Here is a 115,343-nt window from a genome sequence, read left to right as displayed (position 1 = left end):
ACAACGTTGATTGATGGGACGTTGGTGATCGGGTTCGAGGTTGATCGCCTGACCGAACTCCTTCGCCTCTCGTGATCACCTCCTTGAACGAGGCGGCATGAGATATGTTTGATTGAAGACGTCTTTGACGTCCATAGCATCAAATTTTTGCTTTTCCTAATCGCGCTATAGCGCGATTGTCGGTATGCGAGTATCGCCTCGATCTGGGTCGGAGGCAAGAGAATATGGTTCAGTTAAGGGATGTTCGGCTTGGCGGAGATGTCATTTCCCGTAGACGAGATTGCGGACCGAAAGAGCGCGGCAGAGGTTTAGATACCCAGCTTAGCGCGGTGCCGCCTTGGCCGCTTCGTCAGCCGAGCATCCTAGACCAGCTCATGGCGCTGGCTCCGGAAAAGCTGACCGCTATGACGCATCGGCGAGTCTACAAGCCCGGCGAGTCGCTGTTCCGGCAAGGCGATCTGCAGGAGCGGGTTTTCATCATCCGAAGGGGCACCGCGCGCGCTTTCTACTCCGCGGCATCAGGCCGCGAGATAACGCTTGCCTATTGGCAAGGTGGCGACTTGCTCGGCGCGCTCGGCGTATTCGGTCGCGGCGCCTACGGCTGGTCCTGCGAAGCGGTTACCTCGACCGAAGCATTCGTTATTCGCGATACCGATATGCGGACCCTCGTTGCCACGGTTCCCGAATTGGCTATAGGCGTCGTCGAGGCGCTCAGTTTCAAGGTGCAGTGGCTCTCGCGACTGATACAGATGTTCGGCACGCAATCGGTTGGCGAACGGGTCGCGCATCTGCTCGACATACTCTGCGAGCTATACGGCATACCCCAGGAAGGCGGCTTCGTGATTGACGCACCGCTGACGCATGAGGATCTTGCCGCCATGGTCGGCGCGTCACGGCAATGGGTCACGAATGCACTGGCTGGTTTACAGAGTCGTGGGATAGTGAAGCTGGGGATAGTGAAGCTGGGCAAGCGTCGGCTGGTCGTGTTGCGCCGCAACTTGCTCAGTTCCGAGTAGCCATAGACTGGTGTGCCTCGCGGCAAGTAGCACTGCGACATTGTCGCAGAAATTGGTTTCGGACGAGAAGCTCAAGATCGTGATCGGCTTCCAGCCGCTGACCCCGACCTGGGTAGTAACGATCGTCATTGGAGCGAAACTGTGGAAACCCTACCTTCCCAACGTCGAAGTCGAGCGTTTCGACTCGATGAGCGGAATGGCGCTTGTCAACAATATGCTAGCCGACAAAATCGACGCCGTGGCCATGCAGCGCGCCCATGTGTCAACTGAATGATTTTGACCTCGTCGCGTCGCTAGTCTAGTCGAAGCGATCTACCTCGCGGATGTCGTCAGCGTGATGACTACCCGCCCAAGGCGGATCACGCAGGTTTTCGAAACCGACATTCCGCGACCGCGCTCGCACAAGGTGCTCGCCTCCCAGCATTTTCTCAAGCTCAAGGAGCAGGTCACCGAAGCAGTGCATGAGGAAGCCGTCAAGGCCTTTCAGGCGGGTGAGCGAGAGTTCGCGCGATGACCGCCGCAATCCCGAGCCGCGTGCAGTTCCGCAATGTCACGAAACGGTTCAGCACGAAAGACGTGCTTTTGGCATGCAATCTCGATATCGCGCCGGGGCGGTTCACCGCCCTCTTGGGCCCGTCGAGTTGCGGCAAGACGACGATCATCGACCTCGTGGCCGGATATGAATCTCCGAGCGAAGGTGAGATACTGGTCGACGGACAGCCGGTTCAAGGACCTGGTTGGGACCGCCTCGTCGTGTTCCCTGAAACAGCGGTCTTCCCATGGAAGTCGACCATGGCCAACGTCTTGTTCGGACCGATGAACCGCAAGGCACGCGGCCCCGATGTGCGGCGGCAGGCGGGTGCCCTGCTCGCGAAACTCGGGCTCGACGGCCTCGAGGGGAAGTACCCGAACCAACTATCTGGAGGCATGCGGCGGCGGGCGGAGCTTGCCCGGGCGCTGATAAACAGTCCCAAGGTAATGTTGCTTGACCAGCCTTTTCGCGGCCTCGACGCGATGACACGCGAACTGATGCAGGAGTATCTGCTGCGTGTCTTCGAGGATGAACCGGTAACCACGATCTTTGTGACGACCGAGATCGAGGAGGCGATCTTGCTGGCCGACCAGACTATCCTCCTTACGAACACGCCGGCCGCGGTCAAGCAAGTGATCGATGTCGCGCTGCCGCGCCCGCGCAACTTGAAGATGCTGAGCTCGGCGAGTTTCGGCGAGATTCAGGGCGCGGTGCTGGAAAGCTTTCTCGAGGAGGCACGCTAGGCGTTCACCGAGGGGATGCACGGCGCGGTCGAGCTGGTCGAGGCCTATGGCCAGGCGGCACGCGGGCAAGCCCATGGTGACGACAAGGTCCAGGCGGACATCCCACGACGCGAAAATTCCGCCGGCTGTGTCAACAAATTGATAGCGACGCCGCAACCGTCGAGAGGATGATGTCTACACGCTTGCCGCCCTTCTGAGGGGCCGATGCAGTTCCGCCAATACTAGGGGAGGACGGTCGGGTCGTTTTGATATGGCGCAGGGGTAGTCGCGCGGTCGCGGAATCGTCTGGGCCGTGAGCGACGTAGCCACACTGGAGATTGCTTATGGCAATGACATTACTGTTCGACACTTGGGGCACTCTTGTCGACAATTATTCAATCGCAGACGTGATCGAGCCGTACGTCGGCGAGGCGCACACCGCGCAAAAGATTGCCCAGGATTGGCGGACGCACCAGAAATGGGCAATGTTCTACACGACGCTGGCCGACTCGTTCGTGCCGCACCCGGGCCTCAATGAGGCTTGCCTCCGCTGGGCGCTCGACAAGCATCACGTCGAGCTGTCCGAAGCGGCGATCAAGGATATTAATGCCAATTATCACAAGCTGCGGGCCTACCCGGATGTGGTCGGCGCCCTGAAATCGCTCAAGGAACAAGGGCACACCTTGAAGATCGTTGCCAACCCGACGAAAAAGATGATTGAGGAGCACAGCAAGTTTGCGGGGACCTTCCCCTATCTGGACGAGATCATTAGCAGCGGGGATGAGGCTCAGGCGTTCAAGCCTTCGCCTAAGGTCTATGAGCTTGGCATGCGCCGGGCTGGCTGTCCAAAGGAACAGATCCTTTGGGTTACCGGACACTTCTGGGAAATCGTCGGCGCGGTTCGCCAGGAACTGAAATGCGCGTGGACCAATCGCGCGCGCCAACCGATGCTGAAGATTGGGATGACGCCGACTTATGAGGTTCAGAATCTGCAGGAGCTGGCGGATCGGCTGAAACGGGAAGGGCGCGCTGAGCCTCGGGGCCCGGGGGAGGCAGCACGCGCGTCCGCCAGCTGATCCCGATCCCCAGCCATTTGCCCTCGTTTGTGCAATGGGAGTTGTTCGCACCATCGCGGGCGGGGCAGGTACACCTCGCTTCTCATCCTCGGATCCGGTCCGGCGGGCTGCACGGCAGCGCTTTACACGGCTCGCACCAACATACGCGCGGTCCTGGTAAGCGCTTGCGCCTGTAAGACGTCCAACAGGGGGCGCTCTCCGGGGTGCCGGTGAGCGGCATCTTCATTGCCGTCGGGGCATCGACCTAATACCGCGCTGTTCTAATACCACGCTGTTCGAAGGCCAGCTTGAGATGGAGAACGGTTACATCATTTTCGACAATCCCGTTAGATGCCAGCGCGCGGAAAAAGCTAGCAGTGAGGACGTTCTCGTGACCGTACAAAATTCGGAAGCGCTGTGGCCCTCCAAGGGGATGGTTGTCGACTACGCCCCGGGTGTCGCTTTGTCGACGATCGTGGCGATCATCGGCTATCTCGCCGCACCGTACGTCGCGCGCGTCGTGCCGATCCCGAGCATGGTGATTGCGCTGGTGGTCGGCATCGCACTCAATCCGCTCGCCGCGCGTCCGCTGGTGAAGCCCGGCATGGCTTTCTGTGTGCGCACAGTGCTGCGCTGGGCGGTAGCGCTGTTGGGTCTGCGCGTCGGGCTTGCCGATATCGCCGCACTCGGGCCCAAAGTGGCCGCCTTGATCATCATCTCGATGGTAGTGACCGTGGTGTCCGGGTTTTTGATCGCCCGCTGGTACGGGCGTGAGCCAGGCTTCGGTGCGCTGGTCGGGGTTGGAACCGCGGTGTGCGGCGCTTCCGCAACCCTGGCGGCGTCCACGGTGGTGCCGAATTATCCCAGCAAGCAGCCGGACATCGCTTTCGTCGTGGTGGCGGTCAATGCGTTCGCTACTCTGGCGATGCTGCTTTATCCGCCGGTCTGCGTCCTACTCGGCTTCGATCCGCAAACTACCGGCGTGATGCTCGGCGGGACCATTCATGACGTGGCCCAGGTGGTTGGCGCCGGCTACGCGGTCTCGACGGCGGTCGGCAACACGGCGGTGGTTGTCAAACTGTTCCGCGTGTTCCTGCTGCTGCCGGTGGTGGTGGGCGTGAGCTGGTACTTCACCCGCATAGGGCAGAAGCACGGCCAGGCACGCGTTCCGGTGCCGGTGTTCGCCATCGTGTTCCTGGCCCTGAGCGCCTTGAACAGCGCCGTGCCGCTGATGCCGTCGCTGCTGCCGACCTACGCTCCGATGAAGAGCGCATTGGTCGAAGCTTCGACATGGGGTCTGTTGGTGGCGATCGGCGCACTCGGTCTGGGCACCTCGATCAAGACCATCATCGCTCTCGGCTGGCGCCACATCACCACCGTGCTGGGCTCGACCGCGGTCATCTTCGCGATCGTCACCGGCGGACTGGTGTTGATACGACACGGCTGAGCTTTAAATCGATCGGCAATAAAGCTCGATCGGCTATAAAAAAATATCTGGAGAGAGAAAATCATGCTCACAAGACGCCATTTGATTGGCACGGCAGGCGCCGCGCTTGCTGTATCTGGATTGAGTCTGCCGAAGTTGGCCGAGGCTTCCGGTGTAGACTTATCGCCGGGCGTGCCCGGCGATCTCAAAGACGTTGCCGCCATGGAGGCGCTGCCGGGCAAGAAGCCGCTGATCAGGCTCTCCTATCGCCCGCCGAATTACGAATCTCCGCTGGAATATTTCCGCACGCCGATCACGCCGAACGATCAGTTCTTTATCCGCTATCACCTTTCCGACATTCCGGACGTCGATGCCAAGACCTACAAGATCGCGGTCGGTGGCGATGCCGCCAACGGACAGACCGAGATTACGCTCGACGACCTGAAGAAAATGCCGGCGGTCGAAGTGGTCGCCGTCAATCAATGCTCGGGCAATCGCCGCGGCCTGTCGAATCCACACGTCCCTGGCGTCGAGTGGGGGTACGGCGCCATGGGCTGCGCGCGCTGGAAAGGCGCCCGACTCAAGGACGTGCTCGACAAGGTCGGCCTGAAGAAGGAGGCGATCGAGATTGCCTTCAACGGCGCCGACGGTCCCGCGTACGATAAAACACCGGACTTCATCAAGAGCATCCCGGTGTGGAAGGCGATCGAAGAGTCGACGATCATCGCCTACGAAATGAACGGTCAACCGTTGCCGCAGTTCAACGGCTTTCCGGCGCGCATCGTCGTGCCCGGTTGGACCGGAACCTACTGGATCAAGCACATCATCGCCATCAACGCGCTCACCAAGCCGCAAGGCGGGTTCTGGATGAACCCGGCCTACCGCATTCCGCTCGGGAAATTCCCGTTGGTAGCGCGCTTCACCTCACAGGAATATGCACCGAATACGCCGATCACGGAGATCGTCGTCAGTTCGCTGATCACCAGCCATCACGACGGCGACAAGGTGAAACCGGGGAAGGTCACGGTCAGCGGACTGGCCTGGGATGGCGGCTACGGCGTCCGCGTAGTGGAGGTCTCCACCGACGGCGGCAAGACGTGGTCGAATGCAACGTTGGGCCAGGATCTCGGCAACTACGCCTTCCGTCCGTGGAGCTTCGAACTGTCGGCTAAGCGCGGCAAGAACACCGTAATGGTCAACGCCACAAACAAGATCGGCCAAAGCCAGACCGCCGAATTGATCTTCAACCCGGCTGGATACCATAACAACGTCATGCAAAACCTCACTCTGACGGCCTGAGGGGAAGACCATGCGAACCTGCGTCTTTGCATTCATTGCCGTACTGATTACGCTTCCCGCGGTCGCCGAAGAGCCGACAATCACGCTAAAGAGGGCGGACGGCGTCGAAAAGGTCGAGGCCAACTGCCAAGCTTGCCACAGCCTCGCCTATGTCCCGATGAACGCGCCGTTCCTCAACGCGGCGGGCTGGAATGCCGAGGTTACCAAGATGCGCAAGGCGTTCGGCGCGCCGATCGACGATGCCGACGCCAAGGTAATCGCCGACTACCTGACAAACAACTACGGCGGCTAACCCTGAGGCTCCGAAGCCCCGAGACGAAAGGTAAAATAGATAAACACCATACGTGGGACGGACGCCAATGCGATAGAGCGGCGGTTGGCCTTTTTGCCACCGCAGCGCCGTCATATTGATGCCGGGACGAGTACAGCGTTCCGCAACACGGCAGCTCTCACTCGCGCATTTCGATCGAGTTGCCCCCCTCGTCGAAACGATCCCGCAAGCTCCAAAGCGGCATCCCTGACGCGCTGGCGCTGTTCACCGCCAGCATGGCACTCATCGACGCTGCCGATGGCGCCCTGATGGTTGGCGCCTACAGTTGGTCATTCGTCAATCCGATCCGCATGCTGTGGAATCATTTCGTGATTACCGCGGTGTCGGTGGTGGTTGCGCTGTTCATCGGCCGCATCGAAGCCGTCGCAGTGATTAGAGAAAATTCGGGTTGAACCGCGGGGTGTGGGGCTGCTGCAGCAGTTCGGATGGCTGCGATGTTCGCCCGATACGCATCCCACGTTCCTCCTCGAAACACAGCCGATCGTGCGACGATGGTGTCAGCGCCCGTAGCTACTACCTGGGCCGCGCTATCGATGTTGATACCCCCATCGACCTCGAGCCGGATCCGGCTCTCGCGATCATTAGATGGACGTCGAAGACCTTGCTCGTGCGCGGGTGAATTGCCTTGATGACGTCGGGACCAAAGCTGATATTCGGAACGAAATGCCCGTCCATCACATCGCAATGGATCCAGTCAGCACCAGCGGCGTCGATGGCATTGATCTCCTCGCCGAGGCGGGCAAAACCCGCTGACAGAATTGACGGTGCAATAATGATTGGTTCAGGCATCGACTTTAGGCTTTTCCTCTCGATGTTCAAACGCTCAACTGAGCCCGGCTGGGATTTCGAAAATACCCGTCGGGCCAGCACGGCCGGCGCTTCGATCGAGTTGATGTCACCGGCGGTAAAGATGCAATCGAGATCGGCGACGAGGCGGTTGGCCTGGCACAATCGCATGCGGTCGAGCGCATTGCGGAGCGAGCGCGCATTGAAAAACGATGGCTGCGTCTTGCGCAACGCGATGTAGCGAACGAATGCTGCCCGTGCTTCGGAAATGAATGTGTAGTCCATGTCGTGCAACATCAGTTCGGCGATCAAGAGCAGTTCGTCATACCGCGGTCTGCAGCCGCAGTTGCAGCCGCGTCCGTGCATTCATCGATTTCAGCAGTTCCTGGTTCTGCTGCTCTAGTTTAGTTCGACATCTACCCGGGTGCGCCGCAGATTTGCGGCGCGGGCCAACTTCAGCGAGAGACTTGGCCGCCTGTTCTCGAAGGTGACGCAAGTGCGCAACGTCGGTTTCATCCGCCGTGCCAGGAACGAGGTCCAGGTCGGCAGCGCGGCGACCTTGCGCTCGCCGATGGTCTGCAATCTTTGCTCGACGATCTCCTCATGGCGCCGCCGGCACCGAAGCGGAATACCCTCGCGGCTGCGCCGCCTCGACCTCCGCGGTCAGCGTTGTCAACTCATCCAGCAGTTTGTGATTGCGGGCGAGATCGCCGGCGCGGCGCATTTCTTCGGTGAACTCAACCAGTCGCCGCTTGGAGGCAGCGATCGACGGCGCGAGGCGTTGCCCTTCTGGCAGCCCCCAGCGTGCGATAGGTTTCGACTTCGATGACCCGCTGCACCAGCGCGCCGGTCTGCTCCGCATCCATGCCGCGGTCGATCACCAGAATTCGCACGAAGCCGAACGGCCCCGGCTGGAAATCCGTTGCGCAGGCCGCGAGACCGTTGGAGTTTTCCGCTACCGCAAGGCTTGCGCAGTCGAACAGCCGTTCCGGGGCAGTGCGCGGGGCGTCTTCCGCCAGCAATTGCAGGTCGATCGCAACCAGAGCCGGCAGACAAACGCGACAATCGTCTCGCTGAGTCCGCTTCGTTTAGCAGCGTCGGCATTGACCGGAGATAAACTACGCCCAGCAGCCGCCAATCACGATCAAGGCGCCTCGGGAGGGCGCCCCTAATGTCATATTCCCCGCGCGAGCCGATCTGGATCCTTAAGTATGATGTGGCGTTGCCGCTGGCAAACTATTCCTTCGCGCCTAAGTCTTGCGAAGGCCCTGTTCACCCATTGGCGCGAGGCCCCCACCATTGCAGCGAGGTCCTCTTGGCTAAATGGATACCGGATAACGATACCCTCGCTCGTTGTCTCTCCATGGACCTCGCCAAGCTTGATGAGAAGATGCGCAAGACGCTCGCTCACTAATTCTGTACCGAGCGTCTGCAGCAGAAGTGACACCCATTTGAGCTTGAAGATGAGGGCCTCTATCACCGCCATGGCGACAGCGGGAATCTTAGCTGCAAGCTCCATCAACCGTGGTCCTGGCAGCGCCAGCACCGAGCTCTTCTCTACCGCCTCGGCCGACCAGATATGGTTGGGCTCTCTTCCGAACAAATCAGGTCCGCCAATCCAATCCCCCTTCGACCAGAAAGCCAGAGTAATTTCGTTCCCGATCGCGGAAGTGTAGTAGGTACGGACGAGCCCGGAGAGGATCAAATACGTGGCCGTGTGCGGTATTCCTTGCGTAAAGATGCGCTCACCTGGCGCATAGACGCGCTCTGCGCACGCAGCGCGTAAAATGTCAAAGTCATGCTGGCTGAATTGAGGCAAGATATCGAGTAGCGACCGGTTCGATCGGCATGCTGCGCTAGGGTTGGTTGCTGCTCGATAGCAATTCGGCGGGTTTCTCCCGGCACCTCGTAAAGCGCGTGTCAAGGTACGCTCCCTAGGGTTGGGGAGATACAGCAGCGGCAAGCCTATCATCCAGAGGCGGGTGGAGCAGTGTCGCTTTCTCTTCGCTATTGATTTCCTCGAGACTGCGGCCGCGCGTCTCGACACCCAATACGAGCGTCAACGCGATGCCCAGGCCCGCGAACAGCCCGTGCACCATGAAGGCCCCGTTGATGGTGAATGTAGCAGCTGCCCAGACCCACAGGAAGCTCGACAGCACAGCGCCGAGGCGGCTGCAAAGTGTCGCAAAACCGTGGCCTGAGGCGCGGAGCCGCGTTGGGAACAGCTCGGGAATGTACGACGCCCAGAGTACGCCTGGCCCGAACGCCTGAAAGAACTGGAAGGCAGCGAGGAGAAGAATGCTGATCAGAAATGTCGAAGGGTACACGGCCGCAACAACGAACAGGATGAGCGCCATACCCGTGAACGAAATGAGCAGGCAGCGCTTGCGACCAAGCCGCTCGACGACGAATACATTGGTATAGGCACCGATGCAGGCCCAAAGGAAATAGAAAGCCGTCCCAAGCGCGAGCTGCTCCGGGCTCGTATAGCCTCCAAGATTCTTGAGTATTGTGGGGCCATAGATCGTCACTGCGTAAAAGGCAAGCGTGTAGCAGGTGAAGAAGCCAGCCGTGAATACAGTTGAACGCAGTACTTGCCGTGAAAAGAGCTCCGTGAGCCTCGCCGCAGGCTGTGAGACCTCGGCGCGGACGCTTGCAGCGAGAGCTAGCACATCGGACGCGGTGACTGCTGGGTTGATCTTACGGATTACCGCCAACGCTTCATCGACCCGTGAGCGCGCGAGGTACCAGCGGGGCGACTCCGGCAGGCCCGCCCTGAGCCAAAGCGCGACCACCGCAGGCACGCTCCCCGAAGCGAGGATCCATCGCCAACTCTCGATTGGTGTCATGACGCTAAAGAAAACGGCCCCGACTAGCATGGCGGCGAGCGCCCCTACCCACCAGAACGACCCGACCCACGATCCGAGGCGGCCGCGATATCTCAAAGGCGCGAATTCGGTCATATAGGACGCACTCAGAGGAAAATCACCGCCAAGCCCGACCCCAAGGCAAAACCGCACAAGAATGAGCATCCAAACGCTCGTCGCGAAGCCTGATAGGATGGCGAAGACGATGAAGAAGGCAATGTCGAGCAGGAACAGGAGTTTCCGTCCATAGCGGTCAGCAAGGCTTCCGAAGAGGATTCCGCCGAGTGCGCCCCCCGCGTAAGCTGCCGCGACGAGAGCCGCGATCTCGGCTGGAGTTGGCTTGAATTCCGGGATGATGCCGATCAGCGCAATAGCGATCACCGCATAGTCGAAGCCGTCGAGAAAGGCACCGAGGCCGGCGAATGCCCCGACTTTCCAATGCAATGCTTGCACGCGCGACTGGTCGAGCTCGCGATAGACAATATCATGGACCGTCATCGCCATCATTCCTCCCCTGTGGTTCATGTTCTAATTCACGTCGCGACGTACGAATGGCGACGTACGAAGGTTTTTTTGCCTTTTCTCAGGCTCCCGTTGCGCGTCGATACTTCGTAATAGACGTCGCCCTCGCCGCGCGAGTCTGTCAACTTGTTGACACCTCGGTCACATGTGTCGTCGCGGCCTGAGGTGGCTTGGCGACATCGACGAGCGGAGACAATGCAGCGCCTATTTACTCGACGCTTACGCCCGCCGTCTCTCTCCCCTACAGCATCATCGGGACGAGAAACTGCGCGCCGAGCGCGGCGACGAACAGCAGCACGCCGGACACCCGTGTGACGCCAAGGATTTAGGACGCGTAGTAGGTCGCCACGACGCCGCCGAGAAGGCGGCTCACGGCCTCACCGATGCCGGCCCCTTCTCCGCGCAGCTCGGTCGGGTACTGCTCGGCGATATAGAGCTTCAGAATCGGGAAGATACCGATCCCGAAAAATACGGACAGGAACCCGGCTCGAGCTTCTACCAGGAGAGGAACGCCTTGCTCGATCGCCACGATGGTGACCGTCTCTGACTTTGACAGCGTATAGCGGCCGTTGGCCATGAGCCGGGCGATGGTTTTCGCGGACGGCACGCGCTGTAGGCTCTGAGCACAGGGCGCTTCGGCACGCCGACGGCGTGTCGCCCATTCTGTAACGACTCGCACCGAGCCCCTAAATCCCTGCGCCTTGATGCAACGCCACAGGTCGGCGCCGTTACAATGACCAACAGCTGGGCGTCGAGCCATGTCAGGTGGAGTTCGAGCGAGCTGAGCCGCGGAATCATAAACCTTGATGCCAGTCAGACCACCGGAGCTTATTGGTTGCCCGAACGCATTGTGCAGTTTCACGCAGCGCACCCAAATATTGATATCAAACTATCAATTGACAATTCGGATCAGGTGGCGGCGGCGGCGGCGGTTAGCTCTGGCAGTGCGGAGATTGGTTTTGTCGAGGGCACGATTCACGAACCTAATCTCGTCTCGGGGCAGGTGGGGCTTCTCCGAACTCATCATCGTGGCCGGGCAAAACATCCGTGGAGTCGCCTCCGTCAAATCAGCAAGAGTCAGATCACTCAAGCGAACTGCATCCTGAGAGAGAGGGGTTCCGGCACGCGCTCGGCTTTTTGAGCAGAAGCTCATCCGTCTCGGCAATCCGCTTGAACGGCTTGATGTCACCCTTGAGCTTCCGTCGAACGAAGCGGCATCGCGATCACGGTCAGAGCAACGCGGTGCGCGCACTTCTTGCGATGATCCAAAATTATAAGCAAAGGCACTAGACACATCGTTCGGCTGCCCCGCTCGAACGAGGCAACTCCCGGTACGCCGAAGCGAACGTGCTGTGGAAACCTCGGAACCCCTGCACCAGGTCGATAGCGCCGCGGCTCAGAAGGCACACAAGGAGTTTGTCAACCACGGAGGACGCCGTCGAAGCTCTGATTTAACGACGCGGCGTCAAAATCTGCGGCGCGCCGAACTTCTTCAATGGCATGATCCAAGCGCCCTGCGATCTGGTTCTTCGATATAAATGTTGGATATGTCTATATAGACGATGCCTAGGGTTAAGATCTGCGCGAGGGAGCCGTGGCGATGCGCTGCCAGTCTTTATGGGACAGCGTAGTTTTCAAGTTTGTAGGGATTGTCGGCACAAACCCTTGGGGCAGTGGGGTTTCTTGATGGCATTGCTGCGGCGCGCGCCCAGGCTGCAATCCGGCGGCCGCCTTGATCGGCGATCGCGCCCATCATAGCCAAAGGCACATATACGATAGTTTTTGGATATTTGACGGACCGGATGCCATAGCGCTCCATGCACCTGCAAACGAAAAACGGCTGAGCGGCGTAGATCGCTGCCGGGTTCTTCAACGCATTCGAAACGGCTTGGTGAGAAGGGGGATTGGTTATGGCTGAGGCGCCGGCAAGGAAAAAGGTCACCATCAATACATTGATGGCGAAGATGAAGAAGGGCGAGCCGATCACGCAGCTTGCCGCCTATGATTATCGCACCGCGGTCATTGCCGACCGCCTCGGCATGGATATCCTCTGCGTATCCGATACCGGCGGCATGATCCTGTTCGGCCACAAGAGCACGGTCTCGGTGAGCTTCGACGAGGTCATGATGATGTCGAAGGCGATCGACCGCGGCTCCAAATATGGCCTGCGCATGGTCGACATGCCGTACTGGAGCTTCCACGTTTCGCCGGAACAGGCGGTGGCCAACGCCGGTCGTTTCGTGCACGAAGCCAATGCCGAGGTGATGAAATGCGAAGGCAACAAGTATCACGCCAGGAATATTGAGGCGATCGTGCGCGCCGGCATTCCGGTGCAGGGCCATGTTGGCATCACCCCGATGCGCATGCCGCAGCTTGGCGGCTTTGTCGCGCAAGGCAAGACCGCCAAGCGGGCCAAGGAAATGGTCGAAGATGCCAAGGCGATGGTCGATGCCGGCTGCTTCTCGATCCTGTGCGAAGTGACGACGTCGGAAGTTGCCGAATACCTGGCCCAGACGCTGCCGGTTCCGGTCATCAGCCTCGGCGCCGGCAATGCCGCGCATGGCGTGCACATTATCTCTTCGGATCTGTTCCATCTCTGGGAAGAGCACGTGCCGCGGCATTCGCGCATCTACACCGACCTGATACCGATTATGGAAGACGTGATCTCCCGATACATGAAGGACGTCGTGAATCGCGCCTATCCGGCCGAGAAGGAAACGGTGTTTATGAGCCCGGAAGAGTGTCTTTCATTCGCCCAAGACATGAAGTGGGAACGCAAGATCGACGAATTGCGGTCCGCCGCCAAAAAGACCGCCTGATCGCCGGCTGCCCGAGCAAAGCGCCGCCAGCGATTTTCGAAACGCATGATGGACAGCGTCGAAGTCGGCGCACGGACTGGATTTATAATGCCCGCATCACAACATCAGTCGCCAAAATCCGACATCGAAATCTCACAGTCCGCCACCAAGCGGCGGATAATGGATGTTGCCGGTGAAAAGCTTGGCATAGCGGAGGAAAACCTCGAACCATACGGCCACTACAAGGCCAAGGTGTCGATGGACTACGTCAAGTCGCTCAAGGACAAGCCGAACGGCAAGCTGATCCTGGTTACGGCCATCACGCCGACGCCGGCCGGTGAGGGCAAGACCACCACCACGGTCGGCCTTACCGACGCGCTCAACCACATCGGCAAGAAGGCGATGCTCTGCCTGCGCGAACCCTCGCTCGGTCCATCCTTCGGCATGAAGGGCGGCGCTGCTGGCGGTGGATATGCCCAGGTGATTCCGATGGAGGACATCAACCTCCACTTCACCGGTGACTTTCACGCTATTACCTCTTCCCATAATTTGTTGTCGGCGCTGATCGACAATCACATCCACTGGGGCAATGCGCTGGGCATCGATAGCCGCCGCGTCGTTTGGCGGCGCGTCATGGACATGAACGATCGCGCGTTGCGCGAGATCGTCTGCTCGCTCGGCAGCCCCGCTAACGGTTATCCGCGCGAGGCCGGCTTCGACATCACCGTGGCTTCCGAGGTCATGGCGATCTTTTGTCTTGCCAAGGACCTCGATGACCTAAAGGAGCGGCTTAGCAACGTTATTGTCGCCTATACCCACGAACGCAAACCGATTCGCTCCAGGGACATCAAGGCGCACGGCGCCATGACCGCTCTGTTGAAAGAAGCGATCGCGCCCAATCTGGTGCAGACGCTGGAAGGCACGCCCGCCTTCATCCACGGCGGTCCGTTCGCCAACATTGCCCATGGCTGCAACTCGGTGGTTGCCACCACTACCGCGCTGAAGCTTGCCGACTATGTGGTCACGGAAGCCGGCTTCGGCGCCGATCTCGGTGCCGAGAAGTTCATCGACATCAAGTGCCGGAAGGCCGGTCTGGAACCGTCCTGCGTCGTCATCGTCGCCACGATCCGTGCACTCAAGATGCATGGCGGCGTCAAGAAGGAAGATCTCAAGAAGGAAGACCTCAAGGCGCTGGAAGCCGGCATGGCCAATTTGCGCCGCCATGTTGAGAACGTAAGGAAGTTCGGTCTTCCGGCGGTGATCTCGATCAACCGTTTCTCGGCCGACACCGATGCCGAGATCGCACTGGTCAAGGAACAATGCAGTTCGCTCCGCGTCGAGGCGCTGATGGCCGATCATTGGGCCATGGGCGGTGAGGGCGCCGCCGACGTGGCCAGGGCCGTGGTCAATGCGATCGACTCCGGCCGCGGCAAGCTTAAGTTTCTCTATCCGGATGAGATGCCGCTTTTTGAGAAGATCGAAACCATTGCGCGCGAGATCTACCGCGCCAAGAATGTCACCGCCGATAAGTCGGTCAAGGACCGGCTCAAGACCTGGGAAGAGATGGGCTTCGGCAAGCTGCCGGTCTGCATCGCCAAGACCCAGTACAGCTTCTCGACCAATCCGGACGCCAAGGGCGCACCAGTCGATCATACTATCAATGTGCGCGAAGTGCGGCTTTCGGCCGGCGCCGAATTCGTGGTGGCGGTGTGCGGCGAGATCATGACGATGCCGGGCCTGCCCAAGCTGCCAGCGGCTGACTCGATTGACGTCGGCGCTGACGGCCAGATTGTTGGTCTGTTTTAGCCTTCACAAGATGCCAGAAAACTCGAGGGGGTGTCTGAAATTCGCCTGTGCTTCAAATCAGCTCTAGCTAAGAGTTGGCGATGAACATGCAAACTCCGCCGCCGCCTCTCGACAGCAAAGGCGCAGGCCACCGCGTGCCCCGAAGGGCCGGCAGGTCGATCCGCAGGCGTCCGCCGATGTGCGGGCGCCGACAAACCGCGCCGGCGCGATCTTCTGATTCAGCATCTGCATCTGATCCGGGACCATTACGGCCATCTCTCCGCCGTACGTCTCACGGCACTGACATTCGAAATGAAGATGAGGCTCACCGAAAGTTCTGAAGTCGCGACCTTCTACCAGCATTCGACGTGATGAACGACGGGCCACCACCACTGCTCACTACCGTGAGCGTCTGCGACTCGTTATCCTGTGCCATGGCCGCCGGTGCGGAAAAATTGCTGGCCGCATTGCTAGGCAAACTCGGCAAGGATGTGTGTGTCGTACGAACGCATGGGCGGCTGTGATCGGGCGCCGATCGTCGCGGTCGGCCATATGCAGATGTTCCAAGCTGCGGCCGACATGGTCGCCACCGCGGTTAAGACCAAGCCCCATCGCCATGCCTGGCATCCCGCCGTCGACTTCGCTGCCTATCAGAAAGCCGGCGACTTTGTGCTGAAGGATTGTCTTGCGAACAAGCGCACGCACGACGAGTTGATTATCTATCTTGAACGTGACCCGCACCGTTTCCTTGAAGGCGTACTGATAGCGAGCTGGGTGGTCGAGGCGTCGGACACTACATCTATATCCGCGATGAATATCCCGATGGGCGGCTGATGCTGGCCCAGGAAATCGAGAGTTGCGGGCCTGTCGCTGCACAACAGACTGCACCTGCGCCGCGGCGCCGGCGCTTATATCTGTGGCGAAGAGTCGGCGATGATCGAGTCGAGCGAAGGCAAGTGCGGTCTGCCGCGCCACCGCCCGCATTGCGTTGCGTAGGTCAGTTTGTTCGTAAGCATCCGGCGAAGACCGCGCGCGGGTCATTTTCGGCTCAGGCTGCTTGATCAACGTTGCGGATGGCGGAGCGCCAATTCCATGGCAGCAGTTCGTCGAGCCTTTGGACAGGATGCTCGGCGATGCGCGCGAGAACGTCGGCGAGCCAGGCTTGCGGATCGACGTCGTTCATCTTGGCGGTGACGATGAGGCTGTACATCACCGCGGCCCGCTCGCCGCCGCGATCCGAGCCGCAGAACAACCACGACTTCCGACCCAAAGCGATGCCGCGCACGCCACGCTCGGCCGCATTGTTTGACAGGCAGATGCGGCCGTCATCGAGGAAGCGGGTAAATGCGCTCCAGCGCTTGAGCATGTAGTCCATGGCCTTGGCGACATCGTTGCCGCGCGAGAGCTTGGCGCGTTGCGCGCGCATCCAGGCTTGCAGATCGGCCACGAGCGGCGCGCTGAGTTCCTGCCGGACGGCCTTGCGCCTTTCGGCGCTCTGACCGTTAATGGCCCGCTCGATCTCGAACAGGGCGTCGATCCGGCGGACTGTTTCCAGCGCCAGCGGCGAGATCACTGCCGGCTTCTTGCCCTGAGCCTTGCGACGCGCGTTCTCGGCCAGATCGGCCATCACGAAGAATGGCCGCCGGGCGTGGACCCAACAGGCCGCTTCCAGGATAGGCCCAGGCGTGCGGCCAAGCTCATAGAGCTTGCCATAGCCGCCGTAGGCGTCAGCCTGGAAGATTCCACTGTAGTTGGCCAAGTGAGCCTGGGGATGCTCGCCGGCGCGATCGCGCGAGTAATAGAACACCGCCCCCGGCGGGGCCTGCCCGCCAAAAGGCTTGTCGTCGCGCACATAGACCCAGATCCGGCCGGTATCGGTCTTGCCTTTGGCCAGGACCGGGACCGTGGTGTCGTCCCCGTGCAATCGCTCGGCGCTCAGCACATAGGCCTCGAGGCGCCTGAACAACGGTGCCAGCGCCGCCGTACAGCCGCCGACCTGGTCGGCCAGGGTCGACAGACTGATCGGCACGCCCTCCTTGGCATAGCGCTCTGCTTGCCGGTTCAGCGGCTGATGTTGACCAAACTTCTCGAACAGCACCATCGCCAGCAGGCTTGGCCCCGCCCAGCCGCGGGCAAGCACATGGAACGGCGCCGGGGCCTGGCTGATCTTCTCGCAATCACGGCAAGTAAACTTCTCGCGGACGTGCTGGATCACCTTCCAGGACTTCGGGATGACCTCCAGCGTCTCGGTGATGTCCTCGCCGAGCCTGGACAGCTGCGCGCCGCCACAGCAGGCACACGCCACAGGTCCCGGTACGATCACCCGCTCGCGAGGCAGATGCTCCGGGAACGGCTGACGTGACGGCCGCTTGCGGGTGAACGACGCCACCTTCGTGGTTTTGGCCGCGGCCATTTCGGCTGCGAGTTCGTCCTCCGTCGCCGAACTCTCCAGCTCCTCCAGCGTCAGTTCGAGCTGATCCAATAGCCGCGCGGTACGCTCCGAGCGCGGGCCATAGCGGTCGCGGTTGAGTTTCTCGATCTGCAGCTTCAGATGGGCGATCAATGCCTGGTCGTCGGATTGCCGAGCGCGGGCGGCCGCCGCCTCCGCGCGAGCAACGATCAATGCCGCTTTCAGCGTTTCGATGTCGTCTGGCAGCGATTCAAGGCCGTCACCCATGGCCCTGATGGAATCACAAAAGGGGCGATTTGAGGCGTCTTTTCTTCCGCACCTCAGAACATTTTTTAAGCCTATCCTGCGCTCTGTGGCCGCCACGTGTGCTGCGGGTTGCGCCAGTCGATCGCCTCCAGCAGATAACTCATCTGCGCCGCGGTCAGCCCCACCACACCGCCCACCGTCACCGGCCAGACAAAACGGCCACGGTCCAACCGCTTGGCGTAGAGCGACAATCCAATTCCATCGTGCCACAAGGCCTTGATCAGCGAACCGCCGCGTCCGCGGAACACGAAGACATCTCCGGCGAACGGATCACGACCAAGGTTTTCCTGCACCAATAATGACAAACCCTGCATGCCCTTGCGCATGTCAGTGTAGCCGGTCGCAATCCAGATGCGTGCGCTCGAAGAGATCGGGATCATCGACGCTCCAAAACCTGCAGCACCCGCGCCAGGGCGGCCGCATCGACGCCGGCATCGACAATCACCCGACGATCCCTGCCAACGACGATCACCATCTGCCCGCTCGTCGGCGTGGCAGCAACCGCCGGATCGACCTCAGCGGCAAGGACGACCCGCGCAAAGCCGGATTGCTCGCTTTGAGGGCTGATCGGCTCGGGACCGAACGAGCGCCGCCATGTCATCAGCAACGAACGCGATATGCCATGGCGTCTCGCCGTCGACGATATCGCGCGCGGCGCTTGAAAGCTCTCGGTGACGATCCGCAGCTTCTCGTCATCCGACCAGCGCCGCCGGCGACCAGTCTCGACCACCTCAAGCCGTTCAAGCTGAGTACTGCGCTTATGGCTGTCCATAAGGACTGTTACGCACCAATTGGACTAATCCAACAAGGCGGCCCTCGCCGGAGGGAGACGTTTGTTCAGCCGCCGAGAGGCTGTTCTGGACCGGCGGAGTAGAACTTGTAAGGTGGCCAGAGGCGCCCGGCGCCTTGCTCGCGGTGGCAGATAGAAGTCGCCGGGAGCGGAGGCGGCGTAGGGCACCACCACCATGAGCCCCGCCGGAAACAATCGGCTACCGAACGAACCGAATAGCCGAGCACAGGCCCGCCATCGCGTCACCGATCGAAACCTGCAAGCTGAACGACGTCGATCCGCCCGTCTACCTGACTGACGCCCTTACCAGGATCGTCAACGGCCACTCAAACAACGAGATCGACCAGCTGCTTCCGTGGGCCTGCAAACGTCAAGACCTCAAGGCCGTGGCCTGAAAACGATGCTTACCATATTCCGTCATCCCGGCGGTGTGCTGTTAAAGGCCAGCACGTGGCCGGCAAGATACAGCGATCCCGCGATCAGGATCCGCGGCGGCACTTCGTACGCAAGCCGCGTCAGCGTGTGCAGCGCGGCTTCGATTCCAGGTGAAATTTCCACGCGCATGCCGAGCGTACGCGCGGCTTCGGCTAGCCGGTCCGGCGGCATCGCATTATCCTGGCCGGGTATCGCGACGGCGATGATGTGGCGCGTCAGCCCGGCGAAATTGGCGAGAAACCCGCTCGCATCCTTGTTGCCCATCATGCCGGCGATCACGACCAGCGGGCGCGACACTCGCTCCTCGAGATCGCCCAGCGCCGCGGCAGCGACGCGTCCGCCTTCGGCATTGTGCCCGCCGTCAAGCCAGATTTCGCAGCCTTGCGGTCCCATCTCGAGCAGCGCGCCGGACGAAAGGCGCTGCATCCGCGCCGGCCATTCGGCATTGACGACGCCAGCCTCGAACGCGGCATGGCCGATCTTGAACGTTTCGATCGCGCGCAGGGTCGCGATTGCAAGACCGGCATTGTTGAACTGATGTCGGCCGAACAGCTTTGGCGCGGCGAGATCCATCAGGCCCCGATCGTCCTGATAGACCAGCCGTCCGCGCTCGACGCCGACGTGCCATTGTTGTCCGGCGGCATAGAGCGGCGCGCGCTGGTGCCTCGCCTGCTGCTTGATCACCGCCATCGCTTCCGGCGGCTGCTCGGCCGTGATCACCGGCGCGTTGTGCTTGATAATGGCGGCCTTCTCGCCCGCAATCGACGTCAGGGAATCGCCGAGAAATTCAGTGTGGTCCGTGCTGATGGGCGCGATGACGGTCGCGAGCGGCGCGTCGACCACGTTGGTCGAATCCAGCCGGCCCCCGAGGCCGACCTCCAGGAGCAGCACGTCGGCCTCATGCTGCGCGAACAGCCAAAACGCCGCCGCGGTTTTCGCCTCGAAAAATGTGAGCGGCGCGCCAGCATTGGTCCGCTCGCAATGTTCGAGCGCGCGCTTCAGCTCGTCATCGCCGACGAGCACACCGCCGCCGGCACAGCCTAGCCGAAAGCATTCGTTGATCCGTACCAGATAGGGCGAGATATAGGCGTGGACGCGTAGCCCGGCGGCTTCCAGGATCGCCCGCAAGTAGGCGACCGTCGAGCCCTTGCCGTTCGTGCCGGCGACGTGGATCACCGGCGGCAGCCGGAGTTCGGGATGATCGAGCCGCTCGAGCAGCCGATGCATCCGGTCGAGGCTGAGATCGATGCGGTTCGGATGCAGCGCGGACAGCCGCGCGATCACTTCTGCAAGCGAATCTATAGGTCTGGCGGCAGGTGCGTTCGCGCGTGCGCGGCACCGCCTGTCTGTTGTGCCGCCGCCCAGCGAATGGCCAAGGTCGAGTGGCATCGGCCTAGTTTGCGGCAACCAGAGAGCTTATGCCACTCGTTGGAATTGGAATCGTTACTTGCTGCTGCCATCGTTCGCAGGATCCGATTGTGTTGTACAGCAGCATCGATACCGTCATGGGGCCAACCCCGCCGGGCACGGGCGTGATGTAGGATGCCTTCGCCGCGACGCCAGCGTAGTCGACGTCGCCAACCAAGGTCCCATCCTTGAGACGATTGATGCCCACATCGATAACCACCGCGCCGGTGCGCACCATCTCGGGAAGAATGAGCCTCGGCCGTCCGGCGGCTACGATTAGAATATCAGCCAGGATTGTGAACTGCGCCAAATCTCTCGTCTTGGCGTGGCAGATGCTAACGGTCGCCTCATGCTGCATCAGCATCAGCGCCATTGGCTTGCCGACGATATTGCTCGCTCCCACCACGACGACATTTTTGCCCTCGATCGGGATCCGCTCGTGTTCAAGTAGCTTCACAACCCCATAGGGTGTGCAGGGCGGAAATACCGTTCCGCCGGCCACGAGTCCGCCAACATTATAGAGATGAAACCCGTCGACATCCTTCTCGACGGAAATCGTATGCAGTATTTTGGCGATATCGAATGAAGGCGGCAGCGGCAGTTGAACAAGAATGCCGTGAATGGAAGGATCTTGATTGAGATCCTCAATTTTTTCGACGACAACTTGCTGGCTCACGTCGGGCGGAAAACGAAGCTCCAGCGAACGAATTCCAACGTCATTACAGGCACGAATCTTATTTCGTACATAGACCTCTGAAGCGGGATCCGATCCAACAAGTATTACAGCAAGGCCCGGCGGCGTAGCGCCTCGAGCAACAAGGCGTTTTACACGCTCGCGGCACTCGTTGCGAATCTTCGCAGCAACTGCATTACCGTCGATAGTGATTGCGGTCACGGAGAATTCCTTCGGTTAATTCGATTCGTATTTCCGGAGTGCTGGTGTTCTTGATGTGGTTAGCAGCTTGTCATCCTTGATTGACGCGTTTTGAGTACGCTTCGATTAGGTCCGTGGCTGCTTTACTGCCGCGGACAAAAGACTTTCATGGCTTCCTGATGCAGAAGTTCCAGATCCTGTATCTTGATCGCGTTGGCTTTGTCGCTTTCTGTGATGTTTTCGACGTGGCGAGGAAGAGACAGATCTACGTCGATCGAGGCTCGGACCTCGGTCGAGACTGACCCAGACGAATCCACCGAACCTCACCTCGCAACGCAGCCGGCGCAGGCCAACGCCTTCCTTGGTCAGGCGATCCTGGAAACCTTCCGTTGCGCGGCTGACATAGACGCAGCTTCCGGTCATGTTGAGCTGCCACGCATGGAACATGTGTCATGCGTTTGGCATTGCCCGAAGGCTGGCCTTCGAGGAAGCTGCTGGCCGGGCGCCGCTCGATGAGCATGCCGCAATGCGGGCGGACGTCGAGGAAGGCGCGCACTTCATTGTCCGGCCCGCGGCATGCGATGATCGGCTCGCGTGCGATCGACGTCGCACGAAAATTGTGAACATTCGGTAGTTCTGACTCGTGATAAAGTCGAATCCAAGCCTTGATGAATATCTTTTCGAGCTCTTCGTCGAAGATCTTCGGGTCGGAATAGATCCGGCTGTCAACCCATTCGTTGCTCTTCAATTCGGGTTCAGAGACCCATTGAGCATGATTTTTCGCTGCCACGGCGTTCGCCCCTAAACGTTCGCCACTGATAAACGTTCAGCGGATCCTATGTGGGTATCTTACGTGCCACGGCGTCATAAACGCTAGATGGGTGCCAATCGAAACTAATTATCTAACAATAGACTGAGCTTTAGGTATGACTTGGATAAAAGATGCATTTCAGCTCAATTGCGCGCATTCCGGGCGTGCGGAAATACTAAACTGCCTGATCCGCCAGAGATGAAGTTCAAAAATAGTCTTGCTCTATCGAGTCATTTGGATGAACGATTTTCTACCAAATAGGCGATGCTGGCATGCTGTGGGTACAGGGATGCGACTGGACGAAGGGAAATTCCACGACAAGGTGAGCAAAGCTGATGACGATTTCTTCAAGTAACGGCAACTGTCAATCTCGAAGTCACGATCGCCTTGTCCGATGAAGTCGCGATGACTGCCTTTCATGCCGATTACCCAGTCCTCCGGCTCGCGAGCGGCTTGGTTCACGAGGTCGCCGGCAAGGTGATGGCCAGGCGGCGCCAGGGACGCGATCGCCTTTGTGGCAGGGCCGCCGATCATGGTTGACGGTGCGATTCGCGGGCTGATTGTTTGCGGCTTGCCCAGTCAGGACATTCGATATGACAAGTTTGGCTAAGACGGTTGTAAGGTCGGCGATGGGTCCCGCGGGCTGGCAGTCGGTGCGGCCGCTCGATCTCGATGCTCTTGCGAGAGCAAGGGCGGAGACGATCAATCTCGTGCAGTGGTTGGCCCGGATCGCAAATAGTTACGTGCCAGCCAGCCCCCTGGAAGAGCGCCTGTACCTTGAGTACCGGCCCGCTTCCGCGACCTTCGTCACGAAGCCTTTCGACAACAACCTGATTCTCGCATTGCACATGCCAACTCTTGAAATGCAATTTCACGAGCACAAAAAGGCGGTGCCGCATATCTTTGATCCCGAAGAACGCTCGCCGGCGGAGGCCGAGGCGTGGTTGCTGGTCGAACTTCTTCATCGCGGAATCGATCCCGCAAAGTTCTCGAAGAAGTTGCCGTACAACAGTCCCGGTCTGATGACCGGCGATGCCACCGACCATTCGCCACAATCGTGTCAGCAGGCGTTGGCGCAGCTGACCGCCTGGTTTCGGAAAGCTGCGGCGATACTTGATGCGACGGCCTGGACCTCAGGCGCCGAACATACCTGCATTGTCTGCTGGCCGCAGACCCTCGATCTTTCATGCGCGTCGAATATCGGATCGACGCGTCCGGACGCCGGATTCTCGCCGGGTGATGCGGAAAACCCGGAGCCGTATTTTTACCGAGGTCGACCAGCGAGCAACGGATCGGGGGTCGGCAAAGGCCGCTCAATTTTGACAGCGTCGGAGCTGCTTGCCGCGAGTGATCCGGCCGCAACGGCATTTGCCTTTCTGACGATCGCGGGGGCGTGACGCTCATAGGGCTTGGTTTTTGCGTGGAAGTCGCGCCCTAGATTGTTGTTGCGCGACTCCTGGTCGGTCCGTCGTAGACGGTGGCGTGATCGCCTTCGAGGCGTTTGCGCAACTCACCAGACTTGTTCATCTTGCGTACGATAGAAACGAAAGCACCGGCCATTGGCAGCATGATCTCTCCTTCGGTCCAGAACAAACCGACCTCTTGACTGACGATCGGATCGACCAGAGGGAGCGCGCGCGTTCCGCGATGAAGCCCTGGCGCGTGGGCGAAATGCGACGGGATAATCGTGCAAAGTTCGGTGAATTGGACCTGGAACATCAAGTGCAAAATCGATTCAGATTCGATCTGCGCCTCCGGCACACAGCCGACGCCAGCGAACACCTGGTCGACAAACCGGCGCTCATGCATCGACGAACGCAGCATCGCAAGCGGGTACTGCGCAGCTTCCTTCCATGTGATCGTTTTGCGATTTTGGAATTCTGCAGTGTCGGGGACGAGCAGGCTCAATTGCTCGCTGTAGACCGGCAGCGTGTTCTTGCGTCCAAGATCCGCCTTGTCGAGATAGGTCATCGCGACGTCAAGCGCGAAATTGTTAAGTCCAAGCTTCATCGCTTCGTTACCGATGAATTGGACGTCGACGCGCAGACCGGGATATTTCTCCCGGAGGCCCTGCAGCATGAACGGCAGCACCGGCGACATCGAGGGCATCACGCCCATGCGCAGATGCCCGGTCAGGTTTTTTTTCATAATATCGATTTCTTTGCGCATCGCGTCACAGTGGGCCAACACCGCACGCGACCATGTCGCAACGCGGTCGCCTTCCGCCGTCAGTCCTTGGAAGCGCTGGCCGCGACCGCGCAGGAAGATCGGTACACCGAGCTCGAACTCAAGTTGCCGTATCCCGCTGGAAAGGCTCGGTTGCGTGACATTGCAACGCTGGGCGGCGCGGCCGAAATGGCGTTCTTCCGCAACGGCGACTAGATAGCGAAACTGTCTAAGGAACATGTATAGGGGCTCGATGCGATGTTGAGTGCGAAGTCAGAATAGCGGAAATTTTGAAATAGACGAGACTTATCGAGATCGACGTACGATAGGCTCTGTGTTTGGTGCAGCGCACAATAAAGTCATTGTGCAAAGCGGTTGGGATGCGATGCTTTGGTGGCAATATGGGAACTGATCTGGATCGTGCTTCTTGGGCTGACGTCAGGTTTGATGATTGGGTGCATCGGAATTGGCGGTGTTATTCTTGTGTCGGCGCTGGCGTTTGTTGCCGACGTTCCAATTCAGATCAGCATTCCGGCGGCGATGATGGCGTATGTCTTGTCGGGCCTCGTCGCGACGCCAGTGTTTGCGCACAACAGATCCATCCGCTGGGGCATGGCGACATGGCTGTGCGTGGGCGCGCCGCCGACCGCGTTCGTCGGGGCATGGGCCGTGAGCGTCGTCAAACCGCTGTTGCTAGAAGCGTGCCTTGGCCTTCTCACGTTTTGTCGGGGCTCAATTCGCTAAGGGCGCAAGCGGTGGCCGACAGGCACGAGCGCGCTCTATCCAACACGCGGCTGCTTATCGTCGGAGCGGGGACCGGGTTTTTATCATCAATCAGCGGCACTGGGAGCCCGCTGGTGGTCGCGCCGATCATCATTTCCATGAGCGTGCCGGTGCTGGTCGCCGTCGGACTGAGTCAAGTCATTCAGCTTCCGGTCGCGATCGTCGCAACGTTCGGTAATGTCCTCTACGGACAGTTTAACCTGGAGTTGGGAGGCGTTCTGGCAGTGTATTTGATTGTCGGATCTTGCCTTGAGCTTGCGCATTTAGTGCCGCGCGCGACCTTACGCTGGATCATATCGGTCGTGCTTGTAGTTGTTGGGGCCTTCATTCTTGGAAATGTCATCTGACGGTTGAGGAAGGGACATTTGCGATGGCACTTGAGGGATTTAAGCTGACATACGATTTTGGCGACCCCGCGACCGAGGCAACGACATGCCGGACGGACTGCGCGCTGTTCGATTTCTCGTTCCTGGAATGTGCGCGGATTACAGGGAATCGTGCAGGCGACGTCATAGAGACATTTACCGGAAGATCGATGGCCTCGCTGAGGGAAAAGGAGATTCGTTATGCCTTGCGCGTCGGCTCTGGTGGTCAGGTCGATGCCGATTGGACCGTTTGGAGGACGGGGCCCAATTCGTTCGATGTGATGAGCGGGCGACGAGAGGACATTTTGGATTTGCTCTCCTGCTCGGGTCCGGGCGTTGCTGTCGTCGACATGACGGCAGATAGGGCGACGTTCGCGGTGCAGGGTCCCCGCGCACTGGACGTATTGGGCAAGCTCGGCGATGTTGGTCGTATCGAGTCGCTCAAATACTTTACTTTCGATTGGGCCTATCTTGAGGGCATTCCCTGCACGATCGGCCGGCTGGGCTATACCGGTGAACCCGGGTTCGAGATCATCGTAGACCGTGGGCATGCGCGCGAGCTATGGGACGCGCTGTCCTCCCATGTGGCACCCGCGGGGTTCATCGCGGCCGATATGCTCCGCATCGAGGCTGGGTTTGTTCTATTCAGCAATGAGTTCCGATTACCCGTTTCGCCCTCTGAAATCGGTCTGGGTAAATTTAGCCGGCCCACCGACCCGCTCAAGCCCGCAATAATGATGGTCTCGTTCGTGGCCGATGCGGATCGCCAGTCGTGGCCTTGGCAGCCGTCGCGCGACCTGCAACGGCCGTCCGCGCTCGGGGCGATCGCGGTGACGTCGGCCTGCGAAAGCATTGCGGCCGGTGGAATTCTCGGCCTTGGATATGTCTTTGTTGACACGTTGCCCAACACCGTCCTGCACGATGCAACGGGGACCTTCCGCAATATTCGTCTGACGCCGACACCGTTTTACGACACCTCAAAACGACGCCCTCGCGCGGCCTGGGCTGCAATCCGGCGGCCGCCTTGATCGGCGATCGCGCCCATCATAGCCAAAGGCACATATACGATAGTTTTTGGATATTTGACGGACCGGATGCCATAGCGCTCCATGCACCTGCAGACGAAAAACGGCTGAGCGGCGTAGATCGCTGCCGGGTTCTTCAACGCATTCGAAACGGCTTGGTGAGAAAGGGGGATTGGTTATGGCTGAGGCGCCGGCAAGGAAAAAGGTCACCATCAATACATTGATGGCGAAGATGAAGAAGGGCGAGCCGATCACGCAGCTTGCCGCCTATGATTATCGCACCGCGGTCATTGCCGACCGCCTCGGCATGGATATCCTCTGCGTATCCGATACCGGCGGCATGATCCTGTTCGGCCACAAGAGCACGGTCTCGGTGAGCTTCGACGAGGTCATGATGATGTCGAAGGCGATCGACCGCGGCTCCAAATATGGCCTGCGCATGGTCGACATGCCGTACTGGAGCTTCCACGTTTCGCCGGAACAGGCGGTGGCCAACGCCGGTCGTTTCGTGCACGAAGCCAATGCCGAGGTGATGAAATGCGAAGGCAACAAGTATCACGCCAGGAATATTGAGGCGATCGTGCGCGCCGGCATTCCGGTGCAGGGCCATGTTGGCATCACCCCGATGCGCATGCCGCAGCTTGGCGGCTTTGTCGCGCAAGGCAAGACCGCCAAGCGGGCCAAGGAAATGGTCGAAGATGCCAAGGCGATGGTCGATGCCGGCTGCTTCTCGATCCTGTGCGAAGTGACGACGTCGGAAGTTGCCGAATACCTGGCCCAGACGCTGCCGGTTCCGGTCATCAGCCTCGGCGCCGGCAATGCCGCGCATGGCGTGCACATTATCTCTTCGGATCTGTTCCATCTCTGGGAAGAGCACGTGCCGCGGCATTCGCGCATCTACACCGACCTGATACCGATTATGGAAGACGTGATCTCCCGATACATGAAGGACGTCGTGAATCGCGCCTATCCGGCCGAGAAGGAAACGGTGTTTATGAGCCCGGAAGAGTGTCTTTCATTCGCCCAAGACATGAAGTGGGAACGCAAGATCGACGAATTGCGGTCCGCCGCCAAAAAGACCGCCTGATCGCCGGCTTTGCCATGATGCACCGGCGCATGGAGGTGCATCATGGCGGTTGTCGCACTGAACCCCTCCTTGCAAGAGCGAGCCGACTCGAGGTGCGTTCGATCGCTCGATTGGATAGTCTGCAATGATTGACGAAGATGATGATACCAGCGGCTCTTCTGCTTGCATCACTCATGAAGTTGATCCTGCCCATTCAGGACTTTCGCTAGCCGACGGCGTTCCGAAGCATTCGGATGTATTGCGTTGGCGAAAGGCGGAGAGAGCGAGGCTAATCAAGGAACGCCTTGAGATGAGCACCAGCACGCGCAAGAGCTACTCCGATCTCATCGCAGAGCTGCTCGATGTGGCGATTGGCGATCTATCCGGGCGCGTCGTGAGCGGGTATTGGCCGTTCCGCGGCGAACCCGATTTGCGTGGATGGCTCGAACGCCTTGAATCACGCGGCGGCCGATGTGCACTGCCGGTGGTCATCGAGACGAAAGCGCCGCTTGTGTTTCGCATATGGGGACGCGGCGAGAAGTTGGAGCGTGGGGTGTGGGACATTCCGGTACCCGCCGCCGGGAAAGAAGTTTCCCCGGATGTCATGATCGCACCGATCGTTGGCTATGACCGGGACGCGTACAGGCTCGGCTATGGCGGTGGCTATTTCGACAGGACACTCGCCGCCACCCCGAAGCGACCGCTGATCATCGGAGTCGGATACAGCCAAGCCGCGATGCCCACGATCTACCCTGAGCTACATGATATTCCGATGGACAAGATTGTGACCGAACGGGGCATCTTCATCCGTGCGGCCAAGTCCGGTGAATCCGCGCGGAATTCGCACGACACGAACGGCGGATCCTATTTGTGAGAAAGCCGAACTCATCGCCGAACTCCGTCACTCGTTTCAGGGAAATCAATGAGACCTTTAGAGCCCTCGATGGCTGCTGCCACGAAAACTCCCGCTGCCGAGACCAACCGCGTCCTCGTGGATGATGGCCTCGCCGGCAGGGCGAGCGGAATTGAGGGCCCAGACATGTTGCCGGAATCGTGCGCGCAGCGAAACTCGACTATAAACGTTGCCTCATCACTGATGCGTGGGTTTTCCTTGGAGGCCACGCTGCCCAATCAAACGGAGCTCGAGGCGCTCCGCGACATGCTTCCCTCCACTACGGAGATATTTGTTGCCGCTCCGCCGGGTCGGCCGCACTCGCGGGTGGCAGAAACTGCAAAACGAGTTCGCAAGGCTGGATTTGAACCGGTTCCGCATATTGCGGCTCGGAATTATGAATCCGCAGAATCCCTCGGCGACTTCGTCGAACGGATATGCGGCGAAGCTGGCGTGCGACGGGTTCTGGTGATTGCCGGCGACGTCGATCGCCCGGCGGGACCTTATTTGGGGGCCAACGCGGTCATCGAGACTGACCTCTTGCAGTGCCACGGAATTCGGGAGGTGGGGGTCTCTGGATACCCGGACGGGCATCCGAAGCTGAGCGATCAAATTGTGGCCCGCGCTCTGAGAACGAAGCTGAAATCGGCAGAGGAGCGCAATCTGAAGATCCAGATTGTATCTCAATTGTGCTTTGACGCCGACAAAATCGCCGCCTGGATGAAATGGTTACGGATGTCTGGCATCAACGTGCCGGTTAGCATCGGTCTTGCAGGGCCGACAAGCCTGAGAGGACTAGCCCGTTTTGCCCTGATGTGCGGCGTACGCAATTCGTTCAAGGCATTTGTCTCGGGAAAGACGGGCCAACTCGTCGGCGAAGCCTCGCCGGACGACATCATCCATAACCTTAGCGAAGCACTCGATCTATCGATGTTGGGACAAATTTCTATACACCTCTACTCGTACGGCGGCTTGGTCCGAACGGCGAATTGGGCAAAGGATTTTCAAGCACGTTTCGTCGATGGCTAACTGAAGGCGTACGGATGGCGCTGGACGCGATGACGGGTGGACTACAGACTAGAAGATTGAGCTGAACGTCCCTTCGATCAATGTGCTTTGCGTCGGGAACACAACAGTTGATGCTCTGGACAAGAAGCATCTCGTTCAGTACGCGATGCCAAAACGGTCGATGTGGCTGGTCAACGAAGACAGAGCGAAGGCGCTCTACGCTGCCATAAGCCCATCGATAGAAGTATCAAGTAGCTCAACGCCGGCGCTCGATCTCATCGTCGGTGAGGGGGCTCGCGCTTATCATCTGAAGATCACCAACTACAGCACAGCGGTCCCGCTCACTCAGCACGAGCTTCGTTCCCAATGGTTTCGGTGAGGTGATCCGGCTCTCAAGTCCCGATACAGGTGCGACCGTCTACACCTACGACGCGTTGGGCAAACCTACGAAAATCACCGATGAGCGCGGGGTTGTCACCAATCTCACCTACGACAACGTCGGCCGTCTGCTGACCAGCGACACCATCGCCTACACTTGGGAGGATACGATCGGTGGTAACAAGGGTGTTGGCCGGGTCACCCAGATCCAAGATGCATCCGGAAGCGTCGAGTGGATCTACAATGCCCTTCGAAGTACGGAATATCCAAAATATTCAAGAGAGATCCTATCAATTAGTCGATAGGGCCGAGAGAGTCTTTCAGAATCGATTGATTTTTGATTAGAAAACGGCCCTTCACTGTCGCTAAAGCGCCCTTCTTCTGAAAGTGTCCGAGGGCGTTGTTGACCCACTGACGACTGACGCCAATCATTTTCGCTAGATCGGTTTGCGTGAATGCGTAGCGGATAAGCAAGCCGTCAGCGGTTTCAACACCGTAACAAGTTCCCAGCCCCAACAGCAGAATGCCGAGCCGTCCTTCCGCACACTGCGTACCCATGATCTGGAGGAGTAACGAAAACCAATGAATTTTAAAACTAAGCGCATCGAGCATCGCGATTGCCAGCGACGGAACGCGCGATGCTAGGTCGCGCAGAGTATTTCCAGGGATTGCCAGGAGTTCGGTTGGTTCAGCGGCGTAGCCTGACCAAAGATACGTAGTGCCATCGCTTATGAAATAAGGGCCGCCCACCAGTTCGCCCTTTAACCAATAGGCAAGGGTATATTCTTTACCGTTATGCGAAATAAATGATGTGCGCACGACTCCGCGTAAAATGAAATAAGTATACTTATGAGAGGCTCCTTGCGAAAATATGAGTTCGCCGTGACGAAATTTCTTAATCGTGCCATGCCGAATGACTTCTTCGCGCTCAGCTGGACTGATGCTGCCTAAAACATCTTCTCGCTGACCTAGCCGATCAAAAATGTCACGGAATGCCGCTGGCTCGGCACTCTTCGAGAGTTTCAATTGCTTTCGGTCTGTGTCCATTGGAGCATTCAGCGCAAGCCAATTGAATAAGGGAAGATATTTGAATAAGGAGACATTTTCGTCCAATCATTTCGCTTGCTTGTTCGTTTGACCGCGTCGACTTCTATGTTTTACTTCTGGTGTTCGTCGCGGACGGGTTTCCTCAAAAGCAGTCTAACACGTCTATAAAATCGTTCAAAGCGCGACCGTCCTTGAGGTCGCGGGTAGGGTCCGTTCGGAGGCGGTATATTATTCGACCTGTCAATTCAGAGACAGTCGGCGAAGCTGAAGGCGGATTATAGTCGTGGGAAGAGTTGAGCGCAGGTCCGAGTTTATGGATTTGGGCTGCCATCTACGGAGATTCCGAATGCTTCGTTTCGATGAACTGAATCCGGATTCACAGGAGTTTTTCTCAAAGTTCAAATGCCCGGAGGACGGCCCGCCACCATGGACACCGCTCAAGAATCGCCGCTTAAACTGTAGGATTTTGATTGCGACGTCTATCGCTGTAGTGGGCTTATTTGTAATGATCGCTCTCGCATCAATTGCGAATGTGCCCTTTGCCACCATTCCGTTTGCGACTTCGGTTGCACTTGTTGCCGGAGCGCCCGATAGCCGGCCCGCATCCAATCGTGCGATATTCTTTGGGCATCTCTTGAGTGCTTCAGTCGGGTTGAGCATTGTCGCAATAGCTGGCGGCGGAGCACTGGTCGGATCGATCGCGGTAGGACTATCGGTCGCAGCGATGCTGGCTGCAAACGCGTTTCATCCCCCGGCCGCCATTTCGCCGCTCATTATTAGTCAAGGTCATTCCGAACTGTCGTTTCTCGTTCCCGTCCTCGTGGGAGCAGTGCTGGTCATCGTTCTTTCCAGGGCCAGTGAAGCACTTCAATGCCGAGTCAGCGGCGACGTTGAGGTTTCGCAATCGGAACGATCAAGCCACTGACATGGAGCCACTAGGCAGGAAGACCTGATTCGTTCGCCGGCCTCACAACATTCCAGTCGCAGGTCTAGGATGACCGTTAGACGTCGCCGCGACGCGTCGCAGGCTCCGACGGCGCTGCCGTTCGGGTGAGGCGGCAGTCCGCAATCGAAGGACCGAATGCCCACACCAAACTGTTGTGTCCGAGCAATAGAGTCGATCCTGTCAAATATTAGACAGCAGGCGAGTTGGGCTTGCGCCTAAATTGAACGCAGAAGCCCCGGAGAAGAACGCGTGTCACATTCGAAGCTGACCATTATTGGCTCGGGGCCTGCCGGATATACCGCAGCACTGTACGCAGCGCGCGCCAACTTGCGGCCAAGATTGATTACGGGTCTTGCGAAGGGTGGGCAGCTGATGACGACGACGGACGTCGATAATTGGCCCGCCGACGCGCATAGCGTACAAGGGCCGGAACTAATGAAGCGTTTTTTCGATCATGCAGAGCGATTCGGAACGGACATGGTTACCGACGAAATTGCGTCGGTCGAGTTTCGGACGCGGCCGCTCGTGCTGCGTAGCATGAAGCATATTTATACCTGCGATGCTCTGATCATAGCGACGGGCGCGTCTGCCATGTATTTGGGAATTCCATCGGAACAAAAATATATGGGCCGTGGAGTTTCTGGTTGTGCCACCTGCGACGGATTTTTCTACAAGGACCAGGATGTATGCGTGATCGGCGGTGGCAATACAGCGGTTGAGGAGGCTCTCTACCTTTCCCGTATCGCGAAGCACGTCACTATCATTCATCGGCGCGACCAATTTCGCGCCGAGGCGATACTCGTCGATCGGCTGCTAGCCGAGCAAAGCGCCGGGCGCATTACAATTCTTCGGGATACGGAGCTTGACGAAGTAATCGGCGACGGTAGAGAAGTGATCGGGATCAGAGCACGACATGTGAAGACGGGCAAGAAGACCGAGATCAATGTGCGCGGGGTCTTCGTTGCAATCGGCCACCGTCCGAACACTAGTATCTTCGTGGGGCATCTGCAGATGTCGTCGAGTGGATACATCGTTACGCGCAGCGGCCTAAACGGCGGCGCGACTAGCACAAGCGTACCGGGAGTATTCGCGGCGGGAGATGTTCAGGATCACGTTTACCGGCAGGCGATTACAAGCGCTGCCACCGGATGCATGGCCGCGCTTGATGCGGAGAAGTTCCTTGCGATGAAAGATTCAACCGCCGAAATGTCGATCGCATCGTTGCTCAACGCCGACTAACGTTGTTGGATTTCCATTCGCCCATGAAGGAGAACCGGAAAAAATTACAAGACATTGATATGATGACTGCCGCTTGACTTCCTTGGTGCTATCGTCGGCTCCCTCTTGGCCAAAAATGACGCTGAGAGTGAAGCACTGTTCGACGAGGTACATGTCCGCGCGCATACGGGAGTGAGTGCGGAAACGTAGAGGGATGCTAAGACAACGGAGCGGGCTTTGCAGGCTGATCGTGAACTGTGACAGGTTCGCTAAGGTGGCATCGCAGGTTAGAAGGCGAGCCGGCCGGCAAGCAGCTGAATCACTTGTACAGTCCTCCCAAACTAAAGGCCGCCACTCATGTGGCGTCCTTCCTTTTATTTGTGGCATTTAAGCAAAGATCTGTTTGGCTGTAATTGTATAACTAAACGTATCCGGATCGAGGCAATCCAATCTTCCCGCCCCCGTCTCGGCCTCTGGATACATCAGAAATGCGACCTGGCCGTCCTTCGCTCCGTTCAGTTCCACGTCATGAGCGAAGTTATAGGCCATCCAATTGGCTTCCCACGAGCCGAAGAGGGCTTTGCGCGCAGCGACGACTTTATCGTTGTCGATAGCGAGGCCGCCCGGCGCTTCTTCGAGAACCACCTTGCGGACATCCGCGGGATCCATCGGCACCCAGCCGAAGCCAGCAAGATGTACTTCGGCGCGACAATGCTGGGCCCTGGAGATCGTTGCTGTATTTGCACCTAAGCTCTTGTAGCCGAATGCGGAAGGAGCAACTCGAATTCCATATACGTCTCTCGCGGGAATGCCTTGTGCGCGCATCAAGCCGACAAACAGGGCGTTCAGATCGGCGCACTTGCCACCTAAATTGCCGCTCATGAGCATAGCGGCAACGTCACCTGCTCCGCAGCCGCGGACTCTGGCGTCGCGGAACGTATTATCGATGATCCAGTCATATATCGCACGGGCCTTCTCCACGTCGCTAGTCGCCTTAGCGTCTGCGACAACTTTGTTGGAAAGTTCACGTGCGATACCGTCGGTTGGGATAAACTTCGTCGGACTGGTATAGAGGCTCTGTTCTGATGCTGACAGCGGCGCAGCTTTGCCCGACCTGGAAAGATCGATTGCACGGTCGCGTGTCGAGAATCGGCTAGTGATTTCGACGGCCGCACTCTGCTCGGAAGTTGGCCATTCGACATGCACCATGCTCGCTCCATACTTTGGATGAGTCTCGAGAGTCGCCTTCCCGTTCGACTTCCATGTGTTGTCAAACGTCCTGAACCAGTCGACTTCGTTCACCGAGGGCAGGGGAACCCAAGCCTGGGCAGGGCTGCCCTGACTGGCGATTTTAAGTTGACTGACCACTTCGAAGGTTCGCCACGGGCCTGGCTTTGGCGCGAATACCGCTTGCGACCTTGCTGCTCGCGACAAGCTCGCCGCGATCGCAATCGTCGCTCCACCCACAAGAATATCGCGTCTGTGCATCATCATCGAGTCTACTCCTTGGAATTGCCCCGTGCTCTGTTGAACTTTATGAAGCGGTCGTTGCCGTGAATGACGTTAAGCGGCCTTCGCAGTTTGGACAAGAGCGCGATTGTTGGTCTCCTTTTCGTAGTGAGCGGCCAGCGCGACCCGCAGGGCAGGAAGTTGCTTGTAGGCTTTGAGCCTACGAAAGCCTTTCTTTGCTTCGTTCATGGCCGCAGCGGTCCAGCGCAAAGCCATCGAGGACGAACTCCAGCGCTTCACATTGCGGGTGACGCGACGCACGGTCCCCATCATATTTTCGATGATGTTGGTGCAGGCCAGCGAGCGCCGCAATTCCGCCGGAAGACCGAGCCTGCTCACTGTGAGGATTTCATCCAATCCCTCGAGGAGGCTTTTTGAGACGCCAGGCGCGTCGCGCTCGAGGCGCTGGGCGAGATTGCGGATCAGCTTCTCCGCCTTCGCCGCATCGTTGAGTTCCCAAGCTTGGCGCAACGCACGCCGGACCGATGCATGCAGAGCGGGAGATAGACGCTCCATGATGTTCCGGGCCTTGTGGATCTGGCAGCGCTGGATTGGCGTGTGGCTCCCGAAGCTATGCCGGATCGCCTTGGCGAGCGCCTTCGAGCCGTCGATGATAAACAAGCGCGGCACCGCTGGATCGAGGCCCCGCTCGATCAGGTCGTCGATCAATGCCTGCACCACAGCACTGTGCTCAGTTGCCCCCTCCATCAGTCCAAGCGGGTGCTTGAAGCCCTCGCTATCGATCCCGAGCGCAGCCACCAGCACGAGATGCTCACTGATGTGGATGCCGTCGATCTGCACCACCATGATGTCGAGGCCGGACAGATCCGCACCCATCCATTCCTTCATGCGCGCAGCCGACAACGCCACGAAGTGCCGCGAAGCTGCCGACTTCGATACTCCGGCCCCCGCTGGCGCGGGAACATCGCCCTCGGGAAGCCGCACCGCTCGGCGGAATTTCCGCGTCGATACGTTGATCAGCATCAGGTTCATCGCCCACTTGCCAAGCCAGTCCTCCGCGACCGCACGCTCCCAACTCGGCAGTGCCAGTTCATGGCCCTCGACGTCGCGCACGCGGGGCCGCTCAACCGCCACCTTACCGGCGTGGAAGCCGATCTTGCCCTGGGTTCGGCCCCAGCGATAACCGCGCCGGCCATCGCTGCGGGCATGGCGAGCCCCGCAAGCCTGCTCGGCGTCCTGTTCCATCATGGTTCCGAGCGCCTCGATCCCGGCCGTCAGACAGAATCGATCAAAGCTGACCGAAACCGCGTCCCAAGCTTTGTCCACAGCCCCCATTCCTGTCGGAGGCAAAGCGGTTAATGGTGTGATAGCTTTCATCATGGCGTTGCTTTCCTTTCGTGGAATCAGCACCCCGAGCCTACCGGCTCAAGGCGAGCAACGCCGCTCCTCCTATTTCAACATTCCCCGGGGCAATTCCCTACTCCTTTCGTGTTTCAGCTAAATTTTCGTTGGTCGTGTGCGGCGCAGATCCTGCGAAGCCTGTCAGTTCTAAAGACCACGCAGCAATCAGGTAAGATATTTCGAGATCATCCCAATCGAGAGTTCCTTGCACGCAATATTGTGATTTCAATGATTTATCGAGCACGGAAGGTTCAGGCAGCGCATCGCCGCGCCACGCTCTGGCGACGGTCCTGTCGCGAACGCGTAAAATCGAGAAGTCGACCGGAAGCTTTTCGAGAAATCGATGGGCTGCAATGTCGTTATCGCCGACTTCAATCGCAACCATAGCCATCTTTAAGCACCCGTTTCCCGCGAGAAGTCGTCGCAGCAACGCGACCTCCTCTCGGCACGATCGCACGACTTGGCAAAAAAGGTACGAGGACGTCTCGGCCGCGACAGTTGTCCAGACGTTTAATCCCACCGCCGATGCGATCGAGCATGAAAACCACGCGTTCGTTGTCAAGCGGATTTCGTCGCATATACTCAATTGAAGAGAATGTCTCGACCTTCGAAAGCTCAACAACGGAGTCTTCTAGCGCGATCGCCGCGAGGGCAAAAAACATTCCGGCGAGTACAATCAAGCAGAACGCAAGCGGCAGGTTCAGTTGTCGATGGGTTGAGGGCCAGCGAAACAACGTAATGGCCAGCCCCAGTTGCTGCCCAACTTCGTTATTCAATTGCCGTAAGCCCCGAACCTCGGGAGCCTGACTCATATCCACGAAGTTATTCTCTTACGCAACCCGTTAATGGTCAACAGAAGATTTCGAACCGTTTGCGCGTTCGCTGTCGATTAGTTGACAGCTCATGATGATCGTCGATGTCAAAATGCGACTAGGCATATATCGAGACTTCGACGCGCGATTAAGTCCGCACGTGGCCCGTGAGGTTCGTGATGAGCAGAACAAAAATAGCGCGAAATATTTTCGCCTCCATTGGCGGCCCCGCCGAACCTTACCAAACGTGCTTTCCTCCCTCTTCGGGCGCACTAACTCTTCAAGGTGTTTCGTCAGCGACCATTTTTGCTGCGGCGGGGCCGGCGTTCACCGTCTCCATGGCGGATTGAGATATGTCGACGAATAGGGAATCGCAGCGCCGAGGCAGGCTCCCCTCAATTGACAGGATAATGCATGAGGGCGAGGCGGCGCTTGCCGTGGAGCGGTTCGGGCGACGGGCCGTCGTGTCGGCCGTGCAGCAGGCGGTGGCCGAGATCCGCGAAAATCCGCAAGCTGATAATCCTGGCCTTAACGCCGGCGACTTCGCCGCGATCGCCACCTGCCGGTTAGAAGCGCTTTCGCTTCCCAAGTTAAAGCCTGTCTTTAACCTCACCGGCGTCGTACTTCATACGAATCTTGGTCGAGCAGTGCTCGCCGAAACGGCGGTTGCGGCTGCTATCGCAGCAATGCGCAAGTTTGTCACGCTCGAATTCGACGTATCGACCGGTGGCCGCGGCGAGCGCGACGATCATCTTCGAAACCTGATCTGCGAGCTCACGGGGGCCGAAGACGCGACAATCGTTAACAATAACGCGGCTGCCGTTATGCTTGTCCTCAACACGCTCGCTAGGGACAAGGAATCAATCATTTCCCGAGGTGAGCTGATAGAGATCGGGGGCGCCTTCCGGCTGCCTGAAATCACGGACAGGGCCGGCACTAAGCTCAGGGAGGTTGGCACAACGAACCGTACTCATGAAAAGGATTACATTTCGGCGATTGGTCCGGGCACCGGGGTAGTGCTCAAGGTTCATACGTCGAATTACGTTGTCCGCGGCTTTGTTGCCGAGGTGAGCGCTCGCGCACTTTCGGCTATCTCGAATGGTAGGAATATTCCATTCGTGCACGACCTGGGCTCCGGGACGCTGGTGGACTTGTCTCGCTGGGGTTTGGCGCATGAACGAACCATTACCGAGACGCTGCAGGATGGCGCCGATCTCGTGACATTTTCGGGAGACAAACTTCTTGGCGGTCCGCAAGCGGGATTTATCGTCGGCAAAAAGGAGCTGATCAAGAAGATCAATCAGAATCCAATGAAGCGCGCTATGCGGGTCGATAAGATCCGGTTGGCGGCTCTCGAGGAGACGCTCAAACTCTATCGCGATCCAGATCGGTTACTTCAGGTACTTCCGACCCTTCGTTCGTTAGTACGGCCGTTTGCGGAAATCGAACGCGTCGCGAGGCGCCTTGCGCCAGTACTTTCCACGAAGATCGGTAATGCGTTCCTCATAGATGTCACCAAGTGCGAGAGCCAGGCCGGCTCGGGCGCGTTGCCTCTCGAAACGATTCAAAGCGCCGGCATCTCGATCCGATGTGCATCAGAGCACAGTGGAAGATTGCTCATGCGCATGGCGAACGCCCTACGCCGCCTCCCGATACCGATTGCCGGAAGGTTCGAACACGGCTCCATCCTCCTGGATCTTCGCTGTCTTGAAGAGGAAGCAGAATTTCTCGCTAACTTGCAGTACCTCGATGTCCCAAAGGTTTGAGACAGAATGCCTGGAGCTTGCCAAGCATGGCAGAGCAGAGCGTATATCTGGTTCAGGCCTTAGGCGCACAAACGCAGAAAAGCTTTTGATGGCCTCAATGCGTTTGAACAGTACCATCTTTGGCGCTTTCTTGCGAGCGACCGAAAAATGATCATCGGGACCGCAGGTCACATTGATCACGGTAAAACCGCACTCGTTCGAGCGCTCACGGGCTTTGACACCGATCGGCTCAAGGAAGAGAAGGTTCGCGGAATATCAATTGATCTAGGATTCGCTTATCTGCCCACGCCAGATGGTTCTATACTAGGTTTCGTCGATGTTCCGGGGCATGAGCGGTTTATTCACAACATGCTTGCCGGTGCCACAGGTATCGACTTTGTATTGTTGGTCGTTGCTGCCAATGAGGGTGTGAAGCCGCAAACCGTCGAGCACTTGTTGATTGCCGATCTCTTGGAGATCTCGCGCGGCGTCGTGGTACTTACCAAGTCGGATCTCGCCGACGAGATCCAGTTCGAAAAGGTCAAAGCCCAGCTTCGGGAGCTACTCGACGGGACGACTCTTTCGTCGGCACCAATCATACAGGTCTCGACCGTAACCGGGGAAGGAATAGAGGCGCTGCGGGCTTACATCGTCGAAGCGGCCCGGGAGCAGCCGCCAAGCGATGGAAAGGGAGGTTTTCGTCTGGCGGTTGATCGCTGCTTTACGTTATCCGGTTTGGGGACGGTTGTAACCGGAACGGTTGTGTCCGGCGTCGTTTCAGTAGGCGATCATGTCCTTGTCAGCCCTTCGGGTTTGAAGGCCAGCGTGCGCTCGATACATTCACAGAACCGGACTGCGAGCGTTGGAAACGTAGGAGATCGCTGCGCTCTCAATTTGACAGGCAGCGAGATCCGCAAGGAATCAATCAGCCGCGGTGACTTCGTTATCGCCCCGAGCTTGCATGCGCCGGCGGATCGCATCGATGTCGTTCTGCGGGTACTCGCTACCGAAGGGCAGCTGCTCACTCAATGGATGCCCACAAGGCTGTATCATGCAGCAGTGGAAGTAGGGGCACGTATTGTCCTACTCTCTGATGGACTGATGGCGCCGGGAGAGGAGAGGTTTGTGCAGTTGGTACTGGATCGTCCTATTGCAGCAGCTTCGAGAGATCGTTTTGTCCTGCGTGACACGTCGGGGCAGCGCACCATCGCTGGCGGTCGTTTCCTTGATTTGCGTGCTCCATCGCGTAAACGTCGTACCCCTGCTAGGATCGCTCAGCTTCAAGCATATTCAAAGCGGGAGCCAAAAGCGTCATTGGAAGCGCTTTTGAACACAGCTCCCTTTTACGTGGACCTTTCGGCGTTCGGTCGTGATTTCGCGCTCTCCGCATTCGAGATCAAGGCTATTGCGGAAGAAATAGGCACCATATCGCTATCGGCGCAAGATCATGTATGGACTGTCTTACCGGCGGTGTGGGACTATCTAAATAGGAATCTCCTGGCGATTCTCGAAAAGTTTCATAGTGAGAATCCGGACGTGCCAGGGATCAGCCTCGAGCGATTGCGGATGCAGCTAGAGCCCCGTCTGCCTGCGTCCGCACTAAATTCGGTTTTACAAATTCTCGCGAAACGCGGCCAGCTCGCGCTGGATGGCGCGTGGATCAGGCTACCGTCGCACACACTGGCACTTTCTTCGCCAGACGAAGAAATCTGGCGGAGGACTCTGCCGCTACTTGCGGGAAAGGACCGCCTTCGGCCTCCTAAAGTACGCGAGATTTGCCACAGCTTAAATCTGCCAGAACCTTACATACGGCGCCTGCTCAAACTTGTCAGCAAAATGGGAAAGATCAGGGAGATATCTCGCGATCATTTTTTCCCGCAAGAGACCATATCGGAGATAGCTGAAATCATCTGCGATATCGCGTTAAAAAACGATGGAAAAATATCTGTTGCGCAATTGCGAGATCGTCTAAACAACGGCCGCAAGATTGCAATTGAGATTATGGAGTTTTTCGATCGCAACGGTGTGACACTGCGGCGAGGAGATTTCCGTATTGTCAACAGCTCGCGGCTCGGGCTGTTCCGAAGGCCTTGGTCGGAGTCGACCGGCTCGAACTCAGGAGGAGAAGCGTCCCCGGTGGGGCGTCCGGACTTCAAATCCGGGAGAGGCTGTTAGACGGTCTCTGGTGGGTTCGACACCCACTCTCTTCCGCCACTATCAACTGAAGTGCGGTGACTTTGCGCCGACCAGTCCATGTGCCTCAATTAAATAACATTGACCTCGGGGCGGCCGTCATCCACCTTCCCGATCATGCGAGTGGAGGAATTCCCCGCAGAAATAATTTTCGCTACCAGCGACTCGGCGCTATTCGGTGAGCAGGCTATAAGCAGACCGCCTGAAGTTTGCGGATCGGTTAGAAGATCCCGCTGCCATTCAGGCAGCGTTGTTGGCAAATTGATCGAGCATCCATAACTGGACCAGTTTCGCTTTGAGGCGCCTGTGATAAAGCCACTCATTGCGAGTTGCTCGGCCGCTTGCAGGAAAGGAACTCGGGAAGAGTCGATTATCAGAGACAAGTTGGAGCCGTTTGCCATTTCGAGCGCGTGACCCAGCAATCCGAAGCCGGTTACGTCAGTCATCGAATGAACAGCGGGATCTTCGCTCAAGGTCATTCCGATCGAATTAAGCAGCGTCGTCGAGGCAATCATCTCTGCGTAGCCGGCGTCATCAAGTTGTCCCTTTTTAAAGGCAGCTGAATACACGCCAATTCCGATTGATTTCGTGAGAATCAATGCGTCCCCAGAACGAGCGTTGCGATTGCGCCGCACCTGGTCCGGACGGCACGTACCTATGACGGAAAGTCCGTAAATTGGTTCCGGTGAGTCAATGGAATGGCCACCTGCAACAGGAATACCAGCACGTGCACAAACGGAAGCGCCGCCATCGAGAATCGCACGGACATTTTCGATAGCTAATTTGCCGAGTGGGATGCCAAGAATCGCCAGCGCCATTATGGGCTTCGCACCCATAGCGTAAATATCGGAAATCGCATTGGTGGCGGCGATACGTCCGAAGTCTGCCGGATCATCCACTATCGGCATAAAAAAATCGGTCGTCGCCACGATGCAGGTATGATCGTCGATCTGCCAAACGGCTGCGTCGTCGCCCGTTTCGGTGCCGACGATGAGTTGCTGGAAGGACGCCGTTGAGAGTTGACCTGCGAGGAGGTTCCGCAAGACGGAAGGCGCCAATTTGCAGCCGCAACCTCCGCCGTGCGCAAGGCTCGTTAGACTGACTGTCGGCATTTGGAATCTCTCTGTGAGCGAAGGGCCTCGGATACCCGCAGGTCGGCAGTACGATGAGCTGCTGCTGTTGCAGGAGACGTGTCAACATACCGCTGAACCGGCGATATGGTTGTCAAGAGTTAGACAGCGCGTCCTGGAAAGGCGCGAGATAACATAGGAAAAGTCCTTGTACGCGGCGAGACATCTTCGTTTGCGACGCTTGCTGACAGTGTGATCTCTGTACCGCGCTATCTGACCTGGCAGACATTTGCCCCTATCAACGAATCGTTGTGGTGAAGATATGCAAAATGTCGTTTTGAGCGAGCCTTTCGCCAACTCATTGACGAGTGCCGTTTCGACGACAACAATGTCTTTGCCGAGCCTTGGCAGGCCCGCGCTTTCGCCCTCGCGCTAGCGCTGTCGGAGCGGGGCTTATTCTCGTTGCGCGAGTTCGAGGTCGCTCTCATCGAACGAATAAATGCGTATGAAAAAAGTCAATGCATTGCAGGCACGGGCGACTATTACACCCGCTGGATCGAGGTCCTGGAAGACTTGCTTGCGCAAAAAAACTTACTGCCGAGCGAACGGCTTTCGCTTCTCGAACACGAAGTGGTCGAGGATGCGGAGTCACGCAAACTTCATCAACTGATTACCTCGCGCAACGAAAATGGCCGGCTGAGGGTGGCTCCTCTGCTCGTCGACCCGGGTCTCGGGTGAAGTCATTTAAGGGAGATCAAGGACACCGCTCGCAGGTCGACGAAGCGGCGGCATCCCGCACCGGCTCGGTCACTAACCCAGTCAGCGGTTTCTCTTGGATCGTCCTTGCCGGCGTGCGTCACGTGATCGTGCCGCTTTGAATCGACCAGTTCGGCCTCAGGTCCGCGCGCGGAGGCGATGCCTGCCCGGCGCAGCAGGTCGTCGGGCGTGCCTAATGTCTAAGCAGCAGAGCAGGGAAGATCGAGATGTCGCAGTGGCTCATCTCTTCATCTTTCCTCTAATCGACTAACGCCATTACCGAGCCTGCCCAAAAAATGTGCGTGCAAGCTCGCAAATCAATCAGCATTTAGACTGGCTTTCGATATGCATTTTTGCACAGTGCGTTGCACTTCTCGGTGTTTTCTTTTGGTTGGTACGGGTAAACAATCCGGTCGTTGCGGCGCTGACTTGCTCTGACGACGGCGCTGAGGCGGATGAGAGGATCATCATGCGGTATGTCGCCGATATGTTTGGAAATCCGAAGCTTCGACGCGCGGTCGAGTTCGCTACAGGCCCGCTGCTGTTGGTCGCATTGTGGTGGATCGCCTTCAAGGGGCAACTCGTCAACAAGGATCTTTTGCCGTCACCGATTGACACGCTGCGCGACACCGCGGCGAGCATCGCCGCCGGCAAGATGACGTCCGACTTCATGCACACGATGGTCCGGGTGGCTTATTCGGTCTTGATTGCCGTTGTCGCCGGCGTACCTGTCGGCATCGTGCTCGGAGCGAAGGCCGCGATCTATCGGTCCGTTGAATTCCTTGTCGACTTCTTCCGTTCGACGCCGGCGACCGCCTTGTTTCCGCTGTTTCTTCTACTGTTCGGTCTCGGTGATTTCGCCAAGATCGCCGTTGCTGCGTTCGCTGCCTGGCTCGTCATCGTCTTCAACGTAGCCTACGGCGTGATGAACGCCCGGCAAACGCGTATTCTCGCCGCACACTCGATGGGCGCGTCGTCCCTGCGGATTTTCAAGGACGTGATCTTCTACGAAACGCTGCCGCAGACTTTCATCGGCCTGAGATCCGCGGTATCGCTGGCCCTGGTCGTGATCATCGTCGCCGAGATGTTCATCGGCGCGACCGACGGCATCGGACACCGGATCATCGACGCGCAGATCTCCTACTCGCTGACCGAGATGTACGGCTCGATCCTGATCGCCGGCGCGATGGGCTACGGCCTCAATCTGGTGCTTCTCCTGATCGAACGTTCGTTGGTTCATTGGTCAGGCAAATAAAGCATCGCACGAACACACAAGAGGATACCATGCGAACGACAAAAGCTCTCGCTGCAGCAGCCTCCGCGATCCTGATCTATGGCGCGTCCGCCGCCGAGGCGGCCTGCGACAAGACGGAGAAGGTGACGGCTGTCTGGCTCCCGATCATGCAGACAACGGCGTACTTCGTGGCGCTCGAGGAAAAGCTGTTCGAGAAGGCGTGCATCGAGATCGTCTCGACAAAGATGGAGGCGCCGAACCAGATCATCGATGCTCTGATTGCCGAGCGTGCGGACTTTGGGCCGCCCGGAGCAGCGGCCGGTATCGCGATGGTCGCGGAATCGAAGTTTCCCGGCAAGCTGAAGGTATTCGGCCTTCAGGGCGGCGGGATCGCCGTCGATCGTATCAATGACGGACTTCTTGTGAAACCGGACAGTCCGATCAAGAGCTTCGCCGATCTCAAGGGTAAGACCCTCGGGCATGTACCCGGCATCCAGTGGCGCACAATCTCGCGAACCATGGTCCGTGCGGCCGGTCTTGATCCGGATACGGACGTAAAGCTCATCGACTTGGCCGTAGCGATGCAGGTACCGGCCGTGGTCGGGGGTACGGTTGACGCGACGCTCTCTCTCGAGCCCGTCGGATCGATCGCCGTGGCCTCCGGCAAGGCGATACGCGCCGTGACCAATCCGGTGGCGAAGGTGATTGCGGATCCCTTCTATTCGGGCGCAGCCATCATGACGACGAAGTTTCTCAAGGAGCGCCCGGATGTCGCTCGCAAGGTCGTGGCGGCGATCGACGAGGCGACGGACCTCGTGAACGCGGGCTTTGCGAAATACAAGCCCCTTCTCACCAAATACACGCCGACCAAGGAAGACCAGCTTGAATTTCTGGCTCAACCATATCTGCGCGGTTTCAAGGACCTGAACGAAACCGATCTGAAGTCGTACCAGGCGCTGGTAGATATCTTTATCAAGGAGGGAGTTATGAGCGGGCCGATGAACGTTCACGACAAGATCCTCGTCAAATCCGACCTTGGAAATTGAGCTCGGCGGAAGGATGGCAAGGGTGACACCGATCCGTAACGTTGCGAGGGCGGCCGACCTCAACCCGGTCCGGCCGGCGCCTCAACCCAGGCAGAGACAGGCGCATGTGACCGTCCGCGGCCTGAGCAAGAAGTTCCAGGGCACGACCGTCTACAACGATTTTTCGATCGATCTTCCGATGGGGAAATTCATCTCCATCTTCGGCCCGAACGGTTGCGGCAAGAGCACCTTCATCAACATGATCTCCGGCCTCATGCCGATGGACCGTGGCGAGGTGCTCTACGACGGGCTACCCATCCGCGACGTCACGAACTCCTACGTCTTCCAGAATTATCGGGAGGCGCTATTTCCCTGGTTCCGTGCGATCGACAACATCCATTATCCGCTCAGGGTTATGGGGATCGAACGGAAGGAGCGACACCGCCGCGTCGAAAAGCTTCTTTTGGATTTCGACGTCCAGTTCGACCTCAACGCATATCCTTATACGCTGTCGGGCGGACAGCAGCAAACCGTAGCGATCCTTCGTGCACTGGTGACCGAGCCCGAAGTGCTGTTCCTCGACGAGCCGTTCTCGGCGCTCGACTATGAAATGACACTTTTCATGCGGGAGCGCCTGCAGAAGATCTTCATGAAAAGGAAGACGACGATGTTGCTCGTCTCCCACGACCTCGATGAGGCGATTCAGCTTGCCGACCAGGTGATATTGCTCACGCGGCGCCCGACGCGCGTAGCCGAGATCGTCGACGTGAACCTGCCGTGGCCGCGGGATCTCGATGTGATGACGGGCGAGGGGTTCATCTCGCTGAAACGGCATTGCCTTGAACGCTTCTGGCGCGAGGTCAAACGGGACTGAAGTTCAAAACCACGATTGTAGAACGATGGAGATTGACATGACGAAGCGCCGCTTTCGGGCCGCCGCGGTCCAGACGCTCGCCCGTTTGGGAGACTACGACCACAACATCGCCCTCGCCACCGGCTTCGTCGAAGACGCGGTGAAGCAAGGCGCTGAATTGGTCGTGTTCCCGGAGTGCATGGACACGGGTTATCTGTTCGACTCTCCGGAACATTGCCGGGAGCTTGCCGAAACGATGACGGACGGTCCGTTCGTGAAGGCGCTGGCGGCACTCGCCAGGCAGCACTCGATCTACATCGCCAGCGGCGTCACCGAATGGGATCCCGCGAAGGAAAAGCTCTTCAACACGGGAATCATGTTTGGTCGGAAGGGTGAGATCGTCTGCCATTACCACAAGCAGTTCTTGGCAACGCACGACCAGAACTGGTTTGCATTCGGCGAACGCGGCTGCCCGGTCGTCGATACCGATCTCGGACGTATTGGGCTTCTGATCTGCTTCGACGGACGTATCCCGGAAATCTTTCGCTCGATGGCGATGCAGGGAGCCGAGGTGATCGTCGACATGGCGAACTTCTTTTCGATGGATCAGGCCGACATGTGGGGTCCCGCGCGCAGCTACGAAAACGGAGTGTGGCTGGTTGCGGCCACGAAGGCCGGCTATGAGCGATCGATCTACTACCCGGGCGGCAGCATGATCGTGGACCCGAAGGGCCGCGTGATGTCGAAGGTTCCCTACGACACCCACGGTTTGGCGGTGTCCGACATCGATCTTGATGCGGCGTCCGACAAGTCGATCTATGCGGCGAACGACAAGATTGCCGACCGTCGTCCTGAGACCTACGGCATCATGGCCCTGCCATACGAAAAGACCCCCGTGTGCGGGATCGCGGAAAAGCCCCTCGTTCCGGCCAAGTCTGTCGCCAAGGTGGCCGCGATCCAGATGCACGTGACGAAGGATTGCCCGGCAGGCGAAGTGCTCGATATGGTCGATCACACCGCCAAGCTTGGCGTAAAGATAATGACGCTGCCCGAGTACGCGTTCTGTCCGTCCGCCATCCCGACCGCTGCCGAGGCCGCTGTGCTCGTGGACCAGACGCCCGGATTACTGGCGAAGGTGGCCGCGATCGCATCCAAGTATCAATGTCTGATCGCAATACCGAGCGTCGAACGCGCTGCGGCTGGCCTCTATGTCACGACCTTCCTTGTCGGACCGGATGGCAAAGACGCGGGGAAGTACCGCAAAACGCATTTGACCGCCGAAGAGCGAAAATGGGCAAAGGCGGGGGACGACTATCCGGTTTTTGATACCCCGTTCGGCCGGGTAGGGGTGATGTCCGGCTACGATGCGGTCTTCCCCGAAACGTCGCGCTGTCTCGCCATCGCGGCCGCCGACATCATCCTGTGGCCAGCCTCACTCCGTGAGCCGTTCGAGCGAGAACTGCTGGCCATACCGCGCGCCGAGGACAATCGTGTCGCTGTTGTATTGGCCAACCGCGTCGACTCGCCATATCCGGGAGGGAGCGTTGTGATTCCGCCGAACGGGTTCCCGCTCTGGGATATCAATGTGGTCGCGCCGCGCGTGCTCAAGCTTGGCGCGGTCATGCCCAAGCACATCGATCTGGCCGTGTGTCGGCAGAAACTGATGATCCCCAAAGTAGACATGTTCGCGAACCGGTTGGTCGAAACCTATGCCCCGATCATCGCTGCCTGACGGTTGCCGCCGGCTCAGATATGCCCGAGACTGACTGAGCGCTTCGGATGGCGAAGGTCGCGCACAGGCAAATCAGGAAGGCTGCGGTGGCAAAGGCTGCGCGTACGCTCCGCTACAATTGGGATGACATTACCTACTTCCTGGAAGTGGCGCGGGCGCGCAATCTTGTCCGCGCTGGCCAGAAGCTCAAGGTAGACCACACCACGGTCAGCCGCCGCGTCCGGGAATTGGAGCGCAGTCTCAACACGACCCTGTTCAAGCGGAGCAAGTCCGGCTTTTCGCTGACCGAAGCCGGCCTTCGGCTGCTCCAATTTGCCGAAGGCATGGAGAACAACGCCAACTCGATCGTCGAAACGGTCGTCGGCGCGGAAAAGGCCGATGCGGCAGGCGCGGTTCGGATCGCGAGCATGGAGGGCATCGGCAGCATGTACCTGACAAGGTGCATCTCCGAATTCCACAAGACTTATCCATCGATCCAGGTCGAGCTGATCACCGACACCCGGCTCCTGGACATGACCAGGCGAGAGGCCGATATCTTTATCAGCTTCTTCAAGCCGCAGGGGAGGCGGCTCTCGGTAAAGAAGATCGGTGAGTTCAAGATATTCCTCTATGCGTCAAGCAGCTACCTCGCGACACACCAGGTGCCCGTCGACCTCAAGGACCTCGACCAGCACGGCTTCATCGACTTCATCGACGAACATATCCACATCAAGGAAAATCGCTGGCTCTCGGATATTCTCCGACCTGCACACATCGTGTTCCGGAGCACCAGCCTCGTTTCACAATATATGGCGGCGTCGAGCGGCCTGGGAGTCGCGATGCTTCCGTCCTTTGTGGCAGCTCAGAACAAGGATCTTCGGCCGATCCTTCCGAGCTATTTTTCTATTCGTGACATCTGGCTTTCGGCTCACGAAGACCTGCTGCACATCGGCCGCATCAAAGCCGTGATGAATTTCCTAGACAAGCGCGTAACGGCTGACCGCAACTATTTGATGTCAGAGAAATCACTGGGCAGGAGCTAGTTGCCCGCTACCACGCGCGCCGCGGCCGCCGTCAAGCTCTTGCCGGCATGCGCGCAGGCGATGAGGGGTGCAGCAAAACAACTCCGTCATTCCGTCCGTCACCGCGTCGTGGAGAGCTAGCAGTGCAGGCGGCAGGAAGTACGGTCCCCTTGAGGCTTCAGTCCGAGAATGTGCATCGACTTGTCGCGGCCGGCCGATTAGCCGTGAACTGAGCGGCGAACCGACTTCGAAGTCATGGATGCCGAGACCACACCACCTGTCCCTATCGCAAACTTAATCTGACTAGCAGTTGATCGAAAATCGGGCGATGCTGTTGCGGGATGATAGATCTTGTCAGGCTCATTGTTTGGACGGTGGTAGATCTGTTTCGGTCCTGGGCAGCGCTCGAGGCGGAAATCCTGACGTTGCGGCAGCAGATAAACGTTCTGCGGCGAACCGCTCCTAAGAGACAAACTTTCAGCGCCATCGACCGATTGATTTTTGTTTGCCTTTATCGGCTTCTCCCTGGCGTTCGCGATGCGCTGGCGATTGTCAAGCCGGAGACCGTAGTCAAATGGCATCGCGCTGGCTTCCGTTCATATTGGCGATGGAAATCGAAAGCGCGGGGTGGCAGGCCAACAGTTCCGTTGAAGATACGCAAGCTCATCCGCGAGATGAGCATTGCCAATCCTCTGTGGGGAGCGCCTCGAATCCATGGAGAACTCCTCAAGCTCGGCATCGTAATCGGACAAACCAGCGTGGCCAAGTACATGGTCAGGCGACGAGACCCGCCGTCCCAGGGCTGGAGGACATTCATCCGCAACCACGCTGACGGGATCGCTGCGATGGATATGTTCGTCGTGCCGACAATCTCGTTTCGCCTGCTCTATGGAATGCTGATCATGGGACACGGCCGGCGACATATTCTGTGGTTTGGTGTCACAACGCATCCAACCGCAGAATGGATCGCAAATCAGGTCACGGAAGCATGCGGGTGGGAACAGGCTCCCCGCTGTTTCATTCGTGACCGGGACGGGGCCTATGGGGAGATCCTTATTCGCAGACTCCGATCGATAGGCATCCGCGATCGACCGACGTCGCCACGCTCCCCTTGGCAAAATGGATATGCTGAAAGGCTGATCGGTTCGATCCGCAGGGAATGCCTTGACCACGTCATTGTATTCAGCGAGCGCCACCTTCGTCACCTGCTGCTCTGTTACATGAACTATTACAATGCGACCCGCACGCATCTATCCCTGGAGAAAGATGCGCCGGTCTCGCGCGCCGTCGATCGCGCCGGATACATTCTTTGTCGCCCAATCTTGGGCGGACTTCATCATCACTACGTCCGGGTTTAGGGTTTCGGTACACACAACGGGCGTTCCGTAGTCGTGTTGTATAATGAGACGCGCACTCACTTGGCCTTGGAGAAGGATGCGCCCCTATCGCGCACCGTAAAGAGGGCAGGGCGTATTCTTTGCCGCCCAGTCATCGGCGGATTGCATCACGAATATGTCCGGATTTGATTTCCGACAGGCACAGGGCTGTTTGATTTGCGGCCGCTTCGATTTTCTTGGCTGCAGCCCATGCTTCAGCTCACCGAAGACATCGTTCAAACTCAGAGTCCACTTCTTCGCCTGCCGGATCGCGCGCCACCGTTGTTTGTAAGTGTGGGTGGCGCTGAGAGTTCCGAGCTTCGACGACAGTCGGCAGACTATCTGCACGCCTGGAAGGCCGCGGGACTCTGGGGCTGGTCATTTGAACAGCCTGAAGCGAATCACTTTATGGCAATCGCGGGCTTTATTGATAAGGAGAGCAAACTCTGCGCGAGCCTTAGGCGATTAGTGGAAACGTGCGAAGCGGGATAGCGACGGCGAAGGTCGCAGCAGCAGCGTGTCGACTGCAAGGGCCATCTGAGGCCCCCAGAAATGTTTTCCAAATCTCGCTTCGTTCCGGCAGGTTGATGCCGAAAGCGAGATCGCGTTTTCCAACAAAGATGAGACCTTTCAGGAGTCGCAAGGCATTTTAAGTCCCTTGCGTCTATCCGTTCCGCCACGTCCGCTTTGGTTGGGAGATCAGATACTTAGCGCGTTACCGGCGAAGGGAAGTGCGATAAGCAAAGCCTCAATGCGGACACCTGGGGCTGCTTTAGGCAATCTCAACGTTGTCCGGATATGAAGGTCCGATGTTCTCTCGCTTGTCCCATTGCCAGCCCGTTTCGCGTGCCATTGTGGCGCTGGCGCTATTTGCGCTCGGCATCGCCCTGTCCGGCTGCGCGCAGATCGGCGACACCATCTCGCCGGCCTTCGCCGATCCCGCCAAATACGATCTCTATGAATGCAAGCAATTGGAGGCGGAGCGTAAAGGTCTCGCTGCGCGCGCGGCCGAATTGCAGGGTCTGATGGCGAAGGCCGAGACCGGCGTCGCCGGGCCGGTGGTGGCCGAGATGGCCTACCGCAATGACCTTATTTCGGTGCGCGCCCAGTCCAAACTCGCCGATGAAGCCTGGCGGCGCAACAAGTGCCATGAAACGCCGCCCGCGGCGCCTGCGCCCGCCGCCGCGCCGACGCCTCCCTCGCGCTCTCCGGGGCCGGGCGTCAAAGGCGGTCCGTCGCGTGCCGGCAGCGCGGTGTATTGAGCGTGGCCCGTGCGTTTGCTCACGCCCGCCAGTCGTAGATCCAGTCCTGACGCGCCAGCATGCGTTGTGGGCCCATCGCCTTGATCGCGAGGTCGCGGGCGAACGCCAACGGTCCGGTCAGGTGATAGATGCGCCCCTGCCGTCGTGCGGCGCGCTGGACCTGCAACACCCGCGCGCGCCGCAGCCGGCCATAGCGCTTCAGGGCCCCCGGGATCGCCGCGATATTTTCGCCGGCGCCCTCGCTCAGGACACCCTCGCTCAGAACCTGGGCGAGCACCGCGGCATCCTCGATCGCCATTCCCGCGCCCTGCGCGGCAAACGGCAGCATCGCATGCGCGGCGTCGCCGAGCAGTGCGATCGCGCCGTCGCTCCATTCGCCATGGTCCGGCACCGTGAACAGCGCCCATCGCCGCCATTCGTCGACCGCGCCGACCAGCATCCGTGCGGTCGCGGGCCATTGCGACGAGAACGCGTTCTTGATTTCGTTGGCGTCGCCCGCAGCACTCCAGCCCGGCCTGTTCCAGGTCCCCGGCACCACGGCGACGACGTTGATCTGCCGCGCGCCGGAGATCGGATAGGCGACGAGATGGGCGTTAGGCCCCATCCAGAGTTGCACGCGCGCCGAGGTATATTCGCGCGGTAACGCCGTGGCATCGAGCGTTCCGCGCCAGGCGATCAGGCCGGAGAATTGCGGCTGCACCTCCGGGAACAGGTGATTGCGTACCGCAGACCAGATGCCGTCGGCGCCGATCAGCGCCACCGCCAGTTCCTGCTGCCGCGCATTGCCGCTGCGCTGGACCACTGTCAGGCCCTTGGCATGGCTGGTCACGTCCTCGAACTGGCAGCCGAGCCGCAGATCGATGTCGGGATTGTCGTTGACCTCGGCCAGCAGCGCCGCCTGCAGGTCGGCGCGATGCACCACCCAGTAGGGCGCGCCGGCGCGAAATGAGGCGGCCTCGCCAAGCGGCAGGCGCGCGATCTCGCCGCCGGCCCGCGCGCTCATGATGTTGATTGCATCTGGCGTCACGGCGCGAGGGCCGAGCCGCGGCTTCAGGCCGAGTTCGACCAGAATACGGCTGGCGTTGGGTGAAAGTTGCAGGCCAGCGCCGGCTTCTTCCAGCCGCTCGGCCTTTTCCAGGATGACGACGCGAAAGCCCCGTGCCGCGAGCGTCAGCGACGCCGTCAGTCCCCCGATCCCGGCACCAGCGACGATGATGGTGCGCGTCGCAGCCACGGACCGGTCAGGCGACCCTGTCTTTGAGTACGCATTCAGGGGGGCGCGCTTCGCCGGCGGCGAGGTCGGCCGCAAAACGATAGAGCGTCGAGCAGTACGGGCAGATGATCTCGTTGTCGTTGCCGAGATCGAGGAAAACATGCGGATGGTCGAACGGCGGATTGGCGCCCACGCACATGAATTCCTGCGAGCCGATCTCGATCACCGAGACGCCGGCATCGTTGTGGAAGTGCGGGACGACATGGTCGGACATTATTTCTCACCTTGAATAGCAATGACGGACGGACGCAATCAACGCGATGCGGCAGCGCGAAATGCCGCGCACCATACTGGCGGGAACAGTTGATTCCTAGAGCCCCGACCGCTCATTTGCTCATGCAAATTCGACACAATCTTGTCGTCCCAGAGAAGCCCTTCTTTCGTCGGGGCCGTTGTGTCTAAAAAGCGGCACACTATTTTGAGGGCAGCGAAAACCTTGGGGTTTTTGGCATGAAACGGACGCGGCGGCTCGGTCTGGCCTTGACTGGTATGGCGGTGTGCGCGGCAGCGCTCGCGCTGCTGGCGCCGCATGCGCGTGACGCCTTTGCGACCCTGGCGGCGCAGGACGACCCCGCGCAACTCGCCGATATCAGGATCAATTCTGCTCTGCGAAATAACCCGGCACTGGTCGAGCAAAACATCGAGGCGGCGCTGGCCGCTCGCGATGCCGATCTCGCCAACAGTTTTGTCGAGCTCGCGCGCGAGAAAAACCTTGCCCTCAGCGACGCGCTGACGACGCGGGTGAGCGATGCCGTTGCGGAGGAAAAATCGGCCTCGCACTTCGCCAAGGGCTTCGCCACGGGGCTGGTGACCGGCAATGCCGACGACGTCGCGAGCCTGTCGGGGACGGTTGCAGGCGATCTCTTCGTGTTCGGCGACATCAGGGATGTGGTGCGCGAAGGCAAGCACCTGGCGATGGGCGAGGATACCGACCGGCTGGTGCTGGGGCTTGCCACGGCTGGCCTTGCGGTCACGGCAGCGACGTATGTGTCGGTCGGCGGCGTGGCGCCGATACGTGCCGGCCTGACGATGGTCAAGGATGCCCGCAAGGTCGGGCGGCTGGGTGAGGGGCTGACGCAATGGGCCGGCCGTTCGGCGCGCGAAGTCGTCGATGCGCCCGTCCTGCAGCAGGCGGTCGCCACCGGCTCGGTGCTGCGGCCAGGCGAGAGCGTCAGCGCAATCAAGGCGGCATTTCGCGCCGAGAAGGCCGGTGCGCTGGTTCGATTGGCCAAGGACGTCGGCCGCGTCGGTGAGGCGGCCGGTACGCGCGGCGCGCTGGATACGCTGCGGATCGCCGAAGGCCCGAAGGACGTCGCGCGCGCGGCACGACTGGCCGAATCCAGGGGCGGTCAGACCCGCGCGATCCTGAAACTGTTCGGCCGCGGCGCTCTTCTGCTGGCTGCCGGCGCGTTCAATCTCGCATCCTTGGTATTTGGCGCCCTGTTGGCGCTGTTCGGCTTGCTGTCGTCGATCAAGGCGACCACGGAACGGCTGACCCTGGCGTGGCTGCGGGCCAGGAAGGCTCGGCGGCTGCGAAAACAGCGCGCGGCGGCCGCCGGACCCCCGGAAGTCCCGCTGGCAAGCGCGCTCGCGCACGGCTAGGCTTGCGGTCATTATCGATCGTCAAGCCTTAAATCCCCAAAACAATATGGAAATGATGATGCCGAGTTTTCACAACGGCGCTGTTGAAATTGCCTATCTCGACGAAGGCGAGGGAGATCCGATCGTTCTGGTGCACGGCTTCGCCTCGACCAAGAACGTCAACTGGGTCTATCCCACCTGGGTTTCCGAGCTGAAGAAAAATGGCCGCCGCGTGATCGCGCTCGACAATCGCGGCCATGGCGATTCCGCCAAGCTCTACGATGCCGCGCAATATGACATCGCTATTATGGCCGGCGACGTCATCGCGCTGATGGATCATTTGCAGATCGCGCGCGCCGACATCATGGGCTATTCGCTGGGATCGCGGATGACGGCCGTGCTCGCGCGCGAGCAGCCGCAGCGCCTGCGCTCGGCGATATTGGGCGGCATCGGGATCGGAATGATCGAGGGGGGCGGCCCCGGCGAGAACGTCGCGACCGCGCTGGAGGCGCCATCGCTGGAGGACGTGACCGATCCGGTCGGACGGACTTTTCGCGCGTTTGCCGACCAGACTCGCTCCGACCGCCTGGCGCTCGCTGCCTGCCTGCGCGGCTCGCGGCGCCTGATGACGCGTGAGGAGGCGGCTGCCATCGCCGTGCCGGTGCTGATCGCGGTCGGCAGCAAGGACGAGATCGCGGGCTCGGCCGAGGCGCTGGGCAATATCATTGCGGGCTCGCAGGTGCTCGACATTCCGAACCGCGATCACATGCGCGCCGTCGGCGACAAGGTCTACAAGGAAGGCGTTCTCGATTTTCTGTCACGAAGAGCGTAGGTCATCCGGCTCGGTCTCGCCTTCGAAATATCTGACGGCGGCGATCAGCAGCACGAATGTCGCGACCCAGACGATGCGCGCGCCATAGCGGTCGTGCGGTCCGGAGATCACGCCGCAGACGAAGGCGTTGCCAAGCAAGGCAAGCGATACGGTCCCGGCGAGCAGCGTGAGATCGTCGAGCCAGCCGCGCCGCAAGCCGGCCGCGAACAGCATCGCGACCAGCACCATCGACGCGAGGGCGACGGGGACGTGAATGCGGTTGATGGCGGTGAAGTCGAAGCGCCATTGTTGCTGGCGCGCGGCGCGCATCGGCTTCACCTGCGACGGGATATAACGCTCGATGATGCCGTAGGTGTGGCCGATCCAGGCATTGGTGCCTTCGCCGGTGGCGACCTGCGTGAGTTGCTGCGCGGTGGCGGCGAGCGCGGCCTCGGCCTGCCAGGCCGGATATTCAGCAAGCGAACGCAGCACGATGAATCCCATCTCGTCGTTCAAGCCCTTGAAGCGGCCGAGCGTGTTGAACATGCTGTTGCCCCACAAAAACTGGTCGGCGGTCGCCGGCAGCTGGTCGCGATAGGGGCAGAGCTTCAGCTTTTGCTGTTGGCAATGATCCCTCAGATATTGCGTAACGATGCCGTCCTGCAGCATCCGTCCGAACGCGACGCCATACCCTCCGGGCGTCCAGGCCAATTGTCCCGACAACGCAAAATTCGCCGACAGCAGCGTGGCCGCCCCGGCGATGATGGTGAGGCTGCCCTGCGCCAGTCCGGACACAGGAACCCGTCCGCGCAGGAACGGGCGTACCGTCCACCCGACGCAGCATAGTCCGAGCAGCACCGTCAGCGTTGCGCTGTGCGTCGCCGCGGCGAAGGCCGTGAAGGCAAACAGCAAGATTTTTTCGACGGTTGAAGTCCTCTCGGCTTGCAGGACCAGGATGAACAGCGACAGCACCGACAGCCCGGCAAAGATGTCGGTCAGCAGCATGCTCGCGAGAAACGGCAGGGCCGTTGTCAGGATCAGCGCCAGACTCATTGCCAGCAGCCGTAACGGCTGGGCCATGCCCAGCACGCGCAGCGTCAGCTGCACGATCCACAGCGTCGCCAGCGCCTGAATCCCGAGATTGATCCAGAAGCTCGAATCTTCGCCGAAATGCAGGTAGAGGCCGAACACCGTGGATCGGCTCGGCACCAAATAGCCCTCATACCAGCGCGCCAGATAGCCGCCGGTATCCCACTGGAGCAGCGGATATCCGTTCCACAGGGCAGGCGCGAGCAACAAAAGGGGGACGGCGACGGCGGCGATCCAGACCGACCGCGAGTCGGCGAACCGCGCCCGTAAAATCTGCGTGTTGATGACGTTTCCCCCCGTTTTGGGGGACCATGCCCGGAATGGTGGCGCGGTCGAAATCCGTCAATAGTTGCAGCGGACCCGGCTTGATTTCCCGAAAATCCCGACCACTTGGATATGACGTCTCCAGGGCGGGCCGTTCGGATGGGGTTACTTTGCCGGCGCCTGGCCTGGGACAGTCGTTCGCCCGCCGTGCTATAATGCGTAAACCAAACAATCGCGAGAGCAACCCATGGCAGTGCATCAGGTCAATCCACAGGGTGCGAAACTGGCGGCGCTCGATCCGATCTGGGATCGTGTGCGAGGCGAGGCGGAAGACATCGTCCGCCGCGAGCCCGAGCTTGCCTCCTTCATCTATTCGACCGTGCTGCATCACGATCGCCTTGAAGATTCCGTGATCCATCGGATTGCCGAGCGGCTCGACCACTCGGCGCTCTCGGGCGATCTGATCCGCCAGGCCTATGACGAGGCGCTGCGCGACGAACCCGATCTCGGCAACGCGTTCCGCGCCGACCTGGTAGCGGTCTATGACCGCGATCCCGCGACCACGCGGTTCATTGATCCCTTGCTCTACTTCAAGGGGTTTCACGCGCTTCAGACCCATCGGCTGGCGCACTGGCTCTATAGAAAGGGCCGCAAGGATTTCGCCTATTATTTGCAGAGCCAATCGTCGGCGGCGTTCCAGACCGACATCAATCCGGCGGCCAAAATCGGTCGCGGTATTTTCCTCGACCACGCCACCGGTTTCGTCTGCGGCGAGACCGCCGTGATCGATGACGACGTCTCGATCCTGCATGGCGTTACGCTGGGCGGCACCGGCAAGGAGAACGAGGATCGCCATCCCAAAATTCGCCACGGCGTGCTGATCGGGGCGGGCGCGAAAATTCTCGGCAATATCGAGATCGGTCACTGCGCGCGCATTGCCGCCGGTTCCGTGGTGGTCAAGCCGGTGCCCCACAACGTCACCGTGGCCGGTGTTCCCGCCAAGATCGTCGGCGAGGCCGGCTGCGCCGAGCCGTCACGCACCATGGATCAGATGCTCAACGCGATCGGGCTTTGATTTTGCTCGCTTTCTGACCTCGGGCATTTGGCGCAATTCTGATCCGGTCAGGGCCGAAAAGGCTCTGGCGGTTCGCGGCGTACCGTCCTAAAACTCCCCGGAAAACCTCGACCCGATTGGAGACTGCCGTGGACGTTCAGGAAGTCAGGAAGCTCGACGCCTATCTCAAGCGCGTGTTCGGCAATCCCAAGATTCGCGTGGTGCCGCGGCCCAAAAAGGATGACTCGGCCGAGGTTTATATCGGCGAGGAGTTCATCGGCGTGCTGTTCGTCGATGACGAAGACGACGATCGCTCATTCCAGTTTCAGATGGCGATCCTCGAGGAAGATCTGGTCGATCAGGGGTGAGGTGCGGCGAAACTGCCGCTACCCCTTCGGCCCGTGCAACTGCACCGTCAGACGGTCCATTGCACCTGCGACGTCGCGCCATTGTCCAAGCCAGCTGCGTGGAAAGCGGAACGTCAGATCGGCGCCGTCGACACGGCGCTCGCTCAGGCACATTCCAGGCGTTGCGCCATCGCGCGTGCAGCGCGCGCTGAGGCTTGGCGCGTTCGCTGAGAACAGGTCTTCGTTGCTGTAGGGCGAACCGTCGCGAAACGCGCGCATCGACAATCCGTCATCGATCGGTGTCGAGTCCTGCTCCAGATAACGCGGATAAATGGTGCGGACGCGGGTGTCGGGCGCCAGCGTGTCGTGATGCGCTGATATCGACAGGAATATCCGGTCGATCGGCTGCGGCTTTTCCTCGACCGTGTCGGCGCTGACGTGTTTCGGCGCCTCGGGCGGCTCGAGCGAAGGGAACATGAAGCTGAGATCGACGCGCTCCTGCGGACCGGAGTGGCGCTGGATTTTCATGCGCACTGCAGTCGTCGGCACATTGAACAAGGTTGCGCCGATGCTGACCGGCAATCGTGCCGGTCCGCTCGAAGGATCGCTTCCCCAGGTCGGCCACAACAGAAAGGCGACCAGGGCGATCGCGCCGATAGTGATCGTACCCGCGACCATGATCAGGATCATGTGACCGCGCGGGTCCTTGCGAGTGTCGCGGGCGATGTGCTGGGCCGTCAAAAGCAAGGTCATGAACGAGGCATCGTAGGGTTCGAAGCTAACGCCGAATCAGTGCTCGAATATGCCATGCGCCAGCCGATTTCCGCATGATTTCACCGAAGTCAAGGCGACACGAGCCATGCGCAAACGCGGCCGCGGCGGCCCCTTGTTAACCTTTCCTTAAGGTTGCTGTGGCGGCAGCCCGCCAATTTTGCGAAAGCAAGGCGCGGTTTGTCGAGTAGCGGAAGTGTCCATGTCCCCCGATGCGTTGAATTCGCTTTTCTCCCTTTGCATCGGCTTTGCGCTGGCTGGCGCCCTTGCCAGCGGCTACCAGGCCATGGCCGAGCGTCCCGCGGGTTTCGGGCTGCTGCAGCAGGGCGTGGCGCCGAAGACGTTTGCCGCCGTCCCGTTCCTGGTCTTTGCCGCGCCCTTCATCATCATGCGCAACACGCTGCGCGGCGCCAAGATCGAACGCCGCCGCTTTGAATTCGTGATGATGGCGACCGTCATTGCCGGGTTCTGGAGCCTGATGTCCGGTACGTTCTTCCTGATGACGTTGCGCGCCGCCGGGGTGCTGGCCTAGAACCTGACCGGTTCTGGTCTGCTTTTTTGGACGCGTTTTCTTCACGCGAACCGGTATCCACTTCGCTCGAAAACGCTATAAGGTCTCCGCGAACAGGAGACTTCGATGGCGATCTACGAACTGGATGGGCAGGCGCCCGATCTTCCCGCGGACGGAAATTACTTTATCGCCGACACTGCAACCGTAATCGGCAAGGTGCGCCTCAAGAACTCGGCCAGCGTCTGGTTCGGCGCGGTGTTGCGCGGCGACAATGAGTGGATCGAGATCGGCGAAGGGTCCAACGTGCAGGACAATTCGACCTGCCACACCGATCGCGGCTTTCCGCTCACGATCGGAACGAACTGCACGGTCGGTCACAACGTCATCCTGCACGGTTGCACGCTCGAAGACGGCGCGCTGGTCGGGATGGGTTCGATCGTCATGAACGGCGCGAAGATCGGCCGCGGCAGCATCGTCGGGGCGAATTCCCTCATCACCGAGGGCAAGGAATATCCCGAGTATTCGCTGATCATCGGTTCGCCGGCGAGCGTGATCCGCACGCTTTCGCCCGAACAGGTGACGGCGATGGGAAGTGCTGCGAAATTCTACGCCCTCAACGGGCCGCGCTTCAAAAACGGCCTGAAGAAGATCGGCTGAAGACGGAGCCGCGGTCTTCCCCGGACAAGCCGGTCACCAATGAATTGGAGCCGGTCGTCACGATTTGGCTTTTCGCACCGGACCTGATCGCGCCTTGCTTTTTGCCGGCGCCCGGTCGAGCGCGGCGCTTTTGCGAAGCGCATCCTTGAGATCGACGGGGATGCCGTGCTTTTTCAGCACGTCTGCGAACGCCTCATCCGCCAATTCCTGAATCGTCGCCATCCGGTCGCGTCCAAGCTGGGTCAGCTTGTCGAAGGTGTCGTCGTCGAAGGCGATCAATTTGCGCAAGCGTCATCAACTCCTGCATTTCAGCAGACACTCATCCAATGATTGCCGATCGAAATTGTTCCGGAAAGGAACAACGGCCTTGCGCCGCGGTTGTGACCAGAAAAGGAGATTTGCGATGAAAAGAGCGTCCGTGACGGCCGCGATTAGCGCGATCGCAATTCTGGTATCGACCGTCATTTCGTCTGCGCAAAGCACCGGCGGAGCCAGCGGTGGAAGTGCAGGTGGCGCTGCCAGCGGGTCTTCGGCCGGCGCGGGAAGCACCGTCGGTTCGCCCAGCGCGGGCTCGGTCGGCGTCGGGACTGCGGGCGTGAGCGGTGTGCCGTCCGGCGCGGGCAACTCGACACGGCTTTCAAAGCCACCGGCGCCTGGCACCAACAGCGCCGGAACGGCTCAGCCTTCGGGCTCGGGCGTAAATACTGAGCCCGGCATGACCACAGGATCCGGGTCGCAGAATATCGATGCCGCGATTGCGGGGGAAAACAAGACCATCGATCGCAAGCTGAAAAGCATTTGTCGCGGCTGCTGATGTGACTGTCAGCCGGTCGCGGAGAAGTGAGCAGAATGATCAAGCGGTCTGCGAGAACCGGTCCTAGATTTGATCCGGGATCTGCAGGGATCCGACGCCGAAGGCGTCAAGCGTTTGAACGCGAGTGAGCACGGAGGATGGGTGATGTTACGCAAAACGATGATAGCGTTGTTCGCGGTCGCTTCAATTGCCGTGCTGGCGCCGGATGCAGCGTCGGCCCGCGGCGGCTTTGGCGGAGGCGGTGGCTTTCACGGCGGTGGTGGCTTTCACGGCGGTGGCGGTTTCCACGGCGGCGGGTTTGGCGGGGGCTTCCGCGGCGGCGGAATTGGGATGGGCGGCGGTGGTTTCCGCGCCGCGGCCATTAGCGGCGGCGGCTTCCGTTCGGCCGCGATCGGCGCCGGCGCATTTCGCAGCGGCAGCTTCGCCGTCAACGGTTTCCGCGGCGGCTTCCGCCCTGGATTCCGGCATCGCGGATTTCCGCTTGCCGCCGCAGCCATCGGCTTCGGCCTGGGTTACGGAGCCTACGGCTACTATGACGACGACTACGGCTATCCGTACTACGCCAATTATGGCTACGACGACTATTACGGCGACGGCGGCTGCTACCTCGCCCAGCAGCAGGTGCTGACCCCCTATGGCTGGCGTGTCCGGCAGGTTCAGGTTTGCAACTAATCCCGCTTGCCCCGATATCGGGATGAATCCCGCGGCCCCGGTGTTTTAATCGCCGAGGCCGCGATTCGTCTGCTGGTACGCCGCTTGCATCGCATCAGGGATGTTGAACATGCTCACAACCCCGGCTTTGACCTTGGTGTTCCTGGGTGTCGTTGTCTGTCTAGGAACGGCTTTTGTCTGGATGCTTTGGGAAATCGAACCGCGGATCGCCAAGCTGCATCGCAATAGCGATCGCTTCTCCAGCGATCACTTCCGCTAGCTTGTCCGGGCCGATGGCGCGCAGTCGTCGGGCTGCGCGCCATCGGCGCCAGGCGGCGAACGCCAGCTAGCTCAACACCCCGTATTTCTTGAACCAGGCCTGCATCTGGCTCCAGGCATCGTCGGCCGCTTCCTTGCGATAGCTGGCGCGATAGTCAGCGTGGAAGCCGTGCGGCGCGCCCGGATAGATCTTGAACTCGGCGGTTTTCTTGTTGTCGGCCAGCGCGGCCTTTAATGCTTCTACCTGCGCCACCGGAATCCCGGTATCGGCTTCGCCGTACAGGCCAATCACCGGCGCCTTCATCTCCGGCGCGAGCTGCAGCGGGCTCTTTGGCCAAATCGGGTTGGGCGGATCGACCGGCGGACCATAGAACGAGGCGCCCGCCTTGAGCGCGCCGCTATGGGCGGCATACTTCCACACCGTCCGTCCGCCGCGGCAGAACCCGATGATGCCGAGCCGGGAGGTATCGCCACCCTGCGACTTGGCCCAGGCCACCGTGCTGTCGAGATCGGACAATAATTCCGCGTCCGGCTTCGAATTCACGATCGGCATCAGCTGCGGGATGTCCGTGATCTTGGTGAGATCGGTACCTTTGCGGAAATAATAATCCGGCGCGACCGCGAATGCGCCGAGCTTGGCCAGGCGCCGGGTCACGTCCTTGATGTATTCGTGCAGGCCGAAGATCTCCATTGCCACCAGTACGACGGGTGGATTGCTGACGCCGGCCGGTCGGGCGAAATAGCCGGGCATTTCGCCGTCAGCAACCTTGATCCTGGTGTCGCCGGCGGTGAGGCCATTGGTGTCGGTCTTGATCACGTCGGCGCGCACCGGTCCGGCGGCAAGGGTGTATCCGGCCGTCACGGCGGCCGACGCGGTCATGAACCCGCGGCGGGAAAACGGCGCGATTTTTGTCAGCCCGATGATGTCTGAAGTCAGCAGGGGTTCGGCACTCATTGAAAGTTCCTCCTTTTTGGGAGGCGCATTCAGCAAACAATTGAAGCCAAACGCAAATCACCTGCTTGCGAGGATTTCACTTTAAGTGCGGGTTTGAAGATTGCAGGGGCACAAAAAACAAGGCCGTCGACGTAGTATACCGTCAACGACCTTGCCAGCCCCGGATATTGAAATCGGCTCACGCCATCCGGTGAACTGCAACATGACCGCGAATCTCACGGGCATATGTGAACCAGTTCACAAATGGCGAAGAAAATTCACGGTGGGGCGCAGGGTTTCGCGACGACAAATGCGCGTCGTCGGCGCAGGGCCGCCGTCGCTATGGAAATGCCTGTGGCCATGGATCGGCTGTCCCGACTGGCATTTGGCGTCCGCGGGCGGGCGTTCCCCCGAAAACGGCGCCAGCGGCCCTCAGCCGCTCGTTTTGCCGCGCTTGCGGTGCGCACTCGCGTGGGGTTTTGCCCTGGACGAGCGCTTGCGGGTGGGTTCAGCCGCAGGCTCGGTGGCCTGCACGCTCGCGAACGACTGCCGCAGCCCCTCGATCGCTTCGGTCAGACTTCCGATCTGTTCGGAAAGCTTCCTGGTATCGGTCTGCTGCGAGGCGAGGAGGCGACGCACGGTCTGCAACTGGTCCTGGACCACTTGCAGTTGGTCGATCGATTCCTGCTGGGTGGCCTCGAGACCCCTGGTCTTTTCGACCAGTTGCTCGGACGCTTGGGCGGTGCGAGCCTGCAATTGGCGGATCGCTACGACGCGATCCGTTTCGGGCGCATTGCCGGTATAGGCCCGCCAGAGCGCGATGGAGCCGATCCCCAGCACAACGAACAACAGGGCGACGGCGCCGATCGCGATGGGTTGCGCGCCGATACGCGTGATGGAGCCAATATTGGAATTCCGGGGCGCGAGTTCGATCATGAGACTCCAAGCCGGACATAATTTGAAAGTTCCCGATTACCACAACCTCAGCGTGGCTAAAACCGGGGATTTGCCGGATTGGTGCAGGATTCCAGCTAAAGCGTCCAAAAACCGGGATTTTGGACGCAAAACGGCTTTTGACGGCCTGCGCGCACGTTCGCTTCGCGCCGGATGCTCCGTCGTGACCGCTGGCTGGGAATAAAATCAAATGCTTCCCCCGTGGGGAGCGATGCTCCCCGTGGAGCGCGGCTCCAAGAGGATATCTCCTCCGCGAGCCCAGCGAACTTTTAGTACATCAATCAGAGAGGCATGCCTCGCTCTGCGAGGTAGCTAGAGCGATCCCGACCCGCGAAGCAATCCGGGCCTCAATCGTCCCAAGGATGTGCTCAACAGAAGCGCCCACCTGCCCGGCAACTGAGAGAGCAGCAAGTTCAATCTGCCGGCAAGTCTGGTCGAAGCCATCCCGCAGATCGGGGAGCACGACACGGCCATCGCCATGCATCCGATGGCTTGGCGCAGGGGCTGTCCGAGATCCCCTTCATGCACGACGTGAGGCGTTGGGGCGTTGACAATCGGCACGGGCCTGGGCAACGCCCGCTTCACCAATCGCAACGGCAAGGGCGAGCGCTGAGGCATCCCCTTTCGATGCAGGCCGACCTCCTCACGGCCTGTACTATCGGCTTCCGCAACGACAGACTGCCATGCGCTACGGCCAAGAAACCAGTCGCATAACCCCAGCTCAGACAGTTTATCAGCCCGCTAGTTCGCGTATGTGGTCCAGTCCGGCCAGTTCCCGACGCGAAACCCCGTAGGATTGCGGGAAATTAGTCGGCGTGTGGCTGGCGTGCCGGAGTTAATGGTTAAGCGGAAGTATATTAGCGCGGCATCTGGACATTGACGCAAATTTGCGACAAGTTCCAGGCTGTTAGGTTAAGGAATAGTTTACCGCTTCGAACTCCGGTCATCACTCCGGGGACGGCGTGGGTCGAGATTCAAAAAGGGACGTCAATTACTTACAAAAAGTTATTTGCAGCGTGGGCGGTGGTGCGGGACCGAACACGAAGCGGGCAGGGTTACGGTGGTCGAAGTCTTTTCACGGTGGACCGTAGAATACATTAGCGACAAGTGTCTTTCTTGGTCTCACGGCCGCGCGAAAGTTTTTAGACGGGCGTCGCGTTTCTTGTGAACTGATTTTCGAGTGCGGTCACGCCTGCTCTGCGTCAGCAGAGTAGAGGAGTGAGCATTGGGTCGCGTTTCATTTACCCCGAGGTCGGAGCCAGCGGTCGATTGGTCCGAGATTGAATCGCGCCTCCAGGAAATTTCGATTGGCGCTCCTTCACCGGATCTTCCGGTCGAGCCGTCGGCAACTCTTGCAAACGATCCGTCGGCATCCGTCGACCCACCCGAGATCGCTCCCGGCGATCCCCTCGACATGCTGTCCTTGCTGACAGCCATTCCATCCGACCGATCCTGAATTTTTCGCATCAATCCGATTGCAAGGAAGCGTTATGGCCAAGCATCAAGTTATCGCATCAATCACCAGCATTTCCGACACCGACGCGTCTGCCGCCGCTCCCTCATTTCCCGTGGAGATTTCTTCCATGACCGCCCCCCCCAAGCGCGAGATCGCCTTCATCGACCGCGGCGTAGATGACCTCGAAACCCTGCTCAAGGGCTTCCGCCCCGATGTCGAACCGATCCTGCTCTCCAATGATGAACCGGCACCGCGACAGATGGCGCGAGCGGTTCAGGGCAGGGAAGGAATCGAAGCGATCCACGTCATTGCACATGGACGACCTGGTGAAGTGGCGTTCGGGGCTGGGGTACTCTCAGCTGAAAAATTGCATGAGCATGCAGCAGACCTCAATTCGATCGGTCGGGCAATTGGCAAGGACGGCGACCTGCGGCTGTGGAGCTGCGAGACCGGGCAGGGGGAGCGCGGTTCAAGGTTTGTTAGCGCTCTTGCGCGGGTGACGGGCAAAGCGATCGCTGCCGCGACTGGACTGGTTGGTTCTTATTCACGCGGAGGGTGTTGGGAGCTGGAAGCGCGAAGTGGAGCGCTTGGTGTTTGCCCGCCACTGACGGTGGAGGGACGCGCAAGCTACGCCGGGGTGATGAACACTTTCACATTCAATCTCAACGAACCCTCGAACACATTTACTTACACGATTGGCACGGCGCAGGTGATCGCGCCGAGCGCGACGTTTACCGATCAAGGCAACAAGACGTACGACGGGTCCACGTTGGTCGTTTCGCTTCCGGCCGGGGATACAACGGACGCGCTTGGGATCAGCTCAACAACTGGAGACGGGATTACCGTCAGTGGCGCGAATATCCTTTATAATGGCATCATCTTTGCCACTTTTACCGGCGGTACGGGCGGTACCCCCCTCACAATCACGTACACCGCTGGCCTTAGCGGCAATTCCACCCCCTCCGCGGAGACAGCAACACAGGCATTAATACAGGCGATTACCTTCGATGCCCCCGCCAGTTCTCCGGCTACGGAAGGCGGAACGTACGCAATAAACTTCGTGTTTACGCAGCAGGGGGGCAACGGCGCCGCCTCAGCCGCTACTACGACCTTTCACGAGATTGAGCCGCCGATTGTAACGGTGCCGGCATCTGTCTCTGTAAATGAAGACGCAACCGTAGCGCTGACGATCACAGAAACGGCACAGGACGGCGACGACGCCCTGGGCAACGTGACGATCACCGGTGTGCCGTCCGGCGTGACGTTCAATCACGGCAATCTGGTCGGCAGCACTCTGACGTTGACGCAGGCACAGCTCTCCGGTCTGACGATGACAATCCCGGATAGCGATCAGGGTAACTTCGTTCTGTCGGTGACGGGCAGCACCACTGGCTCGGAAGCTGGCACCTCGGCGCCGCAGACGATTAACGTGACTGTCAATCCGGTCGCCGATGCGCCGACGCTGACGGTGCCGGCTTCGGTGACGGTGACCGAAGGCGGCGCGGCAGTCGCGCTCAACATCACCGATGTTCTGAGCGAGGCGGATGCGGATTCGAGCCTTGGCAACATCGTTATTACGGGTGTGCCGTCCGGCGTGACCTTCAATCACGGCAATCTGGTCGGCAGCACTCTGACGCTGACACCGGCACAGCTGTCCGGGCTGACGATGACGGTTCCCGAGGGGGATAATTTTACGCTGGGCGTCTCGGCCACCACCAGTGACGGCGGCAACGTCGCCACCTCAACTGGCAGCATTGCCGTCACGGTGAACGGGGTTGCGGAGGCACCGACGCTGACGGTGCCGGCTTCGGTGACGGTGACCGAGGGCGGCGCGGCGGTCGCGCTCAACATCACCGATGTTCTGAGCGAGGCGGATGCGGATTCGAGCCTTGGTAACATCATTATTACAGGTGTTCCGTCCGGCGTGACCTTCAATCACGGCAGCGCGGGTGCCGGCAATACCTGGACTCTGAATCCGGCCACCGACCTTTCCGGACTTACGATCACGGTGCCGGAAGGTGACAGCTTTACGCTGGGCGTGTCGGCCACCACCAGTGACGGCGGCAACGTCGCCACCTCAACTGGCAGCATCAGCGTCACGGTGAACGGGGTTGCGGAGGCGCCGACGCTGACGGTGCCGGCTTCGGTGACGGTGACCGAAGGCGGCGCGGCGGTCGCGCTCAACATCACCGATGTCTTGAGCGAGGCGGATGCGGATTCGAGCCTTGGTAACATCATTATTACAGGTGTTCCGTCCGGCGTGAGCTTCAATCACGGCACGCTGGTAGGCGGCACGTTAACGCTGACGCAGGCGCAGCTCTCCGGGCTGACGATGACGGTGCCGGAGGGGGATAATTTTACGCTGGGCGTCTCGGCCACCACCAGTGACGGCGGCAACGTCGCCACCTCAACTGGCAGCATCAGCGTCACGGTGAACGGGGTTGCGGACGCACCGACGCTGACGGTGCCGGCTTCGGTGACGGTGACCGAGGGCGGCGCGGCGGTCGCGCTCAACATCACCGATGTCTTGAGCGAGGCGGATGCGGATTCGAGCCTTGGTAACATCATTATTACAGGTGTTCCGTCCGGCGTGACCTTCAATCACGGCAGCGCGGGTGCCGGCAATACCTGGACTCTGAATCCGGCCACCGACCTTTCCGGACTTACGATCACGGTGCCGGAAGGTGACAGCTTTACGCTGGGCGTGTCGGCCACCACCAGTGACGGCGGCAACGTCGCCACCTCAACTGGCAGCATCAGCGTCACGGTGAACGGGGTTGCGGAGGCGCCGACGCTGACGGTGCCGGCTTCGGTGACGGTGACCGAAGGCGGCGCGGCGGTCGCGCTCAACATCACCGATGTCTTGAGCGAGGCGGATGCGGATTCGAGCCTTGGTAACATCATTATTACAGGTGTTCCGTCCGGCGTGAGCTTCAATCACGGCACGCTGGTAGGCGGCACGTTAACGCTGACGCAGGCGCAGCTCTCCGGGCTGACGATGACGGTGCCGGAGGGGGATAATTTTACGCTGGGCGTCTCGGCCACCACCAGTGACGGCGGCAACGTCGCCACCTCAACTGGCAGCATCAGCGTCACGGTGAACGGGGTTGCGGACGCACCGACGCTGACGGTGCCGGCTTCGGTGACGGTGACCGAGGGCGGCGCGGCGGTCGCGCTCAACATCACCGATGTCTTGAGCGAGGCGGATGCGGATTCGAGCCTTGGTAACATCATTATTACAGGTGTTCCGTCCGGCGTGACCTTCAATCACGGCAGCGCGGGTGCCGGCAATACCTGGACTCTGAATCCGGCCACCGACCTTTCCGGACTTACGATCACGGTGCCGGAAGGTGACAGCTTTACGCTGGGCGTGTCGGCCACCACCAGTGACGGCGGCAACGTCGCCACCTCAACTGGCAGCATCAGCGTCACGGTGAACGGGGTTGCGGAGGCGCCGACGCTGACGGTGCCGGCTTCGGTGACGGTGACCGAAGGCGGCGCGGCGGTCGCGCTCAACATCACCGATGTCTTGAGCGAGGCGGATGCGGATTCGAGCCTTGGTAACATCATTATTACAGGTGTTCCGTCCGGCGTGAGCTTCAATCACGGCACGCTGGTAGGCGGCACGTTAACGCTGACGCAGGCGCAGCTCTCCGGGCTGACGATGACGGTGCCGGAGGGGGATAATTTTACGCTGGGCGTCTCGGCCACCACCAGTGACGGCGGCAACGTCGCCACCTCAACTGGCAGCATCAGCGTCACGGTGAACGGGGTTGCGGACGCACCGACGCTGACGGTGCCGGCTTCGGTGACGGTGACCGAGGGCGGCGCGGCGGTCGCGCTCAACATCACCGATGTCTTGAGCGAGGCGGATGCGGATTCGAGCCTTGGTAACATCATTATTACAGGTGTTCCGTCCGGCGTGACCTTCAATCACGGCAGCGCGGGTGCCGGCAATACCTGGACTCTGAATCCGGCCACCGACCTTTCCGGACTTACGATCACGGTGCCGGAAGGTGACAGCTTTACGCTGGGCGTGTCGGCCACCACCAGTGACGGCGGCAACGTCGCCACCTCAACTGGCAGCATCAGCGTCACGGTGAACGGGGTTGCGGAGGCACCGACGCTGACGGTGCCGGCTTCGGTGACGGTGACCGAGGGCGGCGCGGCGGTCGCGCTCAACATCACCGATGTCTTGAGCGAGGCGGATGCGGATTCGAGCCTTGGTAACATCATTATTACAGGTGTTCCGTCCGGCGTGACCTTCAATCACGGCAGCGCGGGTGCCGGCAATACCTGGACTCTGAATCCGGCCACCGACCTTTCCGGACTTACGATCACGGTGCCGGAAGGTGACAGCTTTACGCTGGGCGTGTCGGCCACCACCAGTGACGGCGGCAACGTCGCCACCTCAACTGGCAGCATCAGCGTCACGGTGAACGGGGTTGCGGAGGCACCGACGCTGACGGTGCCGGCTTCGGTGACGGTGACCGAGGGCGGCGCGGCGGTCGCGCTCAACATCACCGATGTTCTGAGCGAGGCGGATGCGGATTCGAGCCTTGGTAACATCATTATTACAGGTGTTCCGTCCGGCGTGACCTTCAATCACGGCAGCGCGGGTGCCGGCAATACCTGGACTCTGAATCCGGCCACCGACCTTTCCGGACTTACGATCACGGTGCCGGAAGGTGACAGCTTTACGCTGGGCGTGTCGGCGACGACCAATGACGGCGGCAATATCGCTACCTCAACCGGCACCATCACGGTCGATGTCACCCCGGTCGCCGAGGCGCCGGTTCTCGCCAACACCGACGTGTCGTTCGCGGCCGCCAGCGTCAACGAGGACAGCAATGTCGGGATCAACCTGACCCCGCATTTCGAGCTCGATGCCGACGCCACCGACAGCGTCACGATCTCCGGCCTCGGCACCGCGACGATCAGCGACGGCAACGGCAACACCTACAGTGGCGCCAGCGTCACCATCACGGCTGCCAACGTCGCCTCCGGCCTGACGCTGCATGCCGCCGATGACGACACCGCCAGCATCACGCTGACCGTCCAGGCGCACGCCGCCGAGGGCGCAACCACCGCCGACTCCGCGATCCAGACCATCACGGTCGATGTCACCCCGGTCGCCGAGGCGCCGGTTCTCGCCAACACCGACGTGTCGTTCGCGGCCGCCAGCGTCAACGAGGACAGCAATGTCGGGATCAACCTGACCCCGCATTTCGAGCTCGATGCCGACGCCACCGACAGCGTCACGATCTCCGGCCTCGGCACCGCGACGATCAGCGACGGCAACGGCAACACCTACAGTGGCGCCAGCGTCACCATCACGGCTGCCAACGTCGCCTCCGGCCTGACGCTGCATGCCGCCGATGACGACACCGCCAGCATCACGCTGACCGTCCAGGCGCACGCCGCCGAGGGCGCAACCACCGCCGACTCCGCGATCCAGACCATCACGGTCGATGTCACCCCGGTCGCCGAGGCGCCGGTTCTCGCCAACACCGACGTGTCGTTCGCGGCCGCCAGCGTCAACGAGGACAGCAATGTCGGGATCAACCTGACCCCGCATTTCGAGCTCGATGCCGACGCCACCGACAGCGTCACGATCTCCGGCCTCGGCACCGCGACGATCAGCGACGGCAACGGCAACACCTACAGTGGCGCCAGCGTCACCATCACGGCTGCCAACGTCGCCTCCGGCCTGACGCTGCATGCCGCCGATGACGACACCGCCAGCATCACGCTGACCGTCCAGGCGCACGCCGCCGAGGGCGCAACCACCGCCGACTCCGCGATCCAGACCATCACGGTCGATGTCACCCCGGTCGCCGAGGCGCCGGTTCTCGCCAACACCGACGTGTCGTTCGCGGCCGCCAGCGTCAACGAGGACAGCAATGTCGGGATCAACCTGACCCCGCATTTCGAGCTCGATGCCGACGCCACCGACAGCGTCACGATCTCCGGCCTCGGCACCGCGACGATCAGCGACGGCAACGGCAACACCTACAGTGGCGCCAGCGTCACCATCACGGCTGCCAACGTCGCCTCCGGCCTGACGCTGCATGCCGCCGATGACGACACCGCCAGCATCACGCTGACCGTCCAGGCGCACGCCGCCGAGGGCGCAACCACCGCCGACTCCGCGATCCAGACCATCACGGTCGATGTCACCCCGGTCGCCGAGGCGCCGGTTCTCGCCAACACCGACGTGTCGTTCGCGGCCGCCAGCGTCAACGAGGACAGCAATGTCGGGATCAACCTGACCCCGCATTTCGAGCTCGATGCCGACGCCACCGACAGCGTCACGATCTCCGGCCTCGGCACCGCGACGATCAGCGACGGCAACGGCAACACCTACAGTGGCGCCAGCGTCACCATCACGGCTGCCAACGTCGCCTCCGGCCTGACGCTGCATGCCGCCGATGACGACACCGCCAGCATCACGCTGACCGTCCAGGCGCACGCCGCCGAGGGCGCAACCACCGCCGACTCCGCGATCCAGACCATCACGGTCGATGTCACCCCGGTCGCCGAGGCGCCGGTTCTCGCCAACACCGACGTGTCGTTCGCGGCCGCCAGCGTCAACGAGGACAGCAATGTCGGGATCAACCTGACCCCGCATTTCGAGCTCGATGCCGACGCCACCGACAGCGTCACGATCTCCGGCCTCGGCACCGCGACGATCAGCGACGGCAACGGCAACACCTACAGTGGCGCCAGCGTCACCATCACGGCTGCCAACGTCGCCTCCGGCCTGACGCTGCATGCCGCCGATGACGACACCGCCAGCATCACGCTGACCGTCCAGGCGCACGCCGCCGAGGGCGCAACCACCGCCGACTCCGCGATCCAGACCATCACGGTTACCGAAGTCGCGGTGCCGGAGGCTCCGACGCTGACGGCGAGCGCGGCAGCGTCGAGCGTCAACGAGGGCGGCACCGTTGGCCTCACCATCACGCCGACGTTCGAGTCTGATCCCGACGCCACTAACACGGTGACGATCACCGGGGTTCCGACCACGGCCAGCCTGAGCAACACTGGCGGCACGTTGACGCCTGTGGGCGGCGTCTACACGCTGACGGCGGCTCAGCTCGCCGGCCTGACCTTGCATGCCGGTGACGATGATGTCTCGACCATCACGCTGCAAGTGACGGCGAACGCGACCGAGGGCTCGACCACCGCGCACTCGGCGACCCAGACCATCACGATTACTGAAAACCCGGTGCCCGAGGCGCCGACGCTGACGGCGAGTGCGGCAGCGTCGAGCGTCAACGAGGACGGCACCTTTGGTCTCACCATCACGCCGACGTTCGAGTCTGATCCCGACGCCACCGACACGGTGACGATCACCGGGCTTGTGGTTGGGGAATCGCTGACGAACAGTCTGAACCACACGTTCACCGGCAGCAGCATCACGCTGACCCAGGCGGAACTGGCTGGCCTATTGTTGCATGCAGGCGATGACGATGTCTCGACCATCACGTTGCAAGTGACGGCGAACGCGACCGAGGGCTCGACCACCGCGCACTCGACCACCCAGACCATCACGATTACCGAAGTCGCGGTGCCGGAGGCTCCGACGCTGACGGCGAGCGCGGCAGCGTCGAGCGTCAACGAGGGCGGCACCGTTGGCCTCACCATCACGCCGACGTTCGAGTCTGATCCCGACGCCACTAACACGGTGACGATCACCGGGGTTCCGACCACGGCCAGCCTGAGCAACACTGGCGGCACGTTGACGCCTGTGGGTGGCGTCTACACGCTGACGGCGGCTCAGCTCGTCGGCTTAACGTTGCATGCCGGCGACGACGACGTCTCGACTATCACGCTGCATGTGACGGCGAATGCGACCGAGGGCTCGACCACCGCGCACTCGGCGACCCAGACCATCACCATCACCGAAAACCCGGTGCCGGAAGCGCCGACTCTGGACTTAAACAACAGCCTGTCGGGCGATCAGCACACCAGCAGCGTTTCTGGCAATCAGAACACGGCAATCCCGATCTATATCCAATCCGCCCTTTCCGAGGTCGATCCGGACTCAACATTGCTGATCAACATATCCGGGCTTCCGGCCGGGGTGACGCTTAATCAAGGTCACCTCAACACCGACGGCAGCTACACATTGACAACCTCCCAGCTTGCCGGATTGACCCTCACAGAGACTGGGACGACCCAGCACTTTACGCTCACGGTCGATGCCCAGGTGACAGAAGGCAGCTCACATGCCGATACGACCGGGACCATCGATGTGACTGTCAACACCAGTCCGGTCTCAGCAAGCGGGGAAAGGTTCGTCATCTCGGAAGGCTCAACATGGGATGATACGTTCACGAAAGACCTGCTCGCGAATGACTCTTCGCCGTCTGGCGGAATCCATCTCGGAGCTAATGCGTTGTTCAACAGCAGCGGCCAGGCCGCGAGTACTGCCTCAGTCCATTATGCCGACGGCACTCTCGCTAGCGGCTACACGGTGACGGAGGACGCCAGCGGTATTTTGCACCTTACGGTTGATAAAAACGTCGTTTCTGGCGGTAACGTCCAAGCCCCCGACGTGTTCTTCAACTATACAGTCACGGACAGTCTCGGGCATACCGCGGTGGCGACGGCCGACATCAAGGCTATCAACGTCACGCCGGGCAACAACGCCCTCGATCTCACGGGACCTTTAGTTAACCCCTACAATTTCTCGTACATCGATGGCACGAAGGGTAGTGATACTTTCAAAGGCGGAGCCGGCAACGACACGTTCGTTGGCGGGGCTGGCGCCGACAGCTTCAGCGGGGGCACCGGCAACGATACTTTCAAGTACACCGCGATCACCGACTCGCAGCCGGGTTCCGGTAAATTCGACACCATCAGCGACTTTACGCATGGTTCCGACAAGATCGACTTCTCAGCCATCAGCGGGTTGAACAGCACTGTCCAGTCTGTAGCGGTCAACAATCTGACTTCAACGCCGGCGTCGATTGCGGCACATACCATCGATATTGTGGTCATTGGCGGCAATACCATTGTCTACGCCAATGCGAGTGCGGCGTCTGAAACGATCGGTAACAATCATGAGGACATGCAAATCAATTTGACGGGCGTGACGTCAATGACGTCATCAGATTTCATCCTCCATCATTGAGTAGTTGACGGATCGCGTGCTCGCGCCGAAGTCCACGAGGATGTGCAAATGGAGGTTTAAGCGAAAATGCCCGGCGACATGCGAGACTTGTTGCGGCTCAAATACAAGCTCGCTCAGGTCCATTGGTTCGGAAACCACCGCTAGCGCCGATATAGAAATCCACCTGATCACCAACGTGACTTCGTCCGATATGCTGCACCACTAAGATACAAGGCAGGAGCGGATTTTTTTCTGCTCCGGCTGGTCTATCTTGAAATCCCGCACATGCACCTGTCGAGTTGATCCGCGTTGCCGCGCAGGCCGAACTGGGATTGCACCAACTCAGGAAGTTGCGCGCAAGTTTCGGTCGAGAATTGATCGACGCACTAGATGAGGAAGCATAGGCGAAAGCGGGGTATTTAATCGCCGCTGCCCGGTCAGTTGGATTCAACGGGCGCAATCAGATCTGCAATCCTCAAGATCCCCTGGCAAACACGCCAGATGCAGCCCGTTCCGAGAAACAGGTCGACCGCGCTGTTCATGTCGCCGAACTGAAGGTGGTAGCCGTTCGCATTCACGTTGATGGAGATGCGAACGCCGCTCGTTGCGACTAGCTGGGTCCGGGCGCAGTGAACGGCTTCGATCAATCGCCGGCCGAACTCCTTCGTGTCTTCCAAATCGAGAGAGATCAGGCGCGGCGGGCTGTGGGATTGATTGAAAGGATAAGTCGCATCAAGAAAGACCGTTCTGCCATCAGACGTCAGGAGCAATTGGCTAACGGATTTGCCTGCCGGAAAAACGAAGCACCGGTCATCAAGATCAATCTTGATTTCGAATTTTGGCTTGAACTCGGTAACGATCCGCGGGGTCGGGTTTATCGCCATGGCTGTTGCGCCGCCTAGGGGCAAGTCCTCATCAATTTGCAATATTAACGACTATGGGCGAATTGTAGGATCTAGAATTGACGACGGCAATACCGGTTCTCGCATTCTGACCAACTCCGAGGCTGGGCGGGTTCTGCTGCCCTGGCCGCGGCTGACCGAGGTCTCGGGCGCGAGCTGCCAAAGCCCGGTTTGCAAAACTTGCGTTTTATCTTTAACGCTGAATTCCGGGCTGACGGCGTCAGTGATAGTCGCTCGGCAGGACGATATGACCGCCGTCAGGCAATTGAGAGAGCCTGCGATATGGTTGCGTCTACGGAGCAGGGCTGCAGAGGACCGTCCGGTGGAATCTTTTGAAGGAAGGTCGGCGAATGGCGATCAGGATTGCAGCGGTGAAGACCGCTAGTCTATCGGACGACAAGAAAGAGGTGATTGTCGCGACCAGCGGCAAATATACCGGCGATCTGGAGCTGAGGTTTGCGCATGAGTGCCTGGACGATCTCATTGATTCTCTGATCCGGGCCAGGAATGTGATGCAGCCGGCTGCTCCAATCGGCTCCGCTACAAGGCAGGCTGCTGCTCCAGTGACCGAGAAGGGGGGCAGCGGCAATCCGGATGAGGTCCGCTTCGAATTGCCGAAGAATTTCACCATAACGGCAGACACGAGCGGCCGAGGTTTGATCCTGTTCATTCTTAATCATCGGCTGGAAGGCCAGGTTGGCTATGCGCTGTCGCCGGACGCGGCAAAACAGGTGGCCGGCGGTCTCACGAAGAGCGCCGACGCGTTGCTTTCATTGAACCAGGCTGCTACGTCTCAGAATTGAATTCTAATTTTTCTGCCCGGGTCCCTTACATGTTTTGAGTATTTCGTGATGGCGAAGAAAACGATTACGCTGAATGCCCGTTCGAAATGGCCCGATGTCAAAGACGACTACGTAATTTGGCATCAAGACCACGCAATCGGCAGGATCCGCCTGGTGGCCGACCCGAAAGCGCCGGCTACTCCGTGGGAGTGGTTCATCACCGTGCCCGTGGCAATGCCGGCATGGGCAAACGGGACGGGTGAAAGTTGCGACGTCTGCATGAAGGAATTCAGCGCGGCCTGGTCAAGGTTTTTGAAGGAAATTCCAGCCGAGCGCCTCGAGCGCGCATGGGAGTTCGAGCGCGCGGCCCAGTCTCGTCGGCCGCGAGGCGATCCTTCTGCAGCCCTGCAGGGGGCGCAAGGCGGGCACTGAGGGGACTCCGCGCAAGGTTTCCTGCGCGAAGGCTCGAGCCGAGTGGCCTCGAAAATTACTGCCAAGATTAGCGAGAGCCGAGGTTTGCCACCGGGGACGTCCCCGCAGCCTGGATCGGCTCATGGTCGGGGTGAACACAGGCGATTTGACCGGTCCCACTCGCCGCGTAGGAGCGGAGGCCTTGAACGGGACGTAAAACTAGCGATCCAGATTAGCTCGGCGGTTCCAGCGAGCTTAAATGGACGGTTCATTTGCGGGAACCGCGCCAATACACTGGCGATACCTGCTGAAAATATGTTTCTCCGCGCACTCTAAATTAATTTAAATTCAATGAGGCGGGTGCCTTGCGCCGCCGCCTAGCAGCGGGATTACCCGGGGGCCCATAGCCCTCCGATTACCGCATAAATACGGTGTTTTGCGAGCCCTGACGGTCCGGCGCGCTTCCGTCAAAAAGTTCGCCACGTTAAACATTGCCTTAGATAAATTGAAAATCGTACGGGGTCCCTGCTAAGGTGCAGCAGTTGGCTCAATGTCATTTGGCCCAAACGGGTCGCAAATAGTTAATTTAAAGAGGGGCGGGATTTCCGCCGAACCGTGTGAGTGCTCCGTTCAAGAGACCTGACGAACTTCGGCGTTTGCTGGAGAGTTGCCAGAGCTATTTCGTCACCGCTGCGATCTTCAGTCTGGCGATTAACCTGCTCTATCTGGCCGGGCCGCTTTACATGCTGCAGGTCTATGATCGCGTGATTTCGAGCGCCAGCGAGATCACGCTTCTGATGCTCACGATCGCGCTCTTGATCGCTTTCATGGCGTTGGCCGGGTTGGACGCCGTTCGGGCGCGCGTGCTGACCCGCGCCAGCATTCGTCTCGACCAGAAGATCGCGACGCGCGTGATGACTGCGATCATCGATCGCTCCGCAAGCGCCGGCGGCGCCCGCAGCCAGTTGCTGCGCGATTTCGATACCTTCCGTCAGTTTGTTACCGGCGCGGGCATCCACGCGATCTTCGATCTGCCCTGGGCGCCAATCTATATTGCAGTGATCTTCGTGCTGCACCCCTTCCTGGGGGCATTTGCCTTGGGCTGCTGCATTGTGCTGGTCCTCATGGCCCTGTTCAACGAATGGCTGGTCAAGCTGCCGTTGACTGAAGCTGGTGAGGCGGCTTCCCGGAGCTATAGCTTCACCGAGATGAGCCTGCGCAACACCGAAGTGGTCCGGGCCATGGGCATGACCGAAGGCCTGCTGAGGCGATGGTCCCGTGATCGTAACCGCATGCTTGAACGGCAGGTCTCTGCTAGCGACCGTGCCGCCACTATGCAGAGCCTCATCCGTTTTCTGCGGCTTGCCATGCAGTCGATGATATTGGGTCTCGGCGCCTATCTCGTGATCGAACGACTTGCCACCGTCGGCGCCATGTTTGCCGCCAGCATATTGCTCGGAAGGGCCTTGCAGCCCGTGGAGCAGATCGTCGGTTCCTGGCGCAATCTGGTTTCCGCGCGCGGGGCATTCCTGCGTATACGCGAACTTCTGTCGGCCAACCCCGAACGCGACGCCGGCCTGACGCTGCCGCGGCCGAAGGGCCAACTCTCGGTCGAGGGGTTGACCTATGTGCCCCCGCTTAGTTCGAAGCCGATCCTGCGCGGGGTAACGTTCGTGATCGAGCCAGGCGAGGTCTTGGGTGTTATCGGCCCTTCGGGCGCCGGCAAATCCACGCTTTCGCGTCACCTGGTTGGCGTGCTCGTGCCGTCTGCCGGGGCGGTGCGACTGGACGGCGCGGATGTATCGAGTTGGGTCAGGACGTCACTCGGTCAGCATATCGGTTATCTCCCCCAGGATATTGAGCTGTTTGCCGACACGGTCGCGGCCAATATCAGCCGCTTCCAGGAAGGCGAAGACGACGAGGCGATTCTGGCCGCGCAGGCAGCCGGCGTGCACGAGATGGTGGTGCGCCTGCCAGACGGCTATGACACCCAGGTGGGAGAAGGCGGCGCCATACTTTCGGGCGGCTATCGTCAGCGTATTGGTCTAGCCCGCGCCATCTTCGCCAATCCGAGCCTCGTGGTGCTGGATGAGCCGAGCTCAAATCTCGATGCCGAAGGCGATGCCGCGCTGGCGGTTTGCATTCTTCAGCTCAAGAAGCGCGGCACGACCGTGGTGATCGTGTCGCATCGGCCGGCCACGATCGGGGTGGTCGACAAGATACTGGTTCTCAGGGACGGGGTAGCGGAAATGTTTGGGCCCCGCGCCGAAATCATGTCGCGTCTCACGCGCCCCGTGCCAGTGCATGCCGTACAAGGTTCGACGGGCTAGGAATCTGAAATGGCTCTTTTGGATGCTGCAATTCGGAGCAGGGGGGGCGCCGCGGGACTGCGCGGTAAGCCGACCGTCGGCGAGCAGCCGCCAAGCGACTCCATCAATCGCGTCGCCCTGGCAGGCTGGCTGATCATCGCGATCTTTTTCGGCGGTATCGGGACATGGGCGGCAACCGCGCCCCTCAACGGCGCGGTCGTGGGCAATGCGATCGTTAAGGTCGACGGCAACCGCAAGAGCGTTCAGCACCTCGACGGCGGGATCGTCAAGGAGCTTCATGTCAGAGAAGGCGAGAAGGTCAACGTCGGCGACCTCTTGATCGTGCTCGACGAATCCCAGGCGCGCGCCGAATACGACGTGCTCTCCCAGCAATATGTCGTGCTCCGTGCAACCGAAGTACGGCTGCTCACCGAACTTGACCATGGCTCGGCGCTGGTGATGCCCGACGATCTCAAGGCGCGCGTGGAAGAGACCTATCTGAAGAGCGTCTGGAACGGCCAGATCAGCCAGTTTGAAAGTCGTCGAGCCGCGATTGAAGGACAGCGCAACGTCATCCGGGAGAAAATCAATCAGTTGGACTCGCAGATCGTCGGCGCCGAAGCGCAGGTCAAATCCTTCACAGACCAAATCACCTCTGTAAAGGCTGAAGCCAAAGACATCGCGCCGCTGGTCGAGCGGGGACTGATCGCCCGGCCGCGCATCCTGCAGCTGGAGCGCACCGCATATGGCCTCGAGGGGCAGATTGCGGATGCCAATGCCAACATCGCCAAGGCCCGGCAAGCCATTGCGGAGCAGCGGCAGCAGATCGCGCAACTCGACAACGACCGGATGACCGATGTCACCAAGGACCTGCGCGACACCCAGGCCAAGATGCTTGAGGTGATCCCGAAGGCAGTAAATGCAAAGGCCGTACTCGGCCGCATGGAAATCCGCGCGCCCTATGCCGGCAGGGTCGTTGCGCTGACCGCGTTTTCCGTCGGCGGCGTCATTCAGCGCGGCGACAAGATTCTCGACATCGTCCCGGATCAGGACTTGCTCACCATCGAGGCGCAGATCGCGGTCGAGGATATCAGCGACATCAGGCCCGACATGCGTGCCGAAGTTCACCTCACGGCCTACAAGCAGCGCATCGTTCCGATCATTCATGGCGACATCATCCAGATTTCCGCCGATCGTCTGACCGATCCGAAAACCAATAATCCCTATTACACGGCGTTCGTCCGGATCGATGAGAGCGAGCTTGCGGCCATGCCGAATATCCGGCTCTATCCGGGTATGCCGGCCACGGTGATGATCCCCACCATCCAGCGAACCGCGTTCGACTATATTGTCGGACCGCTCGTGATGTCGTTCAATCACTCGTTTCGGCAGAAGTAACGCCTGATTCGCTGTCGGGGAAATCGCCGGCCCGATGGATCCGGAAGATTGATCTTGCGATCAATCTTGGGTTGAAATTCAAATTTGGATACGCGGGCATCGTTTGACTGACATTGGTCGCGGTGGGCGGAAATGGCAATCTTCATCGCTGCCGTGAAAAGAGACGGCGAAACCGGCTATTCGGCATCGTTTCCCGACTATTCGACCTGTGCGGTGCCAGCCCGGACGGTGGACGAGGTGATTGCCGGGGGCCAGAGCCAAGCTGCTGGCCCATCTAGAAAACCTGCTAGCGGCCGATCAGGAAATTTGCGTGCCGATGCCGGCCGAATCGATCGCGCGGAACGGCGCATTGCTTCTTGCCGCGATCGATGTGCCGGACGATCTCCGGACCGTTCGCGTCGAATTTGAACAGTCCTGTCGCTGGCGCGGCTTGAGGCCTTGGCTAAGCGGCGTGGATTGACGCTTTCTGCGCTCTTTGTCGCGGCGGCCGACCGATGGGCCGTCGAAGAGCCTGCGGCCCGGCCGCGCGCGGTGGAACGCGACGGCATCATCCTGTCCGACTTCGATAATCCGCTCGAATTGAAGGTGGAAACGATCGCCGTCGCCGGGCGGGTTCAGAACCTGTCCGCAGTCGACCAGAGCATCGTTACGGAACAGGTACGGGAAGTAACCGCGGACATCACCGCGGAGCTGGCGCGCTTGCTTGAGGAGCAGGCCGTCTCGCGTCTGTCGAACGGCGCAAAAGACGACCCCGACCTGCATCAACGCAACCGCTCTTAATTTATCAGCTGAAAGGACCCTTGCGTCCCAAGGCCCTTGATAAAGACCCCTCCGTTTGGCACTCTTCGCTAAATTAGCGTCTCAGGGAAACCGGGGTTTACCATGCAAAAGCCGTTGCTTGCCGCCGTCGCTGCCGTTTCATTTGTGGTGCTCTCAAGCAGCGTTGCCTATAGCGGCCCTTACCCGTTCGGTGACGAGCCATACCGACTCAATTGGGGATACGATCCGCAGATGGAGGCGGGCTGCCTGAAATGGAATTGGCAGCAATACCAGTGGCAGGACACGTGTGCGGTCTACGTGCACCCGAAGGCGTACATGTATCCGCGTTCTTCGCGAGCGGTGTTGCGAACCAAGGGCTGAGCGTCGATCTGAGCAAATCAAATCAGGTCGAAGGCTTATGGCGCTCCGGTCTCAGGAGCGCAGTAGCGTGCAGGCGACCTGGCTGTGCTTTCCGAAGTTCAGCAGCGCGTTCTCTCGAAAGCCGTCCAGCCAGATCCCGCGCCCGGCATAGCGATAGCCGACGCCCATCGGAATCAGCCGCACGTGCGTGGCGCCATGATGGCCGAGATGGAGCGAACCGGTAACGACCTCTCCGGCTATCGACACTGCAATCGGACAAAGCGGATACTGCCGACCGTTGTCGCAGGTAAAAACAAGATCGGAACAGTTTCCGACCGAGGCCGGGCCCGAGGACATCAGGCCAAGGTCCGCTGCTGGCGCCGGCCCGGCGAACACGGAAAATCCAACAAAAGCCACAGCTAAAAACGTGCCAAGTCCAATGCGCATTGCGGCCCCCAAGAAGTTGAAAACGAGCGCCAAGAGAGCAAAAATCATTCGAAGCGTCAATTAATTCCTATGTTGGCGCGAAGTTGTCACGCCTTTTTCGCCAACGGGGTGGGCACCTCGACCGCCTGCGTCGCGCAGGATCTGATCGCGTGACAAACTGAGGGGCGGATGGTGCCCGCGACTTCAGCGAACGTCAGCTTCAAAAACCCCATAAAATCACGGCTCGCGAACGTCTCTCGATTACTGCTTGGTGTTGCTGGTTTGTCGCAGTAAATCAAAAGATAAATCAAATGGCACCTTGCTTGGGGCCGTTAACCTTTACTGACCACAATTTACCTGCAACTGGTGAGTGCAGTGATTGTTTGATGCGGCCGGATCCGGATGATTGATCGGACCGGGGTACTGGGGGCGGGATGAACTTCCGAAATCACGTTGCTGGCTCGAGATTTCTACGCGTCTATGGGTCGGCTGCCTTGATGGCGACCATGTCATTCATCCCGATCCAGTCTCAGGCTCAGGATCGTCAACCCCAATCCACTCAACCCCAATCCACTCAATCCCAAGCCGCCCCCCAGGCAAAAGTGGATGGCGTGTTTAGTGGCCCGAGCTTTCGCAAGGGCCTTTGGCGTTTTGTTCGAACGCTTGATGTCGTCAGGAATGCGAACAAGAACGTCAAGTACAGATTGGTTGACCGGGAGATGACGCGCTGCGTTGATCCAACCCAGGCGATGAAGGCGACCTTCTCATCATCGCCCGTTGGAGGCTGCGTTTCCGACAAGCCGGAAAAAGTCGGCAATAAATATACGTTCGGCCACAGGTGCGATTATCTGGGAGCGGTCAGCACCGTCATAACGGTGCACAGTGACGAAGCTTACACTGAACTCAACGAAGTCACCGTCGGTGAGCATCCGAAGTCGGATCTGGTCACCGCAAAGAGAATTGGGGATTGTACCGACGACAAGGCGGAAGACTTGGCAAAGACTTCTGTTTTGTCCTTGCAGCACTGAGATCATATCTGATCGCGGCTCCGTCAAAAATTGAACAGGGTCCTTGGCGCAAGGCAGTCACTTGACCGCCGTGAATTCGCGCCCGGGCGTAGCTTGGGGCCCTCATCACATTTTGCGCCGAACGGCTGTGGTCACGTCGTCTCCGATGGAGCGAGGGGGCAGGCATCGATGCCGGTTACGGCCTTGTTTACCAGGCCGGGCCTGATCACCCGCCAAGCGCGATTCGTTAACCAGGATTTAAGGCGAGGTCCCTCGAATGATTGTCTACGGCGGGCGCGACTGGCTGTTCAATCAGACAACGGGGAAAATCGAAAATGACCGCAAGTAATGACTTGGCTGCGTCGAAAATCATCTCCCGCTGCCTCCTCGTGATCATCGCATCGTTCGTAGCGGCCCTCGTCCTTTTGCCGGAGGCTCATGCGGACGAAGGATTTGGCGGTCCGACCTTCCGAAAAGGGATGTGGCGATTTGTGCGAACCCTCGAAATCGTTACCCATTCGAACGTGAGGCATAAATTGTTCGAGCGCGAGATGACGCGCTGCGTTGATCCAACCCAGGCCATGAAAGCCACATTTTCATCCGCTCCGGTCGGGAGCTGCCATTCGGCCAAGCCGGAGAAGGTCAACAACCGGTACATCTTCTCCAATCGCTGCGATTACATGGGGCCGGTCAGCACCGTCATAACCGTGCAAAGCGATGAAGCTTACAGCGAGGTCAATCAACTCACAGTGGGGCAGCTGCCGAGGACGGATCTGGTGATCGCGCGAAGAATTGGCGATTGCCGGGAGGACAGTGCTGCGCTTGGTCAACCTTCGGACCTTCCCATCGAACACTGAAATCTGGGACCGATCCGGGCCGATGGCTGGCGGACGCCACGGCTCGGGCGTTGGAACTTCAAATACCCGGGCGACGCTCTAAATCTTTTGCTGGGCGCCCGGTCCGCTCACCTTGACGGTGATTTTCTGAATTTCCGTTCGCCCGCCCGCGTACTTGACCTCGATCGTCAGAACGTCATCGCCCAGAAATTCGGGGGGTGATTTGTAAAACGCGACGTAGGCAGGCACCTCGAGCGCCAGGCAGGCCTTGTAGTTGGTGGCCTTCGCCTTTGCGGTCTTTACGACTACCTTGCCGGCGGTCGGCGGACTGACCAATCGAATGGTCGGCAGGGGGCCTGACGTGCAGTCCGGCAGCACGTTCAGGTAAACGCCGATTTGGGTGTCCCTATTTGGCAACGTTTTAACTGAACGCTCGACCGTCTCCGTCGGGGCCTGCGCAGTTGCTGTGCCAATGGCCCCCACAAGGACTGCCAAAGCGCACGATTGGTAGATTGCCCGCATCGACGGCTCCAAATCGCAGGGAAAACTGAACAGGGTCGGGCGGGCAACAGCTCGCCAAAAGATTAATACTTCCTAACCTCTTGTTCTGACAGAGCAGTCTGTCCCCTCTTTACCACATCTGCACCGAAAGTATTGATTAACCAAACACATTTCTTGACCTCAACTGGGGTTAACAATAACTTAAACGAAGATTTTTCGGTAAAATTTCTGGAAATTGATTCCAACGCAAGCCGGTACGGCTGACTTTTCTGGAAATTGATTTAATTCATCGGAGTTTGAATATGAACGGTCCATTTCAGGTTGCTCAGGCTACCGGCACCGCGAATTCCAGCAGTTCGGCCCCTCCACGAATATACAAACTGACGAAGCCGCTGACCGATCAGGCGGTCGTCGTCAATCTCGGATACGATCAGAAAGTCCAGGTCGATTTCTCGGCGATCGCCAACGAGAAAATCACACTCGTCCACGTCGGCGAGAAACTCATCATCCTGTTCGACAATCAGTCGACCGTGACGGTCGAGCCGTTCTTCGATTCGCGGCACGACGCGCTGCAAAACATAACGATTGAAATGGCGCCTGGCCGCGACGTTTCCGTAAGCGAATTTGCGAGCCTGTTTCCGATCACCACGGATTCGTCGGTGTTGCCTGCAGCCGACGCCGGCGGCGCCTCCAATGCCAACGCCCAGGCGAGCGGTGCGAACTTCAGCCCATCTGCGGTTGATCCTCTGCCCCCCGTGCCCAGCAATACTCTGGCGCCTCAAGAGGACTTGCCCACTTTTACGACCGAGCCGCAGACGGGTTTCGTGCCCACGCCCCCGATTCCAGTTGCTCCCACGATCGTTGCCGGACTTGTTCCAGGGCTGGTGGTCGATGAGAGCTTCCTGACAGTTGCGACGAACGGTATTGCCGGCTCGGGCCAGGGCCCGGCGGGATCTACCGTGGCGACGGGATTGGTACCGTTCACAATCGACGCGCCAGCCGGTCAGCAATCGCTGACCTTCGCGCTGTCGATTAGCGCGTCAGGCGTCGATTCCGGGTTGATTGACTCGCAGACCGGGAATCACGTGTTCCTGTTCCTGGAAAATGGCCAGGTGGTCGGCCGCGAGGGAGCAAACGCCGGCGCGGCGGCAGGAGGGCCGGCTGATTTCACGCTCGCGGTTGATGCGACGGGTCATATCACGCTGACGGATCTGCGTTCGGTGCATGAAGGCGTCGGCGAGACCGGCGATATCAACGAGGGCGTGTCCCTGCCTGCCGGTCTGGTGACGCTGACGGCGACGGTGACGGACAACAGCAACCAGAGCGAGAGCGCAAGTGTTGATATTGGTCCGCATCTGACGATCCTGGACGACGGTCCGAGCGTTTCGATTGTGGTTCAAGGCGAGCCGGCGCTGGCCGTTGACGAGAGCTTCCTGACGGCGGCAACCAACGGCATCGACGGCACGACGCCGAACCTTGCCAACACCCACACGACCGGCGACTTCAGTGGTGCGTTCACCTCGGTGCAGGGCGCCGACGGCGCCAGCATCGCCTACTCGCTGGGCGTGAACTCGCCGAACGTGGACTCCGGCTTGATCGACTCCGCGACCGGTGATCACATCTTCCTGGTGCTGAACGGCAACACGGTGGAAGGTCACGTCGGTGCGACGGCGACACTCGCCTTCACGCTCGCGCTTGACCCTGCGACGGGTGTGGTGACGCTGACCGATCTGCGCGCAGTGCACGAGGGCGTCGGCGAAAACGGCGACATCAGCGAGGGCATCAGCCTGAACAGCGTGGCCAACCTGGTGACGCTGACAGCGACGATCACCGACAAGGACGGCGACACGGCGACTGCCAGCATCGACCTCGGCAAGCAGGTGACGTTCAACGACGACGGCCCGACCATTCAGGTTCGTGTTTTGGGCGAAGAGCAGCATTTGCCGACGCTGGTGGTGGACGAGAGCTTCCTGACGGCGGCAACCAACGGCATCGACGGCACCACGCCGAACCTGGCCAGCACGGTCAAGACCGGCGACTTCTCGACCGCGTTCACCTCGGTGCAGGGTGCCGACGGCGCCAGCATCGCGTACTCGCTGGGCGTGAGCTCGCCGAGCGTGGACTCCGGGCTGATCGACTCGGCGACCGGGCAGCACATCCTGCTGGTGCTGAACGGCACCACGGTGGAAGGCCATGTCGGCGCCAGCTCGACGCTGGCCTTCACGCTGGCGGTCAATGCCGCGACCGGCGTGGTGACGCTGACCGACCTGCGCGCGGTGCATGAGGGCGTCGGCGAGAACGGCGACATCAGCGAGGGCATCAGCCTGAACAGCATCGCCAACCTGGTGACGCTGACGGCGACGATCACGGACAAGGACGGCGACCATCAGGCGGCCACCATCGACCTCGGCAAGCAGGTCACCTTCAACGACGACGGCCCGACCATCGTGGTCAACAACTCGACCGAACCGACGCTGGTGGTGGACGAGAGCTTCCTGACGGCGGCAACCAACGGCATCGACGGCACCACGCCGAACCTGGCCAGCACGGTCAAGACCGGCGACTTCTCGACCGCGTTCACCTCGGTGCAGGGTGCCGACGGCGCCAGCATCGCGTACTCGCTGGGCGTGAGCTCGCCGAGCGTGGACTCCGGGCTGATCGACTCGGCGACCGGGCAGCACATCTTCCTGGTCCTGAACGGCACCACGGTGGAAGGCCATGTCGGGGCGAGCTCGACGCTGGCCTTCACGCTGGCGGTCGACCCGAACACGGGGATCGTGACCCTGACCGACCTGCGGGCGGTGCATGAGGGCGTCGGCGAGAACGGCGACATCAGCGAGGGCATCAGCCTGAACAGCATCGCCAACCTGGTGACGCTGACGGTGACGATCACGGACAAGGACGGCGACCATCAGGCGGCCACCATCGACCTCGGCAAGCAGGTCACCTTCAACGACGACGGCCCGACCATCGTGGTCAACAACTCGACCGAACCGACGCTGGTGGTGGACGAGAGCTTCCTGACGGCGGCAACCAACGGCATCGACGGCACCACGCCGAACCTGGCCAGCACGGTCAAGACCGGCGACTTCTCGACCGCGTTCACCTCGGTGCAGGGTGCCGACGGCGCCAGCATCGCGTACTCGCTGGGCGTGAGCTCGCCGAGCGTGGACTCCGGGCTGATCGACTCGGCGACCGGGCAGCACATCTTCCTGGTCCTGAACGGCACCACGGTGGAAGGCCATGTCGGGGCGAGCTCGACGCTGGCCTTCACGCTGGCGGTCGACCCGAACACGGGGATCGTGACCCTGACCGACCTGCGGGCGGTGCATGAGGGCGTCGGCGAGAACGGCGACATCAGCGAGGGCATCAGCCTGAACAGCATCGCCAACCTGGTGACGCTGACGGTGACGATCACGGACAAGGACGGCGACCATCAGGCGGCCACCATCGACCTCGGCAAGCAGGTCACCTTCAACGACGACGGCCCGACCATCGTGGTCAACAACTCGACCGAACCGACGCTGGTGGTGGACGAGAGCTTCCTGACGGCGGCAACCAACGGCATCGACGGCACCACGCCGAACCTGGCCAGCACGGTCAAGACCGGCGACTTCTCGACCGCGTTCACCTCGGTGCAGGGTGCCGACGGCGCCAGCATCGCGTACTCGCTGGGCGTGAGCTCGCCGAGCGTGGACTCCGGGCTGATCGACTCGGCGACCGGGCAGCACATCCTGCTGGTGCTGAACGGCACCACGGTGGAAGGCCATGTCGGCGCCAGCTCGACGCTGGCCTTTACGCTGGCGGTCAATGCCGCGACCGGCGTGGTGACGCTGACCGACCTGCGCGCGGTGCATGAGGGCGTCGGCGAGAACGGCGACATCAGCGAGGGCATCAGCCTGAACAGCATCGCCAACCTGGTGACGCTGACGGCGACGATCACGGACAAGGACGGCGACCATCAGGCGGCGACCATCGATATCGGCAAGCAGGTCACCTTCAACGACGACGGCCCGACCATCGTGGTCAACAACTCGACCGAACCGACGCTGGTGGTGGACGAGAGCTTCCTGACGGCGGCAACCAACGGCATCGACGGCACCACGCCGAACCTGGCCAGCACGGTCAAGACCGGCGACTTCTCGACCGCGTTCACCTCGGTGCAGGGTGCCGACGGCGCCAGCATCGCGTACTCGCTGGGCGTGAGCTCGCCGAGCGTGGACTCCGGGCTGATCGACTCGGCGACCGGGCAGCACATCTTCCTGGTCCTGAACGGCACCACGGTGGAAGGCCATGTCGGGGCGAGCTCGACGCTGGCCTTCACGCTGGCGGTCGACCCGAACACGGGGATCGTGACCCTGACCGACCTGCGGGCGGTGCATGAGGGCGTCGGCGAGAACGGCGACATCAGCGAGGGCATCAGCCTGAACAGCATCGCCAACCTGGTGACGCTGACGGCGACGATCACGGACAAGGACGGCGACCATCAGGCGGCGACCATCGATATCGGCAAGCAGGTCACCTTCAACGACGACGGCCCGACCATCGTGGTCAACAACTCGACCGAACCGACGCTGGTGGTGGACGAGAGCTTCCTGACGGCGGCAACCAACGGCATCGACGGCACCACGCCGAACCTGGCCAGCACGGTCAAGACCGGCGACTTCTCGACCGCGTTCACCTCGGTGCAGGGTGCCGACGGCGCCAGCATCGCGTACTCGCTGGGCGTGAGCTCGCCGAGCGTGGACTCCGGGCTGATCGACTCGGCGACCGGGCAGCACATCTTCCTGGTCCTGAACGGCACCACGGTGGAAGGCCATGTCGGGGCGAGCTCGACGCTGGCCTTCACGCTGGCGGTCGACCCGAACACGGGGATCGTGACCCTGACCGACCTGCGGGCGGTGCATGAGGGCGTCGGCGAGAACGGCGACATCAGCGAGGGCATCAGCCTGAACAGCATCGCCAACCTGGTGACGCTGACGGCGACGATCACGGACAAGGACGGCGACCACCAGGCGGCCACCATCGACCTCGGCAAGCAGGTCACCTTCAACGACGACGGCCCGACCATCGTGGTCAACAACTCGACCGAACCGACGCTGGTGGTGGACGAGAGCTTCCTGACGGCGGCAACCAACGGCATCGACGGCACCACGCCGAACCTGGCCAGCACGGTCAAGACCGGCGACTTCTCGACCGCGTTCACCTCGGTGCAGGGTGCCGACGGCGCCAGCATCGCGTACTCGCTGGGCGTGAGCTCGCCGAGCGTGGACTCCGGGCTGATCGACTCGGCGACCGGGCAGCACATCTTCCTGGTCCTGAACGGCACCACGGTGGAAGGCCATGTCGGGGCGAGCTCGACGCTGGCCTTTACGCTGGCGGTCAATGCCGCGACCGGCGTGGTGACGCTGACCGACCTGCGCGCGGTGCATGAGGGCGTCGGCGAGAACGGCGACATCAGCGAGGGCATCAGCCTGAACAGCATCGCCAACCTGGTGACGCTGACGGCGACGATCACGGACAAGGACGGCGACCATCAGGCGGCGACCATCGATATCGGCAAGCAGGTCACCTTCAACGACGACGGCCCGACCATCGTGGTCAACAACTCGACCGAACCGACGCTGGTGGTGGACGAGAGCTTCCTGACGGCGGCAACCAACGGCATCGACGGCACCACGCCGAACCTGGCCAGCACGGTCAAGACCGGCGACTTCTCGACCGCGTTCACCTCGGTGCAGGGTGCCGACGGCGCCAGCATCGCGTACTCGCTGGGCGTGAGCTCGCCGAGCGTGGACTCCGGGCTGATCGACTCGGCGACCGGGCAGCACATCTTCCTGGTCCTGAACGGCACCACGGTGGAAGGCCATGTCGGGGCGAGCTCGACGCTGGCCTTCACGCTGGCGGTCGACCCGAACACGGGGATCGTGACCCTGACCGACCTGCGGGCGGTGCATGAGGGCGTCGGCGAGAACGGCGACATCAGCGAGGGCATCAGCCTGAACAGCATCGCCAACCTGGTGACGCTGACGGCGACGATCACGGACAAGGACGGCGACCACCAGGCGGCCACCATCGACCTCGGCAAGCAGGTCACCTTCAACGACGACGGCCCGACCATCGTGGTCAACAACTCGACCGAACCGACGCTGGTGGTGGACGAGAGCTTCCTGACGGCGGCAACCAACGGCATCGACGGCACCACGCCGAACCTGGCCAGCACGGTCAAGACCGGCGACTTCTCGACCGCGTTCACCTCGGTGCAGGGTGCCGACGGCGCCAGCATCGCGTACTCGCTGGGCGTGAGCTCGCCGAGCGTGGACTCCGGGCTGATCGACTCGGCGACCGGGCAGCACATCTTCCTGGTGCTGAACGGCACCACGGTGGAAGGCCATGTCGGCGCCAGCTCGACGCTGGCCTTTACGCTGGCGGTCAATGCCGCGACCGGCGTGGTGACGCTGACCGACCTGCGCGCGGTGCATGAGGGCGTCGGCGAGAACGGCGACATCAGCGAGGGCATCAGCCTGAACAGCATCGCCAACCTGGTGACGCTGACGGCGACGATCACGGACAAGGACGGCGACCATCAGGCGGCGACCATCGATATCGGCAAGCAGGTCACCTTCAACGACGACGGCCCGACCATCGTGGTCAACAACTCGACCGAACCGACGCTGGTGGTGGACGAGAGCTTCCTGACGGCGGCAACCAACGGCATCGACGGCACCACGCCGAACCTGGCCAGCACGGTCAAGACCGGCGACTTCTCGACCGCGTTCACCTCGGTGCAGGGTGCCGACGGCGCCAGCATCGCGTACTCGCTGGGCGTGAGCTCGCCGAGCGTGGACTCCGGGCTGATCGACTCGGCGACCGGGCAGCACATCCTGCTGGTGCTGAACGGCACCACGGTGGAAGGCCATGTCGGCGCCAGCTCGACGCTGGCCTTCACGCTGGCGGTCAATGCCGCGACCGGCGTGGTGACGCTGACCGACCTGCGCGCGGTGCATGAGGGCGTCGGCGAGAACGGCGACATCAGCGAGGGCATCAGCCTGAACAGCATCGCCAACCTGGTGACGCTGACGGCGACGATCACGGACAAGGACGGCGACCATCAGGCGGCCACCATCGACCTCGGCAAGCAGGTCACCTTCAACGACGACGGCCCGACCATCGTGGTCAACAACTCGACCGAACCGACGCTGGTGGTGGACGAGAGCTTCCTGACGGCGGCAACCAACGGCATCGACGGCACCACGCCGAACCTGGCCAGCACGGTCAAGACCGGCGACTTCTCGACCGCGTTCACCTCGGTGCAGGGTGCCGACGGCGCCAGCATCGCGTACTCGCTGGGCGTGAGCTCGCCGAGCGTGGACTCCGGGCTGATCGACTCGGCGACCGGGCAGCACATCCTGCTGGTGCTGAACGGCACCACGGTGGAAGGCCATGTCGGCGCCAGCTCGACGCTGGCCTTCACGCTGGCGGTCAATGCCGCGACCGGCGTGGTGACGCTGACCGACCTGCGCGCGGTGCATGAGGGCGTCGGCGAGAACGGCGACATCAGCGAGGGCATCAGCCTGAACAGCATCGCCAACCTGGTGACGCTGACGGCGACGATCACGGACAAGGACGGCGACCATCAGGCGGCCACCATCGACCTCGGCAAGCAGGTCACCTTCAACGACGACGGCCCGACCATCGTGGTCAACAACTCGACCGAACCGACGCTGGTGGTGGACGAGAGCTTCCTGACGGCGGCAACCAACGGCATCGACGGCACCACGCCGAACCTGGCCAGCACGGTCAAGACCGGCGACTTCTCGACCGCGTTCACCTCGGTGCAGGGTGCCGACGGCGCCAGCATCGCGTACTCGCTGGGCGTGAGCTCGCCGAGCGTGGACTCCGGGCTGATCGACTCGGCGACCGGGCAGCACATCTTCCTGGTCCTGAACGGCACCACGGTGGAAGGCCATGTCGGGGCGAGCTCGACGCTGGCCTTTACGCTGGCGGTCAATGCCGCGACCGGCGTGGTGACGCTGACCGACCTGCGCGCGGTGCATGAGGGCGTCGGCGAGAACGGCGACATCAGCGAGGGCATCAGCCTGAACAGCATCGCCAACCTGGTGACGCTGACGGCGACGATCACGGACAAGGACGGCGACCATCAGGCGGCGACGATCGATCTCGGCAAGCAGCTGAGCATCCATGACGACGGTCCGACGATTACGGCGACGGCAACGGGTCCGGCGCTCTCGGTTGACGAGAGCTTCCTGACGGCTTCGACCAACGGCATCAACGGCTCGACGCCGCTGCTGGCCAGCACCCACACCACCGGTAACTTCTCGACCGCGTTCACCGCGGTGCAGGGCGCCGACGGCGCAAGCATCGCCTATGCGCTGGGCATCACCGGCGGCAACGGCACCTCGTCGGGGCTGGTCGATTCGCAGACCGGCCAGACCGATGTGCTGGTTCTGAACGGCAACACGATCGAAGGCCATGTCGGCACGACCGGCGGCGCGCTGGCGTTCACCATTGCGGTGGACCCGGCGACGGGGATCGTGACGCTGACCGAGGACCGGTCGGTGAAGCAGGGCACGGCGTCGAACGGGGACACCAGCGAAGGCATCAGCCTGAACAGCATCGCCAACCTGGTGACGCTGACGGCGACGATCACGGACAAGGATGGCGACCATCAGGCGGCCACCATCGATCTCGGCAAGCAGGTGAGCTTCCTGGACGACGGCCCGACGATCAGTTCAATTCAAAACGCCATAATGCCGACCGTTAACAACACGGACGCGCATGGTACATGGCAGCCAAACTTCGGCGCAGACGGACCGGATTTTGCGCCAGCAGGCGATGTGAAGGGTCCAAACGATCCTGCCTTCGCAGCAATCGGAATCGCGATGGGGACAGCGCCGGCCGGGCTGACCTATACCGTTACCGACACGCTCCTCCATGATCCGGCAGGCGAAGAGGTTTTCTCCGTCGCTGTGACGGGAGGGACGCAGCCCTACACTTTCTATGAGTACACCCACTACAATGCCGCGACCCAGACGGCGGAGATGTTCGCTTATTCCGATCAGGCCGACGCGGTCGCCGGAAGTACCGGCACGACAAATCAGTTCTTTACCTTGTCGATGGCTGCGAACGGGACATACGATTTCCATCTGACATCGTCTACGGCGCTGGAATCCACGGTCATCACGAGTTTCACGGGCGGCGGCAATTCCGGCGAAGGAAGCTACGCTGTCGTTACTGGTACTTCGGCGACCTTCGTGAAGAATGCAGTCACCATCCCGGCCGGTCCGCCGGCAGGCTCTGATCTTCTTATTGACGGCTGGGTAGCGACCGACGCCGGGGCACCGGATCCCATCAACCATACGGTGCATGCCAACAACAACGGCTTCGGACTGGATAATGGCAACTTCAATACCCTCAGTGTGCTTGACTTTGTCTTTGCGCACCCCCAGAGCGCCGTCGATCTGGGCATCGGTAAGGGCAACAACAGCACGAATGAGCATTTTCTGATAACGCTCTATAATGGTGGCGTTGCCTTTGCTACCGAGGACATTATCCTGTCGGACGGCTCACCGGTGCTCGTCGACAGCGCCCATTGGGGAGTCGGGGAAGCTGCAGGAGTTCCAACGACTGGTACGTTCGGCTCGTTCACGTCGATGACGGTGGAAAATATCGCCGGTGCTGACGGCTCGTCGGGAGACGACTCCAAGGTCAACCTGACCAGTGTGAGCTTTGACCAGCAGACTACGATCAGCAGTACAACCCTGACGTTTGCTCCCACCATCACCGATGGCGATGGTGATACGACCCACAGCGCAACCAATCTTTCGGTGTCGCTGGTTGGTACGGCCAACGCATCGGGTGGGTATAATTTGACAGGTACCACGGCCGCAGAGGTGCTGGTGGCAAGCTCGCATGCTGATACGCTTGCCGGCGGAACTGGCGGAGGCGACACGGTCGACTACAGCGGTTCCAATGCTGGCGTCACCGTCAACCTGGCGACACAATCGGCGACCGGGGGATGGGCGGCCGGAGATACCATCAGCGGCATCGAAAATGTCATCGGCTCGTCATTCGCCGACAACCTCACCGCCGCGAGCACCGGAAGCATACTGGATGCCGGTGCCAACAGCACTGGCGGAACGGATACCTTGGTAGGTGGGACAGGCGATGACATCCTTATCGCCGGCTTAGCGGGCACCGATAGCCTAACAGGAAATGGAGGCAACGATATCTTCGTACTGCACGGTAACGGAGGTGCGAGTGTCACTATCACTGACTTCCAATCGATCGGAGCTGATACGATCTATGTTGATGTTCAAAATCAGGCTTTGACTATCAACACCTCAGCGACGATTTCGGCCGGGCAGTTCAGTAGTGCAACGGATGCAACGCAAGCAGCCGCCTGGAATGGCACGACCAACCAATTCGTCTTTAACACGAATCACAATGAGCTCTACTATTCGGCCGATGGTACGGCGGCCCACGCGGTTGATCTGGCGCACGTGAGCACGGGTATCCCAGCGGCGACCGCAATCCATACGTTCTGAGCTTGAGGTCTAAGAAGACCAGCCGGCAGTCAATGCCGGCTGGTCTTTTTGTTTTCTCTGCCGGGCTTCGCCCGCGAGAAATCACATCAACAGCGGCAGCGAGTACAATTGAGCAAAGCTGTCGCCGGAGGCGTCCTGTCCAGTCCATTCTCCGAAGCCAGCATCGCCTGCCGCAGCGGGCGCCGCCTCAACTTCATCAGCCAGCAGCGGGCGCTTGGCATAGGGCGCCGCGAATAGCTGAACGCCGCGATGATCGATTGCGAACAAGGGCGTGAAGCTCGTGACATCGGAGTCGTCCATCAGCTCCGAGCGTCGGCTATCGAGAATGATCCAGTGACCGTCCAGATGTGCAGCCAGCACGGCATGATCCTGCCGGACGGCACGGTCGCGAACCAGCACAAGCTGCAGATCATCACGCGGGAAGCCGGCTTCGCCGAGAGCGACGTATTTGGCGATCGCATAATCCTCGCAATCGCCTTTCCCTGTCGCAAAGGTGGCCAGCGGCGCGCTCCACCGATCGGCTTCGCCATGTTGCGCGAAGTCGCTCACGTAGCGGATGGCCATGTTGACGGCACGATTGGCTTCATTCAGCTGGCCGCGGCCGGACTGGGCCTTGACGGCGTTGATCAACCGCAGGAATTGCGCGGCGTAGGACGGGCAGCTCTCGGCTTTCGCCCGGCAATCATCCAGGATCATCTGTTCCTTCGCGATATCGCCTTCGATGCTGCGCCATTTGCGCCACAATATGCCCTCTGGTGCGCGGAACGTGAACAATCCGAACGGCTCCTTGCCGACCGGAGGCGCTTCCTTTTGTTCGGGCTGCGCATCGGTTGCCGTATTCGATGGCGAGAGGGTCGCCATGCGGATCGCATTGGGGCCGCGCCCGCGCTGGCGATCCAGCTTCGCCAGAACATCGTTGATGCTGAAGAACGTCGCTGGCGGGCGCGTCGATGTTTGGTCGGAACCTGGTATCAACCCGTCGCCGGCATCAGCGATGACCGCTTGTTCCGCTGCAAGTGCGTGAGGCGCAGTGCAGAGGCTGATTGAAAGCGCGCATACCGTCAAAAGTATCGACGAGGCAAGCTTCAGCGATTCCCGACGCGATTTCATCGATAACGTCCCCATTGTCAGGAACGTCCGTCAACGTCTATGCGTCGATCTGCGTCCCAGCTGTTATCGGGACGCAGCGTGCGGTCTCCACCACTTAGGCGGAGTTAAACCGTGTCGCGGTTCAGGGGAATGTCGAGAAGTCGGTCAATCGACCGTTTGCTCGATCGTTCAAAATTGAATGACTGGATTTGAGGATCCGTTAAGCAAACCGAACCGCGAGCTCAATGCTCGCGCAGGGCGTCGTCGCGCAGGGTGCGCGCAGGCCTGACGAGATAGTCGAGAACCGATTTGTGGCCGGTCAGGACTTCGACGGTAGCAACCATTCCAGGAATGATCGGCAATGGCTTTTCCTCAGTGCCGAGATGGTTTTTTTCGGTCCGCACCATGACCCGGTAAAACGTTTCCGGACGCTCGGTTTTTTCCTTGTCGTCGACGATCGTATCGGCGCTGATGCGTTCGACCTTGCCCTTTAGGGAACCGTAAACCGAAGAATCGTAGGCGGAGATCTTCACGACGGCGTCCTGGCTGGGACGGATAAAGGCGATGTCCTGCGGACGGATCTTTCCCTCCACCAGCAATGAATCGTCGAGCGGAATGATATCCATCAGATTGGCGCCCGGCTGCACCACCGCGCCGACCGTGGTCACGTTTAATTTGTTAACAATGCCGTGTACCGGCGATTTCAGATCAGTCCGTCGCACCCGATCTTGCGCAGACTTGATGTTTTCGTCGAGAACAGCGAGGTCCCCGCGCGACTTTGCGAGGTCTTCATCGGCCTGAGAACGGAAAGAGGCGGTGATATTAGCGATCTTGGATTGCGACTCGGCAAGCTGCCCCCTCATTTCCGTGGCTTGCCGATCCAGTCGCAACATTTCTATTTCGGGCACCACCTTCTGTTCGTAGAGCTTGCGGGTTAGAGCCAACTCGCGGTCGAGCAGTTTGAGCGTTCCGGTGAGCCGCGTGACTTGCTGGTTCAACACATCGATATCCTGGGCCACTTTTTGCGACCGCATCTTAAAGACGCTGGTTTCCGTTGCGACCGCGGCCGGCACCACTTGATCCAATTGATCCGGAAACACCACTTCGCTGCGTCCCCGAGCTTCCGCTTCAAGCCGAGCTACCCGCGCCGCCATCGCCGCGCGTCGTTCACGGATTTCACCGAATTCCGAGGCAAATTTCGTGTCGTCGATCCGCATCAGGGACTGTCCCTGCTGAACGATGGCGCCTTCCTGTACCAGGATCGTGCCGACGATACCGCCTTCAAGGCTCTGGACTACTTGGGTCTGTTGCGACGGCACGACACGGCCATTGCCGCGCTTGACTTCGTCCAGTACCGCAAAATGCGCCCATAGAAGAAACGCCGTAAGAAGAGCGAGGAACGAGAACAGCAGCATGCGCGAGGTGCGCGGTGTGCGCAGGGCTGCTGCCGCCCGGATGTCGTTCGCAAAGGCAAAGTCAGAGGAGGCCATTGAGATTCCGCGTCCTGGTTGCCGTCTATGCCGATTTCGGTTGTATCGTATTCTCCTGCAAGGGAGCGGGGGCAGCGGCCAGGGGCTTGCCTTGCAAGATCGCCAATACTTTGTCGCGAGGTCCGTCAGCGACCAGACGGCCATTATCAAACAGCAGCAGCCGGTCGACCATGTTGAGGAGCGAGAGACGATGCGTCGAAATGATAATGGTCATTTGTTCGCCGCGAATGGCTTTCAATCGCTCGAGGAATTCGGCTTCGCTTCGGATATCAAAATGGGCAGTCGGTTCATCGAGGAACAGCACCTTGGGCTTCCTGATCAGTACACGGGCAAGCCCGATCGCCTGCTTCTGGCCGCCCGAAAGACTGCGACCGCCCTCGGAGATAGGCATGTCGTATCCCATCGGATGGCCGGCGATGAAGCTTTCGACGCCTGACAAGCGCGCCGCATTAAGAATCTCTTCGTCGGTCGCTTCGGGTTTGCCGAGTGCGATGTTGTCGCGCAGTTTTCCGAAGAAGAGATCGGTGTCCTGCATTGCGAAGCCAATTCCGGTGCGCAAATCAGCGGGATCGTATTGCCTGGAATCAACGCCATCGACCAGAATGCGGCCCTCTTTAGCTTCGTAGAAGCCAAGAAGCAGACGCCCGACGGTGGTCTTGCCCGATCCGACCCGTCCGATGATGCCGACCCGTTCACCGCCCTCGATCTTGAATGAGACCTTTTCCAGCGCGTTGCCGGGGGCCCCCGGATAGGCAAAGCTGACATTCTCGAAGGCGATCCGGCCTTCGTCGATCTTTCTGGCAACGTAGGCCCGCTGCGGCGATCGCTCGCGCTCCAACGACATGATGCGATTAATCGATTTGAGCGACGCTAAGGTCTGAGTTCCGCGGGTGATCACCGAGGCAATCCCCGCGATCGGCGCAAGGACGCGGCCCGCCAGCATGTTGGCCGCGACCAGCGCCCCGACCGTGAGCTTGCCGTCGAGGATGAGAAAGACACCGATTACCAGCAGAGAGAGGCTGGTAATCTGTTGGGCGACGTTGGCGCTCGTCAATGATAGCGAGGACCAGAAATGCACATCCTCACCGGATCGTGCGGTAGCAGCGACCGAACGCTCCCAAGCCGTCTGCATGCGGGCTTCAGCGCCGGTTGCGCGAACGGTTTCGATGCCGGACAGGGATTCGACGAGAACGCCGTGACGAGCTGCCGATTCGGCTTGCAGGCGCTTCATCGCGCGATCGAGCGGGCGTTGCAGGACAAAACCGATCAGCATCATGATTGGCAACATGACGAGCGGAATCCACGCCAACGGTCCTGCGATAGTGAAGAGAACCCCGATGAACAGGACCGCGAAGACCAAATCGGTTGCCGAAACCACACTGCCGGAGGTGAAGAACTCGCGCACCGAATCGAAATCGCGCAGTTGATTGGCGATGATGCCGACCGAAGGCGGCCGCTGCGCCATTTTCACGGCCATCACATGCTCGAAGATATTGGCCGCAAGAACCACGTCTACCGTCTTTCCGGTGACGTCAATCATCCGGCTTCGCACCATGCGGAACAAAAAGTCGAACGCGATGGCGAGACCCATTCCGATCGAGAGGGCAATCAGTGATGGGATCGCGCCATTCGGAACGACCCGGTCATAGACACTCATCGTGAATAGTGGGGTAGCCAAAGCGAGCATGTTGGTCAGGAAGGCGGCAAGAGCAATATGCCCATAGCTGCGCCAGTGCACCTTAACTACCGACCAGAACCAATGGTTTCGGGGAATATCCCCGGCGGCAACCGCGCGTGCGTCGGCCTCGGCGGCGGCCCTAACCAAAAATGCATAGCCCGTATAGTCGGCAGTGATAGCCCCGATTGGAGCCACCCGCGCCACGCTTGGCGTCACTGTCGGATCCAGGACCTTGGCACTCTTGTGCGCGTCGTCGATCCCCAGAAGGATCAAGGCGGTCCCATTTCTCATAATCAGAACGGCAGGCAAGACCAGCGCAGGGATATCGGTAAGATTCCGTTTCACAGCCTCGGTTTCGAGACCGGCGCGTCTGGCTGCCCGGTCATAAAGCGCAACCGACAGCTTTCCGTCGAGGATAGGGAGCCCTCCCAGCAAGGCTTCGCGACTTACGGCGCGTCCATGATAGGCAGCCAGATATGTCAGGGAAGCGGAGAGGGGGTCATCGCCAAGAGTCCCAGTCCGGTTGGGCTTGGCAGGCTTGGAATCCGGCTCATCCAGCGGCGGTTGTGCGTTTGTTGAGGCTGCTGATCTGGGAGTTCGAAATAACAACTTGGAAGTCCTTGATCATTAAAGAGAAGTAATAAAAAATTAGCGGGACGAGTGCCTCAGAATACAACAAAAAGCGAACGAAATCATTCGCTTAATCCCGAACTTTCGTTGGACAGTTAATTTAAAAATAGAAAGGGCCCCGTTTAGAGGACCCTTTTTGTCTAAGTACGCGCGAAAGTGCCGATATTCCGGTCCGCCAGCCCTATTTCTGGATAGCGGAGAACGCCGATGACAGCCAATACGGCTTTTGCGGGGTCGTTGCGGCATACGAGTTAGCTTCGGCGCCGGTGGTGTCACCGTAGATCACCGTCGGCTGGTCGGCGCTGCCACCTTTTTGCTGTGCAATCCATTCAGACGCTCCGGGCACGCCGGCCGTTGACGAAGAGCTGGGCCAACGATCCTTGAAACCAGCCCCGGTGGGTTCGAGCGCAGCGTAGGCCGCAGCCGGCCGGGCTGACGCCTGGATGGCAGGAGTGTCCACGCGAAGCGGCTCAGAACCGGTTTGCGGCAGGTTAACGCGAACAGTGGGTAGCTTATATGCAGGAAGGCCGAACTGAAGCGTGTCGACCGGCGCCGCGTCAACCGGAGGAGGTGCCTTCAGGTATTCCATCAGGGTACCCATTGCGGCTAGCAACTGGTAGTCCGCGAAGACTACAACGGCTCGCGCCGAGGTAAGCGAGACTGCCGCGTTGAAATACTGATTTTGGGCGTTCAACAGATCGATCAGGGAACGCTGGCCCAGTTCATACTCTTTCTGGAAGGCCGCAATGGTCTTTTTGTCGGCCTCAAGCTGGCGGGTTAGAGCCGCAATGCGCGTGACCGTAATGGTGCGGCCATTCCATGCCTTATCGATCGATTCATACGCATCGCGCTGCAGTCTCGCGTGGCGCATTGTCGCTTCGGTAAATCGCTCGGCCTTCTCCGAGCGATTCCAGACATCCTGGCCGCCACGAAAGATGTCCCAGGACATCACCACTTTGCCGCTGTAGTCCTCATGGGTAACGGCGGGGTTGCTGGGAGTAGTGACATAGGGGAAGGAGTTATCGTAGTGCGTTGCTCGTCCCTCAAGATAGAACTTGGGGACGAACGAACCATCCGTCATCCGAAACGTATGTTTGGCCGCATCGACGTCGGATTGAGCCGCTGCAATCGTCGAATTGAACCTCAAAGTAATGGCCAGAGCTTCGTCGCGGCTGCCAGGCATCCCTCCGAGAGGACCCGGGAAACGGAGATTGACCGGCTCCAGGCCAACCACCTTTCGGTACTTCGCCCGGGCGTCATCGAGGCTTCGCTGGAATTCCGCGAGTGATGCGTAAGCGTTTTCCACGCGCTCGCGCGCCTGTTCCAGATCACCTTCGCCCGCTCGACCACCCGAGAAGCGAGAATTCACGTTAGAGAAAATCTTCTCGTGGTTGGCAACGTTTTGCTGCGCGAGAGCAACGAGTCGAATGTAGCGCACGACGTCGACATACGCTTCGGCGGCGTCCAACGCCAACAGTTCGGTTCGTTCTTTGACACGAGAAGCGGCAGCATTAACCCGCGCCGTTTGACGCCAAACATCGTGGATCGAGGCGAAACCGTCAAAAAGCAATTGTCGAACAACTACCGATTCTTGACTGCCATTCCGCCACGGTCCAGACCCCGCGGTCGGTACCTGCAACGACGGGCTAATCACTCCCGGCGATTGGTCGAACTTTTCCGGTCCGTAGCTGGCATCAAGACGCACTTGGGGCAGCAACGTACTCTGGGTCTGTCGTAGTTCGCTTTCGGTCGCCCGGCGATTCGCCGAGGCCTCACCTACGCCGGGGTTGGTCAGCGCAGCTTGCTTCAATGCGTCGTTGATAGAAAATTGCTCAGCCGTCGCAGGCGCGCCGGCGACCAAAAAAAGGCCGGCGATCGCAAAATACGCGGATTTCATCTGCCCCACCCCGTCAATTGCCAAACAACCTGCCGCCAATTCCAATTGCGGCCAAATTAGTTTCAACGCCCAAATCTCAAGCTGTCACGCTAACAAATGGAACTGGATTCCCCTATGACATTTCAGCCACAGCTTCGCCCAACTTAAGGCGGTTGTTAATTTTTCGTGCCGCGTGATAGGTGCTATGATACTTTAGCCTCTGTGTGATGCATTCTTTTGGAAAATTGACCGTGTGGACGATTTTGCAAGTTTTGGTTGTTTCGTGCACAATTTTCTATCATAAATTGAAGAATTGCTGGCGATGTAGCGCGCCGTCTCCGTCTTCCGCCATCCTCGGCCCCTCTGCAACCTGCTAAGATCGTTCGGCACCTCGCCGAACTTTTTGATGACCTTTGCATCCCCGAAATCGCCGGTGGCGGGATGTCCGCTCGCTCACCTCAGATTCCAAATATTCGTTCGCAACGATCAACGCGCTCGACTGCACGTCGCCGCCGCACGCCGCGACCGCCTATGTTCCTAGTTTGGAGCCAACCCGCCGTTTCAAACCGCGCTGCACCCTGATCCGGGAGAATTCCGAGTGCTACACCGTCCAGGACGCTAGCGGCGTGACGGTGGCATGGCTGTTCTGCCGCGATGACACGCAACGCAGATCGGAAAGGCGATCAGCGGCATCCCTGAATTCATGATGCAGCGCCACGGCTTTTATCCTCGCGGGAGCAGGCCGCGTTGGCGGGCCGATCACGCGTATCACGTTGCCTTGGAGGACGCCTTACATTCGCGCCGACTGGGACGAAATCTGCGCCCTTTGCAAACTCAACAGCTTGCCGTTCAATTCAACGGCGCGGTCTGGTTCCTGCCAACAGCTTCGCCGAATATGCGCCGGGGCCCAGCCCGGCGACAGCTGTGTCCGGCAAGAACTTGCTACCACTTTGCTCAAGACTGCGGCCTTCAACGGGCCAAGGTTTGTGCGAGCCCCTAAGCAGATTCCGAGTCTGGTTTCGCATTTCGGCGCCGAACGCGCGTGCGGCGAGAGTTGGGTCGGGATTGCCGGTCCCGGAGGGCTGTAGCGACCTCAAGCGAGGGGTGCCCGGTGCCGTTGGCCGGTGCGGGAAGGGGGCCGAGTATGATGCGGCAGGCTGTGGTGCGAAGCGGTCATTCGACAAAATTGTATCGCCCCTAGAGCGGTTTCCACTTGATGTGGGTCACTACGCGTATCCGGCATGTCGAAAGTAGTTCGCGCATTGCTCGGGTGCAAATGTCTTGATGAGCTTGCCGATCAGCTTCATCAGCGTTGTTACGGTGCGAGCGGCACCCTTGCGCAGCGCCGTCTTCAGCTTCGAGAATGCCATTTCGATCGGATTGAGATCCGGCGAGTAGGCCGGCAAATAGCGCACTTTGGCGCCGACCGCTTCGACCGCATGGCGAACGCCGTCGATCTTGTGGGTGCGCAGGTTATCCATGAAGACGATATCGCCTTTGCGCAGCGTCGGCGCGAGGATCTGCTCAACGTAAGCGAGGAACGATGGCCCATCCATGGCGCCGTCAATGACATAAGGCGCCGTCAGGCCATTGATGCGTAGCGCGGCAATGAGCGTCAGCGTCTTCCAGTGGCCGTGCGGCACGCTCGCAACGAGACGCTCACCACGTGGTGAGCGGCCGCGGTGCCGGACCATCTTGGTCGTAACCGCCGTCTCGTCGATGAAGACGAGGCGCGGCGCGTCAAGCTTGGATTGCTCGAGCTTCAGCTCGGCACGCGCTGCAGCGACATCAGGACGATCCTGTTCGGCGGCGTGCAGAGTTTTTTTTGAACGTGATGTCATGGCGTTCGTAGAAACGCCAGACCGAGGTCGTACCGGTTTTCAGCCGCCTCTCGGACTTGAGCCGAGCGCGAATCTCTTCGAGCGTCAAGTCCGGCTCCGCTGCGACCAGATCAAGCAGCCATTGGCGATGCGCCTCGAGCGGCGAGCGACTGTGGCCCGTGCCGGGCAATGCCGCTACACTGCCCGTTGTCGCCCAGCGCTCGATCCAGCGGATTGCGGTCGAGGCGCCGAGACCGAGCACCCGCGCCGCCTCCCGTCTGCTCTCGCCGTCTTCGACAAGCGCGACCGCCCGCGACCTGAGGTCCTTCGAGTATCCCTTCGCCATCGCGCGACCTCACTGTTGCTGTCAAAGCAACCCGAATCTGATTTGCGCGCCTTTGGGAACCCCCTTACTGTTCCGATTCACATCAACCGAAAACCGCTCTAGCGAGCATTGCAGCGATGAAAACGTCCAGGCATGGCTTTCGCGAGATTTTTGGAGCCTCTCAATTTTAGGCTTTTTGTTTATGCGGGTGGCTTGAGTAGGTGCGGCTGTTGGGTGGAGACCGCGGTGACGGGACAGGGCGCGGGCGCCTGTCGGCTATCCTCCTTTGCGAGCGCAGGTATTTCAGCACGATTTGCATTCGAAGTTCATCCAGCAAGCCGCGGAAAGAAATGCCTTGTTCCCGTAGCTGACATCGCAGCAAGCGATCGCTCACTTCAAGGAGCTTCGCAATGATGGCGTTGCTATCGGACTGCGACGGATGCTGTGCGCGCGCTCAGCTGTTGGCGTTCGGCTTATTTGACGGTTCTTCGAGGAGTGTGTGAGACCAAACGTCTTTCGTTTCTAGCGTTGCGACCACCGAAACTCTCGAGGAGTAGTACCGAGCATATAACGGAAATGACGTGCTAGATGACCTTGGTCGAAAAAGCCCACGGCGAACGCAATTTCCGCTAACGCGAGATCCGTCTGAACCAACATCTCCTGGGCGCGTTCGACTCGCTTTTGCGTGAGGTAGACATGCGGGGGCACCCCGGCGGATTGCTTAAATTGTCGCGCAAAATGATTCACTGATAGTCCGGCGACTCCAGCCAGCATCGCCAGATCGATACTTTCGCCCAAATGCACTTCCACGTATTCCCGCACCCGACGCAACGCGCCGGGCGACAATCCGCCGCGTGCTTGCGGTGCTGGCGGCAGCGTCGAAATATCAATCGAGCCCAGGCGCGGGCGCGTGTGCAGGTTGCAGTTCGTTCGATTGCTCGAGGCACTCATGGGGTGATCGGGGGGAGTCACAAGCGTGGGCCGACTGTCATTGCTGCCGGCGATCAGCAATCGCGCAGAGATATCGGTCCGGTCCTGACGCCGGAAGAGGTCGACGTCACGCTCGAAGATCGACCACAAGCTGATACCCGCCCGGAGCCCGCGATCATCGAGCAGGAGCGACGTGCGCGCGACCCGGTTTGCGCCGATGATGCGTTGGTTGCCGTCAATCGCCAGCAGCATGCCTGGAGCACCTCTCTCCTGCGGCGCTACCGCGACGATCCACTCTCGACGGAACTGCTCACGAAAAAATCGCTCTTCTATCGCGCGCGCCGATCGTACTGTGAGCGCGCCTGTCAGCGCGTGCGCTCGTTCGGAGAGTTCGGGATCGATGGCAGAGACGTCCAAGACTGCCATCAGTCGCCCATCGACCCCGAACACCGGCGCGCCAGAGCAGCTCAAGTTAATGTGTCTGGACCTAAAATGCTGGCTTCTGTGAACAGTGACAGGCCGCTCTTCGACGATGCAGGTGCCGATGCCGTTTGTGCCCTCCAGCTCCTCCGACCACACCGCGCCGAGCCAAGTTCCCCAATATTGGAACTGGCTTGCCCACGCATCTTCACCGCGATGCGCGACTGCGACGCCCGAGCTGTCACAGAACAAGACGGTATATCCAGCTTCGCGAACCACCTTGTATAATTGATCTAGCTCCTCTTGGGCGCTGAAGATGAGCTTATCCAGCGGTTCGCGAAAATGTTTCAGTTCGGCAGGCGTGAGGATGCGTGGCGCCTTGCTATCGACTGGATCGAGGAGGTATTTTTTTGCTGATCGTTGCCAGGAGCTTGATACCGCTTCTATCCCCGGCGGAGGCATCGCTCCCTCGGCAACCGAATAAACGTGTTCAGCGTGCCCCACGATAGTGTCGAGCGAGCTTGCAGACCGCTCCGAGAGTCCCATCACTGAGAGTCCCATCACCGCACCTGGTTCACGATGGACAGGCTTCTAGCGACGGCGCGCCGTCCAGTTTCGCACCGTGGCGAAACGCGCTGTCGCGACGAACGGCGCCGCAGTGCCCCGAGGCACCGCGGACGCCCCAAAAAAGGCATTGTCGAAGCGGCATCAAGGTACACCACGCGGGGTACCCCCGCAATTGCTGCAGGGGGCAACTGACGGAGCTGTTTTCGGCTATTAGCAGCGCAAATTGCTGACCCCGACGTAGCCCACATTGCCAGATTTTGACAATTGAGCCGACCCGTCTCTAACAGCGCGCAACAGGCCAAAATTCCGCGTAAAAAAGCAAGGGCCTCCGGGCCGGATCAAATCCCTCCAAGAGGGGCTTGATCATTCGTGGGATGCTCACACCATCGGACAGGCCTTCGCCGTCTTGTGCTCCGCTCCGAACATGCAAAGGAGAGCACTATGATCGACACTGGACATCTCGGCGCCGCACCAGACGATACCAAAAAAGACTTTGATGCCGCGCTAATCCGAACGCACGCCCTGACGCTGATCACCGAAGCCTTGCGCGAGGCGCAGGTCGATCTGGCGCACGTCGACCGCATCACAACGACAGGACGGCTCACAGCCTCGTTCGCCCCTGAAGTGACGCAGCCCATTGCAGCGATAGTCACTAACGCTCAGGCCGCTCGGCACTTTCTGAATCGCCGACCGCCGGACCTGGACGAGGTACGGCAAGCGCTCGATTGCATCGTGAGGGACGCCTATCGAGCAAGCGACGTGATCTACCGGATCCGCGGGCTCCTCAAGGAGGCGCCGCCGAAGAGGGAGCGCGCGGAGATCAATGCGGCGATCCGCGACGTGCTTGAGCTGACGCGTGGCGAGGCGACGAAAAACGGCGTATCAGTGCGGACGCAGTTCGCAGAGCCATCGCCGGTTGTCCAAGCCGATCGGGTGCAACTGCAGCAAGTAATCCTCAATTTGATTATCAACGCCGTCGAGGCAATGAGCAGCATGCGCGAAGGAGCGCGCGAATTGCTGATTTGTACCGAGAAAGCGGAGTCAAACCGCGCGCTGGTGGCGGTACGAGATTCGGGGCCGGGACTGGATCTGAAGAGTGTGGACCGCCTATTCGAGGCTTTCTATACCACCAAGGTCCAGGGCATGGGCATAGGCTTGGCCATCTGCCGTTCGATCATCGAGGCGCACGGCGGGCAGATGTGGGCCGGCGCGAATGAACCTCAGGGCGCCGTCTTTCAGTTCACCATGCCTCTAGAACCAGATGAGACCTTTCCGGCAGGGTCTACGCCCCATATCCGACGCCGAGGTGAAGCCAAAGAGCTATCGCCAATTTTTGGTGACGGCCTGATCAGTCAGGCGGCGGCGGTTGCGGGCTGAGGGGCGGCCAGCTTGGCGGTGACCTCGATCCCGTCGGTGAATTTCACACCGAGAATGATCTTTGGCAAGTGTGCATGTCCGTCGAGCCGTCGCCAGGATCGTTGCGCCCCTTCGACCAGCTTGAATACCATGGCGAGAGCGGTCTTGTTTGAGAGGCAGCCTTTCGATCGGATCGTGCGGTGGCGGACGGTCGCGAAAGTGCTTTCAATCGGGTTGGTGGTGCGCAGGTGCTTCCAATGCTCGGCCGGGAAGTCGTAGAAGGCGAGCAGCAGGTCGCGATCCTTCGTCAGACAATCGACGGCCTTCTGGTATTTCGGCGTGTAGCTTTCGATGAAGGCGTCGAAGGCGACTTCGGCATTGGCCTTGGTCTCGGCCATCCAGATTTCCTGCAGCGCCCGCTTGGCCTTTGGTTGCACACTCTTGGGTAATTTGCCCAGCACGTTCGCCGTCTTGTGCACCCAACAGCGCTGCTCGCGTGCTTTCGGCCAGACCTCGCCGGCCGCTTTCCAGAAGCCGAGCGCGCCGTCGGCGATCATCAGCTCGGGCCGGGCATCGAGCCCGCATCGCTTCAGATCCAGCAGCAGATCGCGCCAATCCTGCGCACTTTCCCGAGCGCCATCGGTGAACCCGACGAGCTCTTTCTTGCCCTCGGGCGTCGCGCCGATCAGCACCAGGATGCACTGCTTTTCATCTTCCAGCCGCGCCTCGAGGTGGATGCCGTCCGCCCAGACGTACACGTAGCGCTTGCCCGACAAATCACGCTTGCGCCACTGGGCATGATCATCCTGCCAGCCGTCCTTCAGGCGGCCGATGGCGCTGGCCGAGAGGCCGGGCGCATCCTTGCCGAGCAAGGCCGCCAGAGCGTCCGAGAAATCGCCGGTCGAGATGCCCTTCAGGTAGAGGATCGGTAGCAGCGTCTCGATCGACTTCGAGCGGCGCATATAGGGCGGCAAGATCGATGGCGAGAAGCGGATGCGGCGGGGATCGCCGGCTGCGGCCTCGCGATCGCGCACGCGGGGCTGGCGCACCGGGACCGCGCCGATGCCCGTCATCACCTCGCGCTCGGGCAGATGACCGTGGCGCACCACGCGTTGGTGGCCATCCTCGGTCTTCAAATCGGCATGCTTGGAAAGAAACCCGGCGACCTCGGCCTCCACCGCCTGGGCGAGAAGGGCACGCGCCCCATCGCGCAAAATGTCGGTGAGTTGGTCGCTGAAAGTTCCTGGCTGAATCAGTTTTACGACGGTATCCTTAGACACGGCATATCGCTCCTTTGGTGGAGAAGTGGAGGCGTTGAACACCCCCACGATATGCCGCCTTCCCGATTCACGCCGTCACCAACTTTGGGCCATAGCTCGAAGCCAAATAACGTTGGGATGAGGACGCCGAAACGGCGATGCACAAAAGACGAAGTCGATGGTAAACCAAGTTTCGAAGCGCGCCTAGTCAGCAGAGGCGAACACCTCGTCCGTTCTCAGCAAAACCGTCCGTCGGTCTGGCAGTGGAGTACCTCGTTGAACTCGTCTTCTCGATTTCCCATCGAGGCCACGGCCCGCGAGCCGACCAAACAGGCCGGATACATATCAGCGACTTCCGCTATTCACGCACAAGCTCTCTTGCGAAACGCAGCTGGTCCATACAAAAGTGCCAGGACCGACCCACGCACCGCAGCAAGCATCACCTCATTCGATCACCTCGTCGGCGCGCTGCTGGAGGGATAAAGGGAACCGGATATTCATGGGTGAACATCCACGGAGCGTATTCCCCAGATTTTCCCCGACTTGACCACGTCGTGTTGCCGAGTCGTTGCGTCTCGAAACGTCGCCAACCGTCAGCAGGGGCCTGAGTAAATCCCTTTGGATTTCAGTGTTTTTTGCTGTCCCCAAAAAGTTGCGGCCAGCCTTTGGGGGAAGGCTGGCCGCGCGCGAACCGGTCTGGGACGGGGAGGGGTGGGGATGTGACCGGGTCGCGGGTTCGTAATTCCTTGCGTTAGCGGGAGCTGGCGGTGGAGACCGCCGGACGGTTGTCACCGAGCGAGACCCACACGTTTGGATCGCTCTGCGACTGACGCTTTACGAAGCGGTAGCCGGTCTCGGTCCAGGCCACGACGCTTTCGTTCTGGTTGTCGAGGACAAACTCGCCCTTGTCGGTTTTCACGGTCAGCACCGCGTGGCCTTCGCCCTTCTTGTCGCGCACCACCGTGATCAGCAGCGCTTCCCGCGGCCAGCCGGCGTCGATCAGCATCTTGCGCTTCAGCAGCACGTAGTCCTCGCAATCGCCGTAGCCATCCGTCGGCAACGACCATTTCTCGATCACGCCCCAATGATCCATGTCGGTGATCGGCTTGACGGTTTCGTTGACCCATTTGTTGACCCGCAGCAGATCCCGCCATGCCGTCTGCGACATCACGATGTCGCGCGGCTGTGACGCACCGCCGCGGCACTCGCCGGGATTCTCGGCGCAGAATTCGACCCAGCCGATCGGCGAACGTGTGGTCTCGCCAAGGCTGGCATAGAGTGCGTCGCCGGCTTTCGCCGAGACACTCATTGAAACACTCATTAGCAGGACGGCGACGACCGCCAGTCCCTTCCCCTGTCCCCTGAACAACATTGTGGCCCCCGTTTTTTGTTGGGACCATGTTTCGCACAAAGGCTTTGCACCGCCGCTAAGTAAGCCAAGTACATTTGACGTGAATACAAGTAAAAGATGCGGATAATTCGATATATACTTGAGTAAAACTCGACTAAAATTTGAAGCAACTGCAATTGATTCAAATTTTACATATTAACGCGGAAAGCGCCGCTACGCCGCGCGTTGTCGCCGCAAACGTTCCCGCCATTAACCGCGCGCGGTTGCGGTCGAATGCTGCAAAGCCGACGCCGGAAAACGCGGACGCAGCCTCGCACGCCTGAAAATCGGCGGTCGCGGGGGCGCTACGATTTACGGCGCGGTAACGCTGTCTTCGTTCATGCGAATTCGGGCGGTGAATGGCGCGCTTGGCAAAGCCGAAAGGCCGTGCATGCATGCCGGAAAAACAGGGAGGCCTTCATGAAACGGCTCGTTTGGGTTTTGTCGACGCTGTCGTGCCTGCTGGTCGGGGTCCAGGCGCAAGCCCAGCCGCAAGCCAGGATCAACCCGACCGATCCGCAGCCGACCTGCCCGATGTGCCCCGGCACCTACATCCCGGTCAGCGAACTCGAGGCCTATACGAAGAAGGCACTCGCCGAGAAGCTGCTCGATCAGCAGGTGCGGGATATCGATATCGGCAAGGCCAATATCGGCATCGGAATGGTTCATCGCGGCAAGCTCGACAAGCCAAATCCCGATTCAGTCGCCGAACATGACCAGATCAGCGAGGTCTATCATGTGCTGTCGGGGGCTGCGACACTGGTGCTGGGCCCCGATATCGTCAACCGGCAGCGGCGGCCGGCGACCATGCGCACCGTCGTCGAATTCAACGGTCCGGGAAACAACGGGTCCGAGGTTCGCGACGGCATCGCCTACGAGATCAAGGCCGGCGACGTCGTCGTCATTCCGGCCGGCACCGGTCACTGGTTCACCAGGATCGAGGATCACGTCGACTATCTGATGGTGCGGATCGACCCGGACAAAGTCACGCCGCTGAAGAGCGAGGCGCAATCGCAGGACTATTTGTCGAAACCGGCCAAGCGGGGCGAATGAACGGCAAAGCGTTTTCCAGCGAAGTGGATCCCGGTTCGCATGGCAATCAAGTTTACGCAGATTGCGTAGAGTTATCTGCGGTAGAAAACGCGCCAAAAACGAAAGCCAACTCTACTTGTTGGTAACCGCTTCCTCGATGGTGTCCGCGCTCTGCTCGTGGATGAACTCGAGCGCAAAACCTTCCTCGAGGTTTCGCACCACGCGCGACTGCACCTTGCCGAGCATCACCAGCGATCTCAGCGGCGGGCGGTTTTCCGCGGCAATCGCAGCCCCCGACGCCGACAGGTCGATGATGCGGCAGGTCATTCGGCTGCCGTCTTCGAGCGTGAGCAGCGCGATCGGGTTGCGCGGCACGATACGGTCGTGGCGGCGGTCTTCCGGCAAATTGAGGATGTCGCGGTTGGCAAGCCAGGTGAGCTGGGCGGCGAGCTTGTCGCGCTTGCGTGCGGTGGAGACGACGGTCATCGCAAAGCCGTTGTCGATAATGCGGGTGATCTTGCCCTCGACCCGGCCGATATGGTCGAGATAGGCGATCACGCGGTCGCCGACATTGCCGATGCCGGGCGCCAGCAGGGCCAGTCCGCCCGGCGACATGTTGATAATCTGGCAGGGAAATTCGCGCCGGTCCGGCAGCATGTAGCGGCCGAGCAGGTGGACCTTCACCCGCTGGAAGCGGCGTCGCTCCTGAGCTGCCGGAAGACTGGATTTTTTCTGCGCAAACGACATCTTCGCCACCCGACAGCCGGTCTTTCGGCGTCGTTTGACCCTACGGCCGACAGGGTTAATGAGAGGTTAGCGCGGGTTGCACCGGTTGCATCAAGTGTGGGCAGGAGGGGGTTAGAGGTCGCGCGCAAAATTGCCGCGCGACGTGCGACTGCGGCCTCCGTGTCAACCGGAGTCGGCGCCGAAACCGCGCCGGCGTTGACATTGGCATCCCGGCTCGGTTCCCTAGGTTTCGCGCCGCGTCAAACAGCTCGATCAACGAATGCTGGCGGCCGGAGGAAATGTTCGATGCGATTCAAGCTGGGCTTTGTGCTGTCGGTCGCCGCTTCCGTCTTCGCCGGTGAGGTCAGCGCTGGCGAGATGAGGGTGACGCTGCTTGGGACGGGCACGCCGACGCCGCGGCCTGGCAGTTTCAGTGCCTCCACGCTGGTTGAAGCAGGATCGGAGCGGCTGATCTTCGATCTCGGCCGCGGTTCGACCATTCGGCTGTTTCAGAAGAAGCTTCCGCTTGGCTCGATCACGGCGCATTTCATCACGCATCTGCATTCGGACCATGTCGTGGGCCTGCCGGACATGTGGCTGACCGGCTGGTTAGGTACACCCTACGGCTCGCGCAAATCGCCGATGGTGATTTTTGGGCCGAAGGGGACGTTGGCGATGACGGAAAATCTCACCAAGGCGTTCTCCGAGGACATTCGCATCCGGATCGACGACGAGAATTATCCGCCTGAAGGCGTCGCGTTCGCGGCGAAGGATATCGAGCCTGGGCCCGCCTATGAGCGTAACGGCGTCAGGGTCAGCGCGATCGAGGTCAATCACGGCGACAAGATCAATCCGTCTTTTGGCTATGTCGTCGAATACGACGGCAAGAAGCTCGTGCTGTCGGGCGACACCAAGCCCGATGCGCGGATCGAGAACGCGGCCGAAGGCGCCGATCTCCTGATCCACGAGGTCGCCGTGATCGACCCGGCTCTGTTGAAAGACTATCCGAACTACCGTGCCATCGAAGATCATCACACCTCGCCCGAAGAGGCCGGAAAAATTTTTACCAGCGCGAAGCCGAAGCTCGCGGTGTATTCCCACATCGTGTTTGCCACGGTGAAGCCGGTGCAGGATGTGCCGGAGGAGACGCTGATCGCGCGGACGCAGACCACCTACAAGGGGCCGCTGATTGTCGGGCGCGACCTGATGTCGTTCACGATCTCTGACAAGGTCGAGGCGTTCGCGCCGAATGGCGAACCCTTGAAGCCGTTGACGGCGGGGCGGTGATCGCACCGGTCAGTAACAAGAACAGGGAGAGACAAAATGCCGGGAGTTAAGCGGGAGCGTGACGATAGCGTCGGCGTACTGACGCTGGATGAGCCCAGCAGCCTGAACGCGATGACCCCCGATCTGCTCGGCGATCTCGCTGCCGCCATCGGCGAGATGACCGGCGATCCTAAAATTCGCGCGCTGGTGCTGACCGGCGCCGGCCGCGGCTTTTGCTCCGGCCAGAATCTCAAGGCCGCGGCGATCCTCGGCGACGACATCGTTGCCGGCGTGATGCGCTATTACTGGCCGACGTTTCAGGCGTTGCGGGAATGCCGGGTGCCGGTCGTGGTCGCAGTCAACGGCGTTGCCGCCGGCGGCGGCTTCAGCCTCGCGATGGCGGGCGACATGATCGTCGCGGCGCGTTCGGCGACTTTCATCCAGGTGTTCAGCCGCATCGCGCTGGTTCCCGATCTCGGTTCGACCTGGCTGTTGCCGCGCCTGGTGGGGCGGCAGCGCGCGCTCGAACTGATGCTGACGAACGAGCCGCTCTCGGCCGATCGCGCGAGGGAGTGGGGATTGGTGCGGGACGTGTTCGACGATGCCGCGCTGCTCGACGGCGCGCTCGCGCTGGCGCGCAGGCTCGCAAGCGGTCCGACGCGGGCGCTGGTGGCGACCCGGCACCTGATCGAGCAAAGCGAACATTCAGGCTATGCCGAACAGTTCCGCCGCGAAATCGAGACGCAGGCTGAAATACGCCGGACTGCGGACGCGCTCGAAGGCCGCAATGCCTTTCTCGAGAAACGCGCGGCGCGGTTCAGCGGGCGCTGAACGCTGGACCGCAGGACGGGCAAGCTTGCGAGAACTGTCCAACTTGGTCGATACCAGGAAAGTCTATCTTGATGCCCTCGCACAGCACTATGACACCAAGGAAAAGAAGAAGGCAGGGGAGTTAAAACAAGCGGTCATAAGAACCCTGGATGTGATGAGCGAGGAATTTAGTAGCTAGGCCGTGAACCCATAATCTGCCAAGTGGACGGCTTGCTAGGTCCGCTATGCCCCGATAGCAGACCAAATTCCGCATCGCAGTTAAACGCCGCTATGGGCCAATTCCGGACGTTATTAGCACGGCGCTACCGGATCATCGCCATCGGTTGTTCGTTTACAGTGGCGCCCCTAAAGAGATTCGAACTCCGGCCACAACACGACTGCAGACAGCGTGAAGCCCAGCCAGGGAATCTCCCATCCCGTGGCAAATGCCATAGCAAGCGCGTGCAGGAGTAAGTCGGCCATCAGCTCGAACCGATCCCTAGCAAGATCAGGCCACAACGTCAGACCACCCGAATGGTTCGGAACCAGCACCGCGTTCGATCTCCTTCAAGCGGTAGTGATGGCATGAAGCGTTGTTGTCGTCTCCTACGCGCCTTAGATACCCCATGGGGGTATACACTAAGATGGAGTTGATTACGATGCTTGAGCAGCATGCCCCTATTCCTAATCATTCAGATGCCGCCGCGGCGGGCCAAAACTCGCATTTGCGGGTTGATCCCTTCTCTCGGCGTCGCTTTCTGAAGGTGGCGATCGCCGCTGCGGCTCTGCCCATGCTCCCGGGCGCGGGGCGCGCCGCAGGCTCTGCTGGGAAGCGGCTCGTCGCCATAACACGGGTTATTGAGGTCAATGGTCGGCCGGCCAAGGTCTTCGGGCTGATCGGTTCGGATGGCCGTTCGGGGCTTCGCCTCGCCCCCGGGGAACGGTTCCGCGTGGACCTCGCGAATGAGGCTGGCACGCGCACCATTGTGCATTGGCATGGGCAACTCCCGCCCTGGACACAGGACGGCTTTCCGTGGCCGGAGAGCCCGCCGATCGCGAACGGCGCGGTTCAAGCCTACGACTATGCTCCGGTTCCGGGCACGTATTGGATGCATTCGCATCAGGACATGCAGGAGCAGAGCCTGATGACCGCGCCGCTCATCGTTCATGACGCCGCGGAGCTTCGCGAAGACCGGCAGGAAATCGTTCTCATGCTGCACGACTTCACCTTTCGAACACCGGAAGAGGTGCTCGCCGGCCTCACCGGCACGAGCGCGGCCACGGCACAAGCGATGGCACAAAAGATGGAGAAGACTGCAGCTCGCACAGTCGGCAGCAATGCGCCGCATGCAAGCATGAGCAGCATGGCTGCCGACGCGCCCGAAGCCGGCATGTCAGGAATGGACATGTCGCGGCTGGGCGGCATGCATATGGATCTGAATGATGTTCATTACGACGCCTTTCTTGCCAACGATCGGACGCTCGCCGATCCGGAGATCGTGCACGTCGAGCGCGGCGGCCGGATCCGGCTCCGCATCATCAACGGCGCGTCCTCGAGCCAGTTCTGGGTCGATCTCGGTGAACTCGTCGGCCGCGTGGCGGCGACCGACGGCCACCCCGTAAATCCGGTGGCGAGCAGCCGCTTCCCCATCGCGATGGCCCAACGCCTCGATGTCCTGATTGATCTGCCGGAGACAGGAGCGTTTCCGATTCTGGCCCGCGTCGAAGGCAATGATCGGCAGACCGGGATCGTGCTCACCACGCCCGGGGCGCGAATTGCGCGGATGGCAGAGAGCGCCCACGCGGTGCCGCAGGTGGACAATTCACTGGAGGCCCGGCTCACGGCCGTGGAGCCGTTGTCAGCTCGCCATGCGGATGTCGACCGAACGATCGAGCTCGCCGGCGGAATGAAGCCTTATGCATGGTCCATGAACGGCGAGTACTGGCCGCAGGTCACGCCGCTCATGCTGGAGAAGGGGCAGCGTGTCGAGATCGAACTGGTCAACCGCTCGATGATGGCGCATCCGATGCATCTGCATGGCCATGATTTCCAGGTGATCGCGATCGACGGCCGGCCGATGCAGGGCGCCGTCCGCGACACTGTTCTGGTCATGCCGATGGGCCGTGTCCGGATCGCTTTCGACGCCAACAATCCCGGGCGATGGGCGTTCCACTGTCACAATCTCTACCACCAGGCCACCGGCATGATGACGGAGTTCAGATATCAGGGCATTGCAACTTGACGATCCGCTTCCGTTGCCGCTCATTGACGACGGTCTCTCGCAATAGCCTTGACCTGTCCGCGACATGTCGTAGAGGCATTGCTCTATTCTCGGACCAGTGCGCGATGTTGTCGTATCTGGTCGAACCGATCAACTTGCCCGCGCGTTGCGGAAGGATGACCAAGCGTTGTCCACCTCACTCCTGATGTGATCGACCAGGCTCACATAGGTATGTAGCTGCCGGCTGCGTGAGCACCATGCCAGCAATGGCCTACCAGTCCATCTCGCGCTCACGCCAGGTGAGGCGCACGACAATCGGCTTTGTTCGGTTCTCCTAAGCGCCTTGCTTCTCCAAACAATGTTGCTCGCGGATCGCGGCTACGACGCTGACTGGATCAGAGAGCTTGCTCGCCAGCAAGGAGCATGGGCGAACATTCCGCCGAAACAAAATCGCGAGACCGCGGGTGCAGCGTGCACCCGGCATTCCCTGCGCCCTCGTTTCTCAGGGCGAGAACCTCTTGCACGACTCGGGCGTATCGCGCCGCGAGGTCGTGAAGGTATGTTTGCAATTGGACGCTGACGGCGCTCGATTTCGGATCTCCGCGCAACGTCGCGATCGTTGTTGCCGCACAAAT

95 protein-coding genes, 1 tRNA gene and 8 pseudogenes (1 of these 104 cut by a window edge) are annotated in these 115,343 nt (G+C 60.2%); 64 read left to right on the top strand and 40 right to left on the bottom strand.

The features are described from left to right. From NL528_RS29140 to NL528_RS29095, 10 genes are all read left to right on the top strand, one after another. Nucleotides 1–75, top strand: partial view of a glutaredoxin family protein gene (locus tag NL528_RS29140; RefSeq protein WP_309177832.1) — the 3' end only. Its footprint begins 156 nt before the window's first position; the window shows 75 of its 231 coding nt (coding positions 157–231); its start codon lies off the left edge, out of view; its stop codon occupies nt 73–75. 299 nt (nt 76–374) lie between these two features. Beyond that, nucleotides 375–1,016 (top strand): Crp/Fnr family transcriptional regulator, encoded by a 642-nt coding sequence (locus NL528_RS29135; RefSeq protein WP_309177831.1) that lies wholly within the window; start codon nt 375–377, stop codon nt 1,014–1,016. Nucleotides 1,017–1,056: 40 nt separating this feature from the next. Further along, nucleotides 1,057–1,290, top strand: coding sequence for a hypothetical protein (locus tag NL528_RS29130; RefSeq protein ID WP_309177830.1), 234 nt, complete (start codon nt 1,057–1,059; stop codon nt 1,288–1,290). 63 nt (nt 1,291–1,353) lie between these two features. Continuing rightward, nucleotides 1,354–1,530 (top strand): hypothetical protein, encoded by a 177-nt coding sequence (locus NL528_RS29125; RefSeq protein WP_309177829.1) that lies wholly within the window; start codon nt 1,354–1,356, stop codon nt 1,528–1,530. After that, complete coding sequence (locus NL528_RS29120; RefSeq protein ID WP_309177828.1) at nt 1,527–2,291, top strand: ABC transporter ATP-binding protein; 765 nt, start codon at nt 1,527–1,529, stop codon at nt 2,289–2,291. The genes NL528_RS29125 and NL528_RS29120 overlap by 4 nt, the downstream gene beginning before the upstream one ends. 323 nt (nt 2,292–2,614) lie before the next feature. After that, complete coding sequence (locus NL528_RS29115; RefSeq protein ID WP_309177827.1) at nt 2,615–3,346, top strand: haloacid dehalogenase type II; 732 nt, start codon at nt 2,615–2,617, stop codon at nt 3,344–3,346. Nucleotides 3,347–3,716: 370 nt separating this feature from the next. Further along, nucleotides 3,717–4,772, top strand: a complete 1,056-nt coding sequence (locus NL528_RS29110; protein WP_309177826.1) for a putative sulfate exporter family transporter — start codon at nt 3,717–3,719, stop codon at nt 4,770–4,772. A 63-nt stretch (nt 4,773–4,835) separates the two neighbouring features. Continuing rightward, the gene (locus tag NL528_RS29105; RefSeq protein WP_309177825.1) at nt 4,836–6,050 is read left to right on the top strand and encodes a molybdopterin-dependent oxidoreductase; all 1,215 of its coding nucleotides are present in this window, start codon (nt 4,836–4,838) and stop codon (nt 6,048–6,050) included. A 10-nt stretch (nt 6,051–6,060) separates the two neighbouring features. Further along, nucleotides 6,061–6,342 carry a cytochrome c gene (locus tag NL528_RS29100; protein WP_309177824.1) on the top strand — a complete coding sequence of 94 codons (282 nt, stop codon included), beginning with the start codon at nt 6,061–6,063 and terminating at the stop codon, nt 6,340–6,342. Between the two features lie 179 nt (nt 6,343–6,521). After that, on the top strand, nt 6,522–6,773 hold the full coding sequence (locus NL528_RS29095; RefSeq protein ID WP_309177823.1) for a hypothetical protein: 252 nt from the start codon (nt 6,522–6,524) through the stop codon (nt 6,771–6,773). Here NL528_RS29095 and NL528_RS29090 read toward each other — a convergent pair. The 6 genes and pseudogenes from NL528_RS29090 to NL528_RS29065 all read right to left on the bottom strand — a co-directional run bounded on the left by NL528_RS29090 (nt 6,683) and on the right by NL528_RS29065 (nt 11,163). Then, nucleotides 6,683–7,170, bottom strand: a pseudogene (locus NL528_RS29090) (ribulose-phosphate 3-epimerase). The gene NL528_RS29095 and the pseudogene NL528_RS29090 overlap by 91 nt on opposite strands. 195 nt (nt 7,171–7,365) lie before the next feature. Continuing rightward, nucleotides 7,366–7,452, bottom strand: a pseudogene (locus NL528_RS29085) (hypothetical protein); the annotation flags it as partial. A 40-nt stretch (nt 7,453–7,492) separates the two neighbouring features. Beyond that, nucleotides 7,493–8,216 (bottom strand): annotated as a pseudogene (locus NL528_RS29080) (DUF3422 family protein); the annotation flags it as partial. 125 nt (nt 8,217–8,341) lie between these two features. Continuing rightward, a complete protein-coding gene (locus NL528_RS29075) occupies nt 8,342–8,986 on the bottom strand; it encodes a Crp/Fnr family transcriptional regulator (protein ID WP_309177822.1) in 645 nt (214 codons plus the stop codon). Between the two features lie 115 nt (nt 8,987–9,101). After that, on the bottom strand, nt 9,102–10,538 hold the full coding sequence (locus NL528_RS29070) for an MFS transporter (protein WP_309177821.1): 1,437 nt from the start codon (nt 10,536–10,538) through the stop codon (nt 9,102–9,104). A 343-nt stretch (nt 10,539–10,881) separates the two neighbouring features. Further along, nucleotides 10,882–11,163 (bottom strand): hypothetical protein, encoded by a 282-nt coding sequence (locus NL528_RS29065; protein WP_309177820.1) that lies wholly within the window; start codon nt 11,161–11,163, stop codon nt 10,882–10,884. Nucleotides 11,164–11,289: 126 nt separating this feature from the next. On the opposite strand from NL528_RS29065, the gene NL528_RS29060 reads away from it, so the two are divergent. Then, a complete protein-coding gene (locus tag NL528_RS29060) occupies nt 11,290–11,697 on the top strand; it encodes a LysR substrate-binding domain-containing protein (RefSeq protein WP_309177819.1) in 408 nt (135 codons plus the stop codon). A gap of 474 nt (nt 11,698–12,171) precedes the next feature. Here NL528_RS29060 and NL528_RS29055 read toward each other — a convergent pair whose 3' ends face one another. Further along, nucleotides 12,172–12,543: a hypothetical protein gene (locus tag NL528_RS29055; protein WP_309177818.1), complete on the bottom strand. Its 372-nt coding sequence runs from the start codon at nt 12,541–12,543 to the stop codon at nt 12,172–12,174. Between NL528_RS29055 and NL528_RS29050 the strand changes: the two genes are divergently transcribed. The 4 genes from NL528_RS29050 (at nt 12,512) to NL528_RS29040 (ending at nt 15,973) form a co-directional block, all read left to right on the top strand. Further along, entirely contained in the window at nt 12,512–13,375 is an 864-nt protein-coding gene (locus tag NL528_RS29050) for a 3-methyl-2-oxobutanoate hydroxymethyltransferase (RefSeq protein WP_309177817.1), read from the top strand. The genes NL528_RS29055 and NL528_RS29050 overlap by 32 nt on opposite strands. An 87-nt stretch (nt 13,376–13,462) precedes the next feature. Further along, complete coding sequence (locus NL528_RS29045; protein WP_309177816.1) at nt 13,463–15,160, top strand: formate--tetrahydrofolate ligase; 1,698 nt, start codon at nt 13,463–13,465, stop codon at nt 15,158–15,160. A gap of 213 nt (nt 15,161–15,373) precedes the next feature. Continuing rightward, nucleotides 15,374–15,511: a hypothetical protein gene (locus NL528_RS47235; protein WP_375144081.1), complete on the top strand. Its 138-nt coding sequence runs from the start codon at nt 15,374–15,376 to the stop codon at nt 15,509–15,511. Nucleotides 15,512–15,634: 123 nt separating this feature from the next. Beyond that, nucleotides 15,635–15,973, top strand: a complete 339-nt coding sequence (locus NL528_RS29040) for a hypothetical protein (protein WP_309177815.1) — start codon at nt 15,635–15,637, stop codon at nt 15,971–15,973. A 214-nt stretch (nt 15,974–16,187) separates the two neighbouring features. Here the strand turns inward: NL528_RS29040 and NL528_RS29035 are convergent, their stop codons facing one another. The 3 genes from NL528_RS29035 to NL528_RS29025 all read right to left on the bottom strand — a co-directional run bounded on the left by NL528_RS29035 (nt 16,188) and on the right by NL528_RS29025 (nt 18,627). Then, complete coding sequence (locus NL528_RS29035) at nt 16,188–17,816, bottom strand: IS66 family transposase (protein ID WP_309176638.1); 1,629 nt, start codon at nt 17,814–17,816, stop codon at nt 16,188–16,190. A 71-nt stretch (nt 17,817–17,887) separates the two neighbouring features. Then, the gene (gene tnpB / locus NL528_RS29030) at nt 17,888–18,235 is read right to left on the bottom strand and encodes an IS66 family insertion sequence element accessory protein TnpB (RefSeq protein ID WP_309176639.1); all 348 of its coding nucleotides are present in this window, start codon (nt 18,233–18,235) and stop codon (nt 17,888–17,890) included. Beyond that, the gene (locus tag NL528_RS29025) at nt 18,232–18,627 is read right to left on the bottom strand and encodes a transposase (RefSeq protein ID WP_309176640.1); all 396 of its coding nucleotides are present in this window, start codon (nt 18,625–18,627) and stop codon (nt 18,232–18,234) included. Before NL528_RS29025 ends, tnpB begins: the two co-directional genes overlap by 4 nt. A 236-nt stretch (nt 18,628–18,863) precedes the next feature. Between NL528_RS29025 and NL528_RS29020 the strand changes: the two are divergent. Further along, nucleotides 18,864–19,040: pseudogene (locus NL528_RS29020) on the top strand (transposase domain-containing protein); the annotation flags it as partial. Between the two features lie 22 nt (nt 19,041–19,062). On the opposite strand, the gene NL528_RS29015 reads toward NL528_RS29020, so the two are convergent. The 3 genes from NL528_RS29015 to NL528_RS29005 form a co-directional block, all read right to left on the bottom strand. Beyond that, nucleotides 19,063–20,364, bottom strand: coding sequence for a folylpolyglutamate synthase/dihydrofolate synthase family protein (locus tag NL528_RS29015; protein ID WP_309177814.1), 1,302 nt, complete (start codon nt 20,362–20,364; stop codon nt 19,063–19,065). 109 nt (nt 20,365–20,473) lie between these two features. Continuing rightward, nucleotides 20,474–21,382: a bifunctional methylenetetrahydrofolate dehydrogenase/methenyltetrahydrofolate cyclohydrolase FolD gene (gene folD / locus NL528_RS29010; RefSeq protein ID WP_309177813.1), complete on the bottom strand. Its 909-nt coding sequence runs from the start codon at nt 21,380–21,382 to the stop codon at nt 20,474–20,476. Nucleotides 21,383–21,626: 244 nt separating this feature from the next. Further along, the gene (locus tag NL528_RS29005) at nt 21,627–22,151 is read right to left on the bottom strand and encodes a hypothetical protein (RefSeq protein WP_309177812.1); all 525 of its coding nucleotides are present in this window, start codon (nt 22,149–22,151) and stop codon (nt 21,627–21,629) included. Between the two features lie 674 nt (nt 22,152–22,825). Here NL528_RS29005 and NL528_RS29000 point away from each other — a divergent pair. Beyond that, nucleotides 22,826–23,569: a hypothetical protein gene (locus tag NL528_RS29000; RefSeq protein WP_309177811.1), complete on the top strand. Its 744-nt coding sequence runs from the start codon at nt 22,826–22,828 to the stop codon at nt 23,567–23,569. Nucleotides 23,570–23,606: 37 nt separating this feature from the next. Here the strand turns inward: NL528_RS29000 and NL528_RS28995 are convergent, their stop codons facing one another. Together NL528_RS28995 and NL528_RS28990 are read right to left on the bottom strand one after the other, a co-directional pair. Next, nucleotides 23,607–24,272 (bottom strand): LysR family transcriptional regulator substrate-binding protein, encoded by a 666-nt coding sequence (locus NL528_RS28995; protein ID WP_309185060.1) that lies wholly within the window; start codon nt 24,270–24,272, stop codon nt 23,607–23,609. Between the two features lie 177 nt (nt 24,273–24,449). Beyond that, nucleotides 24,450–24,578: pseudogene (locus NL528_RS28990) on the bottom strand (LysR family transcriptional regulator); the annotation flags it as partial. 180 nt (nt 24,579–24,758) lie between these two features. Between NL528_RS28990 and NL528_RS28985 the strand changes: the two are divergent. The 7 genes from NL528_RS28985 to NL528_RS28955 all read left to right on the top strand — a co-directional run bounded on the left by NL528_RS28985 (nt 24,759) and on the right by NL528_RS28955 (nt 30,160). Then, the gene (locus NL528_RS28985; RefSeq protein ID WP_309177810.1) at nt 24,759–25,082 is read left to right on the top strand and encodes a TSUP family transporter; all 324 of its coding nucleotides are present in this window, start codon (nt 24,759–24,761) and stop codon (nt 25,080–25,082) included. Beyond that, nucleotides 25,001–25,468 (top strand): sulfite exporter TauE/SafE family protein, encoded by a 468-nt coding sequence (locus NL528_RS28980; protein WP_309177809.1) that lies wholly within the window; start codon nt 25,001–25,003, stop codon nt 25,466–25,468. The genes NL528_RS28985 and NL528_RS28980 overlap by 82 nt, the downstream gene beginning before the upstream one ends. Before the next feature lie 23 nt (nt 25,469–25,491). Then, nucleotides 25,492–26,514, top strand: a complete 1,023-nt coding sequence (locus tag NL528_RS28975; protein WP_309177808.1) for a hypothetical protein — start codon at nt 25,492–25,494, stop codon at nt 26,512–26,514. A gap of 175 nt (nt 26,515–26,689) precedes the next feature. Beyond that, entirely contained in the window at nt 26,690–27,598 is a 909-nt protein-coding gene (panB, locus tag NL528_RS28970) for a 3-methyl-2-oxobutanoate hydroxymethyltransferase (RefSeq protein ID WP_309177807.1), read from the top strand. A gap of 124 nt (nt 27,599–27,722) precedes the next feature. Continuing rightward, nucleotides 27,723–28,451, top strand: a complete 729-nt coding sequence (locus NL528_RS28965; RefSeq protein ID WP_309177806.1) for a 5-formyltetrahydrofolate cyclo-ligase — start codon at nt 27,723–27,725, stop codon at nt 28,449–28,451. A 69-nt stretch (nt 28,452–28,520) separates the two neighbouring features. After that, complete coding sequence (locus NL528_RS28960; protein ID WP_309177805.1) at nt 28,521–29,498, top strand: methylenetetrahydrofolate reductase; 978 nt, start codon at nt 28,521–28,523, stop codon at nt 29,496–29,498. Between the two features lie 359 nt (nt 29,499–29,857). Next, nucleotides 29,858–30,160 carry an RHS repeat domain-containing protein gene (locus tag NL528_RS28955; RefSeq protein ID WP_309177804.1) on the top strand — a complete coding sequence of 101 codons (303 nt, stop codon included), beginning with the start codon at nt 29,858–29,860 and terminating at the stop codon, nt 30,158–30,160. Here the strand turns inward: NL528_RS28955 and NL528_RS28950 are convergent. After that, a complete protein-coding gene (locus tag NL528_RS28950) occupies nt 30,150–30,968 on the bottom strand; it encodes a Crp/Fnr family transcriptional regulator (RefSeq protein WP_309177803.1) in 819 nt (272 codons plus the stop codon). The genes NL528_RS28955 and NL528_RS28950 overlap by 11 nt on opposite strands. A gap of 280 nt (nt 30,969–31,248) precedes the next feature. Here NL528_RS28950 and NL528_RS28945 point away from each other — a divergent pair, with 280 nt between their 5' ends. Further along, nucleotides 31,249–31,827, top strand: a complete 579-nt coding sequence (locus tag NL528_RS28945) for an HPP family protein (protein ID WP_375143899.1) — start codon at nt 31,249–31,251, stop codon at nt 31,825–31,827. A 270-nt stretch (nt 31,828–32,097) separates the two neighbouring features. Beyond that, nucleotides 32,098–33,087 (top strand): thioredoxin-disulfide reductase, encoded by a 990-nt coding sequence (trxB, locus tag NL528_RS28940; protein WP_309177802.1) that lies wholly within the window; start codon nt 32,098–32,100, stop codon nt 33,085–33,087. 366 nt (nt 33,088–33,453) lie between these two features. On the opposite strand, the gene NL528_RS28935 is transcribed toward trxB, so the two are convergent. The 4 genes from NL528_RS28935 to NL528_RS28920 form a co-directional block, all read right to left on the bottom strand. Beyond that, entirely contained in the window at nt 33,454–34,554 is a 1,101-nt protein-coding gene (locus tag NL528_RS28935) for a transglutaminase-like domain-containing protein (RefSeq protein WP_309185058.1), read from the bottom strand. Nucleotides 34,555–34,629: 75 nt separating this feature from the next. Beyond that, nucleotides 34,630–35,916, bottom strand: a complete 1,287-nt coding sequence (locus NL528_RS28930; protein ID WP_309177801.1) for an IS256 family transposase — start codon at nt 35,914–35,916, stop codon at nt 34,630–34,632. A gap of 97 nt (nt 35,917–36,013) precedes the next feature. Beyond that, entirely contained in the window at nt 36,014–36,328 is a 315-nt protein-coding gene (locus NL528_RS28925; protein ID WP_309177800.1) for a hypothetical protein, read from the bottom strand. Continuing rightward, on the bottom strand, nt 36,309–36,755 hold the full coding sequence (locus NL528_RS28920; RefSeq protein WP_309177799.1) for a hypothetical protein: 447 nt from the start codon (nt 36,753–36,755) through the stop codon (nt 36,309–36,311). Before NL528_RS28920 ends, NL528_RS28925 begins: the two co-directional genes overlap by 20 nt. Nucleotides 36,756–37,159: 404 nt before the next feature. On the opposite strand from NL528_RS28920, the gene selA reads away from it, so the two are divergent. The 3 genes and pseudogenes from selA to NL528_RS28905 all read left to right on the top strand — a co-directional run bounded on the left by selA (nt 37,160) and on the right by NL528_RS28905 (nt 40,708). Continuing rightward, a complete protein-coding gene (gene selA / locus NL528_RS28915; RefSeq protein ID WP_309177798.1) occupies nt 37,160–38,515 on the top strand; it encodes an L-seryl-tRNA(Sec) selenium transferase in 1,356 nt (451 codons plus the stop codon). Between the two features lie 147 nt (nt 38,516–38,662). Next, nucleotides 38,663–40,489 (top strand): annotated as a pseudogene (gene selB / locus NL528_RS28910) (selenocysteine-specific translation elongation factor); the annotation flags it as partial. Nucleotides 40,490–40,612: 123 nt separating this feature from the next. Continuing rightward, nucleotides 40,613–40,708, top strand: a tRNA-Sec gene (locus NL528_RS28905). A gap of 50 nt (nt 40,709–40,758) precedes the next feature. On the opposite strand, the gene selD is transcribed toward NL528_RS28905, so the two are convergent. Beyond that, on the bottom strand, nt 40,759–41,799 hold the full coding sequence (gene selD, locus NL528_RS28900; protein ID WP_309177797.1) for a selenide, water dikinase SelD: 1,041 nt from the start codon (nt 41,797–41,799) through the stop codon (nt 40,759–40,761). A 318-nt stretch (nt 41,800–42,117) separates the two neighbouring features. Between selD and NL528_RS28895 the strand changes: the two genes are divergently transcribed. From NL528_RS28895 to NL528_RS28860, 8 genes are all read left to right on the top strand, one after another. Continuing rightward, nucleotides 42,118–42,495: a nitrile hydratase accessory protein gene (locus NL528_RS28895; protein WP_309185057.1), complete on the top strand. Its 378-nt coding sequence runs from the start codon at nt 42,118–42,120 to the stop codon at nt 42,493–42,495. Between the two features lie 487 nt (nt 42,496–42,982). Beyond that, nucleotides 42,983–43,768, top strand: coding sequence for an ABC transporter permease subunit (locus tag NL528_RS28890; protein WP_309177796.1), 786 nt, complete (start codon nt 42,983–42,985; stop codon nt 43,766–43,768). Between the two features lie 29 nt (nt 43,769–43,797). Then, nucleotides 43,798–44,793, top strand: coding sequence for an ABC transporter substrate-binding protein (locus NL528_RS28885; RefSeq protein WP_309177795.1), 996 nt, complete (start codon nt 43,798–43,800; stop codon nt 44,791–44,793). Nucleotides 44,794–44,815: 22 nt separating this feature from the next. After that, nucleotides 44,816–45,646: an ABC transporter ATP-binding protein gene (locus NL528_RS28880; protein WP_309177794.1), complete on the top strand. Its 831-nt coding sequence runs from the start codon at nt 44,816–44,818 to the stop codon at nt 45,644–45,646. 25 nt (nt 45,647–45,671) lie between these two features. Further along, nucleotides 45,672–47,357, top strand: a complete 1,686-nt coding sequence (locus NL528_RS28875) for a carbon-nitrogen hydrolase family protein (RefSeq protein WP_309177793.1) — start codon at nt 45,672–45,674, stop codon at nt 47,355–47,357. Between the two features lie 86 nt (nt 47,358–47,443). Then, the gene (locus NL528_RS28870) at nt 47,444–48,379 is read left to right on the top strand and encodes a LysR family transcriptional regulator (RefSeq protein WP_309177792.1); all 936 of its coding nucleotides are present in this window, start codon (nt 47,444–47,446) and stop codon (nt 48,377–48,379) included. A gap of 320 nt (nt 48,380–48,699) precedes the next feature. Further along, complete coding sequence (locus NL528_RS28865) at nt 48,700–49,716, top strand: integrase core domain-containing protein (RefSeq protein WP_309177791.1); 1,017 nt, start codon at nt 48,700–48,702, stop codon at nt 49,714–49,716. Nucleotides 49,717–50,543: 827 nt separating this feature from the next. Next, nucleotides 50,544–50,996, top strand: a complete 453-nt coding sequence (locus NL528_RS28860; RefSeq protein ID WP_309177790.1) for a hypothetical protein — start codon at nt 50,544–50,546, stop codon at nt 50,994–50,996. A gap of 19 nt (nt 50,997–51,015) precedes the next feature. On the opposite strand, the gene NL528_RS28855 is transcribed toward NL528_RS28860, so the two are convergent. Both NL528_RS28855 and NL528_RS28850 read right to left on the bottom strand, forming a co-directional pair. After that, entirely contained in the window at nt 51,016–52,230 is a 1,215-nt protein-coding gene (locus NL528_RS28855) for an FAD-dependent monooxygenase (protein ID WP_309177789.1), read from the bottom strand. A 7-nt stretch (nt 52,231–52,237) separates the two neighbouring features. Then, the gene (locus tag NL528_RS28850) at nt 52,238–52,483 is read right to left on the bottom strand and encodes a zinc-finger domain-containing protein (protein ID WP_074275340.1); all 246 of its coding nucleotides are present in this window, start codon (nt 52,481–52,483) and stop codon (nt 52,238–52,240) included. A gap of 236 nt (nt 52,484–52,719) precedes the next feature. On the opposite strand from NL528_RS28850, the gene NL528_RS28845 reads away from it, so the two are divergent. Together NL528_RS28845 and NL528_RS28840 are read left to right on the top strand one after the other, a co-directional pair. Beyond that, nucleotides 52,720–53,871 (top strand): hypothetical protein, encoded by a 1,152-nt coding sequence (locus tag NL528_RS28845; protein WP_309177788.1) that lies wholly within the window; start codon nt 52,720–52,722, stop codon nt 53,869–53,871. 58 nt (nt 53,872–53,929) lie between these two features. Beyond that, nucleotides 53,930–54,682 (top strand): alpha/beta fold hydrolase, encoded by a 753-nt coding sequence (locus tag NL528_RS28840; protein ID WP_309177787.1) that lies wholly within the window; start codon nt 53,930–53,932, stop codon nt 54,680–54,682. Here the strand turns inward: NL528_RS28840 and NL528_RS28835 are convergent. After that, nucleotides 54,668–56,089: a hypothetical protein gene (locus NL528_RS28835; RefSeq protein ID WP_375144080.1), complete on the bottom strand. Its 1,422-nt coding sequence runs from the start codon at nt 56,087–56,089 to the stop codon at nt 54,668–54,670. The genes NL528_RS28840 and NL528_RS28835 overlap by 15 nt on opposite strands. A 172-nt stretch (nt 56,090–56,261) precedes the next feature. Between NL528_RS28835 and cysE the strand changes: the two genes are divergently transcribed. Both cysE and NL528_RS28825 read left to right on the top strand, forming a co-directional pair. After that, the gene (gene cysE / locus NL528_RS28830; protein WP_309177786.1) at nt 56,262–57,089 is read left to right on the top strand and encodes a serine O-acetyltransferase; all 828 of its coding nucleotides are present in this window, start codon (nt 56,262–56,264) and stop codon (nt 57,087–57,089) included. Nucleotides 57,090–57,217: 128 nt separating this feature from the next. After that, nucleotides 57,218–57,436, top strand: coding sequence for a DUF3126 family protein (locus NL528_RS28825; protein ID WP_291856299.1), 219 nt, complete (start codon nt 57,218–57,220; stop codon nt 57,434–57,436). 18 nt (nt 57,437–57,454) lie between these two features. Here NL528_RS28825 and NL528_RS28820 read toward each other — a convergent pair whose 3' ends face one another. Then, nucleotides 57,455–58,168, bottom strand: a complete 714-nt coding sequence (locus NL528_RS28820; RefSeq protein ID WP_309177785.1) for a hypothetical protein — start codon at nt 58,166–58,168, stop codon at nt 57,455–57,457. 220 nt (nt 58,169–58,388) lie between these two features. Between NL528_RS28820 and NL528_RS28815 the strand changes: the two genes are divergently transcribed. Together NL528_RS28815 and NL528_RS28810 are read left to right on the top strand one after the other, a co-directional pair. Beyond that, nucleotides 58,389–58,718, top strand: coding sequence for a DUF6949 family protein (locus tag NL528_RS28815; protein ID WP_074275345.1), 330 nt, complete (start codon nt 58,389–58,391; stop codon nt 58,716–58,718). Nucleotides 58,719–58,823: 105 nt separating this feature from the next. Beyond that, nucleotides 58,824–59,354, top strand: coding sequence for a gamma carbonic anhydrase family protein (locus tag NL528_RS28810; protein WP_074275346.1), 531 nt, complete (start codon nt 58,824–58,826; stop codon nt 59,352–59,354). Nucleotides 59,355–59,411: 57 nt separating this feature from the next. Here the strand turns inward: NL528_RS28810 and NL528_RS28805 are convergent, their stop codons facing one another. Continuing rightward, nucleotides 59,412–59,642: a hypothetical protein gene (locus NL528_RS28805; protein WP_309177784.1), complete on the bottom strand. Its 231-nt coding sequence runs from the start codon at nt 59,640–59,642 to the stop codon at nt 59,412–59,414. A gap of 115 nt (nt 59,643–59,757) precedes the next feature. Between NL528_RS28805 and NL528_RS28800 the strand changes: the two genes are divergently transcribed. The 3 genes from NL528_RS28800 (at nt 59,758) to NL528_RS28790 (ending at nt 61,099) form a co-directional block, all read left to right on the top strand. Next, on the top strand, nt 59,758–60,168 hold the full coding sequence (locus NL528_RS28800) for a hypothetical protein (protein WP_309177783.1): 411 nt from the start codon (nt 59,758–59,760) through the stop codon (nt 60,166–60,168). Nucleotides 60,169–60,312: 144 nt separating this feature from the next. Continuing rightward, nucleotides 60,313–60,840 (top strand): hypothetical protein, encoded by a 528-nt coding sequence (locus NL528_RS28795; protein WP_309177782.1) that lies wholly within the window; start codon nt 60,313–60,315, stop codon nt 60,838–60,840. A gap of 109 nt (nt 60,841–60,949) precedes the next feature. After that, nucleotides 60,950–61,099, top strand: a complete 150-nt coding sequence (locus tag NL528_RS28790) for a hypothetical protein (RefSeq protein WP_309177781.1) — start codon at nt 60,950–60,952, stop codon at nt 61,097–61,099. 66 nt (nt 61,100–61,165) lie between these two features. Here NL528_RS28790 and NL528_RS28785 read toward each other — a convergent pair whose 3' ends face one another. After that, nucleotides 61,166–62,053 (bottom strand): dienelactone hydrolase family protein, encoded by an 888-nt coding sequence (locus NL528_RS28785; protein WP_309177780.1) that lies wholly within the window; start codon nt 62,051–62,053, stop codon nt 61,166–61,168. Between the two features lie 411 nt (nt 62,054–62,464). Further along, nucleotides 62,465–62,968, bottom strand: a complete 504-nt coding sequence (locus tag NL528_RS28780; protein ID WP_309177779.1) for a hypothetical protein — start codon at nt 62,966–62,968, stop codon at nt 62,465–62,467. Here NL528_RS28780 and NL528_RS28775 point away from each other — a divergent pair. The 3 genes and pseudogenes from NL528_RS28775 (at nt 62,967) to NL528_RS28765 (ending at nt 73,584) form a co-directional block, all read left to right on the top strand. Next, nucleotides 62,967–63,170: a hypothetical protein gene (locus NL528_RS28775; protein WP_309177778.1), complete on the top strand. Its 204-nt coding sequence runs from the start codon at nt 62,967–62,969 to the stop codon at nt 63,168–63,170. The two genes, NL528_RS28780 and NL528_RS28775, sit on opposite strands and share 2 nt — an antisense overlap. Nucleotides 63,171–63,368: 198 nt before the next feature. Next, nucleotides 63,369–63,599 (top strand): annotated as a pseudogene (locus NL528_RS28770) (ROK family protein); the annotation flags it as partial. A gap of 970 nt (nt 63,600–64,569) precedes the next feature. Beyond that, on the top strand, nt 64,570–73,584 hold the full coding sequence (locus NL528_RS28765; protein WP_309177777.1) for a DUF4347 domain-containing protein: 9,015 nt from the start codon (nt 64,570–64,572) through the stop codon (nt 73,582–73,584). A gap of 416 nt (nt 73,585–74,000) precedes the next feature. On the opposite strand, the gene NL528_RS28760 is transcribed toward NL528_RS28765, so the two are convergent. Beyond that, nucleotides 74,001–74,447 carry a hypothetical protein gene (locus tag NL528_RS28760; RefSeq protein ID WP_309177776.1) on the bottom strand — a complete coding sequence of 149 codons (447 nt, stop codon included), beginning with the start codon at nt 74,445–74,447 and terminating at the stop codon, nt 74,001–74,003. 368 nt (nt 74,448–74,815) lie between these two features. On the opposite strand from NL528_RS28760, the gene NL528_RS28755 reads away from it, so the two are divergent. The 6 genes from NL528_RS28755 to NL528_RS28730 all read left to right on the top strand — a co-directional run bounded on the left by NL528_RS28755 (nt 74,816) and on the right by NL528_RS28730 (nt 80,505). Next, nucleotides 74,816–75,268 carry a hypothetical protein gene (locus NL528_RS28755; RefSeq protein WP_309177775.1) on the top strand — a complete coding sequence of 151 codons (453 nt, stop codon included), beginning with the start codon at nt 74,816–74,818 and terminating at the stop codon, nt 75,266–75,268. 48 nt (nt 75,269–75,316) lie between these two features. Next, complete coding sequence (locus tag NL528_RS28750) at nt 75,317–75,679, top strand: hypothetical protein (RefSeq protein WP_309177774.1); 363 nt, start codon at nt 75,317–75,319, stop codon at nt 75,677–75,679. Between the two features lie 596 nt (nt 75,680–76,275). Next, the gene (locus tag NL528_RS28745) at nt 76,276–77,988 is read left to right on the top strand and encodes a type I secretion system permease/ATPase (protein WP_309177773.1); all 1,713 of its coding nucleotides are present in this window, start codon (nt 76,276–76,278) and stop codon (nt 77,986–77,988) included. Between the two features lie 9 nt (nt 77,989–77,997). Next, complete coding sequence (locus NL528_RS28740) at nt 77,998–79,365, top strand: HlyD family type I secretion periplasmic adaptor subunit (RefSeq protein WP_309177772.1); 1,368 nt, start codon at nt 77,998–78,000, stop codon at nt 79,363–79,365. Between the two features lie 456 nt (nt 79,366–79,821). Next, the gene (locus NL528_RS28735; protein ID WP_309177771.1) at nt 79,822–80,145 is read left to right on the top strand and encodes a hypothetical protein; all 324 of its coding nucleotides are present in this window, start codon (nt 79,822–79,824) and stop codon (nt 80,143–80,145) included. 102 nt (nt 80,146–80,247) lie between these two features. Continuing rightward, entirely contained in the window at nt 80,248–80,505 is a 258-nt protein-coding gene (locus NL528_RS28730) for a hypothetical protein (RefSeq protein ID WP_309177770.1), read from the top strand. A 51-nt stretch (nt 80,506–80,556) separates the two neighbouring features. Here the strand turns inward: NL528_RS28730 and NL528_RS28725 are convergent, their stop codons facing one another. After that, nucleotides 80,557–80,931: a hypothetical protein gene (locus tag NL528_RS28725; RefSeq protein ID WP_309177769.1), complete on the bottom strand. Its 375-nt coding sequence runs from the start codon at nt 80,929–80,931 to the stop codon at nt 80,557–80,559. 476 nt (nt 80,932–81,407) lie between these two features. Between NL528_RS28725 and NL528_RS28720 the strand changes: the two genes are divergently transcribed. Both NL528_RS28720 and NL528_RS28715 read left to right on the top strand, forming a co-directional pair. After that, a complete protein-coding gene (locus NL528_RS28720; protein WP_309177768.1) occupies nt 81,408–81,938 on the top strand; it encodes a DUF3617 family protein in 531 nt (176 codons plus the stop codon). A 332-nt stretch (nt 81,939–82,270) separates the two neighbouring features. Continuing rightward, nucleotides 82,271–82,774, top strand: coding sequence for a hypothetical protein (locus tag NL528_RS28715; RefSeq protein WP_309177767.1), 504 nt, complete (start codon nt 82,271–82,273; stop codon nt 82,772–82,774). A 78-nt stretch (nt 82,775–82,852) separates the two neighbouring features. On the opposite strand, the gene NL528_RS28710 is transcribed toward NL528_RS28715, so the two are convergent. Then, a complete protein-coding gene (locus tag NL528_RS28710) occupies nt 82,853–83,275 on the bottom strand; it encodes a hypothetical protein (RefSeq protein WP_309177766.1) in 423 nt (140 codons plus the stop codon). 281 nt (nt 83,276–83,556) lie between these two features. On the opposite strand from NL528_RS28710, the gene NL528_RS28705 reads away from it, so the two are divergent. Next, a complete protein-coding gene (locus NL528_RS28705) occupies nt 83,557–93,822 on the top strand; it encodes a DUF5801 repeats-in-toxin domain-containing protein (protein WP_309177765.1) in 10,266 nt (3,421 codons plus the stop codon). 81 nt (nt 93,823–93,903) lie between these two features. On the opposite strand, the gene NL528_RS28700 is transcribed toward NL528_RS28705, so the two are convergent. From NL528_RS28700 to NL528_RS28675, 6 genes are all read right to left on the bottom strand, one after another. Further along, complete coding sequence (locus NL528_RS28700) at nt 93,904–94,932, bottom strand: transglutaminase-like cysteine peptidase (RefSeq protein WP_309177764.1); 1,029 nt, start codon at nt 94,930–94,932, stop codon at nt 93,904–93,906. Between the two features lie 221 nt (nt 94,933–95,153). Further along, on the bottom strand, nt 95,154–96,401 hold the full coding sequence (locus NL528_RS28695; RefSeq protein WP_309177763.1) for an HlyD family type I secretion periplasmic adaptor subunit: 1,248 nt from the start codon (nt 96,399–96,401) through the stop codon (nt 95,154–95,156). A gap of 25 nt (nt 96,402–96,426) precedes the next feature. Further along, a complete protein-coding gene (locus NL528_RS28690) occupies nt 96,427–98,637 on the bottom strand; it encodes a type I secretion system permease/ATPase (RefSeq protein WP_309185054.1) in 2,211 nt (736 codons plus the stop codon). Between the two features lie 253 nt (nt 98,638–98,890). Beyond that, entirely contained in the window at nt 98,891–100,606 is a 1,716-nt protein-coding gene (locus NL528_RS28685) for a TolC family outer membrane protein (protein WP_309185053.1), read from the bottom strand. A 1,205-nt stretch (nt 100,607–101,811) separates the two neighbouring features. After that, nucleotides 101,812–102,751, bottom strand: a protein-coding gene (locus NL528_RS28680; protein WP_309177575.1) for an IS630 family transposase whose coding sequence is annotated in 2 segments (ribosomal slippage) — nt 101,812–102,411 and nt 102,413–102,751 — 939 coding nt in all. Because the reading frame shifts where the segments join, the coding sequence is not laid out codon by codon here. A 501-nt stretch (nt 102,752–103,252) separates the two neighbouring features. Further along, a complete protein-coding gene (locus NL528_RS28675) occupies nt 103,253–104,626 on the bottom strand; it encodes a helix-turn-helix domain-containing protein (protein WP_309177762.1) in 1,374 nt (457 codons plus the stop codon). 462 nt (nt 104,627–105,088) lie between these two features. On the opposite strand from NL528_RS28675, the gene NL528_RS28670 reads away from it, so the two are divergent. After that, nucleotides 105,089–106,024, top strand: coding sequence for an ATP-binding protein (locus tag NL528_RS28670; RefSeq protein WP_309177761.1), 936 nt, complete (start codon nt 105,089–105,091; stop codon nt 106,022–106,024). Here the strand turns inward: NL528_RS28670 and NL528_RS28665 are convergent. Further along, a complete protein-coding gene (locus NL528_RS28665; protein ID WP_309176722.1) occupies nt 106,000–107,283 on the bottom strand; it encodes an IS256 family transposase in 1,284 nt (427 codons plus the stop codon). The two genes, NL528_RS28670 and NL528_RS28665, sit on opposite strands and share 25 nt — an antisense overlap. 730 nt (nt 107,284–108,013) lie before the next feature. Continuing rightward, nucleotides 108,014–108,634, bottom strand: coding sequence for a transglutaminase-like cysteine peptidase (locus NL528_RS28660; protein ID WP_309177760.1), 621 nt, complete (start codon nt 108,632–108,634; stop codon nt 108,014–108,016). A 438-nt stretch (nt 108,635–109,072) separates the two neighbouring features. On the opposite strand from NL528_RS28660, the gene NL528_RS28655 reads away from it, so the two are divergent. Further along, nucleotides 109,073–109,705 carry a hypothetical protein gene (locus tag NL528_RS28655; protein ID WP_309177759.1) on the top strand — a complete coding sequence of 211 codons (633 nt, stop codon included), beginning with the start codon at nt 109,073–109,075 and terminating at the stop codon, nt 109,703–109,705. A gap of 111 nt (nt 109,706–109,816) precedes the next feature. On the opposite strand, the gene NL528_RS28650 is transcribed toward NL528_RS28655, so the two are convergent. After that, entirely contained in the window at nt 109,817–110,431 is a 615-nt protein-coding gene (locus tag NL528_RS28650) for a PilZ domain-containing protein (protein ID WP_309177758.1), read from the bottom strand. Between the two features lie 285 nt (nt 110,432–110,716). On the opposite strand from NL528_RS28650, the gene NL528_RS28645 reads away from it, so the two are divergent. From NL528_RS28645 to NL528_RS28630, 4 genes and pseudogenes are all read left to right on the top strand, one after another. Continuing rightward, entirely contained in the window at nt 110,717–111,697 is a 981-nt protein-coding gene (locus NL528_RS28645; protein ID WP_309177757.1) for an MBL fold metallo-hydrolase, read from the top strand. Nucleotides 111,698–111,733: 36 nt separating this feature from the next. Next, nucleotides 111,734–112,507, top strand: a complete 774-nt coding sequence (locus tag NL528_RS28640; protein WP_309177756.1) for an enoyl-CoA hydratase-related protein — start codon at nt 111,734–111,736, stop codon at nt 112,505–112,507. Nucleotides 112,508–113,250: 743 nt separating this feature from the next. Continuing rightward, nucleotides 113,251–114,729, top strand: coding sequence for a multicopper oxidase domain-containing protein (locus NL528_RS28635; protein WP_309177755.1), 1,479 nt, complete (start codon nt 113,251–113,253; stop codon nt 114,727–114,729). 241 nt (nt 114,730–114,970) lie between these two features. Next, nucleotides 114,971–115,162 (top strand): annotated as a pseudogene (locus tag NL528_RS28630) (transposase); the annotation flags it as partial. Nucleotides 115,163–115,343: the final 181 nt, after the last annotated feature.

The organism is Bradyrhizobium sp. Ash2021, from assembly GCF_031202265.1.
In the GTDB taxonomy this organism is placed as follows: domain Bacteria; phylum Pseudomonadota; class Alphaproteobacteria; order Rhizobiales; family Xanthobacteraceae; genus Bradyrhizobium.
This window is presented reverse-complemented; position numbering and strand designations above follow the sequence as displayed.

Coding starts and splice junctions, on each gene's coding strand:
- NL528_RS28700 (WP_309177764.1), bottom strand. CDS start 94,932: ATGAAATCGCGTCGGGAATCGCTGAAGCTTGCCTCGTCGATACTTTTG.
- NL528_RS28750 (WP_309177774.1), top strand. CDS start 75,317: ATGGCGAAGAAAACGATTACGCTGAATGCCCGTTCGAAATGGCCCGAT.
- NL528_RS28720 (WP_309177768.1), top strand. CDS start 81,408: ATGGCGACCATGTCATTCATCCCGATCCAGTCTCAGGCTCAGGATCGT.
- NL528_RS28890 (WP_309177796.1), top strand. CDS start 42,983: ATGCGGTATGTCGCCGATATGTTTGGAAATCCGAAGCTTCGACGCGCG.
- NL528_RS28695 (WP_309177763.1), bottom strand. CDS start 96,401: ATGGCCTCCTCTGACTTTGCCTTTGCGAACGACATCCGGGCGGCAGCA.
- NL528_RS28875 (WP_309177793.1), top strand. CDS start 45,672: ATGGAGATTGACATGACGAAGCGCCGCTTTCGGGCCGCCGCGGTCCAG.
- NL528_RS28765 (WP_309177777.1), top strand. CDS start 64,570: ATGACCGCCCCCCCCAAGCGCGAGATCGCCTTCATCGACCGCGGCGTA.
- NL528_RS28675 (WP_309177762.1), bottom strand. CDS start 104,626: ATGGGACTCTCGGAGCGGTCTGCAAGCTCGCTCGACACTATCGTGGGG.
- NL528_RS29025 (WP_309176640.1), bottom strand. CDS start 18,627: ATGGACAGCCATAAGCGCAGTACTCAGCTTGAACGGCTTGAGGTGGTC.
- NL528_RS28935 (WP_309185058.1), bottom strand. CDS start 34,554: ATGCACAGACGCGATATTCTTGTGGGTGGAGCGACGATTGCGATCGCG.
- NL528_RS29135 (WP_309177831.1), top strand. CDS start 375: ATGGCGCTGGCTCCGGAAAAGCTGACCGCTATGACGCATCGGCGAGTC.
- NL528_RS29105 (WP_309177825.1), top strand. CDS start 4,836: ATGCTCACAAGACGCCATTTGATTGGCACGGCAGGCGCCGCGCTTGCT.
- NL528_RS29125 (WP_309177829.1), top strand. CDS start 1,354: ATGACTACCCGCCCAAGGCGGATCACGCAGGTTTTCGAAACCGACATT.
- NL528_RS28945 (WP_375143899.1), top strand. CDS start 31,249: ATGCTTCGTTTCGATGAACTGAATCCGGATTCACAGGAGTTTTTCTCA.
- NL528_RS28795 (WP_309177782.1), top strand. CDS start 60,313: ATGTTACGCAAAACGATGATAGCGTTGTTCGCGGTCGCTTCAATTGCC.
- NL528_RS28640 (WP_309177756.1), top strand. CDS start 111,734: ATGCCGGGAGTTAAGCGGGAGCGTGACGATAGCGTCGGCGTACTGACG.
- NL528_RS28705 (WP_309177765.1), top strand. CDS start 83,557: ATGAACGGTCCATTTCAGGTTGCTCAGGCTACCGGCACCGCGAATTCC.
- NL528_RS28810 (WP_074275346.1), top strand. CDS start 58,824: ATGGCGATCTACGAACTGGATGGGCAGGCGCCCGATCTTCCCGCGGAC.
- NL528_RS28840 (WP_309177787.1), top strand. CDS start 53,930: ATGCCGAGTTTTCACAACGGCGCTGTTGAAATTGCCTATCTCGACGAA.
- NL528_RS28710 (WP_309177766.1), bottom strand. CDS start 83,275: ATGCGGGCAATCTACCAATCGTGCGCTTTGGCAGTCCTTGTGGGGGCC.
- NL528_RS29115 (WP_309177827.1), top strand. CDS start 2,615: ATGGCAATGACATTACTGTTCGACACTTGGGGCACTCTTGTCGACAAT.
- NL528_RS28685 (WP_309185053.1), bottom strand. CDS start 100,606: ATGAAATCCGCGTATTTTGCGATCGCCGGCCTTTTTTTGGTCGCCGGC.
- NL528_RS29100 (WP_309177824.1), top strand. CDS start 6,061: ATGCGAACCTGCGTCTTTGCATTCATTGCCGTACTGATTACGCTTCCC.
- selD (WP_309177797.1), bottom strand. CDS start 41,799: ATGCCGACAGTCAGTCTAACGAGCCTTGCGCACGGCGGAGGTTGCGGC.
- NL528_RS28850 (WP_074275340.1), bottom strand. CDS start 52,483: ATGTCCGACCATGTCGTCCCGCACTTCCACAACGATGCCGGCGTCTCG.
- NL528_RS28885 (WP_309177795.1), top strand. CDS start 43,798: ATGCGAACGACAAAAGCTCTCGCTGCAGCAGCCTCCGCGATCCTGATC.
- NL528_RS28660 (WP_309177760.1), bottom strand. CDS start 108,634: ATGTTGTTCAGGGGACAGGGGAAGGGACTGGCGGTCGTCGCCGTCCTG.
- NL528_RS28980 (WP_309177809.1), top strand. CDS start 25,001: ATGGGCCGTGAGCGTCGTCAAACCGCTGTTGCTAGAAGCGTGCCTTGG.
- NL528_RS29045 (WP_309177816.1), top strand. CDS start 13,463: ATGCCCGCATCACAACATCAGTCGCCAAAATCCGACATCGAAATCTCA.
- NL528_RS29120 (WP_309177828.1), top strand. CDS start 1,527: ATGACCGCCGCAATCCCGAGCCGCGTGCAGTTCCGCAATGTCACGAAA.
- NL528_RS28740 (WP_309177772.1), top strand. CDS start 77,998: ATGGCTCTTTTGGATGCTGCAATTCGGAGCAGGGGGGGCGCCGCGGGA.
- tnpB (WP_309176639.1), bottom strand. CDS start 18,235: ATGATCCCGATCTCTTCGAGCGCACGCATCTGGATTGCGACCGGCTAC.
- NL528_RS28645 (WP_309177757.1), top strand. CDS start 110,717: ATGCGATTCAAGCTGGGCTTTGTGCTGTCGGTCGCCGCTTCCGTCTTC.
- NL528_RS28780 (WP_309177779.1), bottom strand. CDS start 62,968: ATGATCGAACTCGCGCCCCGGAATTCCAATATTGGCTCCATCACGCGT.
- NL528_RS28925 (WP_309177800.1), bottom strand. CDS start 36,328: ATGGCTATGGTTGCGATTGAAGTCGGCGATAACGACATTGCAGCCCAT.
- NL528_RS28670 (WP_309177761.1), top strand. CDS start 105,089: ATGATCGACACTGGACATCTCGGCGCCGCACCAGACGATACCAAAAAA.
- NL528_RS29060 (WP_309177819.1), top strand. CDS start 11,290: ATGACCAACAGCTGGGCGTCGAGCCATGTCAGGTGGAGTTCGAGCGAG.
- NL528_RS28815 (WP_074275345.1), top strand. CDS start 58,389: ATGTCCCCCGATGCGTTGAATTCGCTTTTCTCCCTTTGCATCGGCTTT.
- NL528_RS28800 (WP_309177783.1), top strand. CDS start 59,758: ATGAAAAGAGCGTCCGTGACGGCCGCGATTAGCGCGATCGCAATTCTG.
- NL528_RS28775 (WP_309177778.1), top strand. CDS start 62,967: ATGAGACTCCAAGCCGGACATAATTTGAAAGTTCCCGATTACCACAAC.
- NL528_RS28760 (WP_309177776.1), bottom strand. CDS start 74,447: ATGGCGATAAACCCGACCCCGCGGATCGTTACCGAGTTCAAGCCAAAA.
- NL528_RS28995 (WP_309185060.1), bottom strand. CDS start 24,272: ATGTCGCCGGTGCTGCCGTTCATGCTGCAGGGCCTCCGGGAGAAATAT.
- NL528_RS28820 (WP_309177785.1), bottom strand. CDS start 58,168: ATGACCTTGCTTTTGACGGCCCAGCACATCGCCCGCGACACTCGCAAG.
- NL528_RS28655 (WP_309177759.1), top strand. CDS start 109,073: ATGAAACGGCTCGTTTGGGTTTTGTCGACGCTGTCGTGCCTGCTGGTC.
- NL528_RS28785 (WP_309177780.1), bottom strand. CDS start 62,053: ATGAGTGCCGAACCCCTGCTGACTTCAGACATCATCGGGCTGACAAAA.
- NL528_RS29070 (WP_309177821.1), bottom strand. CDS start 10,538: ATGGCGATGACGGTCCATGATATTGTCTATCGCGAGCTCGACCAGTCG.
- NL528_RS28790 (WP_309177781.1), top strand. CDS start 60,950: ATGCTCACAACCCCGGCTTTGACCTTGGTGTTCCTGGGTGTCGTTGTC.
- NL528_RS28730 (WP_309177770.1), top strand. CDS start 80,248: ATGCAAAAGCCGTTGCTTGCCGCCGTCGCTGCCGTTTCATTTGTGGTG.
- NL528_RS28960 (WP_309177805.1), top strand. CDS start 28,521: ATGGCTGCTGCCACGAAAACTCCCGCTGCCGAGACCAACCGCGTCCTC.
- NL528_RS28965 (WP_309177806.1), top strand. CDS start 27,723: ATGATTGACGAAGATGATGATACCAGCGGCTCTTCTGCTTGCATCACT.
- NL528_RS28755 (WP_309177775.1), top strand. CDS start 74,816: ATGGCGATCAGGATTGCAGCGGTGAAGACCGCTAGTCTATCGGACGAC.
- cysE (WP_309177786.1), top strand. CDS start 56,262: ATGGCAGTGCATCAGGTCAATCCACAGGGTGCGAAACTGGCGGCGCTC.
- NL528_RS28865 (WP_309177791.1), top strand. CDS start 48,700: ATGATAGATCTTGTCAGGCTCATTGTTTGGACGGTGGTAGATCTGTTT.
- panB (WP_309177807.1), top strand. CDS start 26,690: ATGGCTGAGGCGCCGGCAAGGAAAAAGGTCACCATCAATACATTGATG.
- NL528_RS28650 (WP_309177758.1), bottom strand. CDS start 110,431: ATGTCGTTTGCGCAGAAAAAATCCAGTCTTCCGGCAGCTCAGGAGCGA.
- NL528_RS28845 (WP_309177788.1), top strand. CDS start 52,720: ATGAAACGGACGCGGCGGCTCGGTCTGGCCTTGACTGGTATGGCGGTG.
- NL528_RS28975 (WP_309177808.1), top strand. CDS start 25,492: ATGGCACTTGAGGGATTTAAGCTGACATACGATTTTGGCGACCCCGCG.
- selA (WP_309177798.1), top strand. CDS start 37,160: ATGCATGAGGGCGAGGCGGCGCTTGCCGTGGAGCGGTTCGGGCGACGG.
- NL528_RS28860 (WP_309177790.1), top strand. CDS start 50,544: ATGTTCTCTCGCTTGTCCCATTGCCAGCCCGTTTCGCGTGCCATTGTG.
- NL528_RS29035 (WP_309176638.1), bottom strand. CDS start 17,816: ATGGGTGACGGCCTTGAATCGCTGCCAGACGACATCGAAACGCTGAAA.
- NL528_RS28725 (WP_309177769.1), bottom strand. CDS start 80,931: ATGCGCATTGGACTTGGCACGTTTTTAGCTGTGGCTTTTGTTGGATTT.
- NL528_RS28930 (WP_309177801.1), bottom strand. CDS start 35,916: ATGATGAAAGCTATCACACCATTAACCGCTTTGCCTCCGACAGGAATG.
- NL528_RS29050 (WP_309177817.1), top strand. CDS start 12,512: ATGGCGAAGATGAAGAAGGGCGAGCCGATCACGCAGCTTGCCGCCTAT.